This is a genomic window from Methylobacterium sp. Leaf361, from assembly GCF_001424445.1.
Lineage (GTDB): Bacteria > Pseudomonadota > Alphaproteobacteria > Rhizobiales > Beijerinckiaceae > Methylobacterium.
In genome coordinates, this window is sequence record NZ_LMPY01000015.1 from 1 (window position 1) to 89495 (window position 89495).

General features: G+C 67.2%; 92 protein-coding genes and 12 pseudogenes. 62 read left to right on the top strand and 42 right to left on the bottom strand.

Annotated elements, in window-relative coordinates; all coding sequences use genetic code 11:
- Window positions 1-98: 98 nt before the first annotated feature.
- A pseudogene (locus ASG32_RS12945) lies at window positions 99-659 on the bottom strand (transposase); the annotation flags it as partial.
- Window positions 660-742: 83 nt separating this feature from the next.
- Here ASG32_RS12945 and ASG32_RS12950 point away from each other — a divergent pair.
- Together ASG32_RS12950 and ASG32_RS32460 are read left to right on the top strand one after the other, a co-directional pair.
- Window positions 743-1200, top strand: a pseudogene (locus ASG32_RS12950) (transposase); the annotation flags it as partial.
- 463 nt (window positions 1201-1663) lie between these two features.
- A complete protein-coding gene (locus ASG32_RS32460; protein WP_082557854.1) occupies window positions 1664-2632 on the top strand; it encodes an NAD-dependent epimerase/dehydratase family protein in 969 nt (322 codons plus the stop codon).
- 205 nt (window positions 2633-2837) lie between these two features.
- Here the strand turns inward: ASG32_RS32460 and ASG32_RS32465 are convergent.
- A pseudogene (locus ASG32_RS32465) lies at window positions 2838-3062 on the bottom strand (IS110 family transposase); the annotation flags it as partial.
- A gap of 19 nt (window positions 3063-3081) precedes the next feature.
- A pseudogene (locus tag ASG32_RS12955) lies at window positions 3082-4762 on the bottom strand (IS1182 family transposase).
- Window positions 4763-5056: 294 nt separating this feature from the next.
- Between ASG32_RS12955 and ASG32_RS12960 the strand changes: the two are divergent.
- On the top strand, window positions 5057-5323 hold the full coding sequence (locus ASG32_RS12960) for a hypothetical protein (RefSeq protein WP_056526529.1): 267 nt from the start codon (window positions 5057-5059) through the stop codon (window positions 5321-5323).
- A gap of 153 nt (window positions 5324-5476) precedes the next feature.
- On the opposite strand, the pseudogene ASG32_RS34470 reads toward ASG32_RS12960, so the two are convergent.
- Window positions 5477-5596 (bottom strand): annotated as a pseudogene (locus ASG32_RS34470) (IS630 family transposase); the annotation flags it as partial.
- Between the two features lie 110 nt (window positions 5597-5706).
- Here ASG32_RS34470 and ASG32_RS32470 point away from each other — a divergent pair.
- A complete protein-coding gene (locus ASG32_RS32470; protein WP_082557855.1) occupies window positions 5707-6858 on the top strand; it encodes an ISL3 family transposase in 1152 nt (383 codons plus the stop codon).
- A 3-nt stretch (window positions 6859-6861) separates the two neighbouring features.
- Complete coding sequence (locus tag ASG32_RS12970) at window positions 6862-7173, top strand: hypothetical protein (protein ID WP_056526534.1); 312 nt, start codon at window positions 6862-6864, stop codon at window positions 7171-7173.
- 188 nt (window positions 7174-7361) lie between these two features.
- Here ASG32_RS12970 and ASG32_RS12975 read toward each other — a convergent pair.
- Window positions 7362-7833, bottom strand: a pseudogene (locus ASG32_RS12975) (transposase); the annotation flags it as partial.
- A 96-nt stretch (window positions 7834-7929) separates the two neighbouring features.
- Between ASG32_RS12975 and ASG32_RS33330 the strand changes: the two are divergent.
- From ASG32_RS33330 to ASG32_RS12995, 5 genes and pseudogenes are all read left to right on the top strand, one after another.
- Window positions 7930-8115 (top strand): annotated as a pseudogene (locus ASG32_RS33330) (ISL3 family transposase); the annotation flags it as partial.
- Window positions 8116-8460: 345 nt separating this feature from the next.
- On the top strand, window positions 8461-9150 hold the full coding sequence (locus ASG32_RS33835; protein WP_157861955.1) for a hypothetical protein: 690 nt from the start codon (window positions 8461-8463) through the stop codon (window positions 9148-9150).
- Window positions 9151-9154: 4 nt separating this feature from the next.
- Window positions 9155-11062, top strand: a complete 1908-nt coding sequence (locus ASG32_RS12985) for a glycosyltransferase (protein ID WP_056526540.1) — start codon at window positions 9155-9157, stop codon at window positions 11060-11062.
- Window positions 11062-13107, top strand: coding sequence for a glycosyltransferase (locus ASG32_RS12990; RefSeq protein ID WP_056526542.1), 2046 nt, complete (start codon window positions 11062-11064; stop codon window positions 13105-13107). The genes ASG32_RS12985 and ASG32_RS12990 overlap by 1 nt, the downstream gene beginning before the upstream one ends.
- Window positions 13104-13979: a hypothetical protein gene (locus tag ASG32_RS12995; RefSeq protein ID WP_056526545.1), complete on the top strand. Its 876-nt coding sequence runs from the start codon at window positions 13104-13106 to the stop codon at window positions 13977-13979. The genes ASG32_RS12990 and ASG32_RS12995 overlap by 4 nt, the downstream gene beginning before the upstream one ends.
- Before the next feature lie 189 nt (window positions 13980-14168).
- Here ASG32_RS12995 and ASG32_RS13000 read toward each other — a convergent pair whose 3' ends face one another.
- Genes ASG32_RS13000 through ASG32_RS13010 form a run of 3 tightly spaced genes read right to left on the bottom strand, consistent with a single transcriptional unit; the run spans window position 14169 to window position 17321 of the window.
- Window positions 14169-15095 carry an NAD-dependent epimerase/dehydratase family protein gene (locus tag ASG32_RS13000; protein WP_056526549.1) on the bottom strand — a complete coding sequence of 309 codons (927 nt, stop codon included), beginning with the start codon at window positions 15093-15095 and terminating at the stop codon, window positions 14169-14171.
- Window positions 15082-16035: an NAD(P)-dependent oxidoreductase gene (locus ASG32_RS13005; protein ID WP_244491923.1), complete on the bottom strand. Its 954-nt coding sequence runs from the start codon at window positions 16033-16035 to the stop codon at window positions 15082-15084. Before ASG32_RS13005 ends, ASG32_RS13000 begins: the two co-directional genes overlap by 14 nt.
- 26 nt (window positions 16036-16061) lie before the next feature.
- Window positions 16062-17321 carry a class I SAM-dependent methyltransferase gene (locus ASG32_RS13010; protein ID WP_244491924.1) on the bottom strand — a complete coding sequence of 420 codons (1260 nt, stop codon included), beginning with the start codon at window positions 17319-17321 and terminating at the stop codon, window positions 16062-16064.
- Window positions 17322-17652: 331 nt separating this feature from the next.
- Here ASG32_RS13010 and ASG32_RS13015 point away from each other — a divergent pair, with 331 nt between their 5' ends.
- Both ASG32_RS13015 and ASG32_RS34475 read left to right on the top strand, forming a co-directional pair.
- Window positions 17653-18078, top strand: coding sequence for an NUDIX hydrolase (locus ASG32_RS13015; protein WP_244491925.1), 426 nt, complete (start codon window positions 17653-17655; stop codon window positions 18076-18078).
- Between the two features lie 98 nt (window positions 18079-18176).
- The gene (locus tag ASG32_RS34475; RefSeq protein ID WP_165923221.1) at window positions 18177-18326 is read left to right on the top strand and encodes a hypothetical protein; all 150 of its coding nucleotides are present in this window, start codon (window positions 18177-18179) and stop codon (window positions 18324-18326) included.
- A gap of 54 nt (window positions 18327-18380) precedes the next feature.
- On the opposite strand, the gene ASG32_RS13020 is transcribed toward ASG32_RS34475, so the two are convergent.
- From ASG32_RS13020 to ASG32_RS13040, 5 genes are all read right to left on the bottom strand, one after another.
- Window positions 18381-19619: an HAD-IIIA family hydrolase gene (locus ASG32_RS13020; RefSeq protein WP_244491926.1), complete on the bottom strand. Its 1239-nt coding sequence runs from the start codon at window positions 19617-19619 to the stop codon at window positions 18381-18383.
- Between the two features lie 10 nt (window positions 19620-19629).
- The gene (locus ASG32_RS13025; RefSeq protein ID WP_043073388.1) at window positions 19630-20217 is read right to left on the bottom strand and encodes a D-sedoheptulose 7-phosphate isomerase; all 588 of its coding nucleotides are present in this window, start codon (window positions 20215-20217) and stop codon (window positions 19630-19632) included.
- A gap of 79 nt (window positions 20218-20296) precedes the next feature.
- On the bottom strand, window positions 20297-21229 hold the full coding sequence (locus tag ASG32_RS13030; protein WP_029360390.1) for an NAD(P)-dependent oxidoreductase: 933 nt from the start codon (window positions 21227-21229) through the stop codon (window positions 20297-20299).
- A 67-nt stretch (window positions 21230-21296) separates the two neighbouring features.
- Window positions 21297-22298 (bottom strand): GHMP kinase, encoded by a 1002-nt coding sequence (locus ASG32_RS13035; protein WP_026605183.1) that lies wholly within the window; start codon window positions 22296-22298, stop codon window positions 21297-21299.
- 233 nt (window positions 22299-22531) lie between these two features.
- The gene (locus ASG32_RS13040) at window positions 22532-23002 is read right to left on the bottom strand and encodes a DUF4214 domain-containing protein (protein WP_056526564.1); all 471 of its coding nucleotides are present in this window, start codon (window positions 23000-23002) and stop codon (window positions 22532-22534) included.
- Between the two features lie 195 nt (window positions 23003-23197).
- Between ASG32_RS13040 and ASG32_RS13045 the strand changes: the two genes are divergently transcribed.
- The 4 genes from ASG32_RS13045 to ASG32_RS13060 all read left to right on the top strand — a co-directional run bounded on the left by ASG32_RS13045 (window position 23198) and on the right by ASG32_RS13060 (window position 26225).
- Window positions 23198-24613: a phosphomannomutase gene (locus tag ASG32_RS13045; RefSeq protein WP_056526566.1), complete on the top strand. Its 1416-nt coding sequence runs from the start codon at window positions 23198-23200 to the stop codon at window positions 24611-24613.
- A gap of 138 nt (window positions 24614-24751) precedes the next feature.
- Window positions 24752-25114, top strand: coding sequence for a hypothetical protein (locus tag ASG32_RS13050; RefSeq protein WP_056526570.1), 363 nt, complete (start codon window positions 24752-24754; stop codon window positions 25112-25114).
- A gap of 18 nt (window positions 25115-25132) precedes the next feature.
- Window positions 25133-25885 carry an FkbM family methyltransferase gene (locus ASG32_RS13055; protein ID WP_056526573.1) on the top strand — a complete coding sequence of 251 codons (753 nt, stop codon included), beginning with the start codon at window positions 25133-25135 and terminating at the stop codon, window positions 25883-25885.
- A 10-nt stretch (window positions 25886-25895) separates the two neighbouring features.
- A complete protein-coding gene (locus ASG32_RS13060; protein WP_056526576.1) occupies window positions 25896-26225 on the top strand; it encodes a hypothetical protein in 330 nt (109 codons plus the stop codon).
- A 745-nt stretch (window positions 26226-26970) separates the two neighbouring features.
- Here the strand turns inward: ASG32_RS13060 and ASG32_RS33840 are convergent.
- The 4 genes from ASG32_RS33840 to ASG32_RS13075 form a co-directional block, all read right to left on the bottom strand.
- A complete protein-coding gene (locus ASG32_RS33840; protein ID WP_157861956.1) occupies window positions 26971-28095 on the bottom strand; it encodes a hypothetical protein in 1125 nt (374 codons plus the stop codon).
- A gap of 1081 nt (window positions 28096-29176) precedes the next feature.
- Window positions 29177-30901 carry an AAA family ATPase gene (locus ASG32_RS35040; RefSeq protein WP_244491927.1) on the bottom strand — a complete coding sequence of 575 codons (1725 nt, stop codon included), beginning with the start codon at window positions 30899-30901 and terminating at the stop codon, window positions 29177-29179.
- A 14-nt stretch (window positions 30902-30915) separates the two neighbouring features.
- The gene (locus ASG32_RS13070; protein ID WP_157861957.1) at window positions 30916-31359 is read right to left on the bottom strand and encodes a hypothetical protein; all 444 of its coding nucleotides are present in this window, start codon (window positions 31357-31359) and stop codon (window positions 30916-30918) included.
- Window positions 31360-31469: 110 nt separating this feature from the next.
- A complete protein-coding gene (locus ASG32_RS13075) occupies window positions 31470-32360 on the bottom strand; it encodes a hypothetical protein (protein ID WP_056526579.1) in 891 nt (296 codons plus the stop codon).
- A 691-nt stretch (window positions 32361-33051) separates the two neighbouring features.
- On the opposite strand from ASG32_RS13075, the gene ASG32_RS32480 reads away from it, so the two are divergent.
- Window positions 33052-34302, top strand: a complete 1251-nt coding sequence (locus ASG32_RS32480) for a HipA domain-containing protein (RefSeq protein WP_082557856.1) — start codon at window positions 33052-33054, stop codon at window positions 34300-34302.
- Between the two features lie 455 nt (window positions 34303-34757).
- Here ASG32_RS32480 and ASG32_RS13080 read toward each other — a convergent pair whose 3' ends face one another.
- A complete protein-coding gene (locus ASG32_RS13080) occupies window positions 34758-35048 on the bottom strand; it encodes a hypothetical protein (protein ID WP_020094692.1) in 291 nt (96 codons plus the stop codon).
- A gap of 206 nt (window positions 35049-35254) precedes the next feature.
- Between ASG32_RS13080 and ASG32_RS13085 the strand changes: the two genes are divergently transcribed.
- Window positions 35255-35530 (top strand): hypothetical protein, encoded by a 276-nt coding sequence (locus ASG32_RS13085; protein WP_042675634.1) that lies wholly within the window; start codon window positions 35255-35257, stop codon window positions 35528-35530.
- 20 nt (window positions 35531-35550) lie between these two features.
- Here the strand turns inward: ASG32_RS13085 and ASG32_RS13090 are convergent, their stop codons facing one another.
- Window positions 35551-35778: a hypothetical protein gene (locus tag ASG32_RS13090; RefSeq protein WP_042675635.1), complete on the bottom strand. Its 228-nt coding sequence runs from the start codon at window positions 35776-35778 to the stop codon at window positions 35551-35553.
- A gap of 310 nt (window positions 35779-36088) precedes the next feature.
- Window positions 36089-36421, bottom strand: coding sequence for an efflux RND transporter permease subunit (locus tag ASG32_RS35045; RefSeq protein ID WP_244491928.1), 333 nt, complete (start codon window positions 36419-36421; stop codon window positions 36089-36091).
- A 193-nt stretch (window positions 36422-36614) separates the two neighbouring features.
- Here ASG32_RS35045 and ASG32_RS13100 point away from each other — a divergent pair, with 193 nt between their 5' ends.
- Window positions 36615-38147, top strand: a complete 1533-nt coding sequence (locus ASG32_RS13100) for a sensor domain-containing diguanylate cyclase (RefSeq protein ID WP_056526585.1) — start codon at window positions 36615-36617, stop codon at window positions 38145-38147.
- A gap of 204 nt (window positions 38148-38351) precedes the next feature.
- Window positions 38352-38600, top strand: a complete 249-nt coding sequence (locus tag ASG32_RS13105) for a PilZ domain-containing protein (RefSeq protein WP_056526588.1) — start codon at window positions 38352-38354, stop codon at window positions 38598-38600.
- A gap of 114 nt (window positions 38601-38714) precedes the next feature.
- Here the strand turns inward: ASG32_RS13105 and ASG32_RS13110 are convergent, their stop codons facing one another.
- A complete protein-coding gene (locus ASG32_RS13110; RefSeq protein ID WP_056526590.1) occupies window positions 38715-39443 on the bottom strand; it encodes a GntR family transcriptional regulator in 729 nt (242 codons plus the stop codon).
- 167 nt (window positions 39444-39610) lie between these two features.
- Here ASG32_RS13110 and ASG32_RS13115 point away from each other — a divergent pair, with 167 nt between their 5' ends.
- From ASG32_RS13115 to ASG32_RS13155, 9 genes are all read left to right on the top strand, one after another.
- Window positions 39611-40369, top strand: coding sequence for an aspartate/glutamate racemase family protein (locus ASG32_RS13115; RefSeq protein WP_082557857.1), 759 nt, complete (start codon window positions 39611-39613; stop codon window positions 40367-40369).
- Window positions 40366-41466: an ABC transporter ATP-binding protein gene (locus tag ASG32_RS13120; protein WP_056526596.1), complete on the top strand. Its 1101-nt coding sequence runs from the start codon at window positions 40366-40368 to the stop codon at window positions 41464-41466. The genes ASG32_RS13115 and ASG32_RS13120 overlap by 4 nt, the downstream gene beginning before the upstream one ends.
- 37 nt (window positions 41467-41503) lie before the next feature.
- The gene (locus tag ASG32_RS13125) at window positions 41504-42547 is read left to right on the top strand and encodes an ABC transporter substrate-binding protein (RefSeq protein WP_056526600.1); all 1044 of its coding nucleotides are present in this window, start codon (window positions 41504-41506) and stop codon (window positions 42545-42547) included.
- Window positions 42544-43443 (top strand): ABC transporter permease, encoded by a 900-nt coding sequence (locus tag ASG32_RS13130; protein ID WP_056526602.1) that lies wholly within the window; start codon window positions 42544-42546, stop codon window positions 43441-43443. The genes ASG32_RS13125 and ASG32_RS13130 overlap by 4 nt, the downstream gene beginning before the upstream one ends.
- A gap of 29 nt (window positions 43444-43472) precedes the next feature.
- Window positions 43473-44291: an ABC transporter permease gene (locus ASG32_RS13135; protein WP_056526605.1), complete on the top strand. Its 819-nt coding sequence runs from the start codon at window positions 43473-43475 to the stop codon at window positions 44289-44291.
- Between the two features lie 18 nt (window positions 44292-44309).
- Window positions 44310-45062 (top strand): aspartate/glutamate racemase family protein, encoded by a 753-nt coding sequence (locus ASG32_RS13140; protein WP_056526615.1) that lies wholly within the window; start codon window positions 44310-44312, stop codon window positions 45060-45062.
- Complete coding sequence (locus tag ASG32_RS13145; RefSeq protein ID WP_056526617.1) at window positions 45059-46492, top strand: amidase; 1434 nt, start codon at window positions 45059-45061, stop codon at window positions 46490-46492. The genes ASG32_RS13140 and ASG32_RS13145 overlap by 4 nt, the downstream gene beginning before the upstream one ends.
- Window positions 46489-46821 (top strand): hydroxyisourate hydrolase, encoded by a 333-nt coding sequence (locus ASG32_RS13150; protein ID WP_082557858.1) that lies wholly within the window; start codon window positions 46489-46491, stop codon window positions 46819-46821. The genes ASG32_RS13145 and ASG32_RS13150 overlap by 4 nt, the downstream gene beginning before the upstream one ends.
- A 126-nt stretch (window positions 46822-46947) precedes the next feature.
- Entirely contained in the window at window positions 46948-47394 is a 447-nt protein-coding gene (locus ASG32_RS13155; protein WP_020094707.1) for a hypothetical protein, read from the top strand.
- Here ASG32_RS13155 and ASG32_RS13160 read toward each other — a convergent pair.
- Entirely contained in the window at window positions 47379-47711 is a 333-nt protein-coding gene (locus ASG32_RS13160) for a hypothetical protein (protein ID WP_056526737.1), read from the bottom strand. The genes ASG32_RS13155 and ASG32_RS13160 overlap by 16 nt on opposite strands.
- Window positions 47712-47775: 64 nt before the next feature.
- Between ASG32_RS13160 and ASG32_RS13165 the strand changes: the two genes are divergently transcribed.
- The 3 genes from ASG32_RS13165 to ASG32_RS13175 all read left to right on the top strand — a co-directional run bounded on the left by ASG32_RS13165 (window position 47776) and on the right by ASG32_RS13175 (window position 49429).
- Window positions 47776-48117, top strand: a complete 342-nt coding sequence (locus tag ASG32_RS13165) for a hypothetical protein (RefSeq protein WP_056526621.1) — start codon at window positions 47776-47778, stop codon at window positions 48115-48117.
- 185 nt (window positions 48118-48302) lie between these two features.
- Window positions 48303-49151: a methyltransferase domain-containing protein gene (locus tag ASG32_RS13170; RefSeq protein WP_056526624.1), complete on the top strand. Its 849-nt coding sequence runs from the start codon at window positions 48303-48305 to the stop codon at window positions 49149-49151.
- Between the two features lie 65 nt (window positions 49152-49216).
- Window positions 49217-49429: a hypothetical protein gene (locus ASG32_RS13175; protein ID WP_056526626.1), complete on the top strand. Its 213-nt coding sequence runs from the start codon at window positions 49217-49219 to the stop codon at window positions 49427-49429.
- 24 nt (window positions 49430-49453) lie between these two features.
- Here ASG32_RS13175 and ASG32_RS13180 read toward each other — a convergent pair whose 3' ends face one another.
- The 5 genes from ASG32_RS13180 to ASG32_RS13200 form a co-directional block, all read right to left on the bottom strand.
- Window positions 49454-49729 carry a hypothetical protein gene (locus tag ASG32_RS13180; RefSeq protein WP_056526629.1) on the bottom strand — a complete coding sequence of 92 codons (276 nt, stop codon included), beginning with the start codon at window positions 49727-49729 and terminating at the stop codon, window positions 49454-49456.
- Window positions 49730-49802: 73 nt separating this feature from the next.
- Entirely contained in the window at window positions 49803-50096 is a 294-nt protein-coding gene (locus tag ASG32_RS13185; RefSeq protein ID WP_056526632.1) for a hypothetical protein, read from the bottom strand.
- Window positions 50097-50342: 246 nt separating this feature from the next.
- The gene (locus ASG32_RS13190) at window positions 50343-51080 is read right to left on the bottom strand and encodes a HAMP domain-containing sensor histidine kinase (protein WP_056526636.1); all 738 of its coding nucleotides are present in this window, start codon (window positions 51078-51080) and stop codon (window positions 50343-50345) included.
- 224 nt (window positions 51081-51304) lie between these two features.
- Window positions 51305-51676, bottom strand: a complete 372-nt coding sequence (locus ASG32_RS13195) for a response regulator (protein WP_056526640.1) — start codon at window positions 51674-51676, stop codon at window positions 51305-51307.
- A gap of 331 nt (window positions 51677-52007) precedes the next feature.
- Complete coding sequence (locus ASG32_RS13200; RefSeq protein ID WP_056526642.1) at window positions 52008-52670, bottom strand: response regulator transcription factor; 663 nt, start codon at window positions 52668-52670, stop codon at window positions 52008-52010.
- A gap of 340 nt (window positions 52671-53010) precedes the next feature.
- On the opposite strand from ASG32_RS13200, the gene ASG32_RS13205 reads away from it, so the two are divergent.
- Entirely contained in the window at window positions 53011-55545 is a 2535-nt protein-coding gene (locus ASG32_RS13205) for an MFS transporter (protein WP_056526645.1), read from the top strand.
- A gap of 3 nt (window positions 55546-55548) precedes the next feature.
- Here the strand turns inward: ASG32_RS13205 and ASG32_RS13210 are convergent, their stop codons facing one another.
- Window positions 55549-56931, bottom strand: coding sequence for a mercuric reductase (locus ASG32_RS13210; protein ID WP_056526648.1), 1383 nt, complete (start codon window positions 56929-56931; stop codon window positions 55549-55551).
- Between the two features lie 603 nt (window positions 56932-57534).
- Here ASG32_RS13210 and ASG32_RS13215 point away from each other — a divergent pair.
- The 3 genes from ASG32_RS13215 (at window position 57535) to ASG32_RS13225 (ending at window position 61642) form a co-directional block, all read left to right on the top strand.
- Window positions 57535-57981 (top strand): (2Fe-2S)-binding protein, encoded by a 447-nt coding sequence (locus tag ASG32_RS13215; RefSeq protein WP_020094719.1) that lies wholly within the window; start codon window positions 57535-57537, stop codon window positions 57979-57981.
- Window positions 57982-57992: 11 nt separating this feature from the next.
- The gene (locus ASG32_RS13220) at window positions 57993-60239 is read left to right on the top strand and encodes a molybdopterin cofactor-binding domain-containing protein (protein ID WP_056526651.1); all 2247 of its coding nucleotides are present in this window, start codon (window positions 57993-57995) and stop codon (window positions 60237-60239) included.
- Between the two features lie 152 nt (window positions 60240-60391).
- Window positions 60392-61642, top strand: coding sequence for an ATP-binding protein (locus ASG32_RS13225; RefSeq protein ID WP_056526656.1), 1251 nt, complete (start codon window positions 60392-60394; stop codon window positions 61640-61642).
- Window positions 61643-61710: 68 nt separating this feature from the next.
- Here ASG32_RS13225 and ASG32_RS13230 read toward each other — a convergent pair whose 3' ends face one another.
- Window positions 61711-62526, bottom strand: a complete 816-nt coding sequence (locus tag ASG32_RS13230; protein WP_056526658.1) for an SDR family oxidoreductase — start codon at window positions 62524-62526, stop codon at window positions 61711-61713.
- A gap of 421 nt (window positions 62527-62947) precedes the next feature.
- Between ASG32_RS13230 and ASG32_RS13235 the strand changes: the two genes are divergently transcribed.
- Entirely contained in the window at window positions 62948-63202 is a 255-nt protein-coding gene (locus ASG32_RS13235; protein ID WP_020094723.1) for a hypothetical protein, read from the top strand.
- Window positions 63203-63234: 32 nt separating this feature from the next.
- Window positions 63235-63477 (top strand): hypothetical protein, encoded by a 243-nt coding sequence (locus ASG32_RS13240; RefSeq protein ID WP_020094724.1) that lies wholly within the window; start codon window positions 63235-63237, stop codon window positions 63475-63477.
- Here ASG32_RS13240 and ASG32_RS34480 read toward each other — a convergent pair.
- Together ASG32_RS34480 and ASG32_RS13250 are read right to left on the bottom strand one after the other, a co-directional pair.
- On the bottom strand, window positions 63474-63704 hold the full coding sequence (locus ASG32_RS34480; RefSeq protein WP_056526661.1) for a hypothetical protein: 231 nt from the start codon (window positions 63702-63704) through the stop codon (window positions 63474-63476). The two genes, ASG32_RS13240 and ASG32_RS34480, sit on opposite strands and share 4 nt — an antisense overlap.
- 405 nt (window positions 63705-64109) lie before the next feature.
- Window positions 64110-64427, bottom strand: a complete 318-nt coding sequence (locus tag ASG32_RS13250; RefSeq protein ID WP_056526664.1) for a hypothetical protein — start codon at window positions 64425-64427, stop codon at window positions 64110-64112.
- Window positions 64428-64940: 513 nt separating this feature from the next.
- Here ASG32_RS13250 and ASG32_RS13255 point away from each other — a divergent pair.
- The 6 genes and pseudogenes from ASG32_RS13255 to ASG32_RS35800 form a co-directional block, all read left to right on the top strand.
- Complete coding sequence (locus ASG32_RS13255; protein ID WP_020094727.1) at window positions 64941-65171, top strand: hypothetical protein; 231 nt, start codon at window positions 64941-64943, stop codon at window positions 65169-65171.
- A gap of 83 nt (window positions 65172-65254) precedes the next feature.
- Window positions 65255-65566 carry a hypothetical protein gene (locus tag ASG32_RS13260; RefSeq protein WP_020094728.1) on the top strand — a complete coding sequence of 104 codons (312 nt, stop codon included), beginning with the start codon at window positions 65255-65257 and terminating at the stop codon, window positions 65564-65566.
- Window positions 65567-65665: 99 nt separating this feature from the next.
- A complete protein-coding gene (locus tag ASG32_RS13265; protein ID WP_056526667.1) occupies window positions 65666-65986 on the top strand; it encodes a polyhydroxyalkanoic acid system family protein in 321 nt (106 codons plus the stop codon).
- A gap of 106 nt (window positions 65987-66092) precedes the next feature.
- Window positions 66093-66302: a hypothetical protein gene (locus ASG32_RS13270; protein WP_026605187.1), complete on the top strand. Its 210-nt coding sequence runs from the start codon at window positions 66093-66095 to the stop codon at window positions 66300-66302.
- Window positions 66303-66734: 432 nt separating this feature from the next.
- Complete coding sequence (locus ASG32_RS13275) at window positions 66735-66929, top strand: hypothetical protein (protein WP_056526670.1); 195 nt, start codon at window positions 66735-66737, stop codon at window positions 66927-66929.
- A 1383-nt stretch (window positions 66930-68312) separates the two neighbouring features.
- Window positions 68313-68418 (top strand): annotated as a pseudogene (locus ASG32_RS35800) (porin family protein); the annotation flags it as partial.
- 244 nt (window positions 68419-68662) lie between these two features.
- On the opposite strand, the gene ASG32_RS34690 reads toward ASG32_RS35800, so the two are convergent.
- Window positions 68663-68932 carry a hypothetical protein gene (locus ASG32_RS34690; protein WP_082557859.1) on the bottom strand — a complete coding sequence of 90 codons (270 nt, stop codon included), beginning with the start codon at window positions 68930-68932 and terminating at the stop codon, window positions 68663-68665.
- Window positions 68933-69790: 858 nt separating this feature from the next.
- On the opposite strand from ASG32_RS34690, the gene ASG32_RS34485 reads away from it, so the two are divergent.
- Window positions 69791-69928, top strand: coding sequence for a hypothetical protein (locus tag ASG32_RS34485; protein WP_199866110.1), 138 nt, complete (start codon window positions 69791-69793; stop codon window positions 69926-69928).
- Between the two features lie 396 nt (window positions 69929-70324).
- Here the strand turns inward: ASG32_RS34485 and ASG32_RS13285 are convergent, their stop codons facing one another.
- Entirely contained in the window at window positions 70325-70837 is a 513-nt protein-coding gene (locus tag ASG32_RS13285) for a hypothetical protein (RefSeq protein WP_056526673.1), read from the bottom strand.
- A gap of 146 nt (window positions 70838-70983) precedes the next feature.
- On the opposite strand from ASG32_RS13285, the gene ASG32_RS13290 reads away from it, so the two are divergent.
- From ASG32_RS13290 to ASG32_RS33845, 3 genes are all read left to right on the top strand, one after another.
- A complete protein-coding gene (locus tag ASG32_RS13290) occupies window positions 70984-71496 on the top strand; it encodes a hypothetical protein (RefSeq protein ID WP_244491929.1) in 513 nt (170 codons plus the stop codon).
- A 414-nt stretch (window positions 71497-71910) separates the two neighbouring features.
- Window positions 71911-72123 (top strand): hypothetical protein, encoded by a 213-nt coding sequence (locus tag ASG32_RS13295; protein WP_056526679.1) that lies wholly within the window; start codon window positions 71911-71913, stop codon window positions 72121-72123.
- A 78-nt stretch (window positions 72124-72201) separates the two neighbouring features.
- Window positions 72202-72675, top strand: coding sequence for a hypothetical protein (locus tag ASG32_RS33845; RefSeq protein ID WP_157861958.1), 474 nt, complete (start codon window positions 72202-72204; stop codon window positions 72673-72675).
- Between the two features lie 122 nt (window positions 72676-72797).
- Here the strand turns inward: ASG32_RS33845 and ASG32_RS35050 are convergent, their stop codons facing one another.
- From ASG32_RS35050 to ASG32_RS13310, 4 genes are read right to left on the bottom strand one after another with little or no spacing between them, the layout of a single operon-like run.
- Window positions 72798-73001, bottom strand: a complete 204-nt coding sequence (locus ASG32_RS35050) for a hypothetical protein (protein WP_082557861.1) — start codon at window positions 72999-73001, stop codon at window positions 72798-72800.
- Window positions 73002-73046: 45 nt separating this feature from the next.
- Window positions 73047-73289, bottom strand: a complete 243-nt coding sequence (locus tag ASG32_RS13305) for a DUF6522 family protein (RefSeq protein WP_056526685.1) — start codon at window positions 73287-73289, stop codon at window positions 73047-73049.
- A 16-nt stretch (window positions 73290-73305) separates the two neighbouring features.
- Complete coding sequence (locus ASG32_RS32495) at window positions 73306-73491, bottom strand: hypothetical protein (RefSeq protein WP_081636512.1); 186 nt, start codon at window positions 73489-73491, stop codon at window positions 73306-73308.
- A 59-nt stretch (window positions 73492-73550) separates the two neighbouring features.
- On the bottom strand, window positions 73551-73793 hold the full coding sequence (locus tag ASG32_RS13310; protein WP_056526688.1) for a hypothetical protein: 243 nt from the start codon (window positions 73791-73793) through the stop codon (window positions 73551-73553).
- A 116-nt stretch (window positions 73794-73909) separates the two neighbouring features.
- On the opposite strand from ASG32_RS13310, the pseudogene ASG32_RS33345 reads away from it, so the two are divergent.
- From ASG32_RS33345 to ASG32_RS33850, 3 genes and pseudogenes are all read left to right on the top strand, one after another.
- Window positions 73910-74170: pseudogene (locus ASG32_RS33345) on the top strand (transposase); the annotation flags it as partial.
- Between the two features lie 129 nt (window positions 74171-74299).
- Window positions 74300-74974, top strand: coding sequence for an adenylyl-sulfate kinase (cysC, locus tag ASG32_RS32500; RefSeq protein WP_082557862.1), 675 nt, complete (start codon window positions 74300-74302; stop codon window positions 74972-74974).
- Window positions 74975-75039: 65 nt separating this feature from the next.
- Window positions 75040-76257, top strand: coding sequence for a hypothetical protein (locus tag ASG32_RS33850; protein WP_157861959.1), 1218 nt, complete (start codon window positions 75040-75042; stop codon window positions 76255-76257).
- A gap of 153 nt (window positions 76258-76410) precedes the next feature.
- Here ASG32_RS33850 and ASG32_RS13315 read toward each other — a convergent pair whose 3' ends face one another.
- A complete protein-coding gene (locus ASG32_RS13315) occupies window positions 76411-76563 on the bottom strand; it encodes a hypothetical protein (protein WP_244491930.1) in 153 nt (50 codons plus the stop codon).
- Window positions 76564-76713: 150 nt separating this feature from the next.
- Here ASG32_RS13315 and ASG32_RS33350 point away from each other — a divergent pair.
- The 4 genes and pseudogenes from ASG32_RS33350 to ASG32_RS35060 form a co-directional block, all read left to right on the top strand.
- Window positions 76714-77014, top strand: a pseudogene (locus ASG32_RS33350) (transposase family protein); the annotation flags it as partial.
- Between the two features lie 842 nt (window positions 77015-77856).
- On the top strand, window positions 77857-78096 hold the full coding sequence (locus tag ASG32_RS35055; protein WP_244491931.1) for a hypothetical protein: 240 nt from the start codon (window positions 77857-77859) through the stop codon (window positions 78094-78096).
- On the top strand, window positions 78090-78992 hold a 903-nt coding region (locus ASG32_RS13320; protein ID WP_244491932.1), incomplete at its 3' end, for an IS66 family transposase. The genes ASG32_RS35055 and ASG32_RS13320, both read left to right, overlap by 7 nt.
- 1 nt (window position 78993) lies before the next feature.
- Window positions 78994-79124, top strand: a pseudogene (locus ASG32_RS35060) (transposase); the annotation flags it as partial.
- Window positions 79125-79234: 110 nt separating this feature from the next.
- On the opposite strand, the pseudogene ASG32_RS32515 reads toward ASG32_RS35060, so the two are convergent.
- Window positions 79235-80283: pseudogene (locus ASG32_RS32515) on the bottom strand (IS3 family transposase); the annotation flags it as partial.
- On the opposite strand from ASG32_RS32515, the gene ASG32_RS35595 reads away from it, so the two are divergent.
- On the top strand, window positions 80187-80618 hold the full coding sequence (locus tag ASG32_RS35595; protein ID WP_082557865.1) for a DUF924 family protein: 432 nt from the start codon (window positions 80187-80189) through the stop codon (window positions 80616-80618). The pseudogene ASG32_RS32515 and the gene ASG32_RS35595 sit on opposite strands and share 97 nt — an antisense overlap.
- A gap of 101 nt (window positions 80619-80719) precedes the next feature.
- On the opposite strand, the gene ASG32_RS13340 is transcribed toward ASG32_RS35595, so the two are convergent.
- Window positions 80720-81640, bottom strand: a complete 921-nt coding sequence (locus ASG32_RS13340; RefSeq protein ID WP_082557864.1) for a LysR family transcriptional regulator — start codon at window positions 81638-81640, stop codon at window positions 80720-80722.
- A gap of 82 nt (window positions 81641-81722) precedes the next feature.
- Between ASG32_RS13340 and ASG32_RS13345 the strand changes: the two genes are divergently transcribed.
- The 3 genes from ASG32_RS13345 to ASG32_RS13355 all read left to right on the top strand — a co-directional run bounded on the left by ASG32_RS13345 (window position 81723) and on the right by ASG32_RS13355 (window position 83959).
- The gene (locus ASG32_RS13345; protein WP_056526703.1) at window positions 81723-82142 is read left to right on the top strand and encodes a DUF427 domain-containing protein; all 420 of its coding nucleotides are present in this window, start codon (window positions 81723-81725) and stop codon (window positions 82140-82142) included.
- 100 nt (window positions 82143-82242) lie between these two features.
- Window positions 82243-82914 (top strand): glutathione S-transferase family protein, encoded by a 672-nt coding sequence (locus ASG32_RS13350; RefSeq protein WP_056526706.1) that lies wholly within the window; start codon window positions 82243-82245, stop codon window positions 82912-82914.
- 232 nt (window positions 82915-83146) lie between these two features.
- Window positions 83147-83959, top strand: a complete 813-nt coding sequence (locus tag ASG32_RS13355) for an SDR family oxidoreductase (RefSeq protein WP_056526709.1) — start codon at window positions 83147-83149, stop codon at window positions 83957-83959.
- A gap of 267 nt (window positions 83960-84226) precedes the next feature.
- Here the strand turns inward: ASG32_RS13355 and ASG32_RS13360 are convergent, their stop codons facing one another.
- A complete protein-coding gene (locus ASG32_RS13360) occupies window positions 84227-84805 on the bottom strand; it encodes a DUF308 domain-containing protein (protein ID WP_056526713.1) in 579 nt (192 codons plus the stop codon).
- A 164-nt stretch (window positions 84806-84969) separates the two neighbouring features.
- Here ASG32_RS13360 and ASG32_RS13365 point away from each other — a divergent pair, with 164 nt between their 5' ends.
- The gene (locus ASG32_RS13365) at window positions 84970-85872 is read left to right on the top strand and encodes an AraC family transcriptional regulator (protein ID WP_056526716.1); all 903 of its coding nucleotides are present in this window, start codon (window positions 84970-84972) and stop codon (window positions 85870-85872) included.
- A 207-nt stretch (window positions 85873-86079) separates the two neighbouring features.
- On the opposite strand, the gene ASG32_RS13370 is transcribed toward ASG32_RS13365, so the two are convergent.
- Window positions 86080-87480 (bottom strand): amidase, encoded by a 1401-nt coding sequence (locus ASG32_RS13370; RefSeq protein WP_056526719.1) that lies wholly within the window; start codon window positions 87478-87480, stop codon window positions 86080-86082.
- A 112-nt stretch (window positions 87481-87592) separates the two neighbouring features.
- On the opposite strand from ASG32_RS13370, the gene ASG32_RS13375 reads away from it, so the two are divergent.
- Window positions 87593-88156 (top strand): TetR/AcrR family transcriptional regulator, encoded by a 564-nt coding sequence (locus ASG32_RS13375; RefSeq protein WP_056526723.1) that lies wholly within the window; start codon window positions 87593-87595, stop codon window positions 88154-88156.
- Between the two features lie 274 nt (window positions 88157-88430).
- Window positions 88431-88952 carry a DUF1993 domain-containing protein gene (locus ASG32_RS13380; protein WP_056526726.1) on the top strand — a complete coding sequence of 174 codons (522 nt, stop codon included), beginning with the start codon at window positions 88431-88433 and terminating at the stop codon, window positions 88950-88952.
- Window positions 88953-89495 lie beyond the last annotated feature (543 nt).

An 89495-nucleotide genomic window follows, 5' to 3' on the forward strand; every position in this document is an offset into this window, starting at 1 on the left:
AGGATCGCGTCAGGGATGCGGGGTGCTTTGCGTCGTGCCATCGGGAACCTCCTTCGGGTCCACTATGGCCGCCCCCACACGAAATTCCTGACAGTCCCGTAGCGGCCGGTCTGCTTCGTATTGCGTTCGATAATCGGGGCTTCGTCGCCATTGACCTCGGCGACCCCCTCGCCATGCCGAGCGACCAAGCTCTCCCAACTCACGTCGGCTCGGATCAGCGAGGCGTCGACATGCACAACCTCGCCCTTGGCGATCCCCGCCGCAATGCAAGCCCGAACGGTGCGCTCGAAGATGCTCCGGAACCGATCCGCGCCCCAGCACTGCCGAATGCGGGTCAGCGACGAGTGATCCGGCAGCGTCTCATGGAGCCCGTATCCGGCGAACCACCGGATAGCGAGATTGACCTGTGCCTCGCGCAGTAGGCGACGATCGTGGACGATCCCCATGAGGAAGCCGGCCAGCATCAGGCGGAGGGCAGCTTCCGGGTCGATGCCGGGCCGGCCGTTGCCGTGGCAGTACAGATCGGCCACAGCGCCGCGCAGCCATGACAGGTCGAGCACTCGGTCGACCCGGACCAGAATGTGATCGTCAGGAAGCAGTTGCCGCAGCGAGCCGGTGATGAACAGCTCGCCCTGATCGCGTTCTTTGTGCCCCAGCATGCCGGCCTCCCGACCACCGCCTCCGCAGTGAATCAGCCGATCCAATTGCTCGCAAAGCCCTGAAGGGGTTTATCAACGGCCCCCGCGTCCACTTCATGCGCAACGTGCTCGCCCATGCCGGACGCAGCGAGCGGCGTGTCGTTTCCGCCTTCATCGCCACCGCGTTTGCCCAGGACGATGCCGAGGCGGCCCGTCAGCAGTGGCGGCGCGTGGCTGTCAGCTCCGGCCGAAGGTCCCCAAGCTCGCCGCCCTGATGGACGAGGCTGAGCCGGACGTGCTGGCCTACATGGGCTGCCCCACCCAACATTGGGTCAAGCTGCACTCCACGAACCCGCTGAAATGCCTCAACGGCGAGATCAAGCGCCGGACCGAGGTGGTCGGCATCTTCCCCAACGAGGCAGCCATCACACGCCTCGTCGGCGCGATCCTGCTGGAACAGAACGACGAATGGGCCGTCCGGCGCTCCCGCTACATCACCCTGGAAAGCGTCGCCCCGATCGGCGATGATCCCCTCGCCAGCCTGCTGACCCTGGCAGCCTGATCCTCCCGGCCCAAGCCGGTGATCGTGGTGGCCACGCCGAAGCTAAACCACGCCAGGGGACACAGCCGGGCATGGCTCGAAGCACGATACTTGACTTGCCGGCCCAGATTGTTCAGCTGCCGCTCTAACCCAGCGGGATCGAGCCGGCGTTGCCGCAACGTTAAATCGGTGATGCTTATGGCGAGCTTCCCTGAAATGAAACTGGAGTAATGCACCTGTACCGTGCTCGAAATGCCGATATTATTCAAAAATCGCGCGATCTAACACGTGTTTCGATCAGGATCGATGAAGTTTACGCTCGCAGCAACGATACAAATGATCAGGAGACGTACTGATCGTATCGTAAGACGTTCGCAGCAGATGCGAATTCAATTATTTTAGGCGTCGACCGAAGACTCTCGTCTTTCAGATTTGACGGCCAAAAGATATGCTGCATTAAAATCTAACGACAAGGAAGGACATCATGTCATCAGCTCTCGTACTTGGAGCCGGCGGATTCATCGGAGGCCATCTTGTTTCAGCGCTTAAAAAAGAGGGAAAATGGGTCAGGGGGGTAGATATAAAGAAGCATGAATACAAAGATTCAGACGCCGATGATTTTGTTGTCGGAGACCTTCGCGATCCACAGTTTACACGGTCAATAATTGATCAAAAATTCGATGAAGTTTATCAGCTGGCCGCTGATATGGGAGGCGCTGGATATATTTTCACTGGCGAAAACGACGCTGATGTAATGCACAATTCAGCAACGATAAATCTTAATGTTCTAGATGCGGCGGTCCGAAGGTGTGTAACCCGAGTTTTTTATTCATCGTCTGCATGTATCTACCCGGCGCACAACCAAGAAAACCCCGATAGTCCGATTTGTAAAGAAAGCTCAGCCTATCCAGCTGCTCCCGATAGCGAATACGGGTGGGAAAAATTGTTCAGCGAACGACTATTTATGTCGTACCGAAGGAATTATGGAATTGAAACACGGATTGCTAGATACCACAACATCTTCGGCCCAAATGGCACATGGAAGGGCGGAAAAGAAAAGGCTCCTGCTGCGATTTGCAGGAAAGTCGCTCTTGCGCCTGAAGGAGGTGAAATCGAAATCTGGGGAGATGGAAAACAGACTCGTTCATTTCTGTATGTAGATGAATGCATTGAGGGAACGCTAAGATTGATGCGCTCTGACTACCATCTACCTGTAAATATCGGCTCCGAGGAGATGGTTTCCATTAACAGGCTTGCAGAGTTAGCATGCGAGGTCGCTGGGAAAAGCCTTAGCGTTAGGCATATTGATGGACCAACTGGCGTGCGTGGCAGAAATTCCGATAACGAACTTGCGAGGAAGGTCCTCAATTGGGAGCCGTCGCAATCATTAAAGTTGGGAATCGAGCTCACATATAATTGGATTGAGCTGCAAACTCGACGCAATAAGGCTTAATTTCTCTTAATTGGCTACTGCGAGGCAGGCCCCTGATCTGATGGGAGAGCTTATGACCACGACGTGCCCCCCCTTCGATGAATCTGCCTCGCATTCTTACAATTTTCATGTTTTCTTTTCGGAAGCTTGTACCGTGACCTGACCGGCATTTTGGACCGCGCCGGGAGAGCGACTGTCTTGTCGGTCAAGCGGTTTGCCATGGCGTTCAGTCTCTCAAGATGGCGTTGAGGATCGTGACCAGCTTTCGAGCGGTGGCAATCAGGGCGACGAGCTTGGGCTTGTCGGCCGCGAAGAGCCGGTTACGGAAGGTTTTCAGCGTAGCGTTGTGACGGGTGGCTACCAAGGCGCCCATGAATAGTGCCGTGCGGACGGGCGCGCGACCACCCGCGATAAAGCTTCTCCCGCGCCACTGACTGGATTGCCGCGTCCAAGATACTGCTGGCGAATTCCTACGCGGCCGTTGGCCGAGCCATGAGGCGAGCGAAAGCGGAGCGTCGGGTTCGGGCAGCGGGGGTGTCGTCGATCCAGGCGGCGAGGCGGCTGAGATTGATCGCCTTCGCCGTCAGCAGGTGCTGCAGATGCGTCCTGGCCAGACCGAGATAGCGACTGCGACGCAGGCCCATCGCCCGTACGCCGCGTGAGAGGGTTCCTTCGATGCCGGCGCGCCGTCGCCGGTCGGCTGCAAATGCCGGCAAAGTCTCTCGCGCCCGTGCAGCGACGAGCGCATCGTGTTCCTCACGCGAGCGTGGGGTCAGCAGGCGGCGCTGCGAGCGGGTGCAGCGCGGCTTCAGGGGGCAAGCCCTACAGTCGCGTGCCGCGAAGCGGATGCGTATGACCGTGCGACCGAGGTTGTGATTTGGATGCCAACTCCGGCTGTCATGTCCCGCCGGACAGGTCGCGATCTGTCGATCCCAGTCGAGATGGAAGGCTTCGATGGTGAAGGCGCCCTTGGTGCGCGCCTGCCACTGGTTGTCCTTCGGCACCGGTCCGATCAGGGCGACGTCGTGATCACGCGCGGCGGCCACGAGACCGTCGGCGTCGATATAGGCAGCATCGACGAGATGGCGCGCCGGCAGCAAATCCTGCGTCGCCAGCGCCGCGTGCAGCGGGTCGAGCACCGCCCGGTCCACGACCGGGGCCGGTGTCGTCGCGACGTGGACGATCAGCGGTGGCTGGGCGTCGTCGCAGGTCTCGGTCAGATGGACCTTGTAGCCAATCCATGTGGTCGCGCGCTTCTTGGCGTAGTGCACGTCTGGATCGTAGGGCGAGGCGACCATCGCCAGGGCGGGCGGGATGCCCTCGGCCTCCGTCCGCCAGCGGATCCGCCCGTATCCCTCCGATCCTCCGGCGGGTGGTTCGGCGACGTGGAAGTTCTGCAGCCAGACCCGGCGAAGGACCACCACGGCGGGGACGTCGCGCAGCCAGTCCGGTGCAGCCTTGGCGTCGACGGCTGCCAGCAGCCGGTGTCCGTCGTCACCGATCGCCTCCGCGCAGGCGCGGCGCGCCGCCTCGCCCTGCGGGATGTGGAAGTCGTCGATGGGACGGCCGTAGCGCTCGATCCAACTCGGATCCGTATAGGCGCGCAGCCAGTCTGGTGCGACGATCGCCAGGGCGTTCAGCGCGGCCCGCAAGGTTTCGATGGCGCAGCCGAGGCGGTTGAGGCTGCGGACCGCTCCGAGGACATGGGTCGCGTCGGTGCGCTGGCGGCCACGCTTGGCCGGGAGCCCGCGCTCGCGGCAGAGGGTGAGCAGGGTGTCGAACAGCAGGGCCCCGGGCGCCGCCGGCCACGAGGCGGGAGCGGAACTCGCTCAGGACCGAGGCGTCGAAGCCGGGATCGGTCAGGTCGAGGCCGAGCAGGTACTTCCAGTCGATGCGAGCCCGTACGGCATCGGCCGCACTGCGGTTGGACAGGTTCTCGGAGAACTGCAGCAGCGTGATCAGCGCCAGCCGCCAGGGGCAGACCGCGGGCTGTCCGACGCGTGCGAACAAGCCAGCGAACTGGATATCCCTGTCGATCGGACTGAGAGCATCCCGCAGCTTGAGATAGGCATGACCGTGTGGGAATGCGGCACGGGCGACGGCCGCGGTCTCGTTCGGGACGCCGCAATCGGGTGTAGGATGGAGAGACATCTCGATCTCCCGGACAAGGCGCGCTTTGCGTCATGACCCGGAAACGCTCATCATCACAAACTAATTCACCCAATTCGCCAACAGTATCTTTCTCGAGGTAAGTCCGACGCAGCCATCACCTAAATTCCTGCATAGCTCCAGCGCGCATAGGGGATGCTGCATCGAAGCGCAGGGGATGGGAAGCGGGCGCATTCAGACAACAACCTCTTTAGCGAGCACCGTTGCAGCACTGCAACGGACAATTAACCATGAGGCCTTTAGCCTATCGGCTTCCGCGCGAAGGATAGGCAAAATATGGCAAACAAGCACTTCGTTCACACTTCCACGCAGCCGAAGGCGATGATCCGCGTTGGCCGGTTTGACGTACCGTGCACGGTGCTGTCGTCCACTGACGCGGCCGCTCATGTGCGCGTGCTTACTACCGGTGGCATTCCCGAATATCTAAAGTTCGTGCGCGAAGGTGAGATTCTGTACGCTCGTATCGCTGTGCGCAAGCAGGGGCCGCTCGGTCTGGATCTCTGGCTCGATCTGCAGAAGGGCCAGGATGCTCGCGTTGCGTAGCTGTCTGGATGTGAGATCTCCTTGGCCTCTCCAACGATGCGAAGGGCCTGCTTGATGAGGCTGGAACTGGGTGGCTTGTACTTTGCGTTGGCCAATGCGGGATCAGCTTCGAGGCGCTGACTCAGCACCATTTCACGCTAGGGCGGCATCCGATCAGGTTGGGTCATACGCGTCGTAGCCTGCGGCGGCGAGATAGCGGCGGCATTCGGCTGGCGTGAAGCGTCTGAAGGCTCGTCGGATCCTGTCCCAGAGGTCGCTGATCGTGCGAGCGGCCTCGGCATGTCAAACGGCATCGGAAAGGGGGTTCTTTCGCACTTTGTGTGGCGAAGCTGGCATCTGGAGGGCTGTCGCCCATCTCGGGGGATTCGCTCACGGAGAGCGCCATGTCCCGACGCCTTCTTCCCTTCGTTCCCGCATCCCTCAGCATCGTGCAGGTCGAGCCCGTCGCCGACGCGATCGTCATCCACGTAGCGCCTCGCTCGGCGGGCACATATTGCCCGGAATGCTCGATGCCGTCGCGGCGCCACCATGGGCAATACGAGCGAACGCTAGCGGATCTGCCCTGGCAAGGTCATGGCGTTCTCCTGCGACTTCGGCTGCGACGCTTCCTCTGCCTCAACGCAGCCTGTCCACGACGGACCTTCAGCGAGAACGTCGAGCCTGTCGTTCGGTCCCACGCCAGACGCTCCGACCGCCTACGCGATCTTCAGCGACATCTCGGCCTCGCTCTCGGCGGCGCTCCCGCCGCGCGCTTGGCACGGCGCCTCGCCATGCCGGTGAGCGGTGACACGCTCCTGCGCCTCGTGCGCGCGGCGCCCGTGCCAGATCGCCCTGAGCCGCGCGTCGTCGGGATCGACGAGTGGGCTTGGCGACGCGGGCGGAGCTATGGGACCATGATCGTCGATCTTGAACGGCATACCGTCATCGATCTGCTGCCTGACCGGGATGCCATCAGTGTCGCCGGGTGGCTGCGGGCTCATCCCGGTATCGAGATCGTCGGCCGCGACCGCGCCGAGATCTTCGCTGAGGGCGTGCGCGCCGGCGCCCCGCAGGCCCAGCAGGTCCTCGATCGCTTCCACCTCCTGTGTAATCTCGGCCTCGCGCTGCACGCCATCGTCGCTCGCCATCACGCCGCTGTCCGCGTGACAGGTCGCGCTGTGTTCGATCGTGCGCGCGCGGTGGTTCGGACTGCTGCCACAGCAGCGCGACCGCCTACGGCGCTTGAAGCTCGGAAAGGGGTAACGCACGCCCACCGTCATGCATGTCACGCCGAACTGAAACGGCTTGCGGCAGTGGGCGCCTCGGTCGCCGGTATGACGCGCGCCTCAGGCCTCGATCGCAAGACGGTGCAGCGTTGGCTGCGTCGGGAAGCGCCGCCGACTTGGCAGCGCAGACGAGCAGTGCCGACGATCCTCGACCCCCATCGCGATCACCTGGAGGCCCGCTGGCAGGCTGGCTGCTGCAATGCGGCCGAGCTCGCCCGCGAGCTGATCCGATCCGGCGCCGCAGTCCATCCGCGCGTGGTGCGCGACTGAGCGATGAAGCGCCGACGCGCGAACTCGGACGTCCTGGACACTTTGCCGAAGTCGGTGAGTGCGCCGCTGTGGCAGCCACCCTCCATCAATCGGACGGCTCAGCTCCTGCAGGCTGAGCCGTTCAGCCTCGGCGAGCTGGAACGGCACTTCCTCGATCGGCTTCAGGTCGAGGCCCCCGAAATGGCGCGGAGCGCCGCCCTTGCGATGCGCTTCGCCGATCTCGTTCGGCGACGTTCCGGCGAGAGCCCGGAAGCTTGGTTCACGGCGGCGTCCGCGACGACCCTTGCCCGGTTCGCTGAGGGGCTGCGGCGCTGATCGGGACGATCACGACACCGTGGTCAACGAGCCCTGTCGAAGGGCAGATCAGCCGCTTGAAGTTGCTGAAGCGCACGATGTTCGGACGGGCCGACTTCGCCCTTCTTCGCCAGCGTGTGCTGGCCGCAGGATGAACCGAACTCACCACACAAAGTGCGAAAGAACCATCATTCACCCGGCGTCGACACGAGCGGCCGGGCCTGCCAGGCGGCGACCTCCTCCAGGACCGCGTCGGTCACCGCGCTGATCAGGTTGGGTGAGACCTCGATCCCGTAGAGCTCGCGCAGGTGCGCGACGATCTCCCGGGTGCTCATGCCACGCGCGTACGTCGACACGTTCTTGTCGTCGAAACCGGGAAACCGGCGCTGATAGCGGGCAATCAGCTGCGGATCGAACGTCGCCTACCGGTCGCGCGGGATCAAAAAGCTCGATCCGGCCGGTCTCGGTGGTGACCGTCTTGCGACCGTAGCCGTTGCGCGTGTTGCCGGCCTCCTCGCCCGCCAGATGGTGGTCCATCTCGGCGTTGAGCGCCCGCTCGGCCAGGGCCTTCTTCAGCTCGTCCAGCAGGCCATCGGCCTCGAAGGCCGTCCTCGGATCGGCCCCGGCCAGGAGCTGATCCAGGATCGCGTCAGGGATGCGGGGTGCTTTGCGTCGTGCCATCGGGAACCTCCTTCGGATCCACTATGGCCGTCCCCACACGAAATTCCTGACAGTCCTGGTCGCGACGGAGATGGCACAGGCTGGTTCACCGGGTGGATGATCCTGTCCTCATCTCTGCAGGGCTGCGCCATMGAGCCCGTCATCCAGAGCGACCGTCATCTTGTCGTATTTGCCCATGCGCGGCGTGTGCATGGGCGTTGTCCGACCTGTGGCACGACCAGCTCTGCCGTTCACCGCCGCTATGAACGCCGTCCGGTCGATCTGCCAAACATCGGTCAGCCCAACGCGCAGGCCGAAGGGTAGATCAGTCGGCTAAGGATGCTTAAGCGCGCCATGTACGGCCACGCCAGCTTCGGACTGCTCCGCCAGCGCGTGCTCCTCGCTGCCCGATCCACGTAAAGTGCGGGAGAACCCCGAAGCCGAGAGAGGATCAGTCCACTCGGACCTTAATGCCTTGCGGCAGGAATTTAAACCTGTTGCTGCCGACTCGGGTTTCATGTGATACGCATGTGATATGTGTGCCCTGTCCCCGCCACGCGTTTTGAGAGCACTTAATTGTCATTTTGACAAAATTAGGTCACTTGACTGGAACCCTTTCTCCAATCGATCGCCGAGTCTGCTGCCGTAATGCAAGTGCCAGACATCTCAATTCCTGGATCTATTATCCACCTTGATAACCAAGTCGCCATTGTACAGATCCCGATGATTGGATCTTGTGCAATACCACTTAAAATTCGTTACCCGAAGTCTATCGATCTTTTTGCGTGGTCGTTTACCGGGTTTTCGGGACGAAACATTGCCGATCCAAGCTGTATTCTTTTTTTGGCCACACAGGAAAGGGACGCTTTCTCCAATTTATCCTCGGTATCGCTACTCACACATGCCGGTGACAGACAAATTATTTTGAATCCAATATTTGCATCTGTATCGATCGATAAAATATATATCGCAGCAATGGCTTTTGTTTCCGCACTAGAAACAAAGAACGTACCAAGATTTGATGCGCTGATGCCTATCATAAAGCCAGGACTAGATGTGATCCTTGCAAAGGCAGAAACCGGCGATTCAGATATTAGGCGTGGCGATCCTGCCGATACTTGGCTTGTGAATAATATTGACTTCATTCCGGATTGCATGATCGTCCGGTCGCCGGCCGGCTACGCCTGCAGCTCGCTCAGCGCCGTTCGTTTCCAAGCGTCGCGCCAGGCGGCGGTCGCACTGACGACGGCCATTACGCTGAATGCGCACTGCGCCGACGGGGCCATTCTGAGCGGGAACGGCCGATACGTGGCGGCTCGCGTGATCGAAGCGATGTGAGCGCATGGCGACCGAGGAGAAGCCGGCCATCTTAGTCGTGACCCCCATGCCCGCGGCACCGACGAGCGCCGGCAATCGGCGACGGCTCTCGGCGACCTGCGAGACGCTTCGACGGGGCGGCTTCGCGATCGATCTGGCCTATCTTCAGCACGAAGACCAAGTCTATCGCCGCTTCGGGCAGCATCCACCGACGGATGCGGCCGCAATGGGCGCCGCCTTCGATCGTGTCTTCTCAATCCCTGCCGCCACACCGATTCCGTTGAAGACTTGGACGGGCGGCTTCGCGATCGATGCCTGGTGCCCTCCAGAGCTCGATGACTTCGTAGCTTGGTATTTCGAGAGAAGTCCCGATACGTGCGCGATCGTCGTCAATTACGTGTTCCTGTCGCGGTGCCTCAACGCGGTTCCTAAGGGCGTGCTGCGTGTCATCGACACGCATGATCGCTTCGCGGATCGAAATCTCCAGTACAGGCCGTTCCGTGCCGAGCCGAATTTTTTCTACACGGACCGCGCGTCGGAAGCGGTCGGCCTGTCACGCGCGGACATGATCCTCGCGATCCAGTCGGCGGAGGCGGACTATTTCCGCGGCCTCGTCGATCGCGACGTGTACCTGCTTCCGCCTGTCTTCGCCGAGCGCGCGAAGTTTCGCGCCCCCGGCCGGCTGACCCGGTTCGGCTTCATCGGCCATGGGAACGATCCGAATCTCTTCTCGATCGGCAAATTCGCCCACGGGTGGGCGGCGTCCTGGCGGCCGGACTTGCCCGTTCTCGTCATCGCCGGCGAGATCTGTGGGAGCCTGAACGGCCTGGACCTACCCGGCGTCCAGTTGGCGGGATATGTCGACGCGGTCGAAACCTTCTACGCAGGCGTCGACGCGGTGGTCGCGCCGATGCTGATGGGAAGCGGTCTCAAGATGAAGGTCGCCGAAGCGCTCTCGCTAGGTCGGCCGGTGATCGGCACGCGAATCGCGTTCGAGGGATTCGACACCGACCATCCAGCTCACCGACTGGAGGGGGTGGCCGATACCGTCGCGGCGGTCCTGAGCCTTCACGACGATCCGGATGCCCTCGCGACCCTGACCGCGGCCTGCGCGGATCTGCTCGCGCGCTACAACGCCAAGGCCGCGATCTGCGAGGCCGCGTGGCTGGACGCGATCCCGCGCCGCTCCGCGCGGCGCGCGAGTTCGCCCGCTGCGCGCGCCCCGGACGTGTCGACCACCGTCGGTGCGGGAATCATCGTGCGGGAGGAGTGCTCCCTGCGCTCCCTGCCGGTCGCGGACGAGGACGGATGCATTCTCGTAGCGACCGAGAATCCCTCGCCCGCGACCGCCCGCGAAGCGGGCTACCCGTCGGAGCGGCGCCGCTGGTTCGTGAGCCCGATGCCGGACGGAAGCCTGCCGCCTTCGGGCCCGGCTCCTGCCCTGCCCGGAGGTCCGGTCAGCCTCTCCCCGGAATGGATCCACCGTCGATCACTTCCGCGGCCGGTCCGGGAGGCGATCGCCGGGTCTCTCGGCGATGCGCAGGCCGATTGGAGAGCGGACGGTCGCCTGATCGGGTACGAGGCCGATGGGCTGACGGTGGTTACTTGCGTCCCGAGCTTCCTCGTCGCGCGGTCGCGGGCGACCGCGGCCTTCCTCCTCGGGGATGGGGAAGCGGCACGGGAGTTGCGGCTGACCGGCACCGCCGCTCTGGCGCGCGCTCCCGGCCTCGCCTTTGCCGCGACTCGAGGCGAGCTGAATCCCGTGCCCGCCAGTCTCACCTTTGAGCCGCTGGAAATCGACGGATCCGCCTCACCGATCACGGCAGCGCGCGAAACACTGTCCCACCCGAAGGCGGTGCTGTTTCTGAGCGATGATCTCGTGGGCCTGATCTGCCTCGCTCCCGAGCGCAACACCCGCCTTGAAGTCCAGTGATGAAGAAATTCGAGGCGGTTGATCCCCATTACGGAAGGCTTGCCGCGATCGCCGAGGCGCGTCTCATCGGCAACGCTATCGCGCGCAACGATCTCCGCATCGCATTCTCGCCGGTCGCGGCGCCGCTCGTCTCGATCGTCGTCGTCTCGCTCAATGCCCGCGATTTGCTGACGCTGACGCTCTATCGCCTTGCCACGCAGCAGGCTTTTGCCGGAGCCTCGTTCGAGGTGATCGTCGTCGACAACGCCTCCGACGCGGAGACCCTGACCGTCCTCGACCTGCTCGACAACGCCACGATCATCCGCAACGCGGAGAATGTCGGGTACGGCCCGGCATGCAACCAGGGAGCCGCGGCAGCCCGCGGACGCTACATCCTCTTCCTCAACCCCGATGTGGAACTGATGCCCGGCGCGATCGGCGCCCTCGTCGCCCCGTTCTCGGACGCGACCGTCGGCATTGTCGGAGCGCATCTGGTGTTCCCAGGCGGCTACCTGCAGGAGAGCGGCGCGTTCTTCCGCGACGATGCGCAGATCACCCACCCCTACGGCCGTGGCAACGCGAACCCGCTCATGGCGGAGGGCACGTTCCAGCGCGAGGTCGGATATGTCTCGGGTGCGGTGCTCATGGTCGAGCGCGCGCTCTTCGCGGAACTGGGCGGCTTCGACGACCTCTTCGCCCCGGCCTACTTCGAGGACACCGACCTGTGCGTCCGCTGCCACCAAGCGGGGCGGCGCGTCGTCTACCAGCCGCGGGCGAGCGCGATCCATTTCGAGAATGCCACGACGCCGGTCCGGGCCGACGTCGAAGCCCTCATCGACCGCAATCGGGCACGATTCCTGGAGCGGCATCGGTCCTGGCTGTTCCCGCAGGCCGGCCCACGCTTCAGCGATCGGACGCACAATACCTGGGCGCTCAAGGTGCTCTACGTCGACGACGGTGTGCCACATATCGATCTCGGTGCGGGCATGCCGCGGGCGAACTTCATCGTCGCCACCCTGGCTCGGCTCGGCTATCAGGTGACCGTGTATCCGGTCTATCGCGCGGATCCGGAGATCGCGCAGCGGTACCGCGACCTCCCCGACACCGTCGAGATCCTGGATGCCGAGGAGGGGATGGGGCTCGCGCGGCTGATCGAGGAGCGGCAGGAACACTACGACGTGCTCTGGGTCAGTCGCCCGCACAACATCGATCTGGTCTGCCAGATCTTTCAGAACCGCGACCTGTCGCTGCGGGATTTCGCGAAGAGCCGCGTGATCTTCGATTCGGAGGCCCTGTTCTGTCTGCGCGCCTTCCTGGAAGGGACCCTGCAGGATGGGTCCGGATTCAGCGCGCGCTTGGCGGCCTCCGCGCGGCGGGAGACGCGCAACTTCGCGCAGGCCGATCATGTCGTCTGCGTCTCGGAGGCGGAAGCGCGCCTGCTGCAGTTCCATGGCGTGACCAACACCGCGGTGCTCGGCCACGCCTTCGCGACGCAGGCGGAAATTTCCTTTGATCTCGACGGCCGCAGCGGCTTCGTCTTTATCGGGTCGCTGGAGCATGAGAATTCGCCGAACGTCGATTCGCTGATCTGGTTCCTCGAAACCGTCTGGCCGGACGTCCATCGCGCCCTGCCGCGCGCGCCGTTCACCATCATCGGACAGGTCACACCGGATCTGCGAGCGCGCCTGTCGGCTCCCAACGTCACCGTGATGGGCCGGGTCCTGGACCCAGGGCCGTACCTCGACCGGGCGCGCGTCTTCGTCGCCCCCACGCGCTTCGCCGCCGGGATGCCGCACAAGGTCCACGCCGCCGTCGCGCAGGGTCTCCCGTGCCTGGTCACGCCGATCCTGGCGGAACAGCTCGGCTGGCCCGAGGGCTCCGGATACCTGACCCGGGACTGGCGCGATCCGGACGCCTTCATCACCGGGCTGATCCAGCTCCATGAGGATGCCGAGACCTGGCGGCGGCTGCAGCGCGCCGGGCTGACGCAGGTGGCGCAGGATTGCTCACCCGTGGCCTACGCGGAGAAGCTCCGGTCCCTCTGCGAGGCGCCGGTCTTCGCATGAGCCAGCCACCCTTCAAGCGGGCCGCGATCCGGACGATCTCGAAGGTGTTCCGGCGCGTCGTCATCGGGCGCGTACCGGGATTGTTCGACGCGGCCTACTACCTGAAGCACAACGGCGACGTCGCGGCCTCGGGCATCGACCCCTACCTCCACTACGTCTGGCGCGGCGCCGCCGAGAATCGCGATCCCGCCGAGGATTTCGACACGGCCTTCTTCCGCAACCAGAGCGGCAAGACCCGGCTCGATCCGGTGCGACATTACCTGCGGTTCGGTTCCGCCGCCGGGCTCGATCCGCATCCCGGATTCAGCAGCACCTCCTACCTGATCCGCTACCCCGACGTGACGGCCTCGGGCGTCAACCCGCTGCTGCACTACCGGACGAACGGCCGGCGCGAGGGCCGCGTGGCCCAGCCGTCGGCGGCCAAGACCATGAACATCTCGGCCCTGCGCTCGGTCCCCTCCCGGCACCTGCGCAGCCTGCCGGAGGAGGGACGTGCCTTCTCGATCACGCTGCTGCGCGCGTTCCCGGCCGGGGACACGTTCGAGTCGGTGAAGCGCTTCTGCTTCCTGCTCAAGCTGACCCATGACGAGATCGCCCTGCTCGTGGGCGCGTTCGACACGATGCCCACCAGCGGCCACGCGGCGATCACACTGGAGGTCTTGGCCGACGCGGACGCAAGGGGCAAGCCGGGGACCCGCGACGCACGACCGAAGCTCGATACGGTGCTCTTCGCTTTCGAGCACTGCTACGTGGCCGTGCAGGGCAACAGCATTCGAATCAAGTACGCAGAATTCCGGCTTTGGGATCTACGAGAAGAGGAAGCCCGGGTAGCGGAGATTTTCCCGGCCGGCGCCGTGGAGTTCCGCATCTGAGTCGCTCCCGACCCAGGGCGTAAGCCGGCCGTGCATCTGTGATCGCCCTAGGATGGAAGCTTGTCAGTACGGCAACTTTCGAACGCTCCAAGCATACAAGCTTCGCGCGTGCATGGCCGGCGCAACCTTGATGCTCTCGACGATGTCCAACATCGATCGACCAGCGGTACGGCCGGCGCCGGCGCGGCCTCAGCGGTCGGCGTACTCCGCCGCGGCGAGCCTGCGCAGGCCCGCCTCGAGATCGATGCGCGGCCGCCAGCCGGTCCGGTCGAGGAACCGCGACGAATCGAGCATCTTGTAGGCCGCGCCCTGGAACGAGCCCGGCGGGCTCACGAGGGGCACGGACCAGTCGAGGGCCGCCAGGGCCGCCCGCGCCACCGCCTCGACGGTGACGGGCGTGTTGGCGGCGCAGTTGAGGATCTCGTTGTCGAACGCCCGGTCCGCCGCCAGGATCGCGTCGATCTGGTCGTCGACGTACAGCACCTCGCGGACGGTCTGCGGGTTGCCCCAGACCTCGAACTGCGCAGCGCCCGCCGCCTTCTCCCGCACGGCCCGGTCGAGCAGGGCGCCGACGAAGTGGCTGCGGTCGGAGGCCTTGTTGTCGTGCGGCCCGTACAGGGTCGCCAGCACGCAGTGCAGGAAGCTCAGGCCGTACTGGTGCGCGTAGGCCGCCGAGCCCGTCGCCAGGACCTGCTTGGCGAGCCCGTAGCCGATCACAGAGGGATGCGTGGGTCCCTGCCCGAACCGCGCCTCGGGGAGCGGCTCCGCCGATTCCGGATAGGTACAGGACGAGCCCGTGGAGACGAGCTTGGCCTGCGGCTGGAACAGGCGCCACGCCTCGAGGACGTTCAGGTGGACCCGGGCGTTGATCGCCAGGAGCTCGCCCTGGATGTCGTACTGCACCGCGCCGGTGCGCTGGCGGGTCACCACGTGGAAGATCCGGCCGGCCGGCGGCGCCGCGCGCAGCGCCCGCTCGACGTTCGCCCAGTCGGAGAGGTCGCCCGCCGCCCGACCGATCTCGACGACCTCGCGGCCCTCGGCCCGGAGCCGCGGGACGAGGTTGCGCCCGAGGAAGCCGTTCGCCCCGATGACGATGTCGCGCTCAGGCCCCGGCATGGTGCGCCCCGTCGCGATAGGCCTCGCGATACCACGCGATCGTCGGCCGCAGCCCGTCCGCGAGTCCCGTGAAGGTCGACATCCCGAAGCGCTCGCGCAGCCGCTGGTTGGTCGAGCGGCGGGCGAGCACACCGTGGGTCGCCGTGTCGGGGGCGTGCACCGGCCGATTCTCGCCCGCCACCTCCAGGATGGTGCGGGCGAGGTCGAGCAGGGTCGTGGTCTCGCCGCGGCAGAGGTTGAGCGCGTCGCTCGTCTCCCGCATCTCCAGGGAGCGGGCGAACACGTCGACGACGTCGCCGACGTAGATGAAGTCGCGCTCGACCAGCGGGTTGCCCTTGATCTCGAAGCGCTCCCCCGGTGCGAGCGCGCGCATCACGAAGGCCGGCAGGACGTGCGCTTTGCGCGGATCCGTCGAGTCGTGGGGACCGTAGGGGTTGCTCAGGCGGAAGCTGAGCGTGTGGATCCCGTAGCGCTCGGCGTGGAGGTCGGCGATCACCTCCGACCAGCGCTTCGACCAGGCGTAGAAGGCCTCGTTCCGGTTGGGCGGGGCGTTGAAGTCGACAGCCTGCGCGTCGTCGAGGGGATCGAGGGCCGCCGGGTAGACCGCGACGCTCGAGGCCGCGCGCACCTCGCGGATGCCCTTCGTCAGGCAGAACCGGTAGAGGCGGTTGGCGATCTCGGCATTGCCGGTCAGCAGGTCGCTCTGCGCCGTCTCGAACTTGTCGGCGTCGTAGCGCTGCGCGGCGACGTTGACGACGATGGCGTCGGCGGGAACCGACAGCGCCTCCAGGGCATCGAAGCGCGCGGCCTCATGCGCCCCCGGCACCGCGCGGCCGGAGGGGCTGACCGCGATCAGCCGCGGCACGCGGTCGGCGAGATGCGCGACGAGGTTGCGGCCGACGAACCCGGTCGCACCGACGACGACGACGGTCTCGGGCAAGGAGGATCGGGAGACGGCAGCCACGCTCAGACCGCCTTCGGCAGGTCGGCGGCGGTGATCACCTTGAGTTCCGGCACCGGAACGATGAAGGCGCCGCCGTTCTCGAGGTAGCGGCGCTCGCGCGCCAGGAACTCGTCGATGAAGTTCCAGGCGAGCACCAGGTAGGCGTCGGGCGCGGGCACGCTGCCCTCCTCGACGATCGGGATGCGGGCGCCGGGGATCAGCCGGCCGAACTTCAGCGGATTCTTCTCGGCCGCGTACTGGACCAGACGCGGGCCGATGCCGAAGGCGTTGAGCAGCGTCGCGCCCTTGGCCGGGGCACCGTAGGCGTGGACCGTCTTCCCCTCGGCGTGCATGCGCTCCAGCAGATCGAGCAGCGCCGCCTGCAGGCGCCGGACGTTCTCGGCGAAGCCGACATAGGTCTCGAACTTGCCGTAGCCGCGGGCCTCCTCGTCGGCGCGCATGCGCTTGACCGCGTCGCTGACCGGATGGGCACCGGGGAAGCCGACATGCGCCTCGAGGGAGCCACCGTGGACCGGGACGACGCTGACGTCGAAGACTTCCAGGCCGTGGCGCGCGAACAGCTGCTCCAGGGAGCGGAGCGTGTAGTAGCACAGGTGCTCGTGGTAGATCTGATCGAAGGCGGTGTTCTCGATCATGCCGCCCAGGTAGATCGCCTGCACGACGAAGACGCCGTCCGGCTTGAGCAGCGCGACGATGCCTTTCACGACGCTGTGCAGTTCCTCCAGGTGGAAGAAGACGCCGGCGGCGGTGATCAGGCTCGCCGGCCCGTCCTGCGCGCGGACGATCTCGGCGGTCTCGGCGTTGAAGAAGCGGTTCAGCGTCGGCACGCCGGCGGCGCGGGCCAGCTCCACGACGTTGGAGGCGGGCTCGACGCCGCAGCGGCGCAGGCCGAAGGGCTCGTACTGCCGCAGCCACGTGCCGTCGTTGCTGCCGATATCGACGACGAGGTCCTGAGGCCCGAGGCCGTACCGCTCCACGAGCCGGGCCGCCGTCTGGCGGAAATGCTCCACCAGCGTCTTCGTCGTGCCCGAGACGTAGGGGTAGTCGCTGAACATGCTCTCCTTCGGGATCGTGTGATCGATCTGGACGAGCGTGCAGTCGTGGCAGAAGCCGGCGCGCAGGGGGAAATGCGGCTCGCGCCGGTCGGCGAGCTCCGGCGGGATCAGGCGGTTGCAGTGCGGCTGATCGGTCAGGTCGAGGAACATCTCGACATCGCGTCCGTCGCAGACGCGGCATGCCATGGCGAGTTTCGTTCCCGTCATCCGACGACCTGTGACATCCGCGGCGCGAAGCTCTACGACCCCGCGAGGCTTATCGGCTGGGCGAGGGCAGCGCAACGCGCGGTCGCAGCTCGATCGAAGTCAGAGCCGAAAGGTGAGACTGTTTTGCCATCGCGCATGTCCTCCAGCGGGGAAGATCCACAATGACTGCGGCAGATATCCAAAAGCACAAACCCCGGTCCCGCAGAGAACAATGATCTCGACACCGAGTTGGACAGTCCGCAAATCCCACCACGTCATGAAGGATCGCTGGCTCGGTCTCCGCGCCGACGACTGCATGACGCCGTCGGGTCACATCGTCGATCCCTATTACGTGCTCGAGACCGCGGACATCGCCCTCGTGCTGGGCATCGACATGGCCGATCACGTCATCCTCGTACGCCAGTACCGTCACGCCTATGGCGGCCCGAGCCTGGAGCTTCCGGGCGGGGCCATCGACCCCGCCGACCCCGATATCCTTGCGGCCGCCGAGCGCGAGATGCGCGAGGAAACCGGCTACATCTTCGCCGATGCCGAGCGCGTGGTCACTCTGAACGCAGATCCGGCCCGCTACGCCAACCGCATGCATCTCGTCCGCGCGCGCGTGACCGCGGCCGGGCCTGCGCGTCCGGATCCCGCCGAGGACATCGCCGTGGTCCGCGTACCGCGGGCCGAGGCCTTACAGCTCGCCCAATCGGGCGCCATCGTCGGAGCCGTGCACGCCGCCATGCTCCTGATCGGCCTGTCCAGCACCGGATGAGGGCCGTCACCGGATTGTGGATCGAGCGATCGAACCGCTGACAAGACCCGCGCGTTGCGCCAATACGATTAATCGTCGATTAAAGAGCGGATCGAAGCGTGCCCGAGTACGACATCAAGATCGTCGCTCCGCGAGATCGGAAAGCTCCGGACGCAGAGCGCGAGACTCCGCCCAAGCGCAAGCTCGACTGGGATCGCGCCATGCGCGAGGCCGCGGAAGCGGAACTCTCGATCCAGTCGCACGACTGAGAGTACCAGACGGCGAAGCGCCCCGGCGAGGGCCCACGCCTCCTGGGCCCCTTCCTACCCCGTCAGTGCGACCTCTCGCAGGAAGGCGAGCAGGTCATCCGACCTGAAGTGGTGCACGGCGAGCCCCGCCGCACGGCCGGCGGCGAGATCTGTTTCCTGATCGCCGACCAGGAAGCTGCGCGCGCGGTCGATGTCCCAATGGACCATCAGATCGAGGATCATGCCAGGCTCGGGCTTCCGCCATCCGTGGACCGCCCTGTATGCCTCGACCGTCCCGTCCGGATGATAGGGGCAGTAGCGTAGATCATCGATATGCGCGCCGGCCTCGCGCAGGTCGTCCCGCATCCAGGCGGTCAGACGGGCGACGTCAGCCTCGGTGTAGAAGCCGCGGGCGACCCCCGCTTGGTTCGTGACGACGAACACGAAGTAGCCGGCATCATTCAGCGCGCGGACGGCATCGCGCGCGCCCGCCATCCACTGGAACCGGTCCACGGAACCGACATATCCGTGGTCGTGATTGAGAACGCCGTCCCGATCGAGAAAAGCGGCGGGCCTCTTCCGACGGGCCGGGATCTCTTCCTGGGCGCGGGCGTAGCTCTCGGGCACGCCGATATCGAGGAAGTAGCCGTCGTGGACCACGCCCACCACGCGGCCCTCGGCGACCAGCGCGGGCAGGACGTCCCGTTCCAGTGAGCAGGCCGGCGGCAGGCCGGTCAGCGCGTCGCGGCGCACCAAGTAGACGCCGGCGTTGACGAGACCGGGACCCGGCTCAGGCGGCCGCTCGAGGAAGGCTGTGATCCGGACGCCGTCGAGGAGCGCGACGCCGTAACGCGCGGCGTCCGGCACCCGACGGAGCGACAGGACCATCGCCGCATCGGGGTGACGCGCCGCCATAGCGGGCAAGGACAGTAGGTTCACGTCGAACCACGAGTCGCCGTTCAGCAGGAGAAAGGTCTCGTCGGCCTCGGGAAGGACGTGCACGACGGCGCCCCCGGTCCCGGCCTGCTCCGGCTCGACCGAGACCCGCAGCGTCATGCCGAAGCGTCGCGCGACCGGGTTGTCGGCGGCGTAGGCGCGGATCTTCTCGCTGTGGAAGGAGGCCAGCAGCACGATCTCGGTGAAGCCGTGGCGGCCGAGCTCGAACAACAGCAAGTCCAGGAACGGCTCCCCAGCCACGGGGAGCAGCGGCTTGGGCATCGCCGAGGTCAGCGCGCCGAGGCGCGTGCCGAAGCCGCCGCACAGGATCATGGCTTGCCGGACAAGGCCTCCACCCTTCCGCTCTGGCTCGGTCACAGGCCGCCCCTCACGCTGCCGTTCCGCGGGGGAACAGGTTCTCCTCGACGAGGCCGCACACGATGTGCGCGGCGGTGATGTGAACCTGCTGGATCAACGGCGTGGCGTCCGACGGCGCGTGCAGGCAGGCATCCGCCCGCTCGGGCATCGCCCCGCCCGTCGCGCCCGTGAAGGCGACGACCCGCAAACCCAGGCCGCGGGCCGCGTCCATCGCCTTCAGCACGCTCGGCGACCGCCCCGACGTGGAGAGCGCGAGCAGGACATCGCCCGGCCGCCCGAGGGCCAGAACCTGCCGCTCGAACACGTGCTCGTAGCCGTAATCGTTGCCGATCGCGGTGATCACCGAGGTGTCAGTGGTCAGCGCCACGGCCGCGGCCGGCGCCCGGTCGTAGTTGAGCCGCGAGACGAACTCGCCCGCGATGTGCTGCGCGTCGGCGGCGCTGCCGCCGTTGCCGATCGTCAGGAGCTTGCCGCCGCCGCGCAGGGACGCGGTCACGAGATCGGCGGTCTCGGCGAGGGTCGCGTGGAAGCGGGAATCGTCGAGGGCGGCCTGGAAGGTGTCACGGGTCCGCGTGAGAAAATCGACGATCGCGCTCATGATCACCTCGGTCCGTTCCCGCGTCGGCCGCCGTGTCGGGCGGACCGGCGGCGCGTTCGCTGCAGGCCGCCCATCCCGATCAAACGTTGGCGAACCGCGAGTTGCGGATCATCCGGAAGCCCTTGATCAGCTCCTTGATGCCCCGGTCGAGGTCGAAATCGGGGAACCAGCCGGTCGCCTCCAGCTTCTCGTTGGACACGATGTAGTCGCGCTTGTCCGGGTCCTCGCCGATCGGGGCCTCGACGTAGACGAAGTTCGGAACGTGCGCCTTGATGCGCTCGCAGAGCTCCAGCTTCGACAGGTTGGCGCTCGACAGGCCGAGATTGTACGCCTCGCCGCGCATCCGGTCGAAATTGTCCATCGCGTGGATGAAGCCTTTGGCGACGTCGCGGATGTGGATGTAGTTGCGCTTGAAGTGGCCCTCGAAGACCAGGAGCGCCCGGTCGGTCACGGCCCGGTGGGTGAAGTCGTTGACGAGGAGGTCGAGCCGCATGCGCGGCGCCATGCCGAACACCGTCGCGAGACGCAGGCTGACGCCGCGCCCGCTGTCGAGCACGGCCTTCTCGGCCTCCACCTTGGTGGTGCCGTAGAGCGAGATCGGCCGCAGGGGTGAGTCCTCGGTGCAGAACTTGCCGGCCTCGCCGACGCCGTAGCCCGAGTTGGTCGTCGGGTAGACGATCCTCTGGTCGCCGCCCGCGCGCTGCGCCAGCGCCACCACGGCGTCGCGGTTGAGCGTCGTAGCGCCGATCGCGTCCTCCTTGCACAGGGGCGCGCCGACCAGGGCGGCGAGGGGGATGAGCACGTCGTGCTTCGAGATCAGCTCGTCCAGGATGCGCGTGTCGCGCGCGTCACCCTTGATCGGCTCGAACGTGTCGTACTGGCAGGCCGAGAACAGGTCCGGGGCGCCGGACTTGAACGTGTCGAGCACCGTCACGTGATGCCCGCGCTCCAGAAGCATCGGCACCAGGATCGTCCCGATGTAGCCCGCGCCGCCGGTGATCAGAATTCGCATCGTTGCCTCTCGTCGCGATGGGTCCGCGGCCCGGCTGCAGCCGGGCTGGGGCCTGTGAGGACGCCGCTCAGCGCGTCTGGCGATAGATCAGGGTGGACCCGTCGACGTCGATGCCGATCGGAACGACGGACAGCGGCGCGACCCGCTCGATCAGGGCCGGAAGCCGATCGGGATCGATCAGAGCGAGGAAGAAGCCGCCCCCGCCCGCGCCGCACAGCTTCGCCCCGTAAGCCCCCGACGCGGTGATCGCTTCGAACAGATCGTCGAGCACCGCGTTCGAGACCTCACGCGACAGGGTCCGCTTGATGCGCCACGAGGCGGAGAGCATCTCGCCGAGCTGCGCGAGCCAGCCGCTCGTCCCCGCTTCGAGCAGAGAGACGCATTCCTCGACGAGGCGGTAGAGTTCGGACAATTCCTTGTCGATCGCGCGCGCGCGCGTCACGGCGATCTGCGCGGCGACCGTCGTCGTCGCGCGCCGCGCGATGCCCGTATGGACCAGCACCATCGACGCATTGAGTTGCTGAATGGCGGCAGAACTCATCTGAACGGGCGAGATCCGTATGGCGGAGCCACTGAAATCGAACCGGTTGATCCCGCCGAAGGCGGCGTGGAGCTGGTCCTGCACGCCGACGTTCTCGCGCAGGATCTCGCGCTCGACGTGTATCGCCTTCTTGGCGAGTTCGATCTTCGTAGGTTTCTGATTTTGAATCGCGTATATCGTTCTCAGAAATCCCACGGTGAACGCTGAGGACGAACCGAGACCGCTACCTGCCGCAGGCAAATCGGAGATGATGCTCATATCGAGCCGTCGATTGACGTCGAAATATTTGAGCACCTCCCGCACCACCGGATGCTCGATCTCGTCGATGTGCCCGCAGTGCTCGACGCGGGAATAGCTCAATCTATAATTATAATCCTGACACCCTATCAAATCCAGCGCGGCTATGATGATGTATTTATCAATAGCGGCGCCGACGACCGCTCCAGGCGCCCGCTCAAAATATTCCGGGTAATCTGTGCCGCCGCCGAACAAGCTTATTCGAAGCGGCGTCCGAGTCACGGTCAGCATGAAGGTATTCCGCCGCTCCTATCCGCCCAGGCAGATCTCAGACGCACAGCCCCCACGCGAAAGGCGACAGCGCTCGATTCATCGACCCATATCTCGACTCTATCAACACATTCTTGTGCGCGGGAAGCATATTTTAGCGCTCTATCGAATACAGCCTCGCGACGCCTCATATTGCCACAAACATCCAAATCACATGTATTGACCTACACACAACAAATATAGGCAGCGCTGGATTAATTTAGCGACGCACGGAATTCCTCTGAACTGATGACAGTCCCCAGAAGTTGCCTCCGCGAGATCTTTCCCGCATTCAGCTGGGCAGACCAGTGCCGCAGCGCATCGTCCTCTGCGTCCCGTCCCAGAACGATACGGTACAGATCCATCACGAACGGCATGGTGTGCTTCCCCGACTGCTGCTGATCGAAGGCGCCGGATTGGATGTACTCGACAAGCAGCAGCGAACGGCTTCGCCCGCGCGGCGAACTTGTGATCACGTCGCAGATCGCGCGGCTCAATTGAGGGGGCCACTCGTCGAGGTTCTGTCGCAGAAAGGAGGCCACGTTCCCGATCGCCTCAATCTCATCGACCGCCACGAGGTGCCCCAGTCGCCGCGTTTCGGCGACACGCTCCGACAAGGCAATCGTCAAACTGACCACGTTCGAGAGATCGAGACCCTGCGAATGCATCCTGACCACAGCCGACACTTGGAGGTGAGCTCGTAGGACTCAATGCTGGAATCATGGTTAAGAGAGGGTAAACGGTATTGCGCAGAGGCGCGTGCGGCGCCTTCGTGAAGGATCCCGTGCGCGCGCCCGGCTCCCGTCGCGGGACGTTGTGATGCACGGCGTTTCGCGGCATCAGTGATCGATCCCAACTCAATCGACACTGACGGAACCGCCGTGAGCAGCCTGAGATTCGGTACGAGTGGCTTGAGGGGTCTGGTGACGGACCTCGTCGGAGGGCCGGCCTACGCCTATGCCAGCGCGTTCTTCCGCTCCATGTCGGGCGAAGCCCCCCGGGCAGTCGTGATCGGGCGGGACCTGCGCGACAGTAGCCCGAGCATCGCCGCGACGGTGGCGGATGCCGCTGCGGCAACGGGCTTCACGGCGATCGAATGCGGCGCCCTCCCGACACCGGCCCTCGCCCTCGAGGCGATGCGGCGCGGCGCCTGGGCAGTCATGATCACGGGCAGCCACATCCCGGAGGATCGCAACGGGCTCAAATTCTACCGGCCCGACGGAGAGATCACCAAGGCGGACGAGGCGGCGATCTTGGCCGCTCTGGACCGCGGCGCACAGGCCGGCGTGTCGGCGGAACGGACCCCCGCGACACCCGAACCCCGCGCCCTGGCCCGCTACCAGCACCGCTACATCGACGCATTCCCGTCCGAGATGCTGGCAGGCCTGCGCATCGCGGTCTACCAGCAGAGTTCCGTCGCCCGCGATCTCCTGGCCGATCTGCTCACCGGCTTCGGCGCACAGGTCACGACGATCGGCCGGTCCGAGACTTTCGTGCCCATCGACACCGAGGCACATCGGCCCGAGGATATCGCGTTCATCCGTGACGCGATGGCCTCGGGCGATTTCGACGCGCTCGTGACCACCGATGGCGACGCCGACCGTCCTCTCATCGCCGATGAGGCGGGCCGGATCGTGCGTGGCGACGTGCTCGGCCTGATCACGGCACGCTTCCTCGGGGCCGACGCGGTCGTGGTGCCCGTGACGGCCGGTTCGGCGCTGGAGCGTTCCGGCGGCTTCAAGCAGGTCCTGCGCACGAGAGTGGGCTCGCCCTACGTCATCGCCGGCATGGAACAGGCGCGGCGCTCCGGTGCGGCCATCGTGGCGGGCTTCGAGGCGAATGGCGGCTTCCTGCTCGGCTCGGACATCGCACGCGACGGCAGGACCCTCCCGGCCCTGCCGACGCGCGATGCCATGCTGCCGATCCTGGCGACACTGGCCGCGACGCGCGCGGCCGGCACCTCGCTGGCCGACCTCGTGACCTCCCTCGATGCGGGGGAGATGGCGAGCGACCGGCTCCCCAACACGCCGTCCGAACGGAGCAGCGCCTTCCTGGGCCGCTTGCGCGAGGAGGCCTTCCGGGTGTCGTTCCTCCGACCAATCGGGGCGCCGGAATCCATCGACGAGCAGGATGGCATCCGGATCGAGCTGGACGGCGGGCGGACGATCCACTTCCGGGCTTCCGGCAACGCTCCGGAACTGCGCTGCTACGCGGAGGCCAAGTCGGCACGGGAGGCCCAGGACCTCGTCCGGTGGGGCCTCGCGGCAGCCGCCACCGCCATGGCCGAAGCGATCTAGAGAACAGGGATTGCCGTGCCATCTCAATAACCGGTCCACCTCGGTGGCTGTGATCACGGAAGGCCGCTGTCGCTTGACGCCGAGGTGTCACCAACCGCGTTCCGAACCCGTCCCCTCCCGGGCCTGTTGAGCTACCGAATGCCGAAGAATCTCGCTCACGACATTGACACGAAGTTCATTCGTCAGATCCAGCAGCAACAGATCGAACTGTCGCTGCTGCGGGCCGAACGCGACAGCGCCGTGCGCGACCGCGATCTGGCGCAGGCGCGGTCCGAAGGCCATACGAAGCTAATCGACGCCTTGTTGGAGAGCCTTCGTCCCTACGGGTTCAGCCGTAAAGGGTTCCTGTCCGCTATTCGTAGGGCGGCCCAGACCATTCCCGATCACGGCGTTGATTCGGTCCAGCACACGGTCCTGTTCGACGGCTCAAATCGGATCCTACAGACGCGGCACGGCGCCTCGATCCGCCCGTTCCAGACCCGCCCCATCGATCCCAAGTAACAGGATGAGCAGAGAGCCATGGATGTCGAGCTCCTGACGGTGTTCAATGCACTGGTCAATCTCAGGGATAATCTGGAAGCGCCGCCGCATATTGTAAGCTCGGAGCTCGATTTCCTGTCATTCGCGGCGAAGAGAGCGCCCTTTTCCAACGCGCAGCTGCTACAGGATCTTTGGGCGCTGTATGAATTGAATGAGAAGCGGAACGGATATTTCGTCGAATTTGGCGCCTGCGATGGTATAAGCCTGAGCAACACCTTTCTTCTCGAGAAGACCTATGGCTGGCAGGGCGCTCTCGCCGAGCCTGCCCGCGCTTGGCATGCGGCATTGTATGATAACCGAAACTGCTACATCTCTGACAAGTGTGTTCACAAGACCAATGGCATCGAAGTCTTGTTCAATGAGGTTGATATCGGCGAGCTGTCTGGGATGGATCAATTCGCAGCAAGCGATTTTCATTCCCAATTTCGTCAAGATAGGCGACAGTACCCAGTCCAGACAATCTCGCTGGACCGTTTTCTCTCGGAGGCGCGGGCGCCGAAGCAGATCGACTACATGAGCATCGATGTGGAGGGCGGCGAGTTCGACGTCCTGGAGAGCTTCGATTTTACAAGCTACGACATCGCACTAATCAGCGTCGAACACAACTTCTCCGACAGCCGCGATAAGATATATGGCCTTCTGACCGGACTCGGCTATCGCCGACGATTCCGGCAACTCTCTCTGTTCGATGATTGGTACGTCCGACCTGATCTGGTCGCGGTATCAACCTAACGGAGCCGGCATGTCAGCACAGACCGCGATCGAGATCCTCGACTCGATGTTCGACCTTTTCAAGCAGATGGGCAGCGGGATCGCACTCGACTTGCACTGGCTCGAGATCGCCCAGCGCCTTCACCGTGTACGCGCCGAAGCGACTTGGTCGGGCGATTTGGATTTTGTCGCCACCAAGCTGAAGGCTCAAGCTGCCTATTATGCCACGACCTACAGGCAGCCCGACGGGTCCGAGCATATGCAGCGACTCAACGCCGAGAGACTCGAGGAGGTTGTTAAATGCTACTCGATCCTACGCGCGCATCTTGAACAACAAATTCCATTAGCTCAGCATGTCTGAAACGTGCAATTTAAATCGAGAATTGAGATCGGTCCTAAGTCGATCAAAGCCGTCGAAATTAGGATGGGAGAATACGTTTAGCGCGAGCCGGCATAACAATATAAATGCGCGCCAAATTTAAAGAAGGTCTATCAATATGACATATTTTTGCGCAGGCGATTTCGGCAAATTGATCGTTAGTCATAAGTATTCCAAATTTTCCCGCCCTGTCGATCAAAATTGCATGACCATCTGGTGCGTGGTTCGAACCCAGTCAATATTACATCGCTCATAAAATTGACATCAGCTCGGTGGCTGGAACGCTGCCTGCCTGGCGGACTATTCGGCGGAGTAGGCAGGCTTGCGCATGAGCTCGCGGTAGAGCAGTTGAAAAATTAGCCCTCTCTGTCACCAAATACGGCGCCGCGAGGTTGCAGACCGACGCGGAGCGATCTTTGGTCGATGGTCCGACCAGAACTATGTACATCACCTGCGCGAATCTCAGCACGCGCGAGGACGATGCAATCGAATCTGAATAGTGCAGCATCGCTCGCCGACTACAGTGCATCTTCCAACGCACAGTCCATGGCTTGCCCGAGCGAGTGCTTGAGCTTCGGCCTAACGCGAAGCTGCAAGCATTGCAGTTTATCACAGCCAGGACGATCTGGCCGCAACCATCCGGGTTTTCTCCCGCCGCTACAGCCGCATATCTGGCGTGGTCAGACCCGTTATCGAAGCGCATTCCACATAGATTCTGAAATCAAACTCAGAAGTGGCTCGGGGAAGGATGCCTAGCGTGGTCGCCATTTCTGGCCTCTCCTGATCGAGCCGCCTCAGCTTGGATGTATCCAAGGACCGTCTTTAGTCCAGCGGGCAGGCCCGGAGTGATTGCCTCCCACAACGCGGATCTTTCGGCGGCATCAAGGTTCATGTCGGCAATTAGAAGAAGCTCACCGCTCTCTGCACATGGCTCAACGGCGACGATCCTACCATCGGTCAGCGCATCGATCCCGATCGCGATAGCGTTGAGGGCGTCATCAACCTTAGCTCGGGCCTCCGCCATGATCCCTTCTCTTTCGGCTGCCATCCCAGCAACGAACCGAGTGATCTTCTCCTCCGCGATTTCCAGCCGTCGCTCGCGGGCATCCAGAACTGCCCGCTCTTCGGCGAGATCCTGCGCCGCTATGGCCTTGGCCTCGTCGCGAGCCGCATCTACCAGCCGGCCGTAACGCTTCGGATCGAGGTGCCTGGCGGGCTGATCGATCTTGCGCGTGCCGCGACAAAGCGCACGATCTAGGGTCTTCGCGGCGTGAACTGCCCAAGAGGTCTGAAGCGCGCCGAACGCGGTTGGGTCGTTAGGATGTAGAGCACGGTGCACCTCGAGTGCGGCCGTCACCGACACGATGGTGACATCTTCTTTGAACCGATTTAGTTTTGCGGTACGGGTTGGCGCGGCCACGATGTCCACGACCCCGCCGCCCTTCTCATCGAGATCCTGCCGCCAGGCCACGACGCAGGGCCTCCCCCCGCCAAGTGCTCGCTGGACCCAGTCCACAGCTTGGTGAGCCAACTGAACGTTCCGCGTATTTTGGGGATCGTGCAACTCGCCCGCTTCAGTGATCCAGCCTGGGCTGACGCTCACGAGGATATGCAGGCCGATCGGCGCGCGTCCATATAGTCGGGCACCGGTTGATTTGAGGAAGCCTTCGAGCGCCGTTGAGAGATCCAGCGGATTCTCCGCATAGTCCGATCCCGAGCGGTTGAGCGGCGTTCGAGCCGGGTCCACACGCTCCTTGCTGCTGGGATCAAGCCGCAGACCGTGCGACGCGATGCGAGCTAGCTCGCTGCGGTCTCTGATACGTTCGACACGGACACATGTGAAATGTGTCATGGTTCGCGCCCCCTGGCCTGTTCGTTTCTCTAGCTTGGCCAGGTGCGACGAAAATCGCGATGGTCCTGATGAGTCGTAACCTCAAGGGTCGGCGTCGAACCTCGTTCATGAGCACCTCATGCTTGGAGGGATCGCTCCTGGGCAACATCTCCTGTCCGATGCGAAGCGGAAAAATTTTATCCGTAGCCCGAGCGAGTTCAGGGATAGGTTCAGGACCCACTAGGGGACCTAGTTGAGCGCCATGCCCGAGATCACGCCGATCTAAATTTTTCGCTTCCGATTTTCATCGCCGTCAGCGCCTATCCTCCCGGCATACCGCGAGGTCCTAACCATGGCTGCCGGAACCTTCAATTTGAAGCGCTTCTTCGTTGCGAAGGCAGCGGCGTTGCAGGAGGCGTCCCGCATTCTGAGTCCACGCGGAGAGGGCGCCCAAGCTTCGATCCCCATCCTTGGCGACACCATTGGATATGCCGCTGATCTCGACGCGCGGGTTCATGAGGCTCGGACCGTGACCACGAATGGCGTCGTCAAGCGATTGCCGGCCCACATGAAGGTCGCAACTGTCGATATCGGCCCGGCGCTCGACGCCAGCACGGGAGGCGAACTATCGCCATCCACGATTCGCGCCTCGATCCTGGCACAACACGGGGAAGCCGCCCGTGCGGCGATCCTCCACCGTGATGGGCCAGAACCCATCGTCGTAGTCATGCTCGAACCTGAGGATCAACAGTTCCGTGCACGCCGAGCGTTCGATCCCTTGTGGCGTGAGACTTCCGTAAAGGTCGGCGTTTCCGGCAGCGCAGTTTCGCAGGCTGGCGACGTCGGGGAAAAAGTGTCTCGAGGGAGGATCCGAGAGGGCTCAAACGAATCTGAAGAAGAAATCTCGATATCAGTTACAATCGTTAATGATGAAGAAAGTTCACCAGAAATATCTAAGAGTCACAATCTCGTTGATTGCGCAAGCAATTCAAAACCTATTCAGCACGGTAGAATGCATGATCACTTCAGAGTCACGGCTCATGCGGTCGACAGAATAGCACCGGAGAGCGATATACCCTCTCCGGCAATCGATCCTGTTAATCTACTGTCGCACAGCGAGAGTTTCGCGCGCATTGACAACAGCCTCGACCAAGCGAATCAGTCGCCTGACCGAGCCGCCTCGCCAGGATCGTCGAAGCAACGCGATCTCCTCGCCGTCGAGCGGCGCAATGAAGGCGGGAGCGAGCCCGTGATCGGCCGCGATTCCTACCAGGACCGATTCGAGCAGAGCATCGAGATCTGCGTGGCTCGGGGCCGGCATTTCCAACACGCGCAGGCGATCAAGCAAAGGGGCGGGCAAGTTGCCGATCTCATTACCAGTGGCCAGCCACGAGACACGGCTGATATCAGTCTCCGTCTGGAAACAAGGGTCTTGGTAGGTTCGGGCAGTCTCCGGTTCGAGCATCGAAAGCAGGGCATCCCAGAGCCTACCGTGATCCGAACGGGTCGCGGATTTCTCCAATTCATCGATCTGCATCAAGGGGTTGGCACTACCGGTCCGAGCTACCGCCATGATCGGATGCGCCGGTTCCGATGTCGCCCAACGGCGGTCGAGGCCGCCCAGCGATGCGCCGGCGTCGCGCGTCGCATCGACTCGCCACAACCCCAGCCCGAGATGGAAGGCAATCCTGGCGATGAGGCGGGTCTTGCCGGCTCCCGGCGGGCCGATCAGCAGGGTCGGCCGGAACGTGGTGTACTCACGTCCGATCAGGTCGGTCAGAAGCCTGTCGATCGTAACCTGAGCGTAAGGAAATTCGAAGACGAGCCGCGTGCGCACGACTGCGAGATCCGGCACGGCGACCAGCGGGAGCGCCTTGCCGATGACGTGCTCATAACCGCGGGCGATGGAGCGGCCGCGGTCGCTCCCGGTCTCCTGGATCGCCGGAACGACGAGGACGTGGCCTTTGGGCACTTCCGCGGGTGGGGCATCGGCATCCGGCCGCTGTGGCATGGTGTCGACGGTCGCCGCCTTCTCGCGCTGGCGCGCCTCGCTTTTTTTGACGAGCTGAGCCTCGATCGTCTTCCATCTGCGCCGCTCCCGCGTCGCCGCGCTGTCTGCGACGGGTCGCGTCAAGACCTCCCCAACGGGTACGAGCGCGTGGACGAGTGCCACGTCGCTGGCGAAGGCATCATCGGCGCCACAGGCCAGGGTCGCAGCAGCGGCGATGGCGCTGCTCGTCTTCTCGGAGAACGTCAGAAGCGCGTCCGTGAGCGCGTCGTGCCAAGCTGCCTGCAGCGCGACAGCGAGATCGGTCGCCCCGGTGATGTCCGAATCGGCACCCTGTTCGGCGACGCGTCCGATAGTGAGGCGCGTTTGCGCCTCGGCCAGGGCCGCGAGCCCTTTCCGGAGGTCGAGAACCGCTTCGCGTTCCAGCCACAGGGGCTGGGCCAAGCGCGCCGCAGCTCTGCGATCATCGCCGGCGCAGGACAACAGCGTCGCGACATCGGCCAACGCCCGCGCCACCGGCTGATCGTGCTCCACGGCCCACACGTCGAGGAACCGGATCAGAGCGGATCGTCGGGCTATCCATCGACGGTCACGCCACAAGCCGCCTTCCGAAGTGGCCGCCCCGATCCAGGCGGAGACCAGCGCCTCGGCATCCGGGGCGAGGGTGGTAATCTCGAGGGCGAGCTCAGAGCAAGCAGAAGCCACACGCAGATCCTGAGTGAGGCAGGCGCGCAGGCGGCGCGGAAGCATCGGTTCGAGCAGGCGACGTGCCGCCTCGGGGTCGATCTGCAGGGCAGGCGGGGTCGAAGAGAATGCCATCGGCTTCCTCCCTTTCAGCGGGCGACGCCGACGCGGTCGGAACCGCGGCGCGGAACGGAGCACCAAGCATGGGCGAGGCAGAGCACCTCGAGATCAGCCCGGCGTCGAGCGCGCCGCCCGAGCACGTGCACGATCAGGTCGATGCAGGAGCCGTCACCTCGTACGGCGCAGAGGCAGATCGCCGACATCGCCGGATCGAGGCGCCCAGGAAAGGCGATGGCCTCGGCGAGGACGTTGAGGGCGATATGGATCGCAGCCGCCGAATCGCCCCGGCAAGCAGCGGACCAGTCGGGGGACGGCAGGGGCTGCGCGGCATTCAGGGCAGCGGACAGGCGGCACTGCGCCGCCATATCGAGCGCCTCAGGGGCGAGGACGCGCCACCAGGACAGCGGCAGCGAGAGTTTGGCCGAGTCAGTTGTGCCGGAGAGGTGGGCATCGGGGTCACGAGCGAGTGTCATTGAGACAGACCTGGAGAGCGCGCCGGCGCGCAGGCGCACGGTGCGGGATTGATGGAGAGCGAGATGGACGCATCGGGTCGCGGCCGCGACCCGATGCCGGCGCGGTGCGGTCAGGGCGCGAGCGGCCCGGGCGAGTGCGGGTGTTTGACGTTCTCAGGAACGGCGAGGCTCGCCAACGCCATTGTCAGAAGGTCCGGCACAGCCGCGCGCAATCGGGCTTGAAGCGCCGCCGTCACAGTCTCGAGCGCTGCCAAGACCGGGGTCGCGAACAGCTGATCTATGGCCGGTCCGCTCACCGTAAGGTCATCGCCGTACCCGGCCCGTCCATAGACGTCGATCAGCACCGCGCGGATTTGCGCGACCTCATAGCCGAGTGAGGCCAGAAACGAGCGGCCCTGGACCTGCGCGCACCGCAACACCCATTCAATTTGGTGTATTTTCCTAGCCTCATTTTTTCCGGAGCCTCTCTTGACCTCGGCGATGATGGCTCGGCTCTCTTTCCGATCGACGACGATCAGGTCGAGGAATACGGACTGCGCGACGGCGCCCGCGAGTTCGATCGAGGTCTGATTAATCTGGGCGACGCTGCTGGCGCGGACGAGTTCCTGGGTCGGAACGGTGATCGGCATCGCGACGTTGCGGAGCACGATGTAGCGCCCGCTTCGCTCCAGGACGTCCGTGATGGCCGCCTCGATGAGGGACCCGTGCCGTTTGACCATGGAGGCCAGCACGGATCCGAGTTGCGACAAGCCTGGTCCGAGCAGCGGATCGGGCACGAAGGTCGCCCGGAAGGCGCCGTCGAGCGCGGCTTGGGCTGCGGCCATCAGTTCGGGTGCGCAGATCTGCGGGATCGCGGGCTGGACGTGGCCGCAGCCGAGGGCCGCGGCGCTCCCGAGCGGGACGGTGATCCGGCTGCTGGTCGCGGATCCAGGCTGCCTACGCGCGGCCAACCGCTGTCGGCCGCCGCGCTGGGCGGCGGGGTGGGGGACGACGATGGTCATGGATGGTTTCCGTCCAGGCGACGCCAACCCGCGCCCTTCACCGAATGGCAGGGCGACGAACGGGCTCGTTTTTCGCAGCCTCAGGCCTGCGGCAACGAGGGCGTCAGGATTGCAGGATAGCGGGGGGACGCTGAGGCACGGCGTATCGCGTGCCAGCGCACCTTCAGGCGATCAGGCGGGTTGCCGGGACGGGGGCTTGGGACTGCCCGGAATTCATGCATCGGGACAGTTTCGTCGGCGCGATAACGCCGGTAGGGAAGGTCTCAGCCATGGTCTCGGTATCCTTCTACGATACGGATCGTGGTCAGGCCGGCACTCGGTGCTGCTAACACCGGTGCTGGCCGCCCCCTGCTAAAGAGCGGCGCGGCGTGTGCGGGTGGTCTGCCAGGGACGAACTTGGCGTGGATCGGCACCTTTGAGAAGGCCGCAGATGCGGCAATATGGTCTTGAGGAAGTCCTTCCTGTCGTGATCGTTAACGGAAGCCTGGCGCCCTTTTCCTTGTTGCGGGTGAGCGCATCACATCGCATGATCGCCTGACTGCCGGGTGGCCGGTTGTCGCCAGCAGATTCTTGCTCAGTGCGCTGATCTCACCGATTCGCACAGATCAACGTGGCGACATTCGCCTGTGTGATCACATCAGAGACACAGCAGATGCCCTGCTGGATCGCCGCGGGATCATCGTGAGCGGGTATGTGGCGAATCTCTAAGTATAACCGCATCGAGGAAATGCACGTGTTCCGGTCAGGGCTGAGCGGCTATGTGCCCATCGGCCTCTTTGTCTTCGAAGGTGGCTCCTCACGACGGCTCGGTCGTTTTGCCTATAGCTCCGACTATCTAGCTTCTGAAGGACGGAGGCCGATTGACCCCATTGGCCTGCCGCTCGGAAACAAGTGGCGGCCTGCGACCGTGGGAGAGGTCCATCTGGCCTTTCACGATGTAGGCCCCGACGGCTGGGGCAAAGGAATCCTGACACAGGTATTCCCAGAACTGGAACTCGGCATGCCGGAATTCCTGGCTCTAGGCGGCCTGTCGCGGACTGGCGATCTGGCCTTCGGCTCAACGCCAGAGGCTCCCGAGAGGTGGATACCCAGGATGGAAGCAGCGCTTGAGCGCGCTCAAAGCGAGGACGACCTTGAAGGTGCGCTCATCGCAGCAGAGAAGTACGAGGAAGGCGAAGCGTCGGCGCGCCAACTCGCGCAGCTACTCATCCACAGCTCGGATATTGGGGGCGCTCGACCGAAGGCACGTGTTCGGATTTCAGATAAAGAATGGATAGCCAAATTTTCCGCGTGGGACGACAGGTTCGACAATCCCAGGGCTGAAGCGATTTGCCTCGATTTTGCTGAGGCAGCAGGCCTTCAAGTCCCGGAGCGGGAGCTTCGTGTCGTAAACGACAGGCCGGTTCTCTTGGTATCACGTTTTGATCGATCCTCGGCTGGAGCGTGTTTGTCTTACCTCAGCGCCGGCACTTTGCTGGGCGAGCCAGCTTATGGTTATGCGACAAGCAAGACCTATTTGGACATCGCGGCAGCCGCGCGCCGTATCGGTGTACAAGAGCCTGAACGCGAGATGTTTCGCAGGCTCTTGGTCAATGCCTATCTCCGGAACACCGACGATCATTTGCGCAACCACGCTTTCATCAACGATGGGACCGGATGGAATCTTTCACCGGTGTTCGATGTGGTCCCGCATCCGTCGGGCACCAAGCATGTCTGCGCCCCGGCTCCCGGTATCAGCCGGGAATGCGACGCGAGCACCGCATTCGCGGCCTACATAAAATTTGGCCTCTCCGCTGCCGACGCCAGCTCCATCCTCGATGAGGTTCATGAAGCTACCTCACGCATCCCAGTATTTCTCGACGCCCGAGGCGTGTCGAGACGGGATCGGGAAATACTCTTGGCATGCTTCGGCTCGCTACCCAGGACCACCGCGCCACAATGAAAGTCCGCGCCAGCAAATGGCGCCACCCCCGTGACAAAATGGAGCAACGAGACAGAATTTTTCTTATTTTGAGGAATACAGTCGAACTACAAATTAGATGCGCCTCGAAGGTTATGTAACCGTATTCGATTTCCATAAAACTTATGCCACCGTGGAACATAAGGGCTTCGAACACGCCGTGATTGGCCCACAAAGCCATAAGCTGGCTCTTCGACCCGCGTCGATATAATTATGGAAATATTGTTGCGGCACCGAAGCATTGCAGCTAAGTCGACTCATGTAAAAAATGGACAAGCTGGCGATTTTGGGGTGTGTATTCGGAAGCTAAAATATCAATTCATGTAAATCAGAAATTAATTTTTGCGCGATCCATAATTTTAGCTGAACCTCGAATGGTAGAGTATGCGCAAGGCGTTGAACACGCTGGTTATGCCGGTGTCCGTGATCTCTTCAAATCAAGCGGCTCGCGTGCCGGCGACGTCCCGTCCGTGGGCCTGATCCATGATCTCCCCGATCCGCTCGCCGACGGCGACGGCTATCTCCACCGAGGCCGCCCCTTCCGAACCCTGCCGGCAGATCCGGGTCAGGACGTCGGTCACGCGCTGCTCCATGACCCCGAGGATCGCCGCGGCCGCCTGGGGCTGGGCACCGCGCAGGACCGCCGCGAGGTCGCAATAGGCGTCGTGAAGAAGCTGCAGCGTGAGCCGATCGACAGCCTGTTCATCCTCCGCCGACAAGGCCCGCATCGCGCCCCTCTCAACGTCCCGCATTCGACGCCACCGACAGCCTTGCCCCGATGCGTTAACAAGGCGTGAAGAACGCCGTCGGTCGGCAGGAAATGGCTAACCACCCCGCCAAACGGCGAGGACGGCCTCCTGACGCGACCGGGATGGAACTTGGCGGGCGGTCGGCGTGTCAACTCCGCAGGATCCCTCAGCGCGAGAGCTTTTCAATGCGCCCCCTCATCGCCACGCTCACCGCCGCGAGCCTTGGTCTGGCCGCGGCCGCCGTGACACCCGCCCTGGCCCAGGTGCAGCAGAACAATCCGAACGCCGCCAACCAATCCATGGAGACCAGCGGTCAGGTCCGCGCTCTGCGACAGGAGCAGACGACCCAGAGCAATACGCTGCGGATGGACATCCAGAGGAACCAAGCCGCGACGCCCGCTCCGAATACCGGGCCGAACGCCATCGGCCCGACCGGGGGCACCGGCGTCATCGGCCGCTGAGGGGGGCGAGCGGCGCCGGCCTACACGTCGGGCAGGGGCCGTCCCTTCACGACCACCCGCGGCCACCGCTCCAGGCCGATCGGCATCAGCACGGCGATCTGCGGCGGCACCGCGGTGCCGCCGAGCAGGCTCTCGAGGGAGATCCGGCAGGCCTCCTCGATCTCGCCGCGCGTGCGCGCACCGGAGGTCTTGATGTCGGCGATCAGGAGCGCCGCGATCTCGTGGGCAAAGGCGTCGCCGTCCAACATGCCGGACTCCCGCTCCGTGTCAGTTCAGCATAGTCACCTGAGCATCGTCCCGGCATCAGCACAGAATTGCGTATCCACATACCGATTGCGGGTACTTTGTCGCGTCCACGGGTCGGCCGCCGCGCGCCCCCGCGCTTTGGAACCGTATCCCGGAGGGGGCCGGGACCACTCGAAGGGCGGTGAAGGTCAGCGACGGTGGTATCGATCGCCGGCAGCAGCACCAGGGTGAGCGGGGTCGCGGCGATCAGGACCCCGATCACCGCGGTGGCGAGCGGCCGCCGCACCTCCGCGCGGGTGCTGGTCGAGAACGCTACAGCCGGAAGTTCAGTGCCGTAAGGTGAGCCGTCATGATCACAGGCCGCAGCGGCTTCGCGGCGGCGTGGATGGCGGCCTCCCGGACACCGGAGTTGGACGCCTCCAGATCGCGGAGGTCGCTCGCGAGCACGACGCCGTTCAGGATCGCGATGCCGAAGGGCGTTATGAAACCTGTCGCCGTCGGAACCGACAACGGCTCGACGCGCAGAGCCAGCGCCGGGTTGACGCCGGGGAAGTGCAGCGAGGTCTTCCGCCGCGTCGACCGCGCGGAGGCCTCGCGCCGGACCGCCGGCCATGGCTTGAGTCTCATAGCGGCAGTCGCCGACATCCCCGGCGCGCCCGTGACGCGGCATTTCCCGCCGACCGGCGCGGACCCGGAAGGCCGCGCGGCGCGATCAACGAGGTGTCTCGGATCGTGGACAGAGACGCCGGGATGTAAGACCGGCCCGACCGCCGCGAAAGCGGCGGTTAAGGCTCGGCGTGCCAGAGCGTGGCAACGAAGCGCCGTCCGCGGGGGGCCGATGAACGTCTGGCGACGCGTCGCCCCGTGGCTCGGCTCGGCCCGCACCTGGATCGTCCTCGGGATCCTGGCCCCGCTGGGCATGGTCGTGATGTCCGGTCTCATGCTGGCCGACCTGCGCCGCGACGCCTGGACAAGCGCGGAGCAGACCTCCTGGAACCTCCTGCAGGTCCTCGAGCGCGACATCGCGCGCAACATCGAGATGTACGATCTCTCGATCCACGCGGCGGTCGACAACCTGAAGGTGCCGGGCTTGGCCGAGGCCGACCCGCACCTGCGCCAGCTCATCCTGTTCGACCGCGCCGCGACCGCCCGCGACATGGGCGTGATGCTGATCCTTGACGAGCGGGGCGACGCCGTCGGCGACATCGCAGCCGTGCCGCCGCGCCCGGGCAACTACGCGGACCGCGAGTACTTCCAGGTCCACCGGGCAAGCACCGGGCTCGGCCTCCATGTCGGGCGCCCGATCGTGTCGCGGCTCAACGGGGAGCGGATGCTCCCGTTCAGCCGCCGCATCGACCGGCCCGACGGCAGCTTCGGCGGCGTAGTCCTGGGCACCGTGAAGCTGTCCTACTTCACGCACCTGTTCAGCGAGATCGATCTCGGACCGGGCGGGGCCATCAACCTGTACTTGACCGACGGTACCCGCCTGATGCGCTACCCCTACGTGGAGGCGGATCTCGGGGCGAATATCGGGCAGACCGCGATCTTCAAACGGTTCCTGCGCGAGGGCCGCGGCAACTTCGTCAGCACCTCCGTGCGCGACGGCGTCGAGCGGAACTACACGTTCACGCGGATCGGAAATCTGCCGCTGATCCTGAACGTCGCCCTGTCCACCAAGGACGTGGAGGCGGAGTGGGCCGCGAAGGCGACGATCATCGGCGGCATCGTGCTGGCGCTGTGCGGCCTCACGATCGCGCTGTCGCTCCTGTTCGGGCGGGAGCTGCGTCGCCGCGAGGCGCTGCGGGCCGAGATGGCGGCGCTGTCGCGCACCGACGCCCTGACCGGCCTGCCGAACCGCCGCTGCTTCGAGGACGCCCTCCGGCGGAATCTGGACGCGGCCCGGCGCGACGGTCAGCCCCTGTCGCTGCTCATCGTCGACGCGGACCATTTCAAGCGCTTCAACGACCGCTACGGGCACCCGGTGGGCGACCAGATCCTGCGGGGCTTGGCCCGCTGCCTCGCGGCGAGCGTGCACCGCCCCCAGGATCTCGTCAGCCGCATCGGCGGCGAGGAGTTCACCCTGCTCCTGCCCGAGACGGACGAGGCCGGCGCCCTGCGCGTCGCCGACACGGTCCACGCCGAGGTGGCCAAGCTGACCGTCCCGTCGGCCGGGATCGGGGCCGGCGCCGTGACGGTGAGCATCGGGCTCGCGGCCGTCCGGCCGGGCGCCGACCGGAGCGCGCCGCTGCCGGATCCCTACCGCTTGGCGGACGGCGCCCTGTACGAGGCCAAGAACGGCGGTCGCAACCAGACCCGCAGCGTCGCGCCGCCGCCCCCGCGGGGCGCCCTGCAGCTCGTGCGGACGTCCTGACCGGCGCGCCGCCGCGCTTTCGCGGAGCGCCTTGACGGAATCGACACGAACGCCGTGGTCTCCTGAGCGCGATGGCGGACGGCCCGGCGAGGGCTGACGGCGTCGCGCCGGGACGGGGCGGGCGGGATCGATCATCCGTGCCCCGGGCCGGCGGAGCGCGCGCGGATCCGGAGGGATCCGGCCCGCAACCATAGGGTAACGAGGATGGACGACAGACGCGCCGCGCCCCGCAGACGGACCCTGCTCGAGGGCCATATCGAACTCGCCGGCGGCGGCGTGATCGACTGCACGATCCGCAACATGTCGGACGGGGGCGCCCGCCTGAAGGTCGTCAGCGTGATCGGCGTGCCCGACGCGTTCGTGCTGGCCTACGGGGTCGGCGGCCGGCGCCGGCCGGCGCGGGTCACCTGGCGCCAGGAGACCGAGCTCGGGGTCGAGTTCGGCGACGCCTGACGGGCGGCGGCGGAGGCTTCCACGCCCACCCGTGTTGAGGGGCGGATCGGATGAGCGTGGAAGGCCAGCGTCCGGCTGGTGACCCACCGATGCGACGACAGGGTTAACGCTTCGTTACCGCGCCGCGGGGTCCGCGCGCCGGGCCTGGAGCGTCTCAGCGATCACCACGCCGGTCCGCAGCACGTGGCGGTGGGCGACGGTCCCGGCCGCGGCGGCGTCCCGCGCGGCGAGCGCCTCGAACAGATCCCGGTGCTCGCGGGCCGATTCCTCCCAGCGACTGCCACTGGAGAGCGCGCGCAGGCGCGCCCACTGGGCCCGGGCCTGAAGCGCCGCATGGGCCTCCGCCAGCGGGCGGTTCCGGGCGGCCTCGACGATCGTCCGGTGGATCTCCTGGTTCAGGGCGAAATAGGCGTCGAGCACTTGGTCCCGGTGCATCCGGTCGAGCTGCGCCTGCTTGCCGCGCAGCGCGTCCATCAGGGTTTCGGAGATCCGCGGCGCCGCGAGTTCCGCGGTCAGCCGCTCGATCCCGGCGAGCGCCTCGAACAGTTCGAGGATCTCCTCCGGCGTCCAGTCCGGGACGCGGGCGCTGCGGTTCTGGTGCAGCTCGACCAGCCCCTCCGCGGCCAGGAGCTTGAGCGCTTCCCGCAACGGTGTCCGGCTGACCCCGAGGGCGACGGACAGGTCCGTCTCCACGAGGGACGCGCCGGCCGGCAGCACGCCGCGCACGATCATGTCCCTGAGCCGGCCCGCCGCCTGCTCGTGCAGCCCGGTCCGCGGCAGCTGCGCGACCGGGACGACCGGCGCCTTGCGGGGCCGGCCCCGGCGGCGTGCGACGACGTCCATCGATCCTCCCGTTCTCCCGCGCCAGCCTAGCGCGTCCGGCCACCCGATCGATGGCCCATTTTTCGGCCTCTTGCGCTGCCATATCATGCATTTGCGCAAATTGCATGCAGCATGCAGAAAATGCCTTGTCGCCTGCCCAGGCCTGTCGGATGCTTCATGGATCGAGGATGGATGCGATGGAACGAGCGAACGGCACGACGCGTCTGGGCATGCTGACGCCCTCGTCGAACAGCGTCCTCGAGCCGGCCACGGCGCATCTCCTGGCCGGCGTCGCGGGCGTGAGCGCCCACTTCGCCCGCTTCCGCGTGACGAAGATCGGCCTGTCGACGGCGGCCCTGGACCAGTTCGACCCCGAGCCGATCCTGGCGGCGGCCGAACTGCTCGCCGATGCCCGCGTCGCCGCGATCCTGTGGAACGGCACCTCCGGCGCCTGGCTCGGTTTCGACGCGGACGAGCGCCTGAGCGCCGCGATCACCGACCGGACCGGGTGCCCGGCCTCCACCGCCGCGCTCGCCTTCCGCGACCTGTTCCGCGCCCGGGATTTCCGGCGGATCGGCCTCGTCACGCCCTATACCGGCGACGTGCAGCGCCGGATCCAGGCCAACTGGGGCGCGGCCGGCTTCGACTGCGCCGCCGAGCGCCACCTCGGCCTGTCGGAGAACTTCGCCTTCGCCGACGCGGGCCCGGAAGCCATCGCCGGCATGGTCCGGGCGGTGGCGGCCGAGGGCGTCGACGCGGTGGCGATCGTGTGCACGAACCTCGCGGGCGCCGCGCTCGCGCCGACCCTGGAGGCGGAACTCGGCGTGCCGGTGATCGATTCGGTGGCCGTCACCCTGTGGAAGGGCCTGGAGCTGGCGGGCTGCCCGACGGCGCATCTCGCCGCGCACGGCCGCGCCTTCGCGGCGGGCGGGGAGGGCCGCCCGTGAGCGCCGGGACCACCCTGATCCTCGACGGGATCACCCAGCGCTACGGGACGGCGCTCGCCGTCGACACCGTGACCCTCGACATCAGGGGCGGAGAGCTCGTCGCGCTGCTCGGGCCCTCGGGCTGCGGCAAGACCACCCTGCTGCGCGCGGTGGCGGGCTTCCTGAAGCCCACGGAGGGGCGCGTCATCATCGGCGGTCAGGCCGTCGACCACCTGCCGCCGAACCGGCGCACCGTCGGCATCGTGTTCCAGAACTACGCCCTGTTTCCGCACATGAGCGTCGCCGACAACGTCGCCTACGGCCTCGCGGCCCGAGGCGTCGGGCGGGCCGAGCAGAGGGCGCGGGTCGCCGAGATGCTGGCGCTCGTGCGCCTGGAGCACCTCGCCGGGCGCTTCCCGCGGGAGATGTCGGGCGGCCAGCAGCAGCGGGTGGCGCTGGCCCGGGCGCTCGCCGTGCGCCCCTCGATCCTGCTCCTCGACGAGCCCTTCGCGGCCCTCGACAAGAACCTGCGCCTCGACATGCAGATCGAGATCAAACGCATCCAGCGCAGCGCCGGCACCACCACGCTGATCGTCACGCACGACCAGGAGGAGGCCCTGTCGATGGCCGACCGGGTCGCCGTGCTGAACGCCGGGCGCCTGGAGCAGTTCGCGCCCCCGACCGACGTCTACGACCGCCCCGAGACGCTGTTCGTCAACACCTTCGTGGGCACGGCCAACGTCCTGCACGGGCGGCTCGCGACGGAGGCGGGCGGCGCCCGCGTGGTGGCCCTGGAGGCGGGCGGCCTGCTCCCCGCCGCCACGTCCCTGCCGGACGGGACCCGGGTCGCCGCCTGCCTGCGGCCCGAGCACGTCGCCTTCGCGGAGGAGGGACCGGGGGCCGGGGCAGGGGCCGCGGACGGCCTCGACGGCGCGGTCGAGGTCGGCCTGCCGCTCGGCGCAACCCTGGTCCACGAGATCCGGCTCGACGGCGGCGCCCGCCTGAAGACCGCCGAGCCGCGCGCGGCGGGCGCCCGGCCCCGGCCGCCCGGCACCCGCGTGCGCCTGCGCCCGACAGCACCCGAGCGGGTCGGCGTCTTTCCCGATCCCCGACACTGAGGCCGAGCCGCCCGAGACCGAGCCAGGAGAACCGACCATGCCCCTGCACCGCCGCAGCCTCCTCGCCGGCGCCCTGACCCTCGGCGCCGCGCAGGCCTTCCCGGGCCTGTCCCACGCCCAGGCGCGCAAGCTCGTCTTCGCGACCTTCACGGGCAGCTGGGAGGAGGCGCACCGGGCCGTGCTGGTGCCGGCCTTCCGCAAGAGCTCGGGCGGCGACGTCATCCTCGACCCGATGCTATCAGTGGACCAGATCGCCAAGGTCCAGGCGGCCCGCGCCAACCCGCCGATCGACGTGATGCTGCACGATCCGGGCCCCGCCCTCACGGCCATCGCCCAGGATCTCGTCGAGCCCTACCCGGTGGCCCAGTCCGCCCATTATGGCGACCTGATCGCGGACGCGCAGGAGCCGATGGGCCCGGCGCCGTTCTTTCAGATCGTCGGCCTGACCTACAATCCCGAGAAGGTGAAGACGCCGCCGACCTCCTGGGCGGACCTGTGGAAGCCCGAATTCAAGGGCCGGGTCGGCATCACCAACCTGAACTCGACGCTGGGCACCGGCTTCCTCGTGGAGATCGCCCGGATGCACGGCGGCTCGGAGACCGATGTCGAGCCGGGCTTCAAGGCGCTGGAGGCGCTCAAGCCGAACCTCGCCGCCGTCGCCGCCAACCCGGGCGCCCTGGCGGCCCTCTACCAGCAGGAGCAGGTCGACATCGGGCCGGGCAATTTCAACGCGATCCAGATTCTGAAGGCCCGGGGCGTGCCGGTGGAGTTCGCGGCGCCCAAGGAAGGCATCATCGCCTTCAAGACGACGATCCACATCGTCAAGAACACGCCGTCGAAGGAGCTGGCCTTCAGGCTGATCGAGGCCGCGCTGTCGCCGGAGGTGCAGGCCAAGCTGATGCAGAGCCCCTACCTGATCGTGCCGACCAACCGGAAGGTCGCCATCGAGGGCGAGGTCGCGAAGGTCCTGGCGAAGGACGCGGACGAGCTGAAGCGCAAGTCGGTGTTCCAGGACTGGGCCGCGATCAACCGCGGCCGGCCGGCCTGGATCGAGCGCTTCAACCGCGAGATCCGGGTGTGAGCACCGGCCCGGCCATGGCGGGCCCGGTCGCGGCGCCCCTCCGCCCGGGCCGCGCCTGGACGGCGGCCTACGACATCCGCCTCGCGTTGCCGCTCGGGGCGTTCTTCCTCGTCTTCTTCCTGGCGCCGCTGGCGCTGCTGCTGCTCGTGAGCTTCTACGCCGATCCGGCCATGACCCGGTTCGGCCTCGACCAGTACGCCCGCTTCCTGCTCGACCCGTTCTCCCTGCGGGTGCTCGGCGCGACCCTGTGGCTCGGCGTCGAGGTCACGGCGCTGACCCTCCTGCTCGGCCTGCCGCTGGCGCTGCTCCTGACCTGGGCGCCCGGCCGGCTGCGCGGCCTGCTGACCCTGATCGTGCTGCTGCCGCTGCTCACGAGCGTGGTGGTGCGGACCTTCGCGTGGATCGTGATCCTGGGGCGCCAGGGCATCGTCAACGCCGCGCTCCTCGGCCTCGGCCTCACCGACGCGCCCCTGAAGCTGCTCTACACCGAGGGCGGCCTCGTCCTGGCGCTGGCGCAGGTGCAACTGCCGCTGATGGTCCTGCCCCTGGTCACCGCCCTGTCGCGGATCGACCCGAACCTCGCTGACGCCTCGGCGGCGCTCGGGGCGGGGGCGTGGCGCACCTTCCTCCGGGTGACGCTGCCGCTCTGCCTGCCCGGCATCGTGGCGGGCTGCCTGCTGACCTTCGCGGCGGCGATCACCGCCTTCATCACCCAGTCGCTGATCGGCGGCGGGCAGATGCTGTTCATGCCCATGTACCTGTACCAGCAGGCCTCCTCGCTCAACAACTGGCCGTTCGCGGCGGCGATCGCGATCGTCTTCCTCGTGGCGGTGCTCGCCTGCGTCACGCTCCTCAACCTCGCGGGCCGCCTGTCGGGCGGCCGCGCGCGCGCGTGAGGTCACCGGGAGATCACCGGGAGGTCACCATGCGGACGAGCCTGCGGCGCGATCTCGATTGGTTCAGCTTCCACGGCGCGGTGCTGCTGCTGGCCGGGCTCTGCCTCGTCCTGCTGGCGGCACCCACCGTGATCGTCGTGGTGGTGTCGTTCACCAGCGGCTTCTCCCTGCGCTTCCCGCCGCCGGGCTACTCGCTGCGCTGGTACGCGGCGCTCGCGGAGGCCGAGCAGCTCCGGGCCGCCGCCTGGAACAGCCTCGTGGTGGCGGGCTGGACGACCCTGCTGTCGGTGGTTCTGGGCACCGCCGCGGCGCTCGCCATCGCCCGGTCGCGGCGGCTCTCCGCGCGGCTCCTCGACAGCCTGTTCCTGTCGCCGCTGGTCCTGCCGGCCCTGGCCTTCGGGCTCGCGGCGCTGATGCTGTTCAGCATCGCCGGCATCCCGGTCTCGCCGCTGACCCTCGTCCTCGGCCACACCGTGGTCTGCGTGCCCTACGTGGTCCGCACCACCGTCGCGGCCCTGTCGCAGATGGATCCGGTGCTCCTCGAGAGCTCGACCTCGCTCGGCGCCTCGCGCCTCTACACGTTCCGCCGGGTGACCCTGCCGCTGATCCGGCCCGGGATCCTGGCCGGCGGCTTCATCGCCTTCATGGCGAGCTTCGACAACGTCCCGGTCTCGCTGTTCCTGCGCGACGCCGCCACCGACATGCTGCCGATCCGCATGTGGCAGGACCTGGAGGGCCGCCTCGACGTCACGGTGGCGGCGGCCTCCAGCCTGCTGATCCTCGTGACCGTGGTGCTCGCCGCCGTGATGGAGCGGGCCGCCGGCCTGTCCCGCCGGATGGCGGGCTGAAGCGCCCGGAGCCCTCGCATGCGCATCCTGCTCCTCAATCCCAACACCTCGGCGGCGATGACCGCGCGCATGGCGCGGGCCGCCGAGGCGGCGCTCGCCCCCGACGCGCACGTCACCGCGCTCACCGCCACGACGGGCCTGCCCTACATCGCGAGCCGGGCCGAGGCGCAGCTCGCCGGCGCGGCCGTGCTGGAGACGCTCGCGGCCCACCATTCCGGCCACGACGCCGCGGTGATCGCGGCCTACGGCGATCCCGGTCTGGTCGCCGCGCGGGAGCTGTTCGACCTGCCGGTGGTCGGCATGGCCGAGGCCGCGATGCTGACCGCCTGCCAGCTCGGGGCGCGGTTCGCGGTCGTCACCTTCGCGCCCGCCCTGCTGCCCTGGTACGAGGACGCGGTGGCGCTGGCCGGGCTGTCGGCGCGCTGCGCCGGCCTCCACGCGGTGCGCCGGCCGTTCCAGGCGGTGACCGAGGTGCAGGACGAGCTGCGGCCCGAGATCCTGGCCCTGGCCGAGCGGGCGGTGGGGGAGGGGGCCGACGTCGTGATCCTGGCCGGCGCGCCGCTCGCCGGCCTCGCCACGGCCCTGCGGGACGCGGTGCCGGTGCCGCTCGTCGACCCGCTGGCGGCAGCCCTGGGCCAGGCGCAGGCCCTGGTGCGGCTCGGGACGCGGCCGCCGCGGGCCGGCCGTTTCGCCCGCCCGCCCTCCAAGCCGGCCACCGGCCTCGCCGGGCCGCTCGCCCGCTGGATCGCCCATCGCGAGGAGGAGTCATGACCCGGATCGACGCGGACGGCCCTCTCTGGACCCTCTCGGCCGCCGCCCTGGGCCGCCGCTACGCGGCCGGGACGGCGAGCCCGGTCGCGGCCGCCCGCGCCTGCCTGGAGCGGGCCGAGGCCGTGAACCCGGTGCTCAACGCCCTCGTCGCCGTCGATCCCGAGGGCGCGGAGCGCGCCGCCGCGGCGAGCGCCGCGCGCTGGCGGGCGGGGCGACCGCTCGGGCCCCTCGACGGCGTGCCGCTGACCGTCAAGGACAGTCTGAACGTCGCCGGGTTCGCGACCGGCTGGGGCAGCCGGCTCTACGCGGGGGAGGGGGCCGGGCAGGCCGTCGACCGCGACGAGACGCCGGTGGCGCGCCTGCGCGCGGCCGGGGCGGTGATCCTGGGCAAGACCAACGTCCCCGAGCTGACCGTCCAGGGCTACACCGGCAACCCAGTCCACGGCGTCACCCGGAATCCGTGGGATCCGGCGCTGACGCCAGGGGGCTCCAGCGGCGGCGCCGTGGCGGCGGTGGCGGCCGGGATCGGGCCCCTGGCGCTCGGGACCGACGCGGGCGGCTCGGTCCGCCGCCCCGCCTCGCATACCGGCCTCGTCGGCCTGAAGCCGACGGCCGGCCGGGTGCCGCGGACAGGCGGGCTGCCGCCGATCATGCTCGACCTCGAGGTGGTCGGGCCGATGGCGCGCACCGTCGACGACCTCGCGGCGACGATGCGAGTCCTCGGGGCGGCCGACCCGGATTCCGTCGCGCCGCACGGTTTCGGCCCGTTCGGGACCACCGCGGTGCCGGAGCGCCCGCTGCGGATCTTCCACGTCCCGGCCTTCGGGACGGCCCCGGTCGATCCCGACATCGCCGACAGCGTCGCCGAGGCGGCCGGGCGCCTCGCTGGCCTCGGCCACCGGGTCGAGACCGGCCGCTTCGACGCGGCGAGCGCCATCACGGAGGCGTGGCCGGTCCTCGGCCAGGCGGGCATCGCGTGGCTGATGCGCGCGCATCCGGGCGGACTCGACGCGCTCGGCCCCGACATCCGCGCCCTGGCGGAGGCCGGGGCGGCCCTGTCGGCAGCCGACCTGTTCGAGGTGCAGCGGATGGCGCTGGCGCTGCGCCGGGACCTCGCCGCCCTGTTCGCCGACCACGACCTGCTCATGACCCCCGCGGCCGCGGCGCTGCCCTGGCCGGCGGAGGACACCCATCCGCCGCGCATCGCCGGGGTGCCGGTGGGCCCCCGCGGCTCGGCGACCTTCACGGGCTTCGTCAACGCCGCCGGCTGCCCGGGGATCTCGATCCCCTGCCGACCCTCGGGCGCCGGGCTGCCGATCGGGTTCCAGCTCGTGGCGCCCTGGGGCGGCGACGAGACCCTGGTCGCGATGGCGGCCGCCTACGAGGCGGCCCATCCCTGGCGGATGGTCTGGGAGGACGCGGCCCCGTGACCGGCCTGTCGCTCCACGCCGTCGACGCCGCCACGGGCCGGCCGGCCGAGGGGATGCGCGTGCGCGTCCTGCGCGCCGGAGGAAAGCGGCGGGTGATCGCCGAGGGCCGCCTCGGGGCGGACGGGACCCTCGACCATCCGGTCGTGCGGACGCGGCTCGCCGCCGGCCTCTACGAGGTCGTGTTCGTCATCGGGGACTTCGTCGGGGCCGCGGGGGAGGGGTTCCTGGAGGAGGCCGCGATCCGCTTCCGGCTCGACGACCCCGACCGCCACTGCCACCTGCCGCTGAAATTCACCGCCTTCGGGGTGGCGCTGTTCCGCGGCTGTTGAGCCGCACGCGCCGCCCTCGGACCCGGCCCGCGACGGCGCGGCCCGGCCGCCCTCCCCCGCGAGGTGACCGGAGCCTCGGGAGAGCCTAGACTCGCCCCCGATCGCGGCGCGCGCAGGAGGAAGCCGATGCGGGTTCAGGCGATGACGATCCCGGCGGCGGCCGGGGCCGCGACGCGCGGCGCCCCACGGGCGCGCCTGCTGCTCGCCGCGCTGACGATCCTCGCGCTTCCGCTGGCCTTCGTCGCGGCCGCGCGGGTCCCCGCGGCGCCCGTCGATCCCGACCTCGTGCGGGTGATCCGCTTCATGGCACTGCTCAAGGGCGGCTTCGCCCTGGCGGCGCTGGCCGGCTGCTTCTGGCGTCTCGGCCGGCCCGCCGGGTGGCGGAGCGCCGTCTACGTGGCCGGACCGCCGCTCATGGCGCTCGGAGCGGCCGGCCTGTGGTCCCTGCGCGATCCCGGGCTGGCGGCGCTCGGCCTGCATCTCGGCCTGTTCGCGGTCCTGGCGGCGGCGCTGACCGACCGCGAGGCCCTGCCCGACCGGCTCCGCGCCGCGCGCCGTCAGATCGTCTCGTAGGCGAACAGGACCGAGATCAGCGTCAGGCCGATCAGCCCGATGACGAAGCAGATGTCGGCGCAGCGCTCCAGGGTGACCGAGAGATCGCCGCCGTCGTCCAGGCGGATCGACAGGTAGGACGCGATCGCGCTGACCAGGAACAGGATCGCCGTCAGGGCGGCGGCCTCGTCGACGTGGCTCGGCCCGATCCAGCCCTCGGCGATCTTCACGAGGCCGATCAGCGTGGTGCAGACGCCGACCATCGTGCCGGCATTGGGGAGGATGTGGCGCGACAGGCTATCCTCGCCGGACCCGGTGCCCTTCCGCCTTTCGGCCATGCGCTCCTCGTACAGCTCCGCTCCGGCCGATGGCTCCCTGATACCGCGCCCGTGGAGGTTCGTCATGAAGCGCCCACTCACCACCAACTTCTCCGCACCGCCGCCGGAGCGTGCCCACCCGCCCGAGCCGGCGCCCGCGGCAGCCTCGTGGCGCGACGTCGCCCCGTTCGCGGCCGCCCTGATCGCCACCCTTGAGGCGATCGAGGCCGGGCAGAAGGCCGGGCCGGCGATGCGGGCGCACCGCTCCGCCATGCGCCGCCAGGGCGAGGCGGCCGCCGCGCTCGGCGGATCCGAGGCGCTGGAGGCCGTGCTCGACCAAGTCGCGGACGCCGACGCGGCCCGGGCCGAGCGGCGCCTCGCGCTCGTCCGCGAGGTCTGGGCGGGTCTGCCCGCGAGAGGGGCGTGAGGCGTCCTGCCGGCTCACCGGATCGGGCTGGCGGCAGATCAGGGACAGCGTTGCGCGGTCGGGCAGCGCGCCGACGCGTCACGATCCGAATTCGGGTCGCAGCGTAAAGATTTGATACAGGATCTCGGATAAATTCGGCGCTGGCCACACCGCGTCAGCTCGAGATCGCTCGTCGGGAATTTGTGATGGACGACCAGGACAAGCAATTTATTACGCAGCAGATCCTCGACGTCGGCCGCCAGCTCTATGCCGCCCTCGACAGCAAGATCATGACGGCTCACGCGCAGCAGTTGGCGCAGATGCAAGATGTACGGCGCCTCGCCGTGGTTCAGCTCGCGCCGAAGAACGATTTCTGCCTCGTGACGGATCATCCGATCGCCTACGAGAGCAACGATCACACGGTTCCGCGCGGCACAAAGGATGACAATACGCGCAATCAGCGGTTCTGCCACGCGATCGAGAGCCATTTCGGCCGAAAGGTCAGGGCCCTGGACCTCGGCTGCGCGGGGGGCGGCCTCGTCTTCGATTTCCTCATCCGGGGCAACGCGGCATTCGGGATCGAGGGGAGCGATTACTCCCTTCGCGCGCAGCGCGCCGAGTGGTCGATCATCCCGGACTATCTGAAGACATGCGATATCACCAAGCCGTTCGCTCTGATGGATCAGAGGTCAGGGACGAAAGCGAAATTTGACGTCATCACGATGTGGGAGGTCCTCGAGCACATCGAGGAATCGCTGCTTCCTCAGCTGTTCGCGAACGTGAAATCCCACTTGGCGGACGGCGGTCTTTTCGTGGGCTCCGCCGCGACATACGACGATGTCGCCAACGGCGTGAGCTACCACCCGACGGTCAAGCCGGAGACGTGGTGGCGCGAGCTTGTCCGGCAGCACGGGCTGGAATTTGTCCCGATGACCATGTTTCAGTTCAAGGATTTCTGCCGCGGCTCCGGCAACGAGAACGCGTTCTACGACGCCGATTTCAGCAAGAATCCCGAGCTCGGCTTCCACTTCGTGATGAAGCACCGCTCCGCTTGAGGCGGGGCTTCCGAGCTCGACCGGTCGGGCGCCGCAGGCTTGAGCGGTCCGCCCGCGCGCCCCACATGGACGGGAGCGACAGCGCGGGGCCGACCATGTACGACCTCATCCACACCCTCCGCCTCTGGCTCTGGCGCCGCCGAGTGCGGGCCATGGCGCGGGAGTGCCGGATGTCCGGGACCAGCGACGGCGACTGGATCGCCGCCACCGTCGCGGCCTCCGCGACGAGTTCGAGTCCGGGCGCGCCGGTCTCGTACGTGAGCGGCACCGGCCTGTAGCGGATCCCGCTCGGCCGGGCGCGGTCAGCCTTCCGGAGACGGCTCGGCGGCGGCGGCACCCGGCTCGGGCGCCGGGCCGGTGTCGAGGGTGCCGCTGTGGACCAGGGCGCCGGCCCAGGCGCCCGCGATGATCCGGACCTGCTCGATGGCCTCGGCGCGGGTGAAGGGCCTGTCACCATCTCCCGAACGGCCCTCGTCCCAGTAGACGTAGCCGGTGCGCCGGCCGCCGGCATCCTCGACGCAGGCGGCGTTCTCGAGGACGCAGATCCGGAGCGGGAGCTTGAGGCCGAGTGTGGGCATAGGGCCCATATAGGGCGCCGATCCCGCGGGAAATCGGCGCGCCCGCCGCGTGACGGTCGGTCTCCGGTGAGTCTCAGGTCGGTTTCGCCGCGTCGAGCGCCTGCTCCAGCTGCGCCACGACCTCGTCGCCCTTGGGCGGCGGCTCGGCCTCCTCGACCCGTCGGGCGACTTCCATGACGAGGTAGGTCACCGACGGCGGCCAAGCCACGCCGTTATCCAGGAGCATCCGGGCGGCGCTCACCAGCATCCGGAACTGGTCCGGCGGGATCGTGGTCCCGGCCTCGTGCTGCGCGAGGATGTGGTCGGCGATCGCGGCCGCAAGGCCGGCAACTTCGGCCATCTTGTTGGGCGGATCACCAGCCGTCATGTCAGGTCGCGCTCCGTCTGCGAAAGCACGGTGCGGAGCATCCGTCGCCTCTTCGGGGTCTCAGGCCGACACGGTTCCACAAGCAACCCTGGCGAGCAAGCCGTGTGGCCGCGGCACGCCTGCGTGGCCGTGGACACCGCCGATTTCGGCGGCCTGCGCGCGCGGTCCGGGCGTTTCGCGGCCTCCGGTACCGGGACGGCGGACCTGCTCCGCGGCGGCGGTGCCGTCGGGATCGTCCCGGAGCGTCTACGCGGATGCCGGACGGTGGCGGGGCGCGGTCACGCCGAAGACCGAGCCCCGGTCGCGCCGGGATCGCACGGCGACCGGGTGATCGAGCGCCGCGGCGGTCTGCCGGACGATATGGAGGCCGAGCCCGAGACCGGCCCCGTCCCGGCGCCCGGCGCGGTCGAAGGCGTCGAAGATGCCCGCCAGCCGTTCGGGCGCGATGCCGGGACCGCCGTCGTGCACCTCGATCGCGACGCGCCCCTGCCGGCGGCGGCATCCGACGACGACGCGGCCGCCCGGGCCCGCATACTTCACGGCGTTCCCGACGAGGTTGCGCAGGATGGTCGTCAGCATGGCGACCTCGCTCGTGACCGTCAGCGCCGTGGCGCAGACCCGGACACGCACCCCGACCGCGTCGGCGTAGGGTCCCCACTCGGCTGCCACCGCCTCCAGGAGCGGGGCGACCGCGACGGGACCGAGCCGGGGCGCCACGCTGCCGGCCTGGGAGGAGCGGGCCAGATCGTCGAGTTCGCGGCCGAGCCGCACCAGCGCGTCGCTGGCGAGGCCGAGCCGGGCCGCGGCCCGGGGACCGACGCCGTCCGAGACCGCGCGGTCGATGGCCATGAGGGCCACCTGCAGGGGTTGCTTCAGGTCGTGTCCGGCCACGGCGAGCAGCCGGGCCATCGCGCTGCGGGCGGTTTCCGCGCGCAGCAGGGCCTCGTCGGGCGCCGCACCCGGGCTCGCCATCGTCAGTCCCATCCCCGCCTCCTCGTCCGGCCCGCCGACGGCGCGCCGCTTCCATGGCGCGACCTTGGACCGTGGCCGTTCGCGCCGGAATCATACGGAGGTTTGATGTCCTAACCGGACCGTCCTCGGATCGGCGTGACGGCGGCGCACGCGCGCGATGCCGGTCCGGAGCCGGCCGGCGATCCCGTCACGGATTGAAAGGCCCTGGAGTCAGGCACTGGAGTCAGGCCCTGGCGTCAGGCCCCGATCGTCTCTTCCAGGCAGCGGATCAGCTCGTCGGCCACGAGCGGCTTGCGCAGGAGATCGCGGGCGCCGCCGGCGAGGGCCCGGCGCCGGAGTGCGTCGTCGGTCAGCGCGGTCATCATGATGACCGGCAGGGCAGGGCGCTGCTCCCGGACGCGGTCCTGCAACTCGATGCCGCTGATCCCCGGCATGTTCACGTCCGTCAGAAGGCACGACACGTCGCTGCCGGCCATGGCGGCCAGGAAGGCCTCGCCCGAGTTGAAGGCCCGCGCGTCGTAGCCCAACGCCTCGAGGAAGCTGGACGTCGCGTCCAGAACCGCCTCGTCGTCGTCCACGACCGCGACCGCTTTCTTCCCGACCGGCACGAATCTCCCTCCGGAGCCTCTCGAAGGCGCATCGATCCCACCTCTGTGGGCCGGCGGCGGCTCCGACGAAATTATACGATGGTTTGATGCGCGCGACGGACTCACACCCCGATGAACCGAGTCCTGCCACAGCAACGCAGGACCCGGGGCGTCGCGACGCGACCCGGTAGACATGGATTTCACGAGTTTAGGCAGGACTTCTTCGCCGATCCCCGATCCGATCGCCGCGACGAATCTGTCCAGTGCGGGTGCCAACGCGGCGATGTCCGGCATCGTTCCGCGCCGATCGGCCCGGGCCGGGTCTGCGGAAGCGACGGGGCGATGGGCCGGCTCAGACGGCGGCCCGGGCCTTGAGCAGCTCGGTCTTGCGCACGAGGTCGGCCACGGAGCCGGCCGCCATCTTCCGCATGACGTTGCCCCGGTGGATCTTGACCGTGATCTCGCTGATTCCGAGGGCGTGGGCGATCTGCTTGTTGAGCAGCCCCTTGACGACCTGTGCCATCACCTCGGCCTCCCGCGCCGTCAGGGTCGCAGCCAGCGCCTCGAGCTCGGCGACCCCCGCGCTCGACGCCCGCCGGGTCCTGTCCCGCTCGATCGCGACCGCGATGGCGTCGAGCATGTCCTGATCGCGGAACGGCTTGGTCAGGAAATCGAGCGCGCCCGCCTTCATGGCCTGGACGGTCATGGGGATGTCGCCGTGGCCGGTCATGAAGATGATCGGCATGCGGTTGCCCATCGCGGCGAGCTTCGCCTGCAGGTCGAGGCCGCTGGATCCGGGCAGCCGCACATCGAGGATCAGGCAGCCCGGGCGGTCCGGCAGCGTCGCCGCGAGGAGGTCGCGCGTCGCGCCGTAGGCGAGGGTGTCGAGCCCGACGGAGTGCAGAAGATCCTGCAGACCCTCGCGGACGCCCTCGTCGTCCTCGACGATGACCACCAGCGGTGAGGCCGTGTCGGCGCCGGGCTTCGCCGCGCCACCCCGGACGTTGCCTGACATCGTGATCGACGAGTCCCCGCGCGCCTCTGACAGGCTGCCCGCACGGGCCGTGCTTACAGGTTGTATCCGCGCCCGATCAAGCCGACCGTCTGTGGACGGCGCGGACCGCCGGCACGGACCGCCGGCCCGGGTCGCCCCGAATGGCCGCTCGCCGGACCGCTCGCTGGACCGCCCGCGACGCACCTATCGACTCGCGGCCAAGCTTGTGGCTATGAGCGGTTGCACTGTCCCCGGGACTGGCTCAACCTCCGGCGAGGTCAGCGCCTCCCGGTCCGGGACTCGCGGCCGCCCGCCTCCTCCGGCCGCGCCCGTCCGACAGGCTGTGCAGCGAGGCGCGGAGATGAGTGCGGTGGGCGACGCGCGTCCCAGGCAGACGACGGCGCGGGTCCTCCTCGCGAGCCTGATCGGCACGACGGTCGAGTTCTACGACTTCTACATCTACGCCACGGCGGCGAGCCTGATCTTCGGGCCGCTGTTCTTCCCGGCGGCGCTGCAATCGGCGGAGCTGATCAGCGCCTACGCGAGCTTCGGCCTCGCCTTCGTGGCCCGGCCGATCGGCGGCGCGGTCTTCGGGCATTTCGGCGACCGGATCGGGCGCAAGGCGACGCTGGTCGCCTCGCTCCTGCTGATGGGGCTCACGACCTCGGCCATCGGGCTGCTGCCCACCTTCGCGCTGGCCGGCTGGCTCGCCCCCGTCCTGCTCTGCCTCCTCCGGTTCGGGCAGGGCCTGGCGCTCGGCGGCGAGTGGAGCGGGGCCGCGCTGCTGGCGCTGGAGAACGCCCCGCCGGGCTGGCGCGCCCGCTACGCGATGTTCGCGCCGCTCGGGGCGCCCCTCGGCTTCTTCGTGGCCAACGGCCTGTTCCTCGTCCTGACCCTGACCCTCAGCGCGGAGCAGTTCGCGGACTGGGGCTGGCGGGTGCCCTTCCTGCTCAGCGTACCCCTGGTCTGGCTCGGGCTCTGGGTCCGCACCAATCTCGGCGAGACCGAGGAGTTCGCCGCCGCCGTGAAGGACGCGCAGCCCCCGCGCGTCCCCCTCGTCGCCCTGATGCGCGACCATGCCGGGCAGGTCGTCGCCGGGATGTTCGGCGTCGTCGCGTGCTTCTCCCTGTTCTGGACCGCCACCGCCTTCGCGCTGGGCTACGGCACGACGACGCTCGGCTACTCCCGGGCCTCGTTCCTGACGGTCGAGCTCGGCGCGATCCTGTTCATGGCCGCCGCCATCGTCGTCGCGAGCTGGCTGTCGGACCGGCTCGACCCGGCCCGGGTGCTGATCGTCGGCTGCGCCGGGACCATCGTGTCGGGGATCCTGCTGGCGCCGATGCTCGGCAGCGGCTCCCTCGCGACCATCTTCGCCTTCCTGGCCTTCGCCCTGTGGGTGATGGGCTTCGTCAACGGGCCGCTCGGCGCGTGGCTGCCGAGCCTGTTCCCGCCGCAGGTGCGCTACACGGGGACCTCCGTGGCGTTCAACGTCGGCGGCATCATCGGCGGCGCCTTCTCGCCGATGATCGCCCAGGCGCTGGCCGCGCAGAGCGGCCTGACCGCGGTCGGCTTCTACCTCGCGCTGACCGGCGGGATCAGCCTCATCGCCTTCGACACGAGCGCCCGGCGGCGGGCGCTGGACGCGCTCGCCCGGAGCGAGCGCCGCTACCGCGCGCTGTTCGAGCAGAGCCACGTCGCGCTGTGTGAGGTCGATCTCTCCGAGGCGCAGGCCCACCTCGCCGAGGCGCGGGCCGCCGGCGCCCTCGGGCCCGACCTCCGCGGGCAGGCCGACGCCGCGCTCGTCGCCGCTTGCGCCCGGCGGATCGCGCTGGTCGACGTCAACGACGCGACGGTGCGGCTCCTCGGCTGCGGCTCCCGCGAGGCGGTGCTCGGCTCGATGAGCCGCTTCCTCCCGCCGGGCAACGACCTCGTCCTGCCGCTCCTGCAGCGGATCGACCGGGCGGGCGGCCGCTTCGAGGCCCAGGGCCGCCTGATCCGCGCCGACGGGCGGGAGGTGACCGCGATCCTCGTCGTGGCGCTGCCGGACGACGAGGCGGCCCTCGACCGGGTTGCCTGCGCGATGATCGACGTGACCGAGCGGGAGCGCGCCAAGGAGGCTCTGCTCGCGGCTCAGGCCGAGCTCGCCCGCGCGGGCCGGGTCTCGACCGTCGGGGCGATCTCCGCCTCCATCGCCCACGAGGTCAACCAGCCGATCGGCGCCATGGTGATGAGCGCCGAGGCCTGCCTGCGCTGGCTGCGGCGCGAGATGCCGGACCTCGAGGCGGCCGCGCGGGCGGCCGAGCGCGCCGTCCGCGACGGCATGCGGGCGAGCCGGATCGTGCAGCGGACGCGCGAGCAGCTCCGCCGCGACCGCAGCCAGCCCGAGATCCTCGACCTGGGCTCCCTCCTGGCGGAGGTCGCGGCCCTCCTCGACCGGGAGATCCTGGCGGCCGGGGCGACGGTGCGGACGGTGATCGCCGCGACCGAGGCGCGCGTCCTGGCCGACCGCGTCGAGCTGCAGCAGGTCGTGGTCAATCTCGTGACGAACGGCCTGCACGCCGTGCGCGACCTGCCCGAGCCCCGCCGCGCGCTGCGGATCGCGCTGACCGCCCCCGCGCCGGGCCGGCTGCGGATCGCGGTCGTCGACAGCGGCACCGGCATCGATCCGGAGCAGCTGCCCAGGCTGTTCAGCCCGTTCTTCACCACGAAGCGCGACGGGATGGGCATCGGCCTCGCGATCTGCCGGACCATCGTCGAGTCCCATGGCGGCACGCTGACCGGCGGGAACAACGACGGGCCGGGCGCGACCTTCGCGGTCGAGCTGCCGGCGGCCGAGCCGGGCGGGGCGGGCGGCGCCGCAGCCGAGCCCGCCGCCGTCGCCGGCGCCGCCGGCTGAGCCTCAGCGGGCGGGGACGGCCGCGAACAGGCTGTTCAGCCCCTCCGCGGTGGTCGGGTGGGCGAGGATCGCGTCGCGCAACGCCGTGTAGGGCAGGCCGGCGAGCATGGCGACCTGGACCGCGGCCATGACCTCGCCGGCCTCCGCGCCGAGCATCGTGAAGCCGAGGATGCGATCGTCCGGGCCGATGACGGCCTTCATGAACCCCTCGGTCTGCCCGGTCGTCCGCGTGCGCAGCACGGCCGCCATCGGCAGCCGCGCCACCCGGACGGCGTGACCGTCCGCCCGCGCCTCCGTCTCGGTCGAACCGACCCGCGCCAGCGGCGGGTCGGTGAACAGGCAGGACGGCATCAGCCGGCCCGCGGTCGAGCGCGGGATCCCCGCCAGCGTGTCGCGGATCACGCGGAAATCGTCCGCGGAGGCGTGGGTGAAGGCCGGGCTGCCCGCGCACTCGCCGATGGCCCAGACGCCCGGCGCGCTCGTCCGGAGGTGGTCATCGACCTCGATGACGCCCCGCTCGGTGAGCGCCACGCCCGCGCGGTCGAGGCCGATTCCGTCGGTGTTCGGGGCGCGCCCCGCCGCGACGAGGATGTGGCTCGCGGCGATGACCGCCTCACCGGGGCCGCCGCGCACCGTGATCTCCACGGCCTCGCCCGAGCGGCCGCGCACGCGCACCACCTCCGTGCCGGTGCGGATCGCCAGCCCCTCGGCCTCGAGGAGCTGCGCGAGGGCGGACGCCACGTCCGGATCCTCGCGGCCCGCGATCCGGGGGCCATGCTCGATCACCGTCACCGCGCTGCCGAACCGGCGGTAGGCCTGGGCCAGTTCGAGGCCCACGTAGCCGCCGCCGAGGACGACGAGGTGGGCGGGCACGGCGTCGAGTTCGAGCGCCTCGATATGGGTGAGCGGCCCGGCCTCGCGCAGGCCCGGGACGTCCGGGATGGTCGCGCGGGTGCCGAGATTCAGGAAGATCTGCTCGGCCGTGAGCGCGCGCGAGCCGCCCGCGTTCAGCGCGACCGTGAGCGCTCTGGGGCCCGTGAAGCGGGCCGTTCCCATGACGAGCTCCGCGCCGCTCTCGCGGTAGCGGTCGAGGTGCATGTCGATGAGGTCGCGGACCATCGCCCGCTTGCGCGCGACCACCCGGCCCATATCCACCGTGACCGGGCCGGTCTCGATGCCGTACCGATCGGCCTGCCGGGCGCGGTGGGCGATCTCGGCGCTCCAGATCTCGTTCTTGCTCGGCAGGCAGTTGGTGTTAGGGCACGAGCCCCCGATCCAGCGGCGCTCGATCACCGCGACCCTCTGGCCGGCCTTGGCCAAGTGCCACGCCAGGAACTTGCCGCCCTCGCCGCTGCCGATCACGAGGGCATCGTAGTGGTCGTCCATGGTATTTCCTCCGCGATCCCGAGATCTGCGGAAAACGTAGAGGCCTCACGACCGAACGGATATCATGCGTCGGTATGATAGACCGGTCCCGACCGCCCGGCGCGCAGGTTTCGTGCACATAGAGTCTCGGATGATCCGACCGAAACCTCGGCCTGACCGAGCCGGATCGGCCCATCACCGCAGTTCCGTCCATCGCTGACGGGCGATCACCCGTTCCGGTCGGCGCTTCAGCCGGCCGGCCTGCCGCAATCCCGCGCCCTCCGCTTCGAAGGATCGGATCCCTGAACACGCAGGTTCGCCGCGGCCGCGGCCCGGGCGCGTGACCGGCCGCCCGCGCGCCGACGCGCGAAGCCTTCAGGGCCGAGACCCCGGGCGATGGACTATCCTCGGCCGGCCCTGATCCCGGGGACAGGCCGCGGAAGGGCACCGTTTCGGGTGACGACCCCTAACCTTCGTATGATTCCGCGCGGCCGGGGGCGGCGGTACCTCTCGCGACACGGCACACGATCCGGACCGCGCCTTCGGCCGTCCCCGAAGAGACGTCGCCCGGCCGGTTCGCACGCCGAGACACGTCGCGGCGTCCCCATCCCACGAGGTCGAACGATGGTCCAGCTCACGATCAATGCGCGTCGCTACACGGTGGACGCGGAACCGGACACGCCGCTGCTGTTCGTCCTGCGCGACAGCCTCGGGCTGACCGGCACGAAGTACGGCTGCGGCATCGGGCAGTGCGGCGCCTGCACGGTGCTGCTCGACGGCGCGGCGACCCGCTCCTGCCAGATCCCCCTGGAGAGCGTCGGCGACCAAGCCATCACGACGATCGAGGCGATCGAGCAGGACCCGGTCGGTGCCCGGGTCGTGGCCGCCTGGGTCGGCATCGAGGTGCCCCAGTGCGGCTACTGCCAGTCCGGGCAGGTCATGGCCGCCACGAGCCTGCTCAAGCAGACCCCGAAGCCGACCGAGGCCGACATCGCCGGCGCCATGACCAACCTGTGCCGGTGCGGAACCTACAACGCCATCGCCGCCGCCGTGCGGCAGGCCGCGGCCTGAGGAGGCGCACGATGACCGACCTCACGCCCCTCCGCCGCGCCGACCGTCGCGAACCGGTGCGCAACCTCTCCCGCCGCGGCTTCCTGGGGGCCGCCTCGGGCGCGCTGTTCCTCGGAATCGGCCTCCGGCTCGCGCCGGCCGCCGCCCAGACCCGCGCCGAAGGCCCGGCGGCCGTCGCGCCGAAACCCGGGACCCGCGTGACGGCGTTCCTGGAGATCCGCCCCGACGACAGCGTGCGGCTGCTCAGCCCCTTCGTGGAGGGCGGCCAGGGCATCAACACCGGCCTCGCCCAGACGATCGGCGAGGAGCTCGACCTCGACCCGGCGCGCTTCGCGGTGGAATGCGCCCCGCCCGGCCCCGACTACGCGGTCGTCAACGGCCTGCGGATGACCGGCGGGTCGTTCTCCACCCGCTCGAGCTTCGAGGCCATGCGCCGCCTCGGCGCCACCGCCCGCGAGATGCTCCTGCGGGCGGCGGCCGCCGAGCTCGCCGTGCCGCAGGCCAGCCTCACCACCGAGAACGGGCGCGTCATCCACGCCGCCTCCGGCCGGAGCCTCGGCTACGGCGCCCTGGCCGCCGCGGCGCTGGCGCTGCAGCCGCGGGACGATGTCCCCCTGAAGGATCCCAAAGATTTCCGCTGGATCGGCAAGCCGGTGGCGCGCCTCGACATGCGCGACAAGTCCACCGGCCGGGCCGTCTACAGCATCGATATCCGGCTCGACGGCATGGTCCACGCCGCGATCCGGCACGCGCCGCATCTCGGCACCGAGCCGGAGGCGATCGCCAACGCCGCGGAGGTCCAGGCGATGCCGGGCGTCCAGGCGGTCGAGCGGCTGCCGGGCGCGGTGGCGGTGGTGGCCGACACGTGGTGGCGGGCCCGCAGGGCCGTCGAGGCCCTGCAGGTGACCTGGACCCGGCCGGCGCCCGACGGCGTCGCCACCGTCTCGGCGGGCTTCTCCTCGGCGGCGATGCTGGCCGCCCTCCGGGACGCGGCCGGCCCCGGCGTTCCGGCCGAGCAGGCCGGCGACCCGGAGACCGCCTTCGCGGGCGCGGCCAAGGTGGTGGAGGCGGCGTACGACGCCCCCTACCTCGCGCACGCGCAGCTCGAGCCGCCCTCGGCGGTGGCGCGCTTCGCCCCCGACGGCAGCCTCGACCTCTGGGTGCCGAACCAGATGCCGGAGCTGTTCCAGCAGGTCGCCGCCAAGACCGCCGGGCTGCAGCCGGATCAGGTCCGGATCCACTCGCCGATGCTCGGCGGCTTCTTCGGGCGCCACTTCCACTACGGGCCGGCGAGCCCGTTCCCGCAGGCGATCCTGCTCGCCAAGGCGACGGGCAAGCCGGTGCGGGTTCTGTGGTCGCGGGAGGAGGAGTTCGGCATGGACGCCGTCCGCCCCCTGAGCTTCGCCCGGTTCAGGGCGGCGCTCGGTCCGGACGGGATGCCGGTGGCGCTGGAGACCACCGCGGTGGGGGAGGGCCCGATCGGGCGCTGGTTCGGCGCGCTGTTCAAGGGGCCGGTGGATTCCTCCGTGGTGGAGGGCCTCGACCGGAAGCCCTACGCGATCGCGAACCGGCGGCTCACCTACGTGAAGGTACCGCACCCGGTGACGATCGCGTTCTGGCGCTCGGTCGGGCACTCGATGAACGATTACTTCTACGAGAGCTTCCTCGACGAGATCGCGCAGGCCGGCGGCCAGGACCCGTTCGCCCTCCGGATGACGCTCCTGAGGGACAGCGCCCGCCAACGCACCCTGCTGCAGGCGGTGGCCGACCTCGCGGGCGGCTGGACGCGCGGGCCGTTCCGGGCACAGGACGGCACGCGGCGGGCGCGGGGCGTGTCGATGGCCTCGCCGTTCGGGTCGGAGACGGCGACGATCGCCGAGGTGTCGCTCGAGAACGGCGAGGCCCGGGTGCACGATCTCTGGATCGCCATCGATCCGGGCCGCGTGGTTAACCCGGCGATCGTGAAGCGCCAGGTCGAGAGCGCGGCGGCGCTCGGTCTCTCGTCGACGCTGCTGGAGCAGGTCGTCTATGAGAACGGGGAGCGGCAGGCCCGGAACTTCGACGCCTACCCGATCCTCGACCGGGAGCGGATGCCGCGGGTGCACGTGGCGATCGTCGAGAGCGGGGCGCCGATGGGCGGCATCGGCGAGCCCGGCCTGCCCGGCGTGCCGCCGGCGGTGGTCAACGCGGTCGCGGCGCTGACCGGCCGACGCCTGCGCAGCCTGCCCCTGGCCAAGGAGACCCTCTCGGGGACCTGACGCCGATCGATGACCCCGGGCGATGACCCCGGGCGATGACCCCGGGGCCCGCCCCCGAAAGTCCCGCGTCCCGACTGGAAGCGGGATTTTCGGATGCCGTATAGCGGGGGCGCGGCGGGCCTGAATCGGGGCCGGCCCCGGGAACCGCCGACATGAGCAACGGTCTGACGCCGACGGCCGACCGGATCGTCGTGGCCAGCGAGGCCGACTGGAACGACGCGTGGTACCTCGTCTGCATGAAGGTCTCGACGATCGGCTTCGTCGTCGTCGATGCCCGCGAGCGGGTCGCCACCCTCGACGCGCTGCGGGCGGCCGGAATCACCGACATCGCCGCCCACCTCGACGCGCATCCGGACGTGGCCGACCGCCTGCGGCACGGGATGGTCATCCTCGACGTCAACGAGGCGGCGGTGCGGATGTTCGGCGCGGGCGGACGCGCGGACATGATCGGGCAGCGCACGCAGCGCTTCTTCGACCCGCTCTGCACCGCCCAGGTCAATTCCGCCCGGGCCTTCGCGGCGGGCGCGACCTCGTTCCAGCAGCAGGCGCACAGCGTCCGGCTCGACGGATCGCGCTTCGAGACGCTGTTCTGCGTGGTCCCGCGGGCGGACAGCGCCACCTCCGGCCTGTGGCTCGCCTCCTTCGTGGACATCACCGAGCACGTCGCGCGGCAGATGTCGCTGGAGGTGCTGCGCGACGAGCTGGCCCACGTCTCCCGGATCTCGACGCTGGGCGAGCTCTCGGCGTCGATCGCGCACGAGCTCGGGCAGCCCCTGTCGTCGATCGGCATGACCGCCGGGGCGATGCTGCGCCTGCTCGATCGCGCGGATCTCGACCGCGATCTGCTCCGGCGTCAATGCCAGCGCATCGTCGATCAGGTCACGCGGGCCGGGGACATCATCGATCGCACCCGCCGCATGGCCGCCAAGCGGGACAGCGTCCGCGCGTCCGTCTCCGTGGCGGAGGTCCTGGCCGAGGCCGCGCGATTCGTGGCGCACGACCTGAACCGCACCGAGATCAGGCTCACCGTCGCCCCGGCGGACGCGGCCGCGCAGGTCCTCGCGGACCGGATCCAGCTGCAGCAGGTCTTCGTCAACCTGCTGATGAACGCCATCCAGATCCATCGGCAGGCGCGGACCCCCGGGCCCGAGATCGCGGTCGAGACCGTCTGCCGGGACGGGTCGATCACGGTCGACGTCGTCGATAACGGGCCGGGCCTCGATCCCGTCACCGTCGACCGGCTGTTCGACGGCTTCTTCACGACGCGGGCCGAGGGGCTCGGCCTCGGTCTCCGGATCTGCCGGACCATCGTGGCGGCCCATGGCGGCTCGATCGACGCGAGGCCCCGCGACGGGGCGCCGGGCGCCCGCTTCTCGGTGTGCCTGCCGCTCGCCCGGTCCTGACCGGGCGGCCGCGGGAAGCGGGCAGGGAGCGGGCAGGGACGCCCCGGCCGGGACGCCCCCCGAGGGCCTCAGGCGGCGTCGGCGCGCGCGGTCCGGTACCGGCTCGCCGGCGTCGCCGCGCCGAGCTGGGCGGCGAGCTCGAGGCGCGCAGCGTCCAGCGCGGACCAAGCGGCACCGTTCTCCAGGGGCGGGATCGTGACGACCTCGCCGGCATCGAACCCCGCGAGCGCGGCCGCGACCAGGTCGGACGGCGTCATGACGATGCTGGCCGGGAGGTTCCGGTGGCCGCCGACGCCGGCCACGGTCCAGAACTCGGTGGCCGTCGCGCCGGGCAGGACCGCCTGGATCCGGACGCCCCTGGGGGCGAGTTCGTGCTGCAGCGCCTGCGTGAAGGCGAGAACGTAGGCCTTGCTCGCCCCGTAGACGCCGTTGAGCAGTTCGGGATTGAGGGCGACGGTCGAGGCGACGTTGATGATCGCCCCGTGCCCCCGCGCGACGAAGGCCGGCGCCGCCGCGTAGGCGAGGCGCGTCACGGCCGTGACGTTCACGCCGATCATGCGCTCCATCTCGTCCGGATCCGCCTGGAGCAGCGGGGCCGCCGAGCCGAAGCCGGCGTTGTTGACCAGGAGGGTGATCGCCGGGTCGCTCCGCAGCCGGTCCTCGACGCGCCGGAGACCGGCACGGTCGTTGACGTCCGCCGCGAGCGCCTCGACGGTGCGGCCCGAGGCGCCGCGCACCGTCTCGGCGACCGCCTCCAGGCGATCCGCGTTCCGGGCGGTCAGGATGAGATCGTGGCCGCGCGCGGCGAGCCGTTCGGCATAGATCGCGCCGATCCCGCCCGAAGCGCCGGTGATCAGAGCAGTTCCCTTGGCACGTTCCGTCATGACAACTCTCCGTCTGTGCTGCTGAATGACAGAAAGTGTAGCGATCGCGACGGAGGCTTACATTTATACGGATGCGGGCCGGCGCCATACCTTGGTATGACCCGGTGGCATGACCGGGCCGCCTTGCCCAACGCCCGTCGGGCAGGCGCGGGGAGGCCGGTGCGGCGCCGGCCCGCTGGCGGCGTCGGCGCCCGAGATCCGCCGCGCGTCGATCCGGGAGAGGTGCACCCGCGGCCTCGCCATGCTAGAACGAAAACGGAACAGATCATACAGGCGGGCCGGGCACAATCTGCGGGCGAGACTTTTCTTCCAACCCCGTGGACGCGTGTGGATACGGCTCGAAAACCCCTGTCGTGGCGCGCCCTTGGGCGGCCCGTGCGGTCTGTGGAGAACCTGTGACGAACCGGGGTGCAGGACGACGATGGCGATGAGGACGGCGTTCGTGGTGCAGCCCTTCGAGCTGCACCGGAAGCGGCTGCGGCCGGCCCGGCAGGAGCCTGCGCAGACCGAGAGCGGGGCGGTGAAGAAGGCCGAGAACATGGCTAGGCGGATGCCGGGCGCGGCGGCGCTGAAGGTGGTGGCCGACGACGAGACCGGCGAGCTGGAGGGCGTCACGATCCTCGGCCAGTGGGGCGAGATCCCCGACGACTTCGCCGAGAGCCTGCAGGGCGCCTAGGCCACAGATCACCAGCGGGGCGGGAGAGCGCCATGTCGGCGGTTCGGCGGGTCGGGAACTTCCTCCAGGTGCAGGACGGCGACGGCTGCCGGCACCTGCTGCGCGTGACGAGCGTCCAGGCGCTGAGCGACACCGACCTGATGCGCAACGAGACGTTCATCACCGCGGCGGGACGAACGATCCGGGTGACGCAGCCACTCGACGAGATCGTGGACCTCGTGGCGCCGGGCGAGCGGACGGCGCCGGGGCCGCAGGAGGAGCCGTGGCCGTTCTAGCCGCGGGAGATCATCCCGCGCGCCATCTGCAGCAGCAAGCGGCGGTCCGACAGGGTGAGCGCGTGCCAGACGCGCAGCAAATCCCCCGTCATGTCGATCGCGGCGAGCGCCTCGGATTCGTCGAGGAAAGCGTCTTCGGGCACGCCGAGGGCGTGCGCGATCTGCCGGAGCATCGATCTCTTGTCGTTCGGCCCGAACTTTCCACCCTCGAATTCCGGATCCGCCAAATCAATCTCCGACGGACGCGCGGCGGCGTCGCTTTAAATCTACAGTATCTTTATAACGTGAGAGTGCGAACACCGCATCGATGAATCGGAAATAAATTTTACCGGTACGTTGATACCAATTACTTGGTCACCGATAATTATCTTAGATTGAAAGCAGAACCTGAATTAGACACAGCGATCGAAATTTGATGGCCCGCAACAGATTTGCTCGGCATCTGAATTGAACGCGGCGCGGGATCATCTCTCCCCGGCGACAGGCGGTCCCGGGCCGCGGGTCAACGGTGCGATGGTCCCGTGCCTGCGCGCCGCCGCCCGCCGCGTTGCGATGCCGGCGGTGGGACGGTCCACTTGTCCCGCCTCGATCCGGCACGGGGCGGGACGGATCCTCAGGACGGGGTCCGGCGATCAGCTGCCGCCGCTGCCATCCCCGCTCCCCTTGCCGACCTGGGGTACGCCGCGCTCCGGCTGGCCGGCATTCCCGCCGGCGGCCGAATCCGTCGTGATGGTCGTCGCCCCCATCTCGGTGGGCGCGACGACGGCGGTGCTGCCCGGACCGCTGTTCTGGCTGCCGCCGGGAACGACGACGGTTCCGGCCGGGGTGCCCGGCGTCACCGGCTGCACTGGTCCGGGTTGCCGGATCGGTGCGGGACCGGTGCTGGTCTGCGCCGAACCGGGCGACGCCGCGACCAGCGCGAAGATGGCGAAGAGGGCATGACGCATCATGTGCTCCTTGGCATCTCGGCCCTGACAGTGCCTCACGCACGGGCCTCCGTGCCCGAACGCGGGAGCGCGGACCCGGTTTCCGATACCCGTCGTCGTCGTGCGCCGCCGATCGTCGTGCCCGGCCGCGCCCGGCGCGCAGGATCTCGCCCGGGAGCGGCGCGCCAACCCTCCGGATCGGCGCACGAAAAGGCCCCGCGCGGCGCTGCCGGCGGGGCCGAAGGTGGGTCTGCCTTGGGAGGATGCAGAGGCAGATACTTAGCCGGCGTTGCGCCGCCGCTGCACCGGCGACACGACATGTCGGCCCCGCAGGGACCGCCGGTCACGGCGGCGTCAGGCTTGCATGCCGAGCAGGCCCCGTGCGGTGGACGGCCGGGACCGCAGCGTGGCGCCGAAGGTCCGGCCATCCTTGGATAACCATGTCGACCGCCGGCTTGTGGACGCCGCGGCAGCGTCGTCGACAGCGTCATCGACAGCGTCCTGCCGCTGTGGTGCTGATCGGCGGCGAGGAGTCCCATGAAGCACATCATCGTTCTGGCCATCGCGGCCACGGCCCTGACGGCCTGCAACGCGGCGAACCGGCCCGGCCGCGGCGAGCTCTTCATGAGCGAGGCCGACGTCGCCGCGAAGGACGACGCGATCTGCCGGGGCTACGGCGCCGAGCCGGGAACGCCGGAATACGTGCAGTGTCGGGGAACCCAGGACCAGCGGCGCGACGCGGCCCAGGCGCCCCGCCGCAGCGGCTGAGTGCGGCGGCCGCGAGGGCGCGGCCTCCGGGACCAACGCCCCTCGCGCGTTGTCCGCGCGGACCGCTTTCCCTGGAGCGCGTGATGCTCGCCCGATCCGCCCTGATCTTCATCGTCCTGACGTCGGGGGCCCAGGCCGCCGCCTTCGACGACCTGAAAGGCTATCTGGCGTCCTGCCTGCGGTTCGAGATGGCCGGCGCCCCGGCGGAACGCGGCGGGCCGCTGTCGTCCAAGGTCCGCCGCGCCCTGGACCGATGCTCCGACGACGTCGCGCGCCTCGACCGGGCGGACGGGCGCCGGCTGCGCGGTGACGGTGGGATCAGCCCGTCGACCAAGGAGGTCATCCGGAGCGTCGTGAGCGGCGGGGCCGGCGGCGTCCGCACGGTCCGATACTGACCGCCGGCGGTCCGCCCGGCACGTCGATCGGGTGGCGCCGATCACCGGGCGTTAACCTTCCGGCCGCACCTCACGGGGCTTGCCCGCGAGGAGATTCCGATGCCGAAGCGTCTGACGATCACCGTCCCGCACGACCTCGGGACAGCCGAGGTTCGCCGGCGCATCGACCTGCATATGGACTGGGCTTTCCGTCGCCTGGAGGCGGAGAAGATCCGCGTCGAGGCCGAGGACTGGCTGGGTAATCGCCGCTCCTTCTCGGGCAGCGGGTACGGGCAGTCGGCGCGCGTCGCCATCCAGGTGGCGGATGACGCGCTGGAGGTCGAGGCGCTGGTGCCCTGGATGGCCAGCCTGTTCGCGCCCGTCATCGAGTCGGTCGGGCGCCACTACGTCGGGCGCCTCCTGTCCGACGAGGCCGCCTGACGCGCGCGGCCCGGGGCGGCGATCGGTCCGGGGTGCCCGCGGGGCGGTTGTGGCCCGGTCGTGCCGGGGCTAAACGCGCCGGCTCGGTAGCGGCGCAGGGGCCCGGATGAGCGATGACGTGGCGGCCCTGCTCCTCGCGCTCGCGACCGAGAACGCCGAGCTGCGCCAGCAGCTCGCCACCGCGCAGGACATGCTGATGGAGACCGCCATCGACGCCGGCCACCTCCACGCCCGCATCGAGGCGCTTCAGGCCGAGCGCGACGCGTGGCAGGCGGAGGCCGAGCGCTTGGCGCGCCGGCCCCCGCGTTCCCTGTGAGCGCTCGCAGCACCCGGCGCGCCGAACCTGCGGACGGGTGAGACCGAGGCCGTCGGCGCGACCGGGGAGGGCGCGCTCGGGCCCCGGGGCGCATCGGCGGGAGCCCGCGCAGGGGCGGACTCGCGCCGTTCCTCACGCCTTCCCGGGTTGCGGGCGGGGCACGCGCACGTCGACCGTCTGGCCGGTGAGGGGATTGAGGATCAGCATGGCGGCGGTCTCCGGTGTGTGTGACGGTAGAACGCCGTCCGCGGACGCCGGGATCACGCTGCGGCGTGCCGTGGCGCACAGCCGACGACGGGGTCGCCGAACCCGGATCCGTGCCGGAAACGGCCTCCGGCGAGGCCCGCGAAGCTCGCCACGGTCGGGATGCCGCCTTACCTCAGGGCCTGGCGCCCTGGCGGCCGCCAGGGGCAGAACACCTGGAGGATCGATATGGCCATCGATAGATTCGGTGAGCGTGCCGCGCTCGATACCGAGGTAGAGGATACCCAGGACACCATCGCGAAGCTTCGCGAGGCTGCCGACGGAACGCCGCCCGGACACAGTTCGCGCGTGGCGCTGAAGAAGGCCGAGGAAAAGCTGGCCGAGCTGGTCAAGCACATCACCCGGCGCGACCGGACGGGTTAGCGCGGCCCCGGACGCGGGGATCACCGGACAGGTCCCCGCGCGCCGTCCGCCGGCGCCGAAGCGACGGCTCTCGATCCCATGTTACCGCCCGACGGATCCGGTGCGGGCGGCGCCAGGATCGGCCGCAGCGCACCCGCAGCGACGACAAACCCTCCCCGCGCGGGCGGCCGGCAGCGCCGCCCGCAGGAATGTCGGCGCGTCGTCCCCTGGCCGCGCGGCCTCGCCGCGGACCGATGCACGCGCCCCGGGCGCAGGCCCGAGCACACCGCCAGAACTTCATCAGTATTTAACAGATCTATCCGGGGTTAATCTGCCATTTACTATGTTTTTTCCGACGCGGCGAGCCTGTGTGTCCGTAAAACTACAGCTATTCTGCTCAGAGCTTGGTAGTCTTATCACCAGATCGAAACCCGGATCGCCCTGATGACCAAGCTCCTCGCCTCCCTGACCGCCTTCACTGCGCTGACCGCCGCGGCGTCCGCCGCCGACCTTCCGCGCCGCGCCGCGCCGCCGCCGGTGTTCACGCCGGTGCCGGTGTTCACCTGGACCGGCTTCTACATCNTGACCGCCGCGGCGTCCGCCGCCGACCTTCCGCGCCGCGCCGCGCCGCCGCCGGTGTTCACGCCGGTGCCGGTGTTCACCTGGACCGGCTTCTACATCGGTGTGAACGCCGGCTACGGCTTCGACGCCAACAGCCGCAACACCACCAGCTACGCCCTGCCCGGCGGCTCGCTGATCAACTCCCCCGGCACCGCCGGCGTCGTCAGCGTCAACAACCGCAACAACAACGACGGCTTCTCGGGCGGCGCCCAGATCGGCTACAACTAYCAGTTCACCCCGGGCTCCGGCGTCGTSATCGGCTTCGAGGCCGACGCCCAGTACGTCGACTTCGCCCGCCGCGCCAACGCCACCCAGAACTACAGCTTCCTCGGCTTCCCCGGCGTCGCCTTCTCCAACCCGCCGGCCTTCGTCGCCACCAGCGGCAACGGCCTSGACTACTTCGGCACCGTGCGCGGCCGCCTCGGCTACGCCTTCGACCGCACCCTCGTGTACGGCACCGGCGGYTTCGCCTACGGCTCGGGCCAGGACGACCAGAACTTCTCCGGCAACCGCTTCCGCGACAGCTTCCGCACCGGCTGGGCCGCCGGCGGCGGCGTCGAGTACGCCCTGCCCACCGACTCGTTCCTGAACTTCTTCCGCTCCTCGGCCGTCACGCTSAAGGTCGAAGGCCTGTACGTCAGCCTCGACCGCCAGAAGAACTCGGCCGGCGGCGTGTTCTACGGCAACCTCCTGCCCCCGAACGGCACCGCCTACCTCAACGGCGCCGCCGCCAAGACCGAGTTCGCCGTCGTCCGCGCCGGCCTGAACTACAAGTTCGGCTCNCAACCTCCTGCCCCCGAACGGCACCGCCTACCTCAACGGCGCCGCCGCCAAGACCGAGTTCGCCGTCGTCCGCGCCGGCCTGAACTACAAGTTCGGCTCCTACTGAGATCGGGTCGCGCCGCTCCCGGCCCCCGTGCCGGGAGACGCGGCGGCGGGCGAGGGGGGCAGGTCCGCCTCATCGCCCTCCGCCGCCGAAGAGCAGCCTTCAGGTTGGCCTTCGCATCCCCAGCCCGATCAAACTGGCCGCGAGGTCGGCGACACCCTGGGAGCGCACGCTCCCAGGGTGTTCCTGCGTTCCGCCACGGTACGCCACGGCGCCCAGCCGCTCGCCTAGAGCGGCGGGCGCGTCGCTACCAGTACCGGTTCGGCCAGCAGCGCCGCCCGCCGCGACCCAGGTGGAAGCCGCGCGGGCAGGCCCGACCGACATACCCGCCCCACTGGCCGCCGGGGCGGCACCCACCGTAAGGCCCGCGATGGCCGTAGGGCCCGCAGCCGCCGTAGACGTGCTGGATCAGCCCGTCCTGCGCGGCGGGGAGCGGAAAACCCGCGACGGGCAGCGCCGAGGCCGGCGCGGCGATGCCGACGGCGAGCAATGCCGCGGCGGCGAGGGACTTGAGCATCAACCGATCTCCAGGTCTTGGCTGAGCCGATCTCCGTCGGCACCGCTCGAATACCTGATCCCGGCTGAAGGCCGGGTGACACGAACCTTATCGATTGCCCGCATCACTGGAGTTTTTCTTTAAGCGCTGTTTCGATATTGGCGCTCTACCCGCCCAAGCGCCCGCCTTCACGGCGATGACGGTGTCCGCCGGACCTGCGGTCCGGATCACCCGCTCACGTCGGGTGAGCCGTCGCCGATCCGTCGCTCTACTGCGAGGCGGCATGCTGCTGGCTGCCGGTCTGCCAGATCCAGTTACCCGCGATGGACCCCGCGGAGACGCGTTCCACGACGACGAGCGCGATCACAAGGGGCTGCAAGGTCGCACTTTTCCACTTACCCGGATCCGTCCACACGGTCTCCCATTCGGCTTGCGGCGAGCGGTCTGCGTGCCGGCCTGGATCGGCCCGCGCCCGTCTCTCTAAAGTCAATCCGCCGAACGGCGCGACGGGTCCGAGGCGTTGCGGCCGCAACGCGGCCATTCGTCGGCCATTCGGCACATTCGGCTCTCGGAGAGCGCGGTTGAAAAGCTCCAATGTCTCGGCTGCGATTGTGCAGCGGCTCAACCGCCGCGCGTTGAGGTTCGCTGCAGAGGATAAGAACTCGGCATCTCGAACGGGCGGCGGCGTCGCGCACTTCGACGACCCGCACTCCGCTCGCCTGCGGGCCGAGGATCTACAGCCCGATCGTTGCAAGGGTCGATCTTATTCCCGACACCTTCATGCATGCGCCGCATATCTGGCGTGAGGCATGTGGCATACCAAGAACTCGCGTGCAGTGCGATATAGTTTCTCACGCACTGCACAACAGGACGTCGCCGATGACCCTCCTCACTGCCCTGTCCCTCCTCCCCTTCGCCGCCATCGCCAATTTCGCTCTCGTGGTGGCGCTGGCCAATCACTTCGACGCCGACAAGCCGGCTACGGGCCTCACCGGCCCGGTTCCGACGCTGGCCTGAGCCAAGCGGGGGCCCTTTCAAGCAGCCTAAATGGAGGCTCCCGGATCTCAGGCGGGCAGAAAGGTGAGGCTCTAAGCCTCATTCGGCGCCCTGTTGAGGCGCCGCCAAGGCTAATTCCTGGGGCAACTATCTCGGCGTGGTCGCGCTCGTTTCCCGTGTCCTAGCGTGGACTTGGACCCACCACGTCTCACCGCGGAGGTAGGTGTCGGTCATTCCGGCACCGTCCTCGTCGAAGCATCCCACCACTGACGCACGGCACGTTGGTCGAACACCTACGATGACTGCGCACCGAACGGCTGTCGAGCATCAGCGTTTCGCCCGGCCGCAGCCTGGCGGATTCAGTGCCGTTCGGTGAAGCCGAATACGCGCACCAAGTCGGCGGCGCTGGCCAACTGCTCACGCGGCACTGCCCCCTCCCTGCTCCTTCAGCCTAGCTTCGTCGAGATCGGCCAATGCCTGCCGGCCAGCGTCGGTGATTCGGACTGCGCGCGACTCGCGCGGCGCCATCTCAGCCCAGCCGCAGCTCACCAGACGCGGGATGAGCGTGTCACCGTTCCATGGGATGAGCTTCACGTATGCGAGCTCGAGGAGCGGCACGAAGAACGGGCCGCGGTCAATGCGCTGAAGCAGTTGCACGTGCTCGTCTTGGATAACCACGAAGGTCTCACCAGCTACCACGGACGGGACTATGGCCGCCGTTGAGATGGTGGAGGGCCGATCCGGATCGTCGGCGACCTTCCGAGCTTGGCCGGGGTGAATGCCAGAGCTAGCGCCGGTGAGGACCGCGACCTCCACCTGCGCCCAGATGGCACGCACCTCCGGTGTCAGGCTGTCCCACGAGTCGAACTCGCGTGGCCGGGCGTATGCGAAGCGCGCGTAGTAGGCGGTGCGGCCGGGATCTGAGGTCATCGTCAACCTCCACAATGCAAGCCTGCGCAACTGAGTTGGTGGACGGAGTGACTGGCACCGCTTGCAGCGGTCGCATCAGTGCTCCGCCGCACCTCGGAAGCCCGTAGCGAGGCGTAGGCCGAATACTCAAGTGAGGGAGTATTCCAATGAGCACAATCGATCTCCACCGATCCAATTCGCGCATTTTTACGCGCTTTATGGGATCGTGTGTGTTCGTCGCAGTGGCCCTTTGGCTGGCTCTGACTCAGCCTAATGTCGGCACTGATACCATAATTCCTGGAAGCTTCCGGGATTATGAGATGCGCGTTGGCGTAGTGATCTTCGGCCTTGGCGCACTTGTGTGGGGCCTGAAGCTGTTCCAGCCCGACGTGGTCGTCTCCATTGGTCCTCAAGGGATTTATGACCGACGCCTCTCGACGGATTGGATCCCGTGGAAGACGATCCGCGCCATCAAGCCTCTGCAATTTTGGATGAGCAGCTACTACCGGCTGGAGATTGATCCCGAGTCTGCTGCGCGGATCCATTGGACGAGACGGGCTCGCTTTACATCTTGGCTGAACATCATGTTCGGGCATTGCTACTGGATCAGCGGTGCCGAACTCATCGGCGGCTTCCCTGCATTGGCGGAAGCGATCGGACGTAGTCGGCCGGACCGCTGAGGAGAGGCGAACCCGCGCGTCCTCGGAAAACTTGCATCCAGACATCTGGAACGCTCCAGCGCAGTTGGCCGTACCCGATGGCGCATAGCCCGCACACTGGTACGAGCGAACTCTTCTTGTGTCTTAGGTTCGTCAGTAAGAAGGAACCTCATATCCGACAAAACCAAAGGGACGAAGCCCGAAGATCTCACGTCGGATCGCCCTCGCCTCAACCCGCAGGGGCACGGCAGCGGCTCCGTCAGCGGTGAGCATAGCACAGGCATCAACGGAGGCGCCAAGCAGGACTAGCCCGACAAGACAGAAGGATGAGGGCTGCTTAGAGTGGACCGCTGACAGAACGGCAAATTGAACACATTAGAAAAGTAATTCAAATACCGAATACGTGCTTTGATCCCCAATAAGGAGATCAGAGCCATGACAATCACCACCACTATAAATGCCATCGGACTGGTGAAGGCGACGGAGATGATCCAGTCGGCAAGGGCGGAAGCTGCGATCGAGCACAAAGCGGGGCTGCATACCGTCTCAATGCCGGCGCCCCCGCCGGACGACGCAGGCATCCAAAGGCAAAAGAATAACCCGAAACTTCTCGCATCGCAGGAGCGTGTGGTGGACATCACCGTCTGAGTCGGGAAGGCCTGCGCCGCTTCTAATCTGCGGCTTAAAAATTCTCTCCTCCACAACAAACGGGCGACGACCGATTGATTGGCTGATGAGGCTCTCGCCGTACTCGCCGATCGCTATAAGGGCGGCGCCATCAACAACACGCGCGTGGCAATCCGGAAGGTGCGGGGCACCCGTTGCGGGTACGAGATCTCTTTTGATCTGGAGGTCGTCACACTCGGCGAGATCTACGATCGCGAGCCGATCACTACCTGTGTCGTGAAGTGGCAGACGGACGGCACCTCCGCGGTAGCCGTCGCGGCCAGCAAGGAGCGCTGGCCGACATCGTCAGAGGTGTTCCGACAAGCACTTCGGACGAGCGTCACCGACGATGGCATCTGCGCGTGGCCGTTCGGCAATGAGGGCTCCAAGGTTCGTGCCGTCCCGCTGCAGGTCGCCAGGACGGCATTCTTCGTCACATCTACCTGGCCGACGGCGACGATGAGGCCAAGCGGACGGAGGCCGCCAGCAAGGTGTTTAAGCGAGCCGTCGAAGCACGCCTCGGCCGCAGCCTGATTGTCCCGGTCGCTCTCAACGGCGTCAACCACCTCTGGCTGATCGAGGTGCCAGGATGAGTACCGCGACCGGACGCCGGACAAACGAGACGCTTGTCCGGAATATCCGGCGCGTCCGCTCACCTAGCGGCGGCCGCCACTGCTCGGCTTCGTGTCTATCTCAATCGCCCTCAAAGCGTTCTCGAAAGCCTTAACCTCGGTGGTGAACGCCCTGTCCGAGCGCTCGATTAGTTTACCACTTCGGCGCAATGCCCAACCGAAATGACCCTCCGGTTTCTTCAGGGGCTCGATGGTCACCGAGTAGGGGTGCGGTACGTCAGCTGTCATGGCCGAGCTATGCAGTGCCGAAGGGCCGGCTGCAACTGCAAGGCCTCACCACATCTCTTCGTAAATGAGGGCGCCGCCTCCATGGAAGGTGCCTCTCCAGCCTCGGTTCAGCAGGCGGACAGTCACACGTGTCTGGCCCGTGCCGCTGTCATCGTCGATCTTGATCCGGGCATCGACGTGTCCCTGCCGCTCCATGCGCTTCAGGTAATCGGCATCCACACCGAGGCGTGGGGCCAACTCACACGGATCAACGACCCAGTCGCCTTGCTGGCCGAGGGTGTGCCTCATGGGCAGGTCGTGCCGCTCACCCGATCACTAGCCGGATCAGCAGGCACGCCACGGCTGCACCCGAAAGCGCGATGCCGAGCAGGTATGGGCTGGGAAGCTGATCGCCGCTGTTGACGTCTACGCCAAGTCGGTGAGTCAACTTGTTGGCAGCCGCTCCGCTTGCAGAACTGGTGTTCACGTCCGGATAGGTGTGCGCGCTCATGGGCGTCTCCTGCCAGTAGGAGATACAACTCGCCGTGCCTCCGGTTGGTGCGGCCGCAGTTACCAGACGTGCTCAGCCACGAGCTGTCCGCTCTGATCGAACGTGCCCTGCCACCCACCGTCGTAGTGATGAACAGTGACGCGCGCGCCCCTCGCGTCCGCCCAGCTTCCGGGGACGATCAAGACCCTGGCGTTTCCCTCGATGACGGAACGCTTCAGCGTCGTTGCGCTCACGCCGATACGCTGCGCCACATACCCGGGATTAACGATCCAGCTACCGGGAAAATCGAGATCAAGCCTCATCGGAGAAGGCCTCCACCCAGACATCCGAGCGCGTTCTAGCGCTAAGGATTATCGCTTTCCTCATGCGAATGACGGAAGGCCGTATATGAAGCGCATTGCACCCGTGTTGCGTCCGTGACCTGACCCGCGAGTTGCAGGCCAAGCTCAGCCGCTCCCGCGATCAGCCTCTCGTCTTCCTCGCCTATCCCGGAAAGGTCGAGCCGACTAACAACAGCTCCGAGCGGCTCCTGCGTCCGGCTGTCGTCCAGCGGAAAGCGACCAACGGCTATCGCGACATGTGGCCAGCTGAGGGCGAGGCCGCCATCCGCACCGTTGTCGACACCGCGCGCCTGAGCGGTGCCAATCCATTCAGCTTCATCCTCAAAACCGTCGGCGCCCGACCCCTGCCATCAAAGGCCTGGGTAATTACCCTCCGCCGCTACGAAGTGCGTCAACGTGACGTTGTAGCAACACAACCGATCACGTTTTTGTGTATCCATACCTGGGGGACAACTTAGGAGCGAAGCATGAACCGATCACGAGGCCCAACGTCGGATCGGAACCTGACTTGGCAGCACCTGCAGCCACGGGAGCAACGATGGAAGGCTCTTGGTCAGCGACCAGTCATTGCTTGGCTTACTGGCCTTTCAGGCGCAGGGAAATCAACGATCGCAAACGTCGTGGATCAAGCCCTGACCGCTTCAGGACGCGCAACAATGGTGCTGGACGGCGATAATCTACGTCATGGATTGAATAGTGACTTGGGATTTACCGACCGCGACAGAGCTGAGAACGTCCGCCGCGTGGCCGAAACAGCAAAACTGGTAGCTGATGCTGGTCTTATAACAATTGTCTCGCTTATATCCCCCTTCTCAGCGGAACGGAAGGCCGCAAGGGCTATCGCAGGAGACGTCGCATTTATTGAAGTTTTTATAGATACGCCTCTACCAATTTGCGAGGAACGAGATCCAAAAGGATTATATTTTCGGGCGCGCGCCGGCACAATCCCGAATTTTACCGGCATCACAGCGCCCTATGAAGAGCCGACGAAGCCTGACTTAACGCTCGCAACCGTGGGTCAGTCCATTGCCGATACAGCACGGCCATTAATCGACATGCTCTTACAGCTGAGCGCAGCATCAGAACAGCCACTTTATGATCAGATTTTGCCTAAAAATCCGGAGCTAATGCGCAATATCTAACTATGACTCAAAATTTTATAATACATATCGGCCCGCATAAAACGGGAACCACATCGATCCAAAACATGCTCTACGCACGCTCTTTGCAGAGTGGCGCAAGTTTTGTTTACCCCTTCGCTCATGCCAATCAGACGGGGCAGCACGAGTTTGCTCGGACAGCGTCTGACCCTGATCATTCCAAACTTGGCGGCCTGCTGGAGATTCTTTCGGGCCTTGAGAAAACCTGTGTTCTCTCGAGTGAAGAGCTTTGCTTTCTTCCAGTCGCCTCGTTGCAAAAGATTCGTGCGGCTCTTCCATCTGCCGAATTTACTATTGTTTATTACCAGAGGAATATCTTGTCTCTTCTTCCTTCATGGTGGCAAGAATTAATTAAACATGGGGGGGTCGACGATTTTACTAGGTTTATTCAAGATGCAATTGCACTTCCTGGCAGACTACATCTACTGGTTCCAGATTTATTGTTGAGTAACTGGGCATCTGTTTTTGGAAGAAACGCGATTAAGATTTTCCTGTACGATCAAATTCCTGATGTGACACAACAGTTCGCCTCCGATTTACTCGGCTTGACGAGTCCCCCTGGCGAGCTAACAGACAACAACAAATCTTTCAAATACATCGAATGTGAGATGATCCGTCTGTGGAATGCATTTGGTTTCGTTGGCATAGATGCAATCCAGGCACAAGAATCTAAATTCTTACGCACGTTAGTGGCGGAAAGAGCATATAGATTCATGGAAAATATGACTATAGGTTATGATATAGATGAATTTCTCAGCATAGAGAGCACCTTAATAGCTCGGTGGGGAGATCGAATCGAGGGTTTCACTGGCGGCAAATTGTTTGCTCTACGGGAGCGAGCGTACTCGTACATCAATTCAGATTTTTGGACCGCCAATCCCGACCTTGTTTCTGCCATGTTCGCTTTTGCTGAAGTCACGGCTCGCCGAAAAGGCCAAAGTTCGGCAACATCACCGATCCTACGTGATCTTAGATTGTGCGAGAGGGATATGGACGCCTGGAACCAAATCGAAATTATTTTGGCTGCGGCGCGCCAGAGGGAACAGTTGCTTGAACGTCAATTGGCTAACCAGACAGAGCGGTCACATGCGTTAGAAATCGTCATATCGACACTGGTCTCCAGCATTACATGGCGCGGACTCAATCGATCTAAATTCAAGAAAATTTTGACTGATGTAGCTAAGTCGACGCCCAGCGACGAAGCGACTGCACACCGTCATGAAGTTTATCTATATCAAGCTCAAAAACTTTTAAATGATTGCTAATTGTTGTTTTCCATGTCTTCAATTGTTATCCAGATCAAATCAAGCCCGTCAGACCACGGGCCATTGCCTACCGCGACCTTCTAATCGCCGCCGAGGAATGGCGCGCAGCCGGGATTAGGCTGAGCGGCGCTATCGCGGATCCGCGGCAGCACATCATAGCAGGCCGTCCGACGTCGGCGTGGTCAGCGTCTTCCAGGCGCGGGTCATCAGCTTCGAGAAGGCCAGCGCGGCAGCTAAAGCCTGCGCCTCGGACGGGAAGGTCCAGTCCGATTCGTTCACCGTCATGTGGGAGGCGTCGAGCAGCACCCAAGTCTAGAGATGGCGGCCGGCCACGCGGATTTCGAAGTGCATGGCTGGCTCGGTACGGTATGATCTTCCTTCGGCTTTGCGGTTCTCCCGCACTTTGCGTGGAACGGTCGCGGTGACGAGGATGGCACCGGGTGGTTCACCAAGCGTTTGATTCTGTCCTCATCCCTGCCGGGCTGTACCATCGGGCGCGTCATCCGGACCGACGGTCGTCTTCGCGCAAGTGCGGCGTGCGCACGGGCAGTGTCCAACCTGTGATACGACCAGCTCTGTCGTTCACAGCCGCTATGAACGCCGTCCGGCCGATCTGCCGAGCATCGAGCAGCCCAGGACGCTGCGCCTACGCGTCCGACGCTTCTACTGCTGCGAGATTGCCTGCCGCCGTCGTACCCTCGCTGAGTCACTCCCCCAGCTGATGCCGCCGCGAGCACGCTTGGCGCGCCGGCTGAGCGTTACCGGTTTTCGCTCAGAAGTTGCCGCATATTGGCCATTGAGATCGTCATACAACCTCCCCGTTCTTCGAACCCGAGGGCGACACGTCGGGCCGCCTATCGCGGAAGGGTGCGCTCGTGAACCTCATCTTCCTCGTTCTGTCGGCCTTCGTAGGCGCAGGACTTTCGATTGTGGCTATATGGCCGTCGCTGGGAGCGATTTCGATTTTTGTGGCACCGGTCGGGGCAGCCGTAGCATGTGTTGTAAGCGCTGCCTTGTTGTTCGCTCTGCGGCGCTCATCATCATCGAGCAGCCGCACATCTTCTGTCACCCCTATGCAGAGCCTCAAACCGCAACAGCAACCTGCCACTAGTGCTACGAACGATGATCAGGCTGAGCTGAAGCGTTCGGCCTGATCCATCCTTCCTCTGATTCTTTGTAGTCAGAGTCGCACAAGTCTGGGGGGCCGCCGGTCTGGGAGTTCGCGGCTTGGGTCAGCCGAATCGCCTGACGAGGCTCGGCTTTCCGAACGTCGTCCACACTGCTCCACTACGATCTCGCGCGGCTCGGCGGCTGGTCGAAGCGCGCGGGCGCCTGAGCTTGTTCCGTTTTCGTTCGCGAGCGGGGGGGGGGCCACCAGAATGGGGCACCTGGGGGATGCAGGGCCTAGTTGACCTGACCGGTATTTTGTACCGAGCCAATTGAGAGGCTACTGCATGGTCGCGGTCATGGGTAGCCGGAAGGCCAGATCCGGGTAGCTGACGGGCGCAGGTGGCCGATAGCCCAGCGAAGAATGCGGTCGGACGCGGTGTAATTACCCACGCCCTTGCGCGGGACGGATTTCGCTGATTCTCTCGTGAGATGGGCCGCAGCGAACTGGAACGGCTGAGCCGCGAAGAGCTGATCGAGCTGGTGCTGCGGCTGCAGCGGCCAGAGAAGACCTCACGCTCCTCATCCAAGCCGCCCGCGACCGATCGTAAGGAGCAGCGGGAGCACTCCCAGCCCGGCGGCGCCAAGCCGGGTCACGAGGGTCACAGCCGCGTCGTGAGCGACGATCCCGATGCTGTCGTCGAGCATCGTCCCGAGGCGTGCGCGTGCTAGTCGTCAGCGTCGCCGAGCAGATCGAGCTGCCCGCGGTGGCGCCGATCGTGACGCAGCACCAGCGTCTCGCGGTCCGTTGCCCGCGCTGTGGGGAGCGGGTGGTCGCACCGGTGCCGGAGGCAGGGCGCGGCACGCCCTTCGGCCCACGGCTGCATGCGGTGGCGACGTACCTGAAGACCTTTCAGGCGCTCTCGTACGAACGGCTGCAGGCGGCTCTCTCCGACCTGTTTGGCCTCACCCTCAGCCAGGGCGGGCTGATGAACCTGCTCCGGCGCGCGCAGGGCTGCTTCCGTGCCGGTCGTGACGCGGCCATCGCGACCCTGCGCAAGGCTGAGGTCGTCGCCTGCGACGAGACCGGCGTGCGCATCGAGGGCTCGAACGCTTACCACTGGCTGTTCCACTCAGCCGCGGCCGTGGTGCACACGGCTTCGCCGACGCGTGGCGCTGTCGTGGTGCGCGAGATGATGGACGGGCACCGGCCCGGGGTGTGGATCTCGGACCGCTACACCGCCCAACAGGGCCACGCGGATGAGCACCAGACCTGCCTGGCGCATCTGGCCCGCGATGTCGCCTACGTCGTCGAGGTCAGCGACGATCCCGTCCCCTGGCGCCTGCAACTCTGGCTACAGAGGGTGTTCGCCCTGGCCGAGCGCGTCACCGACTTGGCTGCCTCGACGCTCTCGGCCAAGCGCCGAAGCCTGGATCGGCAACTCGGCGCCATCCTGGCTACGCCGAGCCGCTGTGACCTGACCCGCGAGCTCCAGGCCAAGATCAGCCGTGCGCGCGATCAGCTCCTGGTGTTCCTCGCCTATCCTGGAAAGGTCGAGCCGACCAATAACGGCTCCGAGCGGCTGCTGCGTCCGGCCGTCGTGCAGCGGAAGGTGACCAACGGCTACNTGGTGTTCCTCGCCTATCCTGGAAAGGTCGAGCCGACCAATAACGGCTCCGAGCGGCTGCTGCGTCCGGCCGTCGTGCAGCGGAAGGTGACCAACGGCTACCGCGCCATGTGGGCGGCTGAGGGCGAGGCCGCCATCCGCACCGTCGTCGATACCGCCCGCCTGACCGGCGCCAATTCATTCGGCACCATCCTCAAAACCATCGGCGCATGAACCCCGCCATCACAGGCCTGGGTAATTACGACGCGGTTGTAGGTGGTTTGCCATAGACCAATCACGATCTGCGCCTCCTTCAGCGAGTAGAAGATCTCTTGGCGTAGGCACTCGTCACGAAGCTTGCCGTTGAAGCTCTCGCAGTACCCGTTCTCCCACGGGGATCCTGGCGCGATGTACTGGATCTGCGAGCCGGTCTTGGCGACCCACTTGCGCAACGCCTTCGAGATCATCTCAGGGCCATTATCGCAGCGGATGTGCTCCGGGATGCCGTGCAGACACATCGCGTCGGCCAGCGCCTCGATCACGCCGACGCTGTTGATGCGGCGCGCCACCTTCAACGCCAAGCAGGCTCGGCTGTGCTCGTCGAGGAGCGTCAGGATGCGCAAGCTGCGGCCGTCGTGGGTCTGCGCCTGCACGAAGTCGAAGCTCCAGACGTGATTGCGGTGGAGCGGGCGCAGCCGCACACATGAGCCGTCGTTCAGCCATAGGCGGCTGCAGGGTTTATGTCGGCTGGGGACCTTCAGCCCCTCGCGGCGCCAGATGCGCTGAACCCGGTCCTTGCCCACCTGCCAGCCGTCTGCTTGCAGCACAGCGGTGACACGACGGTAGCCATAGCGCCCGTACTCGGAGGCCAGGGCAACGATGGCTCGGGTCAGCTCATCCTCGTCGGCCGGCACCGTCGGCACGTAGCGCTGCGTGCCGCGGTGCTGACCGACGAGCCGGCAGGCGTGACGTTCCGAGAGGCCGTACTTCTCCCGGATCCCGTCGACCGCCTGCCGGCGTCGCTCGGGGGCTACAAGTTTCCCGAGGCAACGTCCGCCAGCACCTGCTTCTCCAAAGAGAGATCGGCGACGAGCCGGCGCAACCGAGCGTTCTCACGCTCCAAATCCTTCATCTTCTTGGCTTGATCGACTTGGAGGCCACCGTACTCCTTGCGCCAGCGGTAGTAGCTCTGCTCGGAGATCTCCGCCTCCCTACATGCAAGGGCTAAACTCTTACCCTGGGCTGTCTGCACCTCGATCTGGCGCAGCTTCAGCACAACCTGCTCCGCGTTCGTCTTCTGACCTCGCCGCATGTCCGCCTCCTTCAGTCCTGGCTGATCCTCTCAATCAGCCCAGTCCAAAACCAGCCGGTCAGGTCACGCTCGACCGCGGGTGGGAAGGCCGATACGGCCATGAGCAGTTGCGGTTTCTCTACCTGCCCCTGGCCCACGCCGAGGACATCGCGCTGCAGGCGCTGTCGGTCGACAGATACGAAGCCCTCGGCGACCCGGAGGCCCTGAAGGCCGCTCGCGAACACGCCGAGGTGATCCGCCTTTACGGGCGATTCCCGTCGCGCAACGCGGCGTTGGCGCGGCCATCGACGCCCGCGGAGATCTCCTACCTGCGAAAGAGGACGCATCGTTGGTAGGGGGCATGCCAGTCCCTGACCATGCTTCAGGACCAGATGCCCCTTGAAGGGCATCGCGCATGTTCACCGGCAGCGATGTCATGGACGATGGGTTGACTGGCTTACCCGTCGCCCACCCTCAACTCCGGCTCCTCGGCGCAGATGGCCGCGAGGAACTCGATGAAGTGCCTCACGCGGGAGGGCATGCGCCGTCCGGCAGCGGTGACAGCGTGGATCGGGAAGGCCGGCGGCGCATAATCGTCCAGGATGCGGACGACCTCGCCGGAGGCCAGGACGTCGGTGAACAGCCAACTCGCGTGGTGGGCGATGCCGAGGCCTGCGAGCACCGCGCCGCGGACGTGCTCGGCGTCGTTCGTGCGGAACGCCCCGCCGCCGTCGACCGTCACCTGCCGGCCGTCCACGTCGAAGCCCCAGCCGACGATGTTCCCCTGGTAGACGTAGCCGATGCGCTGATGATGAGGGAGCTCGTCCAGGGTCCTCGGCGTTCCGTGCCGGGCAAGGTAGCTTGCCGACGCCAGGGTGATCATCCGCATGTCGCCGATGCGCCGCGCGACGAGGGCGGAGTCCGAGAGGCGACCGATGCGGATCGCGACATCCATTCCCTCCTCGATGAGGTCGACGTGCCTCCCGGAGACCTCCATCTCCACCGACACGTCGGGGAAGGTTTCCCTGAATGCCGCCAGCCGGGGGATGACGAGCATCCTCCCGAATGCCGGGGAGAGGGTGACGCGGACCAGCCCAGAGGGGGCCGACTGTCCCGCAGCGACCCTCTCCTCGGCGAAGTCGAGGTCCTGCAGGATGCGCAGGGTGTCTTCGTAATAGTCCTGCCCGGCAGGCGTCACGGCGAGGGTGCGGGAGTTCCTCGCCAGGAGCTGCGTCCCGAGGTGTGCCTCAAGTGCGGCGAGCTGCTTGCTGACCGTTGGCTGGCTGACGTTCAGATCCCGCGCCGCCTGCGAGAAGCTTCCGCTCTCGACGACGCGCACGAACGTTCGCATCGCATCCAACTTATCCATCGTTTGCATTCCGCGAAAGAATAGCAGCTATATTTGCATGAGCATTGAAGGGTTATTTGCCAGATTTAAAGAATGCCTGAGAGGAGATCCCATGAGCAATCGTAAAATTCTGAAGCCCAGCGCAGACCATCCTATTGCCATCAGCAAATGCCCGGCAAAGGTCATCGTCAGAAGTGATGTGCTGCGCATCGCATGGACACGCAACGCCCTGACCCTCACCGAGGCTTCGTATCCGCCTGTCCAGTACATTCCTCGCGGCGATGTCGACATGTCTCGGTTGGTGAGATCCGAGCACACGACCTACTGCCCGTATAAGGGCGAGGCGAACTACTACAGCATACCCGCCCTCGGGGACGCGGGGGTGAACGCCGTCTGGACCTACGAGACACCCTTCGACGCGGTAGGTGAAATTGCCGGCCACTTGGCCTTCTACCCCGACCGTGTGGCTGTCGAGGTGGCTGACAAGATCCTGGATAGCAACCGGCGATATCCGCGTCACCATTCCGCATAAGAATAGATAGTATGGTTTTTCCGTCAATGCCATTCTGCGGTTGAATGCTCCACATCTCTTCCCGACGGGCTGCGACGGGCCCGGGACGGAAGGAAGAGCCATGACGATGAAGATCTACGGCGACCCCGGTTCGGGCAGCCTGCGGCGGGTGACCACCGCCGCGAAGATCATGGGCATCGAACTGGAGCGCGTGAAGGTCGACCTGTTCAAGGGCGAGAGCCAGACCGAGGAGTTCAAGTCGCGCCTTAACCCGCACGGCCTGACGCCGGTCCTGGTGGACGGGGACTTCGTCCTCTACGAGGCCGCGGCGATCAACCTGTACCTTGCCAACAAGGTGAACTCGCCGCTGCTCGGGACCACGGAGAAGGATCGCTCCCGGGTACTCCAGTGGATGTTCTGGTCCGGCGAGCAGTGGCGCACCTTCACCGTCACCATCTTCGACGAGCGGGTCGGGAAGACCGTCATGAACCTGCCGAAGGACGAGAACCTCATCGCCTTCGCCGAGGGCAAGATCCGTGCGGCGGCGAAGGTGCTCGACAAGCATCTGGAAGGCCGCGAGTTCATGGTCGGGGATGCCCTGACCCTGGCCGACCTCGACGTCGCGGCTCCCTTCTCCCAGGTCGGCCGCGCACGGTTCCCGCTCGGGGAGTTCCCGAACCTCGTCGCCTGGCACGACAACTTGCTCCGGTCGTTCCCGACCTGGGCGGAAACGAAGGCCGAGGTCGACGACCGGATGGACACCTTCCTGGCGAGCGTCGGCGTGACGCTCTGACATCGGGCCTTCGCGCCCTGCCAGCTTGCAACCGGAAGGGTGCGAACTGGCAGGGGGCATGGCGGCCTCTCCCTGGCGGCACGGCGGGCGACCAAGTCCACGTCCAACCCGCTCCGACGGTGCCTTGGCTCGGCGTCGCTCGCTCGCCAGGAGCTCGTCAGGTTCGCCCCGCGGCCCGCCGAGCCGGCGTACGGCTCCCTCCCGACAGGCGAATGCCAGAGGAACCGACATCATGCATATCGATCTCACCGGCAGAAAAGCCATCGTTACCGGGTCCACCGCCGGCATCGGCCGCGGGACGGCCGAGGGGCTGGCGCGCGCCGGCGCCGCGGTCGTCGTCAACGGTCGCGGCAGCGCGCGGGTCGACGAGGCGGTGCGGCAGATCCGAGACGCCGTTCCCGGCAGCGACGTATCCGGTGTCGCCGCCGACCTTTCGACGATGGAAGGCGTGGAGGCGCTCGTTGCGCAGGCTCCCGACGCCGATATCCTCGTCAACAACGTCGGCACGGCCCATCTCCGCCCCTACGCGGGCATCGACGACATCGCCGCCATCCCCGAAGCCGACTGGCTGGGGCTGTTCCACCTCAACGTGATGAGCGGCGTGCGCGCGAGCCGGCACTACCTGCCGCGGATGGTGCGGAAGGGCTGGGGACGGGTCGTGTTCGTCAGCAGCGAGTCCGCGGTCAACACCCCCAAGGAGATGCTCGACTACGGCATGACCAAGACCGCGCAGCTCGCCGTGTCGCGCGGGCTGGCCGAGGCGGTCGCGGGCACGGGCGTCACGGTCAACGCGGTCCTGCCAGGCCCGACCCGGTCCGAGATCCTCGGCAACCTCATGGCGCGGCAGGCGAGGGACCAGGGCATCACCCAGGAGGAAGCCGAGCAGGCCTTCCTGGCATCGCTGAGACCAACGAGCCTGCTCGGGCGGTTCGCGACGACCCGGGAGGTCGCCAACATGATCGTCTACGCCTGCTCGGAACAGGCATCCGCGACCAGCGGTGCGGCGCTGCGTGTCGAGGGCGGCGTCGTCCGCTTCGTGGCGTAGACCACCTCGGCCACTGGACGCCGGCTGCTTACGGGAACACCGGCCGCCGACCGCAGACGCCCGCCGCACCCTCGTTGATGCGCAGGCCTTGAGGCGCCGGTCCGCACCTCACGCGCCGAAGTAGGCCGCGAGTTCCTCCGGCGTGTCCTGCGGGAACGCCAGCTTCAGGTGGTCGAGGAACGCCGAGGCCCGTTCGCCGAGGACCGGCTCATGGCAGACAGCCGGCGTCGATGCGGGATTCGAGCGTTCCGCCGGCGCCGCGAAGGTTCATGCGGTCCGTTCCGTCGTCGCCTTCCGCGCCTGGGCCACGGTCAACCATACGGCCGAGACCAGGAAGTAGGCGGCGCCAAACGCGGCGTAGGGCGCGATGTCCGTGATCCCCGGCGTCGAGGCACCGTTCGCCTGAAAGATGAAGTGGCCGCCCGCGAGGGCTGACTGGGCTCCACTCAGCACCATCGCCCACTGGGCGCCCTCCTGCCAACGCCGCACGCCGGTCGCGAGCTGCAACAGTCCGGACAGGATCGCCCAGACACCGAACACCGCCAGCACTGCGTGCATGCCCGATCCGAGCGCGACAGCCACCCCGACGGCGACGACGGTGCTGGTGGCCGCGTTAAGCGCCTGGCTGGGATTGGCGGCCAAGCCGCCGCTGCGACGTGCGTCGATGACGTTGGCGACGGCGTCCCAGGCGGGGTAGGCGACCAGGAGCGCCGCCGCGGCCGGCGGCATGGCCTTTCCGATGGTGAAGGCGGCGGCGACCCAGCCGACGGAAATTCCGGCACGGAGGAAGTAATAGGAGCTCAGCCAGTGCGAAGTGTCACGGCCGGTTTTTTGGACGGTCGTCATAGACGCTCCTTTCGGGTGCGGGGCGAGGCGGAGGATCGGGGCGACGAACAGTCACGCGGAAAATGCCGGCGACTGATCCGCCGGGTCTCGTGAAAGCGGTGTCTTTGCAGGGGGATATGCCTCGCTTCGGTAGGCACTTTTACAAACGGACCCCGTTGGCACCCATGACCGGATCGCTCGAAAACTTGACCGTTCCTCCGGACGGTGGACCAAGCGTCGCCTCCGGCGACCTCCTCTCCCTCGTCCTGGCGCAGATCAGGCTCACCGGGGACCACGTCCGGTCCCATGAGGTCGAGCGGTCGGCGAGCCTGGACCTGGAGGCCGGGGCCGCTCACGTCCTCGTGGTCGCCGAGGGTTCGCTCCACGTCGAGGGCGACGGTGCGGAGCGTGCGGTCATCGACACGGGCGATCTCGTGCTCCTGCCCCGCGGGCTCGGAGGGGCTAGGCTGGTGGCGTCCGCCTCGCGCGCCTCGGTGATCGTCTGTCGGTTCTGGTTCGATCCCCACGCCCTGCGCGGCATGGTCTCGGCCCTGCCCGGGCGCATCCACGTCCGGCGCGACGAGGGGGCGGGGTGGCTGGAGGGCATCGTGCCCTTCCTGATGGTCGAGGTGACCGATGACGAGCCGGGCGCGGCCCTGATGATCTCGCGGATAATCGACGTCATCGTCATCCGCACCCTACGGACCTGGGTGCGGCGCGGACACACCACCGGATGGCTGGGAGGACTCTCGGACGCCCGCATCGCCCGGGCGCTGAAGGTCATGCACGAGCGTCCATCGCGTCCCTGGGGCGTCGAGGCCCTGGCGGACGCGGCGGGCATGTCCCGGTCGAGCTTTTGCGAGCGGTTCGCGGCGCTCGTCGGGCGCTCGCCCCTACGCTACCAGAACGAGTGGCGGCTCACGCTCGCCCGGGATATGCTGGTCGCCCGCGAGGCGCGTGTCGGAGAGGTCGCATTACGCGTCGGATACGAGTCGGAGGCAGCCTTCAGCCGCGCCTACAAGGGCATGTTCGGGCACCCGCCGCGAGACGAACCTGCGCCGCCGAGCGGGCCCGGATCACGCGAGTAGGACTGCAACTTGCTACAAGGGCGCTCAGCATAGGCATGTTCGTGCGCGGTGCAGGTTCGACATCGAGCACGGCTTCGTGGGTCGGGGAGCTAATGTGCCCGAACCCGCTTCGGTCAATGCCGCTCGTCACGTCATAGTCGGCCGCCGTACGATTTTGCCGTCACAGCGGTCCGGGGCCGAACAAATCTTCGGCCCCAGTCACAGATGTCAGATGCTCGGATGTAGCCCCCGAACTGGGCTCACCGCCTCCAGCACCGAGGCGGCGCGCAGGAGGGTCGTCTCCGCCTGCCAGCTGCCCACCAGTTGCACGTTGATCGGCAAGCCCTCGCGGCTCGTCCCGAACCGCATCGACAGGCCCGGCAGGCCGGTGACGTTCAGCGGCACGGTCGCCCCCTGCAGGTAAGTCAGGTCGACCGTCTCGCCGTTGACCACAAGTTCGCTGATGCCGTGCTTGTGCGCGGGCACCGGCAGCACCGGGGTCAGGAGCACGTCGAAGTCCCGGAAGTAGGCCGCGTAGCCGTCCCGCAGCCGCTCCGCCGCCTGCTCGGCCGCCACGTAGTCCTCCACCGTGGTATCGGGCAGCGACAGCATCGTCCTGGCCATCTTGTACATCTGGTCCTCGTGCCCGGCGACCGCCTCGCGGAAGGCCGGCTTCATCTCCATGACGTGCAGCTTGTTGAACACGTCCAGGGCGAAGTCGCGCTCCAGCGCCGGGATGCGCACCTCCTCCGCGTGGTGGCCCTCGCCCGTGAGGGCCTCGGCGGCGGCCCGCACCGTGGCGGCGACCTCCGTGTCGATGGGCCCGAAACCCGGCCCGACCATCCAGCCGACGCGGAGCCTCCGGTCGGACGTCACGCCGGCGTCGAACGGGACGGTGCTGGTCGCGAAGGCGTCCTGCCCGTCGGGGCCGGCGAGTTGCGAGAAGGCGAGCGCGAGGTCGCGGATCGAGCGCGCCATCGGGCCGACGTGCCAGAAGCGGCGGGGCGCCCGCGGCCAGATGCCGGTCATCGGCACGCGCCCGTGGGTCGCCTTCAAGGAGACGATGCCGGTCTGGGCGGCCGGGCCGCGCACCGAGATGGCGAGGTCGGTGCCCAGCCCGAGCGGCGACATGCCCGCCGCGATGGCCGCCGACTCGCCGCCGCTCGACCCGCCGGGCGTGCGGTCGAGGTCCCAGGGGTTGTTCGAGCGTCCCGAGAGCAGGTTGTCGCTCTCGATCCAGTAGGAGAACTCCGGCAGGTTGGTCTTGGCGAGCAGGATGCCGCCAGCCTTCTTCATGCGGGCGACGCTGGTGGCGTCGGCGTCGGGGGTGCGGCCCTTGAAGATCGGCGAGCCGCGTTGGGTCAGCACCCCTGCGGTGTCGATGGAGTCCTTCACGGTGAAGGGCACGCCGTGCAGCGGGCCGAGTTCGCGACCCTCCATGACCGCCGCCTCGGCTTCCTTCGCGGCGGCGAGCGCACCTTCCGCCACGGTGACGATGGCGTTGACCTGCGGGTCGACCGCCTCGATGCGGTCGAGGTGCGCCTTTACGACCTCGACGGGCGAGAGTTGCTTCGTGCGGACCAATTCGGCGAGCCGGGTCGCGTCGGAGAAGATGATGTCCTGGGTCATGGCCGTTTTCCCTGCCTAACGTTCGGTAGGCAGACAGCTAAGGCTGGATTTCCAGGCCGTCAACCCCTAACTAACGATTGGTAGGTTTTTGATTCGGGGGTGGGGGGCAGGAGTGAGCACGAACGCGAAGGAGACGATCCTGGCCGCCGCACGGAAGACCGCGCAGGCGCATGGCTACGGCGGGTTGAGCTACCGCGACCTCGCCGCGGAGGTCGGCATCAAGGCGGCGAGCATCTACCACCACTTCGCCAGCAAGGCGGACCTCGGCGCGGCCGTGGCCCGGCGCTACTGGGAGGACATCGCGGTCGAGCTCGAAGCCATGCTGGAGACGACCGGCGACCCGAAGGAATGTCTGCGGCTCTACCCGGGCACCTTCCGGCGCTCACTGGAGGACGGGAACAGGCTCTGCCTGTGCAGCTTCATGTCGGCGGAGTTCGCCAACCTGCCGGAGGCCGTGCAGCGGGAGGCTCAGCGCTTCGCCGACGTCAACGTCGCCTGGCTTGCCAAGGTGCTGGTGATGGCCAAGGCGGTGAAGCCCGGGGACGCGGAGGCGCGGGCGCGGGCGATCTTCGCCGCGGTGTCCGGAGCCCAACTCTACGCACGGAGCCGTTCGGACATCTCGCAGTTCGATGCCCTTATCGAGGGCTACCGCACCTCGGGGCTCCTGCCGGCCTAGGGGCCGGGGTCACCCGCGGCCGAGCAAGCGTAGCGTCCCAACCACGACCGCGTCGGACATCGCATCCGTCAGTCGAGATCGGACCGGGGGAAGGGCATCAGCCTGCAAACGCGGAGGGGCGAGCCGCATTCGACCTCAGAGGCCGTCCGGACCGCTCCCGTCGCTTCTCGACACCGGACGTTCGCCGGGAGCCTGGCGATTTCGTTCGACCCACCCCTACGCGGTGTGCGCTTTCTCACCGTGTCTTTGTGGACTGGTGCATTAGCCAGCCCAGATGAGCATCAGCATCCATGCCGTCAGCGTCCCCGTCTTTGTCAACTCGCTGCGCAACATGAGCGTGTGGCTAGACAAGGCGGCATCGGAGAAGCCGGAGGCTGAGTTGCTCCTCGGCCGTCTTGCGCCGGACATGCGGGCCTTGCCGGCCCAGTACCAGATGGCATCCGACAGCGCGAAAAACGCCGTGGCGCGGATCGCCGGAATCGAGGCGCCTGCGATGCCGGACGTCGAGGCGACCTTTGCCGAACTCAAGGAGCGCTGTGCCAGGACGATTGCCTTCGTTGAAGGCATAGAACCGGCGGCTTTGGCCTCAGGCGCGGAGCGGGAGGTGGAGCTGAAGTTTCCGAACGGTATGGGTTACCGCTTCAGCGGGCAGGCCTATCTCACCGGTTTCGCCCTTCCGAACTTCTTCTTTCACGTCACCACCGCCTACGCGATCCTGCGCAGCGCCGGCGTGAGCCTCGGTAAGCCGGATTTCCTACAGCATCTCGGGCCGCCGAACATCCAGGCTTCGGAGTAGGCGTCGACGCCTTTCGACTTAAGGATCGGACAGGCACGATGCGATGTCACGGGTGTCGTCTGACGGCACCGGGCCGGATCGCCCGACGCAGCCACGTCGGCACTAAGCGCCGCCGAACCTCAGCCTCACGGTGGATCGCCGGCGGGTGTTGTTCGGTCGATTGCCGGTGAGGTGCGTGCCGGTCGGCCTGGGCCCACTTACGGGACGAGGGCAGCTTCCACTGGCATGGCAAGAGGCTCTGCATCCGACAATGCGCCGAAAACTTTTCGGCAGTAGGCCGCCAACCGGTCGGCGCGGTCGGCTTCGCCACGAAAGGCGTTGTGCCCGTCCGGACGCACCCAAACGAGCTCAGGTCGTCCCTCCAGGCCGTAGGCCCCGTGCGCCTTGCCGTCCATGTCCGAGAGGACGGGGGTGGCCGTGCCATCGGCCATCGGGTCCGCCAGCACTAGGGCGTCTCTGCAAAGGGTTCACAGGCCGCGGGATCGGCCCCATGTGGGCCTGATGCGACGCTTTGAACTGACTGACGCGCAGTGGGAGCAGATC

Bases quoted from the DNA above. Each gene is read 5' to 3' on its own strand.
- ASG32_RS34485 (WP_199866110.1), top strand. From the start codon at position 69,791: ATGACCCTCCTCACTGCCCTGTCCCTCCTCCCCTTCGCCGCCATCGCC.
- ASG32_RS13055 (WP_056526573.1), top strand. From the start codon at position 25,133: ATGGATGTCGAGCTCCTGACGGTGTTCAATGCACTGGTCAATCTCAGG.
- ASG32_RS33840 (WP_157861956.1), bottom strand. From the start codon at position 28,095: ATGACACATTTCACATGTGTCCGTGTCGAACGTATCAGAGACCGCAGC.
- ASG32_RS13255 (WP_020094727.1), top strand. From the start codon at position 64,941: ATGAAGCACATCATCGTTCTGGCCATCGCGGCCACGGCCCTGACGGCC.
- ASG32_RS34690 (WP_082557859.1), bottom strand. From the start codon at position 68,932: ATGCTCAAGTCCCTCGCCGCCGCGGCATTGCTCGCCGTCGGCATCGCC.
- ASG32_RS13240 (WP_020094724.1), top strand. From the start codon at position 63,235: ATGTCGGCGGTTCGGCGGGTCGGGAACTTCCTCCAGGTGCAGGACGGC.
- cysC (WP_082557862.1), top strand. From the start codon at position 74,300: ATGAACCGATCACGAGGCCCAACGTCGGATCGGAACCTGACTTGGCAG.
- ASG32_RS13010 (WP_244491924.1), bottom strand. From the start codon at position 17,321: ATGACGGGAACGAAACTCGCCATGGCATGCCGCGTCTGCGACGGACGC.
- ASG32_RS13215 (WP_020094719.1), top strand. From the start codon at position 57,535: ATGGTCCAGCTCACGATCAATGCGCGTCGCTACACGGTGGACGCGGAA.
- ASG32_RS13085 (WP_042675634.1), top strand. From the start codon at position 35,255: ATGCGCCCCCTCATCGCCACGCTCACCGCCGCGAGCCTTGGTCTGGCC.
- ASG32_RS13000 (WP_056526549.1), bottom strand. From the start codon at position 15,095: ATGCCGGGGCCTGAGCGCGACATCGTCATCGGGGCGAACGGCTTCCTC.
- ASG32_RS32480 (WP_082557856.1), top strand. From the start codon at position 33,052: ATGTGGCGAATCTCTAAGTATAACCGCATCGAGGAAATGCACGTGTTC.
- ASG32_RS13350 (WP_056526706.1), top strand. From the start codon at position 82,243: ATGACGATGAAGATCTACGGCGACCCCGGTTCGGGCAGCCTGCGGCGG.
- ASG32_RS13260 (WP_020094728.1), top strand. From the start codon at position 65,255: ATGCTCGCCCGATCCGCCCTGATCTTCATCGTCCTGACGTCGGGGGCC.
- ASG32_RS13290 (WP_244491929.1), top strand. From the start codon at position 70,984: ATGAGCACAATCGATCTCCACCGATCCAATTCGCGCATTTTTACGCGC.
- ASG32_RS13265 (WP_056526667.1), top strand. From the start codon at position 65,666: ATGCCGAAGCGTCTGACGATCACCGTCCCGCACGACCTCGGGACAGCC.
- ASG32_RS13170 (WP_056526624.1), top strand. From the start codon at position 48,303: ATGGACGACCAGGACAAGCAATTTATTACGCAGCAGATCCTCGACGTC.
- ASG32_RS13225 (WP_056526656.1), top strand. From the start codon at position 60,392: ATGAGCAACGGTCTGACGCCGACGGCCGACCGGATCGTCGTGGCCAGC.
- ASG32_RS13050 (WP_056526570.1), top strand. From the start codon at position 24,752: ATGCCGAAGAATCTCGCTCACGACATTGACACGAAGTTCATTCGTCAG.
- ASG32_RS33835 (WP_157861955.1), top strand. From the start codon at position 8,461: ATGCAAGTGCCAGACATCTCAATTCCTGGATCTATTATCCACCTTGAT.
- ASG32_RS13355 (WP_056526709.1), top strand. From the start codon at position 83,147: ATGCATATCGATCTCACCGGCAGAAAAGCCATCGTTACCGGGTCCACC.
- ASG32_RS12995 (WP_056526545.1), top strand. From the start codon at position 13,104: ATGAGCCAGCCACCCTTCAAGCGGGCCGCGATCCGGACGATCTCGAAG.
- ASG32_RS32495 (WP_081636512.1), bottom strand. From the start codon at position 73,491: ATGAGCGCGCACACCTATCCGGACGTGAACACCAGTTCTGCAAGCGGA.
- ASG32_RS13360 (WP_056526713.1), bottom strand. From the start codon at position 84,805: ATGACGACCGTCCAAAAAACCGGCCGTGACACTTCGCACTGGCTGAGC.
- ASG32_RS13380 (WP_056526726.1), top strand. From the start codon at position 88,431: ATGAGCATCAGCATCCATGCCGTCAGCGTCCCCGTCTTTGTCAACTCG.
- ASG32_RS13105 (WP_056526588.1), top strand. From the start codon at position 38,352: ATGGACGACAGACGCGCCGCGCCCCGCAGACGGACCCTGCTCGAGGGC.
- ASG32_RS13365 (WP_056526716.1), top strand. From the start codon at position 84,970: ATGACCGGATCGCTCGAAAACTTGACCGTTCCTCCGGACGGTGGACCA.
- ASG32_RS12960 (WP_056526529.1), top strand. From the start codon at position 5,057: ATGGCAAACAAGCACTTCGTTCACACTTCCACGCAGCCGAAGGCGATG.
- ASG32_RS13190 (WP_056526636.1), bottom strand. From the start codon at position 51,080: ATGGGACTGACGATGGCGAGCCCGGGTGCGGCGCCCGACGAGGCCCTG.
- ASG32_RS13145 (WP_056526617.1), top strand. From the start codon at position 45,059: ATGACCCGGATCGACGCGGACGGCCCTCTCTGGACCCTCTCGGCCGCC.
- ASG32_RS32470 (WP_082557855.1), top strand. From the start codon at position 5,707: ATGTCCCGACGCCTTCTTCCCTTCGTTCCCGCATCCCTCAGCATCGTG.
- ASG32_RS13070 (WP_157861957.1), bottom strand. From the start codon at position 31,359: ATGACACTCGCTCGTGACCCCGATGCCCACCTCTCCGGCACAACTGAC.
- ASG32_RS13230 (WP_056526658.1), bottom strand. From the start codon at position 62,526: ATGACGGAACGTGCCAAGGGAACTGCTCTGATCACCGGCGCTTCGGGC.
- ASG32_RS13310 (WP_056526688.1), bottom strand. From the start codon at position 73,793: ATGAGGCTTGATCTCGATTTTCCCGGTAGCTGGATCGTTAATCCCGGG.
- ASG32_RS13220 (WP_056526651.1), top strand. From the start codon at position 57,993: ATGACCGACCTCACGCCCCTCCGCCGCGCCGACCGTCGCGAACCGGTG.
- ASG32_RS13030 (WP_029360390.1), bottom strand. From the start codon at position 21,229: ATGCGAATTCTGATCACCGGCGGCGCGGGCTACATCGGGACGATCCTG.
- ASG32_RS13345 (WP_056526703.1), top strand. From the start codon at position 81,723: ATGAGCAATCGTAAAATTCTGAAGCCCAGCGCAGACCATCCTATTGCC.
- ASG32_RS32460 (WP_082557854.1), top strand. From the start codon at position 1,664: ATGTCATCAGCTCTCGTACTTGGAGCCGGCGGATTCATCGGAGGCCAT.
- ASG32_RS13060 (WP_056526576.1), top strand. From the start codon at position 25,896: ATGTCAGCACAGACCGCGATCGAGATCCTCGACTCGATGTTCGACCTT.
- ASG32_RS35040 (WP_244491927.1), bottom strand. From the start codon at position 30,901: ATGGCATTCTCTTCGACCCCGCCTGCCCTGCAGATCGACCCCGAGGCG.
- ASG32_RS35045 (WP_244491928.1), bottom strand. From the start codon at position 36,421: ATGTCGGCGACTGCCGCTATGAGACTCAAGCCATGGCCGGCGGTCCGG.
- ASG32_RS13200 (WP_056526642.1), bottom strand. From the start codon at position 52,670: ATGTCAGGCAACGTCCGGGGTGGCGCGGCGAAGCCCGGCGCCGACACG.
- ASG32_RS13205 (WP_056526645.1), top strand. From the start codon at position 53,011: ATGAGTGCGGTGGGCGACGCGCGTCCCAGGCAGACGACGGCGCGGGTC.
- ASG32_RS13125 (WP_056526600.1), top strand. From the start codon at position 41,504: ATGCCCCTGCACCGCCGCAGCCTCCTCGCCGGCGCCCTGACCCTCGGC.
- ASG32_RS13235 (WP_020094723.1), top strand. From the start codon at position 62,948: ATGGCGATGAGGACGGCGTTCGTGGTGCAGCCCTTCGAGCTGCACCGG.
- ASG32_RS13135 (WP_056526605.1), top strand. From the start codon at position 43,473: ATGCGGACGAGCCTGCGGCGCGATCTCGATTGGTTCAGCTTCCACGGC.
- ASG32_RS13115 (WP_082557857.1), top strand. From the start codon at position 39,611: ATGGATGCGATGGAACGAGCGAACGGCACGACGCGTCTGGGCATGCTG.
- ASG32_RS12970 (WP_056526534.1), top strand. From the start codon at position 6,862: ATGAAGCGCCGACGCGCGAACTCGGACGTCCTGGACACTTTGCCGAAG.
- ASG32_RS35050 (WP_082557861.1), bottom strand. From the start codon at position 73,001: ATGACAGCTGACGTACCGCACCCCTACTCGGTGACCATCGAGCCCCTG.
- ASG32_RS13185 (WP_056526632.1), bottom strand. From the start codon at position 50,096: ATGACGGCTGGTGATCCGCCCAACAAGATGGCCGAAGTTGCCGGCCTT.
- ASG32_RS13165 (WP_056526621.1), top strand. From the start codon at position 47,776: ATGAAGCGCCCACTCACCACCAACTTCTCCGCACCGCCGCCGGAGCGT.
- ASG32_RS13160 (WP_056526737.1), bottom strand. From the start codon at position 47,711: ATGGCCGAAAGGCGGAAGGGCACCGGGTCCGGCGAGGATAGCCTGTCG.
- ASG32_RS33850 (WP_157861959.1), top strand. From the start codon at position 75,040: ATGCTCTACGCACGCTCTTTGCAGAGTGGCGCAAGTTTTGTTTACCCC.
- ASG32_RS13370 (WP_056526719.1), bottom strand. From the start codon at position 87,480: ATGACCCAGGACATCATCTTCTCCGACGCGACCCGGCTCGCCGAATTG.
- ASG32_RS13090 (WP_042675635.1), bottom strand. From the start codon at position 35,778: ATGTTGGACGGCGACGCCTTTGCCCACGAGATCGCGGCGCTCCTGATC.
- ASG32_RS13140 (WP_056526615.1), top strand. From the start codon at position 44,310: ATGCGCATCCTGCTCCTCAATCCCAACACCTCGGCGGCGATGACCGCG.
- ASG32_RS13295 (WP_056526679.1), top strand. From the start codon at position 71,911: ATGACAATCACCACCACTATAAATGCCATCGGACTGGTGAAGGCGACG.
- ASG32_RS13250 (WP_056526664.1), bottom strand. From the start codon at position 64,427: ATGATGCGTCATGCCCTCTTCGCCATCTTCGCGCTGGTCGCGGCGTCG.
- ASG32_RS13155 (WP_020094707.1), top strand. From the start codon at position 46,948: ATGCGGGTTCAGGCGATGACGATCCCGGCGGCGGCCGGGGCCGCGACG.
- ASG32_RS13340 (WP_082557864.1), bottom strand. From the start codon at position 81,640: ATGCAAACGATGGATAAGTTGGATGCGATGCGAACGTTCGTGCGCGTC.
- ASG32_RS13035 (WP_026605183.1), bottom strand. From the start codon at position 22,298: ATGCTGACCGTGACTCGGACGCCGCTTCGAATAAGCTTGTTCGGCGGC.
- ASG32_RS13075 (WP_056526579.1), bottom strand. From the start codon at position 32,360: ATGACCATCGTCGTCCCCCACCCCGCCGCCCAGCGCGGCGGCCGACAG.
- ASG32_RS13285 (WP_056526673.1), bottom strand. From the start codon at position 70,837: ATGACCTCAGATCCCGGCCGCACCGCCTACTACGCGCGCTTCGCATAC.
- ASG32_RS13080 (WP_020094692.1), bottom strand. From the start codon at position 35,048: ATGCGGGCCTTGTCGGCGGAGGATGAACAGGCTGTCGATCGGCTCACG.
- ASG32_RS13025 (WP_043073388.1), bottom strand. From the start codon at position 20,217: ATGAGCGCGATCGTCGATTTTCTCACGCGGACCCGTGACACCTTCCAG.
- ASG32_RS13275 (WP_056526670.1), top strand. From the start codon at position 66,735: ATGGCCATCGATAGATTCGGTGAGCGTGCCGCGCTCGATACCGAGGTA.
- ASG32_RS13110 (WP_056526590.1), bottom strand. From the start codon at position 39,443: ATGGACGTCGTCGCACGCCGCCGGGGCCGGCCCCGCAAGGCGCCGGTC.
- ASG32_RS12985 (WP_056526540.1), top strand. From the start codon at position 9,155: ATGGCGACCGAGGAGAAGCCGGCCATCTTAGTCGTGACCCCCATGCCC.
- ASG32_RS12990 (WP_056526542.1), top strand. From the start codon at position 11,062: ATGAAGAAATTCGAGGCGGTTGATCCCCATTACGGAAGGCTTGCCGCG.
- ASG32_RS13175 (WP_056526626.1), top strand. From the start codon at position 49,217: ATGGACGGGAGCGACAGCGCGGGGCCGACCATGTACGACCTCATCCAC.
- ASG32_RS13210 (WP_056526648.1), bottom strand. From the start codon at position 56,931: ATGGACGACCACTACGATGCCCTCGTGATCGGCAGCGGCGAGGGCGGC.
- ASG32_RS13100 (WP_056526585.1), top strand. From the start codon at position 36,615: ATGAACGTCTGGCGACGCGTCGCCCCGTGGCTCGGCTCGGCCCGCACC.
- ASG32_RS13270 (WP_026605187.1), top strand. From the start codon at position 66,093: ATGAGCGATGACGTGGCGGCCCTGCTCCTCGCGCTCGCGACCGAGAAC.
- ASG32_RS35055 (WP_244491931.1), top strand. From the start codon at position 77,857: ATGGGCCGCAGCGAACTGGAACGGCTGAGCCGCGAAGAGCTGATCGAG.
- ASG32_RS35595 (WP_082557865.1), top strand. From the start codon at position 80,187: ATGCAAGGGCTAAACTCTTACCCTGGGCTGTCTGCACCTCGATCTGGC.
- ASG32_RS13180 (WP_056526629.1), bottom strand. From the start codon at position 49,729: ATGCCCACACTCGGCCTCAAGCTCCCGCTCCGGATCTGCGTCCTCGAG.
- ASG32_RS13305 (WP_056526685.1), bottom strand. From the start codon at position 73,289: ATGAGGCACACCCTCGGCCAGCAAGGCGACTGGGTCGTTGATCCGTGT.